Origin of the sequence: Sphingobium quisquiliarum P25, from assembly GCF_000445065.1 — a bacterium.
In the GTDB taxonomy this organism is placed as follows: domain Bacteria; phylum Pseudomonadota; class Alphaproteobacteria; order Sphingomonadales; family Sphingomonadaceae; genus Sphingobium; species Sphingobium quisquiliarum.
Genome location: NZ_ATHO01000070.1, coordinates 1 through 111,741 on the forward strand (window position 1 = coordinate 1; position 111,741 = coordinate 111,741).

At 64.6% G+C, this 111,741-nt stretch carries 109 protein-coding genes, 3 tRNA genes and 1 pseudogene (1 of these 113 only partly in view); 56 read left to right on the forward strand and 57 right to left on the reverse strand.

Annotated elements, in window-relative coordinates; all coding sequences use genetic code 11:
• Window positions 1–663: tetratricopeptide repeat protein (locus L288_RS29855; protein ID WP_021237854.1), on the forward strand; the 663-nt coding region annotated here is incomplete at its 5' end.
• Between the two features lie 31 nt (window positions 664–694).
• Here L288_RS29855 and L288_RS29860 read toward each other — a convergent pair.
• Both L288_RS29860 and L288_RS29865 read right to left on the reverse strand, forming a co-directional pair.
• On the reverse strand, window positions 695–1,039 hold the full coding sequence (locus L288_RS29860; RefSeq protein WP_021237855.1) for a GntR family transcriptional regulator: 345 nt from the start codon (window positions 1,037–1,039) through the stop codon (window positions 695–697).
• Between the two features lie 72 nt (window positions 1,040–1,111).
• Window positions 1,112–1,690, reverse strand: a complete 579-nt coding sequence (locus L288_RS29865) for a nitroreductase family protein (protein WP_021237856.1) — start codon at window positions 1,688–1,690, stop codon at window positions 1,112–1,114.
• A 119-nt stretch (window positions 1,691–1,809) separates the two neighbouring features.
• On the opposite strand from L288_RS29865, the gene L288_RS29870 reads away from it, so the two are divergent.
• A complete protein-coding gene (locus L288_RS29870; protein WP_021237857.1) occupies window positions 1,810–3,396 on the forward strand; it encodes a peptide MFS transporter in 1,587 nt (528 codons plus the stop codon).
• Window positions 3,397–3,533: 137 nt separating this feature from the next.
• Here L288_RS29870 and L288_RS0121455 read toward each other — a convergent pair whose 3' ends face one another.
• Entirely contained in the window at window positions 3,534–4,001 is a 468-nt protein-coding gene (locus tag L288_RS0121455; RefSeq protein ID WP_031304228.1) for an SH3 domain-containing protein, read from the reverse strand.
• 127 nt (window positions 4,002–4,128) lie between these two features.
• On the opposite strand from L288_RS0121455, the gene L288_RS29875 reads away from it, so the two are divergent.
• From L288_RS29875 to L288_RS29895, 5 genes are all read left to right on the forward strand, one after another.
• Complete coding sequence (locus L288_RS29875) at window positions 4,129–5,127, forward strand: 2-hydroxyacid dehydrogenase (protein WP_021237859.1); 999 nt, start codon at window positions 4,129–4,131, stop codon at window positions 5,125–5,127.
• Window positions 5,128–5,139: 12 nt separating this feature from the next.
• A complete protein-coding gene (locus tag L288_RS29880) occupies window positions 5,140–6,858 on the forward strand; it encodes a copper resistance system multicopper oxidase (RefSeq protein WP_021237860.1) in 1,719 nt (572 codons plus the stop codon).
• Window positions 6,855–7,817 carry a copper resistance protein B gene (locus tag L288_RS29885; protein WP_021237861.1) on the forward strand — a complete coding sequence of 321 codons (963 nt, stop codon included), beginning with the start codon at window positions 6,855–6,857 and terminating at the stop codon, window positions 7,815–7,817. The genes L288_RS29880 and L288_RS29885 overlap by 4 nt, the downstream gene beginning before the upstream one ends.
• Before the next feature lie 96 nt (window positions 7,818–7,913).
• Entirely contained in the window at window positions 7,914–8,099 is a 186-nt protein-coding gene (locus L288_RS29890; protein WP_021237862.1) for a DUF1328 domain-containing protein, read from the forward strand.
• A gap of 5 nt (window positions 8,100–8,104) precedes the next feature.
• The gene (locus tag L288_RS29895) at window positions 8,105–8,308 is read left to right on the forward strand and encodes a DUF5818 domain-containing protein (protein ID WP_021237863.1); all 204 of its coding nucleotides are present in this window, start codon (window positions 8,105–8,107) and stop codon (window positions 8,306–8,308) included.
• Window positions 8,309–8,333: 25 nt separating this feature from the next.
• On the opposite strand, the gene L288_RS43840 is transcribed toward L288_RS29895, so the two are convergent.
• On the reverse strand, window positions 8,334–8,480 hold the full coding sequence (locus L288_RS43840; RefSeq protein ID WP_021237864.1) for a hypothetical protein: 147 nt from the start codon (window positions 8,478–8,480) through the stop codon (window positions 8,334–8,336).
• A 519-nt stretch (window positions 8,481–8,999) separates the two neighbouring features.
• Here L288_RS43840 and acnA point away from each other — a divergent pair.
• The 3 genes from acnA to L288_RS29910 all read left to right on the forward strand — a co-directional run bounded on the left by acnA (window position 9,000) and on the right by L288_RS29910 (window position 12,890).
• Complete coding sequence (gene acnA, locus L288_RS29900) at window positions 9,000–11,672, forward strand: aconitate hydratase AcnA (RefSeq protein WP_021237865.1); 2,673 nt, start codon at window positions 9,000–9,002, stop codon at window positions 11,670–11,672.
• A 187-nt stretch (window positions 11,673–11,859) separates the two neighbouring features.
• Window positions 11,860–12,117 carry a CBU_0592 family membrane protein gene (locus tag L288_RS29905; RefSeq protein WP_021237867.1) on the forward strand — a complete coding sequence of 86 codons (258 nt, stop codon included), beginning with the start codon at window positions 11,860–11,862 and terminating at the stop codon, window positions 12,115–12,117.
• A 71-nt stretch (window positions 12,118–12,188) separates the two neighbouring features.
• Window positions 12,189–12,890 (forward strand): glutamine amidotransferase, encoded by a 702-nt coding sequence (locus tag L288_RS29910; protein ID WP_021237868.1) that lies wholly within the window; start codon window positions 12,189–12,191, stop codon window positions 12,888–12,890.
• 9 nt (window positions 12,891–12,899) lie between these two features.
• Here the strand turns inward: L288_RS29910 and L288_RS29915 are convergent, their stop codons facing one another.
• Window positions 12,900–13,556 (reverse strand): glutathione S-transferase, encoded by a 657-nt coding sequence (locus L288_RS29915; protein WP_021237869.1) that lies wholly within the window; start codon window positions 13,554–13,556, stop codon window positions 12,900–12,902.
• 118 nt (window positions 13,557–13,674) lie between these two features.
• On the opposite strand from L288_RS29915, the gene L288_RS29920 reads away from it, so the two are divergent.
• A complete protein-coding gene (locus L288_RS29920; RefSeq protein WP_041208067.1) occupies window positions 13,675–14,898 on the forward strand; it encodes a polyhydroxyalkanoate depolymerase in 1,224 nt (407 codons plus the stop codon).
• A 46-nt stretch (window positions 14,899–14,944) separates the two neighbouring features.
• Here L288_RS29920 and L288_RS29925 read toward each other — a convergent pair whose 3' ends face one another.
• The 5 genes from L288_RS29925 to L288_RS29945 all read right to left on the reverse strand — a co-directional run bounded on the left by L288_RS29925 (window position 14,945) and on the right by L288_RS29945 (window position 18,622).
• Window positions 14,945–15,313, reverse strand: coding sequence for a YbaN family protein (locus tag L288_RS29925; RefSeq protein WP_021237871.1), 369 nt, complete (start codon window positions 15,311–15,313; stop codon window positions 14,945–14,947).
• On the reverse strand, window positions 15,313–16,617 hold the full coding sequence (locus L288_RS29930) for a sensor histidine kinase (protein ID WP_021237872.1): 1,305 nt from the start codon (window positions 16,615–16,617) through the stop codon (window positions 15,313–15,315). The genes L288_RS29925 and L288_RS29930 overlap by 1 nt, the downstream gene beginning before the upstream one ends.
• Before the next feature lie 189 nt (window positions 16,618–16,806).
• On the reverse strand, window positions 16,807–17,472 hold the full coding sequence (locus tag L288_RS29935) for a response regulator transcription factor (RefSeq protein WP_021237873.1): 666 nt from the start codon (window positions 17,470–17,472) through the stop codon (window positions 16,807–16,809).
• Window positions 17,473–17,508: 36 nt separating this feature from the next.
• Window positions 17,509–17,814 (reverse strand): hypothetical protein, encoded by a 306-nt coding sequence (locus L288_RS29940; RefSeq protein ID WP_030538697.1) that lies wholly within the window; start codon window positions 17,812–17,814, stop codon window positions 17,509–17,511.
• Between the two features lie 76 nt (window positions 17,815–17,890).
• Entirely contained in the window at window positions 17,891–18,622 is a 732-nt protein-coding gene (locus L288_RS29945; RefSeq protein WP_031304233.1) for an SIMPL domain-containing protein, read from the reverse strand.
• 144 nt (window positions 18,623–18,766) lie between these two features.
• On the opposite strand from L288_RS29945, the gene L288_RS29950 reads away from it, so the two are divergent.
• From L288_RS29950 to L288_RS29965, 4 genes are read left to right on the forward strand one after another with little or no spacing between them, the layout of a single operon-like run.
• On the forward strand, window positions 18,767–20,644 hold the full coding sequence (locus L288_RS29950) for an ABC-F family ATP-binding cassette domain-containing protein (protein ID WP_021237876.1): 1,878 nt from the start codon (window positions 18,767–18,769) through the stop codon (window positions 20,642–20,644).
• Between the two features lie 15 nt (window positions 20,645–20,659).
• Window positions 20,660–21,412 carry a VIT1/CCC1 transporter family protein gene (locus L288_RS29955; protein ID WP_021237877.1) on the forward strand — a complete coding sequence of 251 codons (753 nt, stop codon included), beginning with the start codon at window positions 20,660–20,662 and terminating at the stop codon, window positions 21,410–21,412.
• Window positions 21,413–21,458: 46 nt separating this feature from the next.
• Entirely contained in the window at window positions 21,459–22,004 is a 546-nt protein-coding gene (locus L288_RS29960) for a glutathione peroxidase (protein WP_021237878.1), read from the forward strand.
• A gap of 32 nt (window positions 22,005–22,036) precedes the next feature.
• Window positions 22,037–22,654, forward strand: coding sequence for a trimeric intracellular cation channel family protein (locus L288_RS29965; protein ID WP_021237879.1), 618 nt, complete (start codon window positions 22,037–22,039; stop codon window positions 22,652–22,654).
• 457 nt (window positions 22,655–23,111) lie between these two features.
• On the opposite strand, the gene sppA is transcribed toward L288_RS29965, so the two are convergent.
• Window positions 23,112–24,989: a signal peptide peptidase SppA gene (sppA, locus tag L288_RS29970; RefSeq protein ID WP_021237880.1), complete on the reverse strand. Its 1,878-nt coding sequence runs from the start codon at window positions 24,987–24,989 to the stop codon at window positions 23,112–23,114.
• Between the two features lie 153 nt (window positions 24,990–25,142).
• On the opposite strand from sppA, the gene gpmA reads away from it, so the two are divergent.
• The 8 genes from gpmA (at window position 25,143) to L288_RS30010 (ending at window position 33,220) form a co-directional block, all read left to right on the forward strand.
• Complete coding sequence (gene gpmA, locus L288_RS29975) at window positions 25,143–25,829, forward strand: 2,3-diphosphoglycerate-dependent phosphoglycerate mutase (RefSeq protein ID WP_021237881.1); 687 nt, start codon at window positions 25,143–25,145, stop codon at window positions 25,827–25,829.
• Between the two features lie 179 nt (window positions 25,830–26,008).
• Complete coding sequence (gene purE / locus L288_RS29980) at window positions 26,009–26,500, forward strand: 5-(carboxyamino)imidazole ribonucleotide mutase (RefSeq protein WP_021237882.1); 492 nt, start codon at window positions 26,009–26,011, stop codon at window positions 26,498–26,500.
• Between the two features lies 1 nt (window position 26,501).
• Complete coding sequence (locus L288_RS29985; protein WP_021237883.1) at window positions 26,502–27,572, forward strand: 5-(carboxyamino)imidazole ribonucleotide synthase; 1,071 nt, start codon at window positions 26,502–26,504, stop codon at window positions 27,570–27,572.
• Window positions 27,569–28,069 carry a dihydrofolate reductase gene (locus L288_RS29990; protein ID WP_021237884.1) on the forward strand — a complete coding sequence of 167 codons (501 nt, stop codon included), beginning with the start codon at window positions 27,569–27,571 and terminating at the stop codon, window positions 28,067–28,069. Before L288_RS29985 ends, L288_RS29990 begins: the two co-directional genes overlap by 4 nt.
• A 44-nt stretch (window positions 28,070–28,113) precedes the next feature.
• Complete coding sequence (locus L288_RS29995; RefSeq protein ID WP_021237885.1) at window positions 28,114–29,055, forward strand: bifunctional riboflavin kinase/FAD synthetase; 942 nt, start codon at window positions 28,114–28,116, stop codon at window positions 29,053–29,055.
• Between the two features lie 160 nt (window positions 29,056–29,215).
• Window positions 29,216–32,086, forward strand: a complete 2,871-nt coding sequence (ileS, locus tag L288_RS30000; protein WP_021237886.1) for an isoleucine--tRNA ligase — start codon at window positions 29,216–29,218, stop codon at window positions 32,084–32,086.
• 214 nt (window positions 32,087–32,300) lie between these two features.
• Window positions 32,301–32,813, forward strand: coding sequence for a signal peptidase II (gene lspA / locus L288_RS30005; protein ID WP_021237887.1), 513 nt, complete (start codon window positions 32,301–32,303; stop codon window positions 32,811–32,813).
• Entirely contained in the window at window positions 32,813–33,220 is a 408-nt protein-coding gene (locus tag L288_RS30010) for a DUF3035 domain-containing protein (protein WP_021237888.1), read from the forward strand. The genes lspA and L288_RS30010 overlap by 1 nt, the downstream gene beginning before the upstream one ends.
• 35 nt (window positions 33,221–33,255) lie before the next feature.
• Here the strand turns inward: L288_RS30010 and L288_RS30015 are convergent, their stop codons facing one another.
• Complete coding sequence (locus tag L288_RS30015; RefSeq protein WP_021237889.1) at window positions 33,256–33,582, reverse strand: ArsR/SmtB family transcription factor; 327 nt, start codon at window positions 33,580–33,582, stop codon at window positions 33,256–33,258.
• A complete protein-coding gene (locus L288_RS30020; protein ID WP_021237890.1) occupies window positions 33,569–34,024 on the reverse strand; it encodes an SRPBCC family protein in 456 nt (151 codons plus the stop codon). Before L288_RS30020 ends, L288_RS30015 begins: the two co-directional genes overlap by 14 nt.
• 66 nt (window positions 34,025–34,090) lie before the next feature.
• On the opposite strand from L288_RS30020, the gene L288_RS30025 reads away from it, so the two are divergent.
• On the forward strand, window positions 34,091–34,639 hold the full coding sequence (locus tag L288_RS30025) for an AAA family ATPase (protein ID WP_021237891.1): 549 nt from the start codon (window positions 34,091–34,093) through the stop codon (window positions 34,637–34,639).
• Between the two features lie 9 nt (window positions 34,640–34,648).
• Here the strand turns inward: L288_RS30025 and dxs are convergent, their stop codons facing one another.
• The 6 genes from dxs to L288_RS30055 form a co-directional block, all read right to left on the reverse strand.
• Window positions 34,649–36,583, reverse strand: coding sequence for a 1-deoxy-D-xylulose-5-phosphate synthase (dxs, locus tag L288_RS30030; RefSeq protein WP_201766636.1), 1,935 nt, complete (start codon window positions 36,581–36,583; stop codon window positions 34,649–34,651).
• A gap of 48 nt (window positions 36,584–36,631) precedes the next feature.
• Window positions 36,632–37,099 (reverse strand): Fur family transcriptional regulator, encoded by a 468-nt coding sequence (locus tag L288_RS30035; RefSeq protein WP_021237893.1) that lies wholly within the window; start codon window positions 37,097–37,099, stop codon window positions 36,632–36,634.
• Between the two features lie 45 nt (window positions 37,100–37,144).
• The gene (locus tag L288_RS30040; protein ID WP_021237894.1) at window positions 37,145–37,471 is read right to left on the reverse strand and encodes a DUF423 domain-containing protein; all 327 of its coding nucleotides are present in this window, start codon (window positions 37,469–37,471) and stop codon (window positions 37,145–37,147) included.
• A complete protein-coding gene (locus L288_RS30045) occupies window positions 37,468–39,288 on the reverse strand; it encodes a monovalent cation:proton antiporter-2 (CPA2) family protein (protein ID WP_021237895.1) in 1,821 nt (606 codons plus the stop codon). The genes L288_RS30040 and L288_RS30045 overlap by 4 nt, the downstream gene beginning before the upstream one ends.
• The gene (locus L288_RS30050) at window positions 39,288–39,710 is read right to left on the reverse strand and encodes an iron-sulfur cluster assembly scaffold protein (protein WP_021237896.1); all 423 of its coding nucleotides are present in this window, start codon (window positions 39,708–39,710) and stop codon (window positions 39,288–39,290) included. Before L288_RS30050 ends, L288_RS30045 begins: the two co-directional genes overlap by 1 nt.
• 65 nt (window positions 39,711–39,775) lie before the next feature.
• Entirely contained in the window at window positions 39,776–41,854 is a 2,079-nt protein-coding gene (locus L288_RS30055) for a transglycosylase domain-containing protein (protein ID WP_031304240.1), read from the reverse strand.
• A 107-nt stretch (window positions 41,855–41,961) separates the two neighbouring features.
• On the opposite strand from L288_RS30055, the gene L288_RS30060 reads away from it, so the two are divergent.
• Window positions 41,962–42,156, forward strand: coding sequence for a hypothetical protein (locus L288_RS30060; RefSeq protein WP_021237898.1), 195 nt, complete (start codon window positions 41,962–41,964; stop codon window positions 42,154–42,156).
• A gap of 13 nt (window positions 42,157–42,169) precedes the next feature.
• Here the strand turns inward: L288_RS30060 and L288_RS30065 are convergent, their stop codons facing one another.
• A complete protein-coding gene (locus tag L288_RS30065) occupies window positions 42,170–43,465 on the reverse strand; it encodes an MFS transporter (RefSeq protein ID WP_021237899.1) in 1,296 nt (431 codons plus the stop codon).
• A gap of 145 nt (window positions 43,466–43,610) precedes the next feature.
• Between L288_RS30065 and pgsA the strand changes: the two genes are divergently transcribed.
• From pgsA to L288_RS30080, 3 genes are read left to right on the forward strand one after another with little or no spacing between them, the layout of a single operon-like run.
• The gene (pgsA, locus tag L288_RS30070) at window positions 43,611–44,174 is read left to right on the forward strand and encodes a CDP-diacylglycerol--glycerol-3-phosphate 3-phosphatidyltransferase (RefSeq protein WP_021237900.1); all 564 of its coding nucleotides are present in this window, start codon (window positions 43,611–43,613) and stop codon (window positions 44,172–44,174) included.
• Between the two features lie 3 nt (window positions 44,175–44,177).
• A complete protein-coding gene (gene moaD / locus L288_RS30075; RefSeq protein ID WP_021237901.1) occupies window positions 44,178–44,438 on the forward strand; it encodes a molybdopterin converting factor subunit 1 in 261 nt (86 codons plus the stop codon).
• Window positions 44,435–44,878: a molybdenum cofactor biosynthesis protein MoaE gene (locus L288_RS30080; protein WP_021237902.1), complete on the forward strand. Its 444-nt coding sequence runs from the start codon at window positions 44,435–44,437 to the stop codon at window positions 44,876–44,878. The genes moaD and L288_RS30080 overlap by 4 nt, the downstream gene beginning before the upstream one ends.
• 3 nt (window positions 44,879–44,881) lie before the next feature.
• On the opposite strand, the gene L288_RS30085 is transcribed toward L288_RS30080, so the two are convergent.
• Together L288_RS30085 and L288_RS30090 are read right to left on the reverse strand one after the other, a co-directional pair.
• A complete protein-coding gene (locus tag L288_RS30085; RefSeq protein ID WP_021237903.1) occupies window positions 44,882–45,811 on the reverse strand; it encodes a hydrogen peroxide-inducible genes activator in 930 nt (309 codons plus the stop codon).
• A 39-nt stretch (window positions 45,812–45,850) separates the two neighbouring features.
• Entirely contained in the window at window positions 45,851–46,624 is a 774-nt protein-coding gene (locus L288_RS30090; protein ID WP_021237904.1) for a sulfite exporter TauE/SafE family protein, read from the reverse strand.
• 157 nt (window positions 46,625–46,781) lie between these two features.
• Here L288_RS30090 and epsC point away from each other — a divergent pair, with 157 nt between their 5' ends.
• A complete protein-coding gene (gene epsC / locus L288_RS30095) occupies window positions 46,782–47,501 on the forward strand; it encodes a serine O-acetyltransferase EpsC (protein ID WP_021237905.1) in 720 nt (239 codons plus the stop codon).
• Entirely contained in the window at window positions 47,501–47,845 is a 345-nt protein-coding gene (locus L288_RS30100) for a DUF2794 domain-containing protein (RefSeq protein WP_021237906.1), read from the forward strand. Before epsC ends, L288_RS30100 begins: the two co-directional genes overlap by 1 nt.
• 8 nt (window positions 47,846–47,853) lie before the next feature.
• On the opposite strand, the gene L288_RS30105 is transcribed toward L288_RS30100, so the two are convergent.
• Window positions 47,854–48,783, reverse strand: coding sequence for an alpha/beta fold hydrolase (locus tag L288_RS30105; protein ID WP_051209632.1), 930 nt, complete (start codon window positions 48,781–48,783; stop codon window positions 47,854–47,856).
• 186 nt (window positions 48,784–48,969) lie between these two features.
• The gene (locus L288_RS30110; protein ID WP_021237908.1) at window positions 48,970–50,940 is read right to left on the reverse strand and encodes a hybrid sensor histidine kinase/response regulator; all 1,971 of its coding nucleotides are present in this window, start codon (window positions 50,938–50,940) and stop codon (window positions 48,970–48,972) included.
• Between the two features lie 206 nt (window positions 50,941–51,146).
• Here L288_RS30110 and L288_RS30115 point away from each other — a divergent pair.
• Window positions 51,147–51,220: transfer RNA gene (locus tag L288_RS30115), tRNA-Gly, on the forward strand.
• A 10-nt stretch (window positions 51,221–51,230) separates the two neighbouring features.
• Here L288_RS30115 and L288_RS30120 read toward each other — a convergent pair.
• The 7 genes from L288_RS30120 to cyoA form a co-directional block, all read right to left on the reverse strand.
• On the reverse strand, window positions 51,231–51,782 hold the full coding sequence (locus tag L288_RS30120) for a response regulator transcription factor (protein ID WP_021237909.1): 552 nt from the start codon (window positions 51,780–51,782) through the stop codon (window positions 51,231–51,233).
• Window positions 51,775–53,115 (reverse strand): ATP-binding protein, encoded by a 1,341-nt coding sequence (locus tag L288_RS30125; protein WP_021237910.1) that lies wholly within the window; start codon window positions 53,113–53,115, stop codon window positions 51,775–51,777. Before L288_RS30125 ends, L288_RS30120 begins: the two co-directional genes overlap by 8 nt.
• Window positions 53,094–53,801 carry an SURF1 family protein gene (locus tag L288_RS30130; protein WP_021237911.1) on the reverse strand — a complete coding sequence of 236 codons (708 nt, stop codon included), beginning with the start codon at window positions 53,799–53,801 and terminating at the stop codon, window positions 53,094–53,096. The genes L288_RS30125 and L288_RS30130 overlap by 22 nt, the downstream gene beginning before the upstream one ends.
• Window positions 53,798–54,190 carry a cytochrome o ubiquinol oxidase subunit IV gene (cyoD, locus tag L288_RS30135; protein WP_021237912.1) on the reverse strand — a complete coding sequence of 131 codons (393 nt, stop codon included), beginning with the start codon at window positions 54,188–54,190 and terminating at the stop codon, window positions 53,798–53,800. Before cyoD ends, L288_RS30130 begins: the two co-directional genes overlap by 4 nt.
• The gene (cyoC, locus tag L288_RS30140; protein ID WP_021237913.1) at window positions 54,187–54,831 is read right to left on the reverse strand and encodes a cytochrome o ubiquinol oxidase subunit III; all 645 of its coding nucleotides are present in this window, start codon (window positions 54,829–54,831) and stop codon (window positions 54,187–54,189) included. Before cyoC ends, cyoD begins: the two co-directional genes overlap by 4 nt.
• A 6-nt stretch (window positions 54,832–54,837) precedes the next feature.
• A complete protein-coding gene (gene cyoB, locus L288_RS30145) occupies window positions 54,838–56,856 on the reverse strand; it encodes a cytochrome o ubiquinol oxidase subunit I (RefSeq protein WP_021237914.1) in 2,019 nt (672 codons plus the stop codon).
• 165 nt (window positions 56,857–57,021) lie between these two features.
• Window positions 57,022–58,161 (reverse strand): ubiquinol oxidase subunit II, encoded by a 1,140-nt coding sequence (gene cyoA / locus L288_RS30150; protein ID WP_031304244.1) that lies wholly within the window; start codon window positions 58,159–58,161, stop codon window positions 57,022–57,024.
• A gap of 163 nt (window positions 58,162–58,324) precedes the next feature.
• On the opposite strand from cyoA, the gene L288_RS30155 reads away from it, so the two are divergent.
• Window positions 58,325–59,656 carry an MFS transporter gene (locus L288_RS30155; protein WP_031304245.1) on the forward strand — a complete coding sequence of 444 codons (1,332 nt, stop codon included), beginning with the start codon at window positions 58,325–58,327 and terminating at the stop codon, window positions 59,654–59,656.
• 13 nt (window positions 59,657–59,669) lie between these two features.
• Here the strand turns inward: L288_RS30155 and L288_RS30160 are convergent, their stop codons facing one another.
• The 3 genes from L288_RS30160 to L288_RS30170 form a co-directional block, all read right to left on the reverse strand.
• On the reverse strand, window positions 59,670–60,509 hold the full coding sequence (locus L288_RS30160; RefSeq protein ID WP_031304247.1) for a glycosyltransferase: 840 nt from the start codon (window positions 60,507–60,509) through the stop codon (window positions 59,670–59,672).
• A gap of 4 nt (window positions 60,510–60,513) precedes the next feature.
• Window positions 60,514–61,788: an ammonium transporter gene (locus tag L288_RS30165; protein ID WP_031304249.1), complete on the reverse strand. Its 1,275-nt coding sequence runs from the start codon at window positions 61,786–61,788 to the stop codon at window positions 60,514–60,516.
• 84 nt (window positions 61,789–61,872) lie between these two features.
• A complete protein-coding gene (locus L288_RS30170) occupies window positions 61,873–62,577 on the reverse strand; it encodes a head GIN domain-containing protein (protein WP_408020530.1) in 705 nt (234 codons plus the stop codon).
• Window positions 62,578–62,734: 157 nt separating this feature from the next.
• Between L288_RS30170 and L288_RS30175 the strand changes: the two genes are divergently transcribed.
• The 3 genes from L288_RS30175 (at window position 62,735) to L288_RS30185 (ending at window position 65,982) form a co-directional block, all read left to right on the forward strand.
• Entirely contained in the window at window positions 62,735–64,315 is a 1,581-nt protein-coding gene (locus L288_RS30175; RefSeq protein WP_021237921.1) for a M28 family metallopeptidase, read from the forward strand.
• 86 nt (window positions 64,316–64,401) lie between these two features.
• On the forward strand, window positions 64,402–65,397 hold the full coding sequence (hemB, locus tag L288_RS30180) for a porphobilinogen synthase (RefSeq protein WP_030541666.1): 996 nt from the start codon (window positions 64,402–64,404) through the stop codon (window positions 65,395–65,397).
• 3 nt (window positions 65,398–65,400) lie between these two features.
• Window positions 65,401–65,982, forward strand: coding sequence for a gamma carbonic anhydrase family protein (locus L288_RS30185; RefSeq protein WP_021237923.1), 582 nt, complete (start codon window positions 65,401–65,403; stop codon window positions 65,980–65,982).
• 65 nt (window positions 65,983–66,047) lie between these two features.
• On the opposite strand, the gene L288_RS30190 is transcribed toward L288_RS30185, so the two are convergent.
• From L288_RS30190 to zwf, 5 genes are all read right to left on the reverse strand, one after another.
• A complete protein-coding gene (locus L288_RS30190) occupies window positions 66,048–66,563 on the reverse strand; it encodes a hypothetical protein (RefSeq protein ID WP_021237924.1) in 516 nt (171 codons plus the stop codon).
• Window positions 66,564–66,605: 42 nt separating this feature from the next.
• Entirely contained in the window at window positions 66,606–67,223 is a 618-nt protein-coding gene (gene eda / locus L288_RS30195) for a bifunctional 4-hydroxy-2-oxoglutarate aldolase/2-dehydro-3-deoxy-phosphogluconate aldolase (protein WP_021237925.1), read from the reverse strand.
• Entirely contained in the window at window positions 67,223–68,203 is a 981-nt protein-coding gene (gene glk, locus L288_RS30200; protein ID WP_084465694.1) for a glucokinase, read from the reverse strand. The genes eda and glk overlap by 1 nt, the downstream gene beginning before the upstream one ends.
• Window positions 68,204–68,273: 70 nt before the next feature.
• A complete protein-coding gene (gene edd, locus L288_RS30205; protein ID WP_021237928.1) occupies window positions 68,274–70,100 on the reverse strand; it encodes a phosphogluconate dehydratase in 1,827 nt (608 codons plus the stop codon).
• Window positions 70,093–71,556 (reverse strand): glucose-6-phosphate dehydrogenase, encoded by a 1,464-nt coding sequence (gene zwf, locus L288_RS30210; RefSeq protein ID WP_021237929.1) that lies wholly within the window; start codon window positions 71,554–71,556, stop codon window positions 70,093–70,095. Before zwf ends, edd begins: the two co-directional genes overlap by 8 nt.
• Before the next feature lie 195 nt (window positions 71,557–71,751).
• Between zwf and L288_RS30215 the strand changes: the two genes are divergently transcribed.
• Window positions 71,752–71,836: transfer RNA gene (locus tag L288_RS30215), tRNA-Leu, on the forward strand.
• A gap of 254 nt (window positions 71,837–72,090) precedes the next feature.
• Here the strand turns inward: L288_RS30215 and L288_RS30220 are convergent.
• The 6 genes from L288_RS30220 to L288_RS30245 all read right to left on the reverse strand — a co-directional run bounded on the left by L288_RS30220 (window position 72,091) and on the right by L288_RS30245 (window position 79,098).
• Window positions 72,091–73,236 carry an aminotransferase class I/II-fold pyridoxal phosphate-dependent enzyme gene (locus tag L288_RS30220; protein ID WP_021237930.1) on the reverse strand — a complete coding sequence of 382 codons (1,146 nt, stop codon included), beginning with the start codon at window positions 73,234–73,236 and terminating at the stop codon, window positions 72,091–72,093.
• 47 nt (window positions 73,237–73,283) lie between these two features.
• Window positions 73,284–73,973 (reverse strand): 6-phosphogluconolactonase, encoded by a 690-nt coding sequence (pgl, locus tag L288_RS30225; protein WP_021237931.1) that lies wholly within the window; start codon window positions 73,971–73,973, stop codon window positions 73,284–73,286.
• Window positions 73,974–73,976: 3 nt separating this feature from the next.
• Window positions 73,977–74,450: a YbaK/EbsC family protein gene (locus L288_RS30230; protein ID WP_021237932.1), complete on the reverse strand. Its 474-nt coding sequence runs from the start codon at window positions 74,448–74,450 to the stop codon at window positions 73,977–73,979.
• On the reverse strand, window positions 74,447–75,451 hold the full coding sequence (gene galE / locus L288_RS30235; protein WP_021237933.1) for a UDP-glucose 4-epimerase GalE: 1,005 nt from the start codon (window positions 75,449–75,451) through the stop codon (window positions 74,447–74,449). Before galE ends, L288_RS30230 begins: the two co-directional genes overlap by 4 nt.
• A 156-nt stretch (window positions 75,452–75,607) precedes the next feature.
• Window positions 75,608–77,785, reverse strand: coding sequence for a 3-hydroxyacyl-CoA dehydrogenase NAD-binding domain-containing protein (locus L288_RS30240; protein WP_031304250.1), 2,178 nt, complete (start codon window positions 77,783–77,785; stop codon window positions 75,608–75,610).
• A gap of 104 nt (window positions 77,786–77,889) precedes the next feature.
• On the reverse strand, window positions 77,890–79,098 hold the full coding sequence (locus tag L288_RS30245) for an acetyl-CoA C-acetyltransferase (protein WP_021237935.1): 1,209 nt from the start codon (window positions 79,096–79,098) through the stop codon (window positions 77,890–77,892).
• A gap of 136 nt (window positions 79,099–79,234) precedes the next feature.
• Between L288_RS30245 and L288_RS30250 the strand changes: the two genes are divergently transcribed.
• On the forward strand, window positions 79,235–80,896 hold the full coding sequence (locus L288_RS30250) for an MFS transporter (protein WP_031304251.1): 1,662 nt from the start codon (window positions 79,235–79,237) through the stop codon (window positions 80,894–80,896).
• Between the two features lie 11 nt (window positions 80,897–80,907).
• Here L288_RS30250 and L288_RS30255 read toward each other — a convergent pair whose 3' ends face one another.
• On the reverse strand, window positions 80,908–81,489 hold the full coding sequence (locus L288_RS30255) for a nucleotidyltransferase family protein (protein ID WP_021237937.1): 582 nt from the start codon (window positions 81,487–81,489) through the stop codon (window positions 80,908–80,910).
• A gap of 180 nt (window positions 81,490–81,669) precedes the next feature.
• On the opposite strand from L288_RS30255, the gene folE reads away from it, so the two are divergent.
• Window positions 81,670–82,278 carry a GTP cyclohydrolase I FolE gene (folE, locus tag L288_RS30260; RefSeq protein WP_021237938.1) on the forward strand — a complete coding sequence of 203 codons (609 nt, stop codon included), beginning with the start codon at window positions 81,670–81,672 and terminating at the stop codon, window positions 82,276–82,278.
• Entirely contained in the window at window positions 82,275–83,117 is an 843-nt protein-coding gene (locus tag L288_RS30265) for an SDR family oxidoreductase (RefSeq protein ID WP_031304252.1), read from the forward strand. Before folE ends, L288_RS30265 begins: the two co-directional genes overlap by 4 nt.
• A gap of 490 nt (window positions 83,118–83,607) precedes the next feature.
• Here L288_RS30265 and L288_RS30270 read toward each other — a convergent pair whose 3' ends face one another.
• The 4 genes from L288_RS30270 to L288_RS30285 form a co-directional block, all read right to left on the reverse strand.
• Entirely contained in the window at window positions 83,608–85,272 is a 1,665-nt protein-coding gene (locus L288_RS30270) for a hypothetical protein (protein WP_021237940.1), read from the reverse strand.
• Window positions 85,273–85,465: 193 nt separating this feature from the next.
• Window positions 85,466–85,540: transfer RNA gene (locus L288_RS30275), tRNA-Thr, on the reverse strand.
• A gap of 32 nt (window positions 85,541–85,572) precedes the next feature.
• A complete protein-coding gene (locus tag L288_RS30280; protein WP_021237941.1) occupies window positions 85,573–86,433 on the reverse strand; it encodes a hypothetical protein in 861 nt (286 codons plus the stop codon).
• The gene (locus L288_RS30285) at window positions 86,430–87,302 is read right to left on the reverse strand and encodes a LysR family transcriptional regulator (RefSeq protein WP_021237942.1); all 873 of its coding nucleotides are present in this window, start codon (window positions 87,300–87,302) and stop codon (window positions 86,430–86,432) included. Before L288_RS30285 ends, L288_RS30280 begins: the two co-directional genes overlap by 4 nt.
• Before the next feature lie 320 nt (window positions 87,303–87,622).
• On the opposite strand from L288_RS30285, the gene L288_RS30290 reads away from it, so the two are divergent.
• From L288_RS30290 to L288_RS30310, 5 genes are read left to right on the forward strand one after another with little or no spacing between them, the layout of a single operon-like run.
• A complete protein-coding gene (locus L288_RS30290; RefSeq protein ID WP_021237943.1) occupies window positions 87,623–88,774 on the forward strand; it encodes an acyl-CoA dehydrogenase family protein in 1,152 nt (383 codons plus the stop codon).
• Complete coding sequence (locus L288_RS30295) at window positions 88,771–90,372, forward strand: carboxyl transferase domain-containing protein (RefSeq protein WP_021237944.1); 1,602 nt, start codon at window positions 88,771–88,773, stop codon at window positions 90,370–90,372. The genes L288_RS30290 and L288_RS30295 overlap by 4 nt, the downstream gene beginning before the upstream one ends.
• A gap of 5 nt (window positions 90,373–90,377) precedes the next feature.
• Window positions 90,378–92,219 (forward strand): acetyl/propionyl/methylcrotonyl-CoA carboxylase subunit alpha, encoded by a 1,842-nt coding sequence (locus tag L288_RS30300; protein WP_021237945.1) that lies wholly within the window; start codon window positions 90,378–90,380, stop codon window positions 92,217–92,219.
• Window positions 92,219–92,671: a MaoC family dehydratase gene (locus L288_RS30305; RefSeq protein ID WP_021237946.1), complete on the forward strand. Its 453-nt coding sequence runs from the start codon at window positions 92,219–92,221 to the stop codon at window positions 92,669–92,671. Before L288_RS30300 ends, L288_RS30305 begins: the two co-directional genes overlap by 1 nt.
• Window positions 92,668–93,498, forward strand: a complete 831-nt coding sequence (locus L288_RS30310; protein ID WP_031304256.1) for an HpcH/HpaI aldolase/citrate lyase family protein — start codon at window positions 92,668–92,670, stop codon at window positions 93,496–93,498. Before L288_RS30305 ends, L288_RS30310 begins: the two co-directional genes overlap by 4 nt.
• On the opposite strand, the gene L288_RS30315 is transcribed toward L288_RS30310, so the two are convergent.
• Window positions 93,495–94,796 (reverse strand): replication-associated recombination protein A, encoded by a 1,302-nt coding sequence (locus L288_RS30315; RefSeq protein WP_021237948.1) that lies wholly within the window; start codon window positions 94,794–94,796, stop codon window positions 93,495–93,497. The two genes, L288_RS30310 and L288_RS30315, sit on opposite strands and share 4 nt — an antisense overlap.
• A 77-nt stretch (window positions 94,797–94,873) precedes the next feature.
• Window positions 94,874–96,052 carry a glycosyltransferase family 4 protein gene (locus L288_RS30320; protein ID WP_021237949.1) on the reverse strand — a complete coding sequence of 393 codons (1,179 nt, stop codon included), beginning with the start codon at window positions 96,050–96,052 and terminating at the stop codon, window positions 94,874–94,876.
• 123 nt (window positions 96,053–96,175) lie between these two features.
• On the opposite strand from L288_RS30320, the gene L288_RS30325 reads away from it, so the two are divergent.
• The 3 genes from L288_RS30325 to rnr are packed head-to-tail and all read left to right on the forward strand — an operon-like array spanning window position 96,176 to window position 99,461.
• Window positions 96,176–96,394 carry a hypervirulence associated TUDOR domain-containing protein gene (locus tag L288_RS30325; protein WP_021237950.1) on the forward strand — a complete coding sequence of 73 codons (219 nt, stop codon included), beginning with the start codon at window positions 96,176–96,178 and terminating at the stop codon, window positions 96,392–96,394.
• A 42-nt stretch (window positions 96,395–96,436) separates the two neighbouring features.
• On the forward strand, window positions 96,437–97,159 hold the full coding sequence (locus L288_RS30330; RefSeq protein WP_021237951.1) for an MOSC domain-containing protein: 723 nt from the start codon (window positions 96,437–96,439) through the stop codon (window positions 97,157–97,159).
• Between the two features lie 7 nt (window positions 97,160–97,166).
• Window positions 97,167–99,461 (forward strand): ribonuclease R, encoded by a 2,295-nt coding sequence (gene rnr, locus L288_RS30335; RefSeq protein ID WP_031304258.1) that lies wholly within the window; start codon window positions 97,167–97,169, stop codon window positions 99,459–99,461.
• 7 nt (window positions 99,462–99,468) lie between these two features.
• Here the strand turns inward: rnr and L288_RS30340 are convergent, their stop codons facing one another.
• Window positions 99,469–99,924 (reverse strand): universal stress protein, encoded by a 456-nt coding sequence (locus tag L288_RS30340; protein WP_030541692.1) that lies wholly within the window; start codon window positions 99,922–99,924, stop codon window positions 99,469–99,471.
• Window positions 99,925–100,128: 204 nt separating this feature from the next.
• Between L288_RS30340 and L288_RS30345 the strand changes: the two genes are divergently transcribed.
• The 4 genes and pseudogenes from L288_RS30345 to L288_RS44180 form a co-directional block, all read left to right on the forward strand.
• Window positions 100,129–101,421 (forward strand): pyruvate dehydrogenase complex dihydrolipoamide acetyltransferase, encoded by a 1,293-nt coding sequence (locus L288_RS30345; protein WP_021237954.1) that lies wholly within the window; start codon window positions 100,129–100,131, stop codon window positions 101,419–101,421.
• Window positions 101,421–101,831 (forward strand): acyl-CoA thioesterase, encoded by a 411-nt coding sequence (locus L288_RS30350; RefSeq protein ID WP_021237955.1) that lies wholly within the window; start codon window positions 101,421–101,423, stop codon window positions 101,829–101,831. Before L288_RS30345 ends, L288_RS30350 begins: the two co-directional genes overlap by 1 nt.
• Window positions 101,832–101,858: 27 nt before the next feature.
• Window positions 101,859–103,256 (forward strand): dihydrolipoyl dehydrogenase, encoded by a 1,398-nt coding sequence (gene lpdA / locus L288_RS30355; protein ID WP_021237956.1) that lies wholly within the window; start codon window positions 101,859–101,861, stop codon window positions 103,254–103,256.
• A 286-nt stretch (window positions 103,257–103,542) separates the two neighbouring features.
• Window positions 103,543–103,791 (forward strand): annotated as a pseudogene (locus L288_RS44180) (phosphatase PAP2 family protein); the annotation flags it as partial.
• Window positions 103,792–103,845: 54 nt separating this feature from the next.
• On the opposite strand, the gene L288_RS30360 reads toward L288_RS44180, so the two are convergent.
• Both L288_RS30360 and ygfZ read right to left on the reverse strand, forming a co-directional pair.
• Entirely contained in the window at window positions 103,846–105,333 is a 1,488-nt protein-coding gene (locus L288_RS30360; RefSeq protein ID WP_031304261.1) for a DUF2142 domain-containing protein, read from the reverse strand.
• An 87-nt stretch (window positions 105,334–105,420) separates the two neighbouring features.
• Window positions 105,421–106,152: a CAF17-like 4Fe-4S cluster assembly/insertion protein YgfZ gene (ygfZ, locus tag L288_RS30365; RefSeq protein WP_031304263.1), complete on the reverse strand. Its 732-nt coding sequence runs from the start codon at window positions 106,150–106,152 to the stop codon at window positions 105,421–105,423.
• A 49-nt stretch (window positions 106,153–106,201) separates the two neighbouring features.
• On the opposite strand from ygfZ, the gene L288_RS30370 reads away from it, so the two are divergent.
• Window positions 106,202–107,533 carry a dihydroorotase gene (locus L288_RS30370; protein WP_021237959.1) on the forward strand — a complete coding sequence of 444 codons (1,332 nt, stop codon included), beginning with the start codon at window positions 106,202–106,204 and terminating at the stop codon, window positions 107,531–107,533.
• 3 nt (window positions 107,534–107,536) lie between these two features.
• Here the strand turns inward: L288_RS30370 and rarD are convergent, their stop codons facing one another.
• Together rarD and L288_RS0121475 are read right to left on the reverse strand one after the other, a co-directional pair.
• Window positions 107,537–108,406, reverse strand: coding sequence for an EamA family transporter RarD (rarD, locus tag L288_RS30375; protein ID WP_021237960.1), 870 nt, complete (start codon window positions 108,404–108,406; stop codon window positions 107,537–107,539).
• 29 nt (window positions 108,407–108,435) lie between these two features.
• Window positions 108,436–108,657, reverse strand: a complete 222-nt coding sequence (locus L288_RS0121475; protein WP_030541699.1) for a hypothetical protein — start codon at window positions 108,655–108,657, stop codon at window positions 108,436–108,438.
• 155 nt (window positions 108,658–108,812) lie between these two features.
• On the opposite strand from L288_RS0121475, the gene L288_RS30380 reads away from it, so the two are divergent.
• From L288_RS30380 to L288_RS30395, 4 genes are all read left to right on the forward strand, one after another.
• A complete protein-coding gene (locus tag L288_RS30380) occupies window positions 108,813–109,559 on the forward strand; it encodes a hypothetical protein (RefSeq protein ID WP_021237962.1) in 747 nt (248 codons plus the stop codon).
• A 67-nt stretch (window positions 109,560–109,626) separates the two neighbouring features.
• Window positions 109,627–110,010: a fluoride efflux transporter CrcB gene (gene crcB, locus L288_RS30385; RefSeq protein ID WP_021237963.1), complete on the forward strand. Its 384-nt coding sequence runs from the start codon at window positions 109,627–109,629 to the stop codon at window positions 110,008–110,010.
• Complete coding sequence (locus tag L288_RS30390) at window positions 110,007–111,317, forward strand: RluA family pseudouridine synthase (RefSeq protein WP_021237964.1); 1,311 nt, start codon at window positions 110,007–110,009, stop codon at window positions 111,315–111,317. The genes crcB and L288_RS30390 overlap by 4 nt, the downstream gene beginning before the upstream one ends.
• Window positions 111,314–111,741, forward strand: partial view of an HAD-IA family hydrolase gene (locus L288_RS30395; protein WP_021237965.1) — the 5' portion only. It continues 232 nt past the right edge of the window; the window shows 428 of its 660 coding nt (coding positions 1–428); it begins with the start codon at window positions 111,314–111,316; its stop codon lies beyond the right edge, outside the window. The genes L288_RS30390 and L288_RS30395 overlap by 4 nt, the downstream gene beginning before the upstream one ends.

Below are 111,741 nucleotides of genomic sequence, written 5' to 3' on the forward strand. Positions count from 1 at the left end.
CCCTATATCCGCGCCCTGCTGAACAGCGGCAAGGCTGGTCTGGCGGTGGAGCGCGCCCGATTGCTGAGCCGCGCCAATCCCGGCGCTCCGGCGGCGTGGCTGGTGCTGGGGGACGCGCTGGATGCCGCAGGGCGGACGCGGGAGGCGGTGCGCGCCTATGAAGCGGGCGCGAAGATCGGCAATTCGCGCGAAGCCGCGCTGCGGCTGGCGGCGGCGTGGCGCAAGCTCGGTGATCCCGGCCAGTCCGCCCGGATCGTCAGTGCCTTCCTGGCGCAGAACCCCAATGATGTGGAGGCCATGCGGCTGTCGGCGGCGCAGGCGATGCAGCGCAGCGACTGGCGCGGGGCGCTCCGCCTGCTGCGCGGGGTGCAGGCGCGCATCGGCAGCAATGACGCGCTGCTGATGACCGATCTCGCCCGCGCGGCGCTGGAGACCGGCGACTTGCCCGCCGCCCGCAGCTATGCCGCCCATGCCTATCGCCTGCTACCCGGCAGCCCGGTGACGGCGGACGCCTATGGCTGGGTCCTGCTGGCGAACGGAGAGCGCCAGCCCGCGATCGACCTGCTGGAAAAGGCCGTGGCGCTCGCCCCCGCGCACCCCGTCCTGCGCGCTCATCTGGCGCAGGCCTATGCCGCGAAAGGCGCGAAACTGGCGGCGCGCTAGAGCCTGCGTTCAGGCTCCATCATGTTCAGGATCAGACGCGCTGCAAATCCAGATCTTCGGCCGATATGCCCAGCCGCCTGATCTGATCGGCGACCGGGGGCCAGACGGTGTCCAGAAACCGCCGCCGTTCCGCTTCGCGCAGGCGGCGGCTCGCGCCTTCCGCCACGAACATGCCTACGCCGCGCTTCACCACGACCAGCCCGTCATCCTGAAAACATTGATAGGCCTTCGCCACGGTCAGCGGGTTCGCCCCCTGCTGCGCGGCCAGCGCCCGGACCGAAGGCAGCATGTCGCCATCGCCATAAGTGCCGTCCAGGATGGAGGCTGCGATGATGTCCCTCAGGCGCAGATAGACGGGCTTGGAATCTTCGACCATCACTGCATCAGTGCCATAATACAGCCATTCAGGTCAAGGAAAGGCCGGCCACTGCCTGCCGTTGGTACGCAACTATCTGTCCCAGAAAGACACTTTTTCGTCATATAGTGGCCGGGGCCGTTCTTCCTGCGGACGGCTGGGCGTGCCGATGAAGACGAACCCGGCGATGCGCTCCCCATCTCCCGCGAAGGCGGCGCGCACATCCTCATTATAGGCGGGCCAGCCGGTCAGCCATCCTGCCGCGAACCCCAGCGCATGGGCGGCGTGAAGCAGGTTCATGATCGCTGCGCCGGACGACAATTCCTGTTCCCACAAAGGTATCTTGCTGCCCGCCACAGGCGCGGACAGCGCCACGACAAGCGCAGGCGCCTGATGCGCGAACTGGTGCATCGCCTCCAGTTCCAGCCGCCCGGCATCCGGCTTTTCCGCCCGGTAAGCCTGTTCCAGCAGCGCCGCGAGCGCATCGCGCCTGTCCTGCGGCACGATGACGAAACGCCATGGGGCCAGCTTGCCATGATCGGGCGTGCGCAGCGCGATTTCCAGCATCTGGCGCAACTGGCCGTCATCAGGTCCGGGCGCGGCCAGATCGCGCGGCTTGCCCGACCGGCGCGTGCGAAGGAGCGAGAGGGGCGTGCTGAGATCGTTGAACATGCGGTCCCAAATGGCGCGGCATCACAGTCAGCGCAAGTGCGCCCCGCTCTTTGACACTTGTATGATTTCCGCTCTACGCTTCTGCATCGCCCCATCGGGGACAATATGCAGGGAAGTGGATGGCGACCTCAACATCGATCGCGGCCGGAACGGGAAAGACCTGGCTCGGCCATCCGCGCGGGCTGTTCCTCCTGTTCTTCGTGGAAATGTGGGAACGCTTTTCCTTCTACGGCATGCGCGCCCTGCTGATCTTCTACCTGACGCAGCATTTCCTCTTTTCCGATCGCGACGCCGCCTATGCCTATGGCGCCTATATGTCGCTGATCTACATTTCCCCGCTGATGGGCGGCTACCTCGCCGACCGCTATCTGGGCCAGCGCAAGGCCGTGCTGTTCGGCGGCGTCGTCATTGCCATCGGGCACATCATCCTTGGACTGGAAGGCGGCGTGGCGTCCAGCGGCATGGGCCTGGGGCTGTTCTGGCTGGGCCTTGCCACCGTCATCACCGGAACCGGCTTCCTCAAATCCAGCGCGTCGGCGCTGGTGGGGCAGCTTTACCCGCGCGCCGACATGCGCAGGGACCCGGCCTATACGATCTTCTACATGGGCATCAATGTCGGCGCGACCATCGGGCCGCTGATCTGCGGCTATCTGGGGCAGCGCTGGGGCTGGCACTGGGGCTTTGGCGCGGCGTCGGTGGGGATGATCGCGGGCGTGATCGGCTTCGTCTGGTGCAAGCCGCTGTTGCAGGGCGGGGGAGAGCCGCCCGATCCGGCGCGCCTTGCGCAGCGGGTGGGCGGGCTGATCAGCCGGGAATGGCTTGTCTATCTGTCCAGCCTGCTTTCGATCCTGCTCTGCTGGTTCCTGATCCAGCAGCATGCGATCGTCGGATGGATGCTGGCGGTGTCGAGCGCGCTGGTCGTGCTCTATATCCTCTGGGAAGCGTTCGGCCGGATGGAGCGGGTGGGGCGCGACCGGATGCTGGCGGCCCTGTTCCTGCTGGTCGTCAATCCGATTTTCTGGGGCCTGTACGAACAGACCGGCTCCTCGCTCGCTTTGTTCACTGATCGCTATACCGACCGCACGATCCTGGGCTTCAACGTGCCCGCTTCCATGTTCCAGTCGGTCAACGCCGCCTATATCCTGCTGTTCGGACCGGTCATCGCCGGGCTGTGGATCTGGCTCGCCAAACGCGGGTGGGAACCGTCGACCCCGGCCAAGTTCGGGCTGGCGCTGGCGCTCGTCGGCGCGGGCTTCCTCGTCCTCGTCGCGGGCAGCGGCGCGCCGGGCACGCTGACGCCGCTGCTGTTCATCTTCCTCCTCTATCTCTGCCACACGCTGGGCGAGCTGTGCCTGTCGCCGGTCGGCCTTTCCGCCATGTCGAAGCTCGCGCCCTCGCGCGTGATCGGGCTGATGATGGGCATATGGTTCCTCGCCATGGCGCTGGGCGAATATGCGGCGGGCATGATCGCGGCGGCGACCGGCGGGGAAGAAGGCGCGGCGTCGCGCGAAGGGGTGCTGGCGGTCTATGGCCGGATCGGCTGGTGGTCGATCGGCATCGGCGTGGCGGTGATGGCCATCGCGCCATGGGTGAAGCGGCTGATGCACCTAGACCGGCTGGACGATGTTGATGTGTTCGGGAATGCTCCCGCTGACGGCTATGCTGTGCGGGACGACATGGCCGGTAAACCAGACCGGCTTGGATGATCCTAAGGGTTGGGACGGGCATGGACTGGCATGCCGCTGGCCCGGCTAACCGAAGGCTCTTGCTCTTGCCCTTTCCACGCAGGCCTGGACGGACCCAGCCTGGATCAGGGGGTCAGCCGCGATCGTGATCCGGCGCTCTATTGCGTCGCGCCCCAGACATCCGTGGCCCGCACAAAGCCCTTTTGACCTTTTACGTCGAATTGGCACCATCCGTTGCTGCACGAAGCCAGCCGGCCCACCACGCCTTTTTCGGCGCGATAGACGGTCTTCGCGCCCTCGTCGGCGGACGCGCGCATTGGCGCCGTGGGGGCAGTGACGATCGCCGTCGCGGTATCGCTCAACAGCCGCACATGCATCCACCCCTGCGTGCCGTCCGGGTCCTCGACCTTGCGCCACAGGCCCAGCACCTGCACGACCTTCACCGGCAAGTCGCGGCGGCGGTAGACCCAGTTGGACGGATAATCCAGGCTGGGCCCGACGCGCATCCGCGCCTCGTCCTGGCTGATGGAGGCCCAGTAAGGAACCGGCTTGGCCGGGGATGCCCCCGATGCTCCCGCAATGCACAGCGCCCCAATGGCTCCCGCGCCGAGCAGATACCCCTTCATGCCTGACCTGTTCCCTTCACCGTCCTGGGCATGACCATAGCCGCTGCCCGCCATCGCGGGCAACTGCGGACTTGCCGATGGGGCATAAGCGCTTGACCAGCGCCCGAACGGGGAATAGCGGCCTTGCATGGCCCATAAACCGCGCCCCGCCAAGCCGCGCGTCATCGTCACGCGCCGTTTGCCTCCCAATGTCGAGGCGCGCATGGCCGAATTGTTCGATGCGGTCTTCAACGTGGGCGACACGCCGATGGACCGCACCGCGCTGACCCGCGCCATGGCGCAATGCGACGTGCTGGTGCCCTCCGTCACGGACCAGATCGACGCCGCCCTGATCGAAGGCGCGCCGGACCGGCTGCAACTGATCGCCAGCTTCGGCAGCGGGGTCGACCATATCGATCTGGCAGCGGCGCGGCGCAGGGGCGTGATCGTCACCAACACGCCCGGCGTGCTGACCGAAGACACGGCGGACATGACCATGGCGCTCATCCTGTCCGTGCCCCGGCGTCTAGCGGAGGGGGAAAAGCTGGTGCGGTCGGGCCGCTGGACCGGATGGAGCCCGTCCGGCATGCTGGGGCATCGCATCGGCGGCAAGCGGCTGGGCATCATCGGCATGGGGCGCATCGGCCGCGCCGTCGCCCGCCGCGCTGCCGCTTTCGGCCTGACCATCGCCTATCACAACCGCCATCGCCTGCCTTTCGAGGTGGAACAGGAACTCGCCGCCACATGGCATGCCGATGCCGACTCCCTGCTGGCCGACAGCGACATCGTATCGATCAACTGCCCGCTCAACAGCGACAGCCGGGGCATGATCGACGCGCGGCGCATCGCGCTGATGCGGCCGGACGCCTATCTCATCAACACCTCCCGCGCGGAGATCACGGACGAACCGGCGCTGATCGCCGCGCTCGCCGAAGGGCGGATCGCTGGCGCGGGGCTGGACGTCTATGCCCATGAACCGGCCGTTGATGCCCGGCTGCTCGCCTTGTCCAACGTGGTGCTGCTGCCGCATATGGGCTCTGCGACCTTCGAAGGGCGCGACGCCACCGGCGCGCGGGTGATCGCCAATATCCGCAGCTGGGCCGATGGCCACCGTCCGCCCAACCAGGTTCTGGAAGGATGGGTGTAAGGCCCGTCCGCAATGACTGAGCCCCTCGATCACGACATTACCCGCCGCGGCCTTCTCATGGGCGCGGCCGGTCTGGCCGGTCTCGCCGGAGCGGGTGGCGCGTTCCCCGCCTGGGCGCGCAGCGGAACGCCCGGCCTCGCCCCCTCTGCCGGGGTGTTGAGCGGAGAAGCCATCGCGCTGACTGTTGGGGAAAGCCATTTCTCGACCGGCGGCCGCTCCGCGCATGCGGTGACGGTCAACGGCACGCTGCCAGCGCCGCTCATCCGCCTGAAGGAAGGGCAGAATGTCCGCATCGCCGTCACCAACCGGCTGAAGGAGGACACGTCGATCCACTGGCATGGCCTGATCGTGCCGTTCCAGATGGATGGCGTTCCGGGCGTCAGCTTCCCCGGCATCCGCCCCGGCGAAACCTTCACCTATGATTTCCCGGTCCGCCAGTCGGGCACCTATTGGTATCACAGCCATTCCGGCATGCAGGAAGCGATCGGCCATTATGGCCCGATCGTCATCGATCCCGCCGCGCCGGACCCGGTGCAGGCCACGCGCGAGCATGTGATCGTGCTGTCGGACTGGAGCCCCATTCATCCGCACATGCTGCTGCGGCGGCTCAAGCAGAATGGCGGCTATTTCAACATGCAGCGGCAGACTCTGGCCGGGCTGCTCGCGGGCAGGGACCAGGGCATCCGGGAACGCCTGCAATGGGGCGCGATGCGGATGGACCCCACCGACATTTCGGACGTCACCGGATCGACCTACAGCTTCCTCGTCAACGGCCATGGCACGGCGGAGAACTGGACCGGCCTCTTCACGCCGGGCGAACGGGTGCGGCTGCGCATCATCAACGCGTCGGCGATGACGAACTTCAACGTCCGCTTGCCCGGCCTGCCCATGACGGTCGTGCAGTGCGACGGGCAGGATGTGCAGCCGGTCGAAACCGACGAATTCCAGATCGGCATCGCGGAAACCTATGACGTCGTGGTGCAGCCTCCCGAAGCACAGGCCTATGCCCTGATCGCCGAAGCGATCGATCGTTCCGGTCAGGTCCGCGCCACGCTGGCGCCGCGCATCGGCATGGCCGCGCAAGAGCCGCCCCTTCGCGCCCGTCCGCTGCTGGGCATGAAGGACATGGGCATGGACATGACCGGCATGGACCATGGGGATATGGCAGGCCACGCCATGAAGATGCGCGATCCCTCCGTCGCGCCGCAGGTCGCCATGGGGCCGGGCGTCGCCACCCTGTCGCCGATGCCCGCCGATCGCACCGCCGCCCGCCCCACCGGCCTTGAGCATGAAAGCCATCGGGTGCTGACCTATGCGGACCTCAAGGCGCTCACGCCTAACAAGGACCAGCGCCAGCCCAGCCGGACGCTGGACATCCACCTCACCGCCAATATGGAACGCTATATGTGGTCCTTCGACGGGGTGAAGCTGTCGGATGGAACAGCGCCGATCGCCTTCCGCCATATGGAGCGGGTGCGCGTGAACCTCATCAACGACACGATGATGCCGCACCCGATCCATCTGCACGGCCATTTCTTCGAACTGGTGACCGGGGCAGGGGCGCATAATCCGCGCAAGCATACGGTGAACGTGCTGCCCGGCGGCAAGGTCAGCTTCGACCTTACCGCCGATGCGCTGGGCGACTGGGCCTTCCACTGCCACATGCTGCTGCACATGCATTCGGGCATGATGCGCGTCGTCACCGTGCGGCATGAAGGGGAGGGCGCATGAAGACGCTCGCCGCCGCCGCGATGCTGGCGCTCGCGCCGCTGCCCGCCATGGCGCAGGACCATCAGCATATGGATCATGGCGCAATGCCGCCAGCCGATCCCCATGCAGGCCATGAAGCGGCGGGCGAGGATCACTCCACCCACCAGCAGCATGACGCGGCAGCCACGCCCGCCCCCGATCCGCACGCCGCTCACGCCCGGCCCATGCCTGGCGCCGCCATTCCACAGGGTACGGCGCCGCCCCCTCCCGCGGATCACGCCGCTGACGCCTTCTACGATCCCGCCGCGATGGCCCGCGCACGCGATCTTATGCGGCGCGAAAATGGCGGCATGACCTTCTCGCGCTGGATGCTCGACCGCCTCGAATATCGCACGGTGCGCGGCGCTGACGGCTATCATTGGGAAGGCGAAGGCTGGATCGGCGGCGACATCAACCGCCTCGCGGTCAAGACGGAAGGGGAGGGCGATCTGGGCGGCCCGCTGGAAAGCGCGGAAATCCAGGCGCTGTTCAGCCGCGCGATCGGTCCCTGGTTCAACCTGGAGGCAGGCGTCCGCCACGACATCCGCCCGCGCCCGCAGCGCAGCTACGCCGTGATCGGCATCGATGGCCTCGCGCCTTATTTCTTCGAAGTCAGCGCCCAGGCGTTCCTGTCGGACATGGGCGACGCGCATCTGCGGCTGGAGGGCAGCTATGACCAGCGCATCACCCAGCGCCTGATCCTGCAACCCGCCGCAGAGGCGAACATCGCCGCGCAGGACGTGCCGGAACTCGGCATCGGTTCCGGCCTGTCGGATATCGAACTCGGCCTCAGGCTGCGCTATGAACTGGCGCGCGAATTCGCGCCCTATGTGGGCGTCAATTGGGAACGCAAGCTTGGCGGCACGGCCCGGCTGGCGCGCGCGGCGGGGGAAGACGCGTCGGTGACAAGCTTCGTCGCGGGCCTGCGCTTCTGGTTCTGACGCGCACCGCCGGATGGCCAGGCCGGTAGGGGGCAAACGGAACTGCCGTGCCCATCGCTCGTTCCATCCTTGTATCTTGCAACAAAGGATGGTCCGATGATCCGCCTGGCTATTATCTCGCTCGTGATCGCGGCCGTGCTCGCCATATTGGGTTTTGGCGGCGCGGCTGGCACGTTCGTTGGCATCGCGAAGATTCTCTTCTTCATCGCGATCGCGCTGTTCGTTCTGTTCCTCGTGCTCGGCCTGCTGGCTGGCAAGGGTATCAAGAACGCTATAGACTAGGACTTATGACAGATATCGGCGCTGGAGTAGATGAGACGGGCAGGCTCGTCAGGGACGGGGCCGGTTTCCTGCTCCAGCGTGATCTGGGCGGCACGTTCCGCCTGGTGCTGTTGCGCGTGCCTGTCGACCATGTCGAAAAGCGGGTGCGCGTGCAGGGCTATTATGCCGGCAACGGCATTGTCGAGGTGGAAGGCGTCGCCGCCGCCTGAACTTCCGGGCGGCAGCTACGGCTTTTCAGGCAGTGATCGGCCCTGCCTGATCGAAAGGCGAAACGCTGCTGTGCGTCTGGACGAAGCGGGCGCAGGCGCCGACTCCGCGATTATTTTCCAGCGGCAACGCCGTCTCGCAATAGGCGCATTCCGCCATCAAGCGGCCGACCATCCATTGGCTACGGCCGCAACTGGGGCAATGATTTGCTTCCCCTGGATGGTAATGGATAATGTAACCCCTTGTTGACGGGTCGAAAGACTTGCCGGCGGCGAAGTCGGAAACAGGGCGCATCGTCTCTTCCTCCTCAGACATTTATCTTCGGGCATCGATGACGGTGTTTTCTTCATGCCGCCGTGATGCAACGACTAAAAGCCAGAGCGCGCGACCATGCTTTGCCTTTATGAAGCCGCTCCATGAATCAGAACGCGGCTGATCATCAATGTATCCCCTGCGCGAATGGTGCGTCGATAAGAAAGATTCTCCGGCTGTCCCATTTCGCGCCTCCATTGACTTGGCGGGTGCAGGCGCTATGGCGGCGCCCATCAAGGGACATTACCCGCTTCGGCCATCGGTTGGGGCGCATCCCGCCACCTTGCCGGCCTGTATCTCGATGCTCGCCAGCGGGTTACTGGTGGAATGTCGTTATCCTCCTAGCCCCTTGGCCGGGCACTGCGAGGAGACGCACGACTCATGACCGCCATTGGACAGGACACTCTCGGCACGCGCGACACGATGAAGGTCGGCGGCAAGGACATTGCCTATTACTCCCTGAAGAAGGCGGCGGCGAAGCTGGGCGACGTTTCGCGCCTGCCCTTCTCCATGAAGGTGCTGCTGGAAAACCTGCTCCGTTTCGAAGATGGCGTGACCGTCACCACCACTGACATCCAGGCGATCGTCGATTGGCAGAAGGACAAGGGCAAGTCGGAACGGGAAATCCAGTATCGCCCCGCGCGCGTGCTGATGCAGGATTTCACCGGCGTTCCCTGCGTCGTCGACCTTGCCGCCATGCGCGACGCGATGAACGCGCTGGGCGCTGACGCTGCCAAGATCAATCCGCAGGTGCCGGTCCACCTCGTCATCGACCACTCGGTCATGGTTGACGAATTCGGCACCCCGACCGCGTTCGAGGACAATGTCGAGCTGGAATATCAGCGGAACATGGAACGCTACGACTTCCTGAAATGGGGCTCCAAGTCGCTCAACAATTTCAAGGTCGTGCCCCCCGGCACCGGCATCTGCCATCAGGTGAACCTTGAAAATATCGCACAGGCCGTCTGGTCGTCTCAGGATGACAGCGGCGCGACCGTCGCCTATCCCGACACCTGCGTCGGCACCGACAGCCACACCACCATGATCAACGGCCTGGGCGTGCTTGGCTGGGGCGTCGGCGGTATCGAGGCCGAGGCCGCGATGCTGGGCCAGCCCGTCTCCATGCTCATCCCCGAAGTCGTCGGCTTCAAGCTGACCGGCGCGCTCAAGGAAGGCATCACCGCCACCGACCTGGTGCTCACCTGCACCCAGATGCTGCGCGCCAAGGGCGTGGTCGGCCGCTTCGTTGAATATTTCGGCCCCGGCCTTGCCTCGCTGTCGCTGGCCGACCGCGCGACGCTCGCCAACATGGCGCCGGAATATGGCGCGACCTGCGGCTTCTTCGGCATCGATGACAAGACGCTGGACTATATGCGCCTCACCGGCCGCAGCGAAGAGAATATCGCGCTGGTCGAAGCCTATGCGAAGGAGCAGGGCTTCTGGCTCGATCCGTCGGCCGAGCCGGTCTTCACCGATGTGCTTGAACTCGACATGGGCACTGTCGAACCCTCGCTCGCCGGTCCCAAGCGCCCGCAGGACAAGGTCGTCCTCAGCGAAGTCGATGACGTGTTCAACGCCGATCTGGAAAAGGTCTACAAGAAGGGTGCGCCCGCCCGCTGCGCCGTCGAGGGCAAGGATCATGACATTGGCGACGGCGACGTTGTCATCGCCGCGATCACGAGCTGCACCAACACGTCGAACCCCGGCGTTCTGGTCGCCGCTGGCCTCGTCGCCAAGAAGGCGGTCGAAAAGGGACTGAAGCCCAAGCCGTGGGTCAAGACCTCGCTTGCTCCGGGGTCGCAGGTCGTCACCGACTATCTGAACAAGGCGGGCCTCCAGTCCTATCTCGATCAGGTCGGCTTCAACCTCGTCGGCTATGGCTGCACCACCTGCATCGGCAACTCCGGTCCGCTGGCGGAGCCGATTTCGAAGGCGATCAACAGCAACGACATCGTCGCTGCCTCAGTCCTGTCGGGTAACCGCAACTTTGAAGGCCGTGTGTCGCCTGACGTGCGCGCCAACTTCCTCGCCTCGCCGCCGCTGGTCGTCGCCTATGCGTTGAAGGGCACCGTGACGGAAGATTTCGTCACCACCCCGATCGGGCAGGGCAGCGACGGGCAGGACGTGTACCTCAAGGATATCTGGCCTTCCAACGACGAAGTCCGTTCCGTCATGGACGGCGCGCTGACCCGCGATATGTTCGAAAGCCGCTACGCCACCGTCTTCACCGGCGATGCGCGCTGGCAGGCGATCGATGTCGCCGGTTCGGACACCTATAGCTGGCGCGCCGGTTCCACCTATGTCGCCAACCCGCCTTATTTCGAGGGTCTGACCATGACCCCGAAGCCGGTCACCGACATCATTGAGGCCAAGCCGCTGGCGATCTTCGGCGACTCGATCACCACCGACCACATTTCGCCCGCCGGTTCGATCAAGGCGACCTCGCCCGCGGGCAAGTGGCTGTCCGAACATCAGGTCGCGCAGGCCGATTACAACAGCTACGGCGCGCGCCGCGGCCATCATGAAGTGATGATGCGCGGCACCTTCGCCAACATCCGCATCAAGAATCTGATGCTGGACGGCGTCGAAGGCGGCATGACCCGTTATGAAGGCGAAGTGATGCCGATCTACGACGCGGCGATGAAACACAAGGCGGACGGCACGCCGCTGGTCGTCATCGGCGGCAAGGAATATGGCACCGGCTCCTCGCGCGACTGGGCGGCGAAGGGCACGAGCCTGCTCGGCGTCCGCGCGGTGATCGTCGAAAGCTTCGAGCGTATCCACCGTTCGAACCTGGTCGGCATGGGCGTGCTTCCGCTCCAGTTCAAGAATGGCGAAAACAAGGATACGCTCGGCCTCACTGGCGATGAAAGCTTCACCATCCAGAATGTCGCCGGGTTGAAGCCGCGCCAGGACGTGGACGTGATCGTGAAGCGCGCCGATGGCTCGACCTTCACCTTCACCGCGCTATGCCGCATCGATACCGTCAATGAACTGGACTATTTCATGAACGGCGGCATCCTCCAGTACGTGCTGCGCAAGCTCGCCGCCTGACCGGCCGGGTTGTCGCTGAAAGAAAGGGCTTCCTCCGCAAGGGGGGAGCCCTTTCGCGTAACGTTCCCGCCCCCTTCGTCATGCTGAACTTGTTTCAGCATCCATTGTGCCTCAGACTTCGCCGATCCGGTTAAACGCCTCCTGCAACAGGTTCAGGATGACGGATCGGAAGGGAGCGGGCGCCGGCATGACGATCTTCATCGAAGTCCTTGGCTGGCTGGGCGCGCTTCTCGTCCTTGGCGCTTATGTCCTCGTCTCGACTGGCCGGTTGCTGGGTGATTCCGCTGCCTTCCAGTGGATGAACGCGCTTGGCGCCGCTCTCTTCGTGCTCAACACCTGGTGGCATGGGGCCATCCCGTCGATGGTGCTCAACATCATCTGGAGCTGCATCGGCTTCGCGGCCCTCTGGCGCATCCGGCGAGGCAAGGCCGCCCAGGGCCGATAGGAGGAGTATCGCCTTCGCAAGAAAGGCTGGCTGGCGGGCGCGGCGCGGATGGATTATCCGTCCGCTCAGCAATGAAGAAAGCACTGATCGTCCGTCATGTGCCGCGCGAGGGAGCGGCGGGGTTTCTCCAGCCGATCGAAGCCGCAGGCTACGAGATCGAGCGGATCGATGTGGCGAGTCCCGATTTCGATGACATCGATCTCTGCACGCCAGACCTGCTGATAATGATGGGCGGGCCGATGGGCGTCTATGAACATGATGCCCATCCCTGGATTCCCTTGCAGATCAGCAAGCTCGCCGCCCGGCTGGAGCAGGACCTGCCGACGCTGGGCGTGTGCCTGGGCAGTCAGATGATCGCCGCGGCGCTGGGCGCGCGCGTTTTTCCCGGCGGCCGGATGGAGCTGGGCTTCGCGCCCGTGACGTTGAACCCGGCGGGCGCCGATTCGCCGCTGCGCCATCTGGAGGGCGTTCCGGTGCTTCACTGGCACAGCGACACGTTCGACCTGCCGCGCGGCGTCGATCTGCTGGCGTCGACCGACTCCTATGATCATCAGGCCTTCCGGCGCGGGCGCAATCTGCTGGCGCTGCAATTTCACGCCGAAATGGGCGAGGACCCGCGATTCGAGGACTGGCTCACCCACTTCTGGTCTGACCTGGACGTGGCGAAGCAATGCCGCATCTCCCTGCGCCGCGATCATGACGAACATGGGCCGGGCGCGGTGTCGGCAGGCCGGACGATGATCGCCGAATGGCTGGATCAGCTGCGCGCCTGATCCGGCACGTCAGAATTCGACGTCCAGTTCCGCCACCTCGTCCGCTTCCCTGCGCGCATCGTCGATCCATTCGCGCATCAGGCCCCAGCTGTTGATCGTCTCGCTATAGGCCGCCGAATTGGCCGAAAGCGGCACGGCATAGGTCAGGAAACGCTGCGCCACCGGCGCGAACATGGCGTCGGCGACGGTCGGCTTTTCCCCGAACAGCCACGGCCCGCCATAGGTTTCCAGGCATTCGGTCCAGATCGCCTCGACTCGCTCTATATCAGGCTTCGCGCCGGAAAAGATCGGGAATCGCTCATGCCGCACTTTAAGGTTCATCGGCAGCGCGGACCGCAGATTCGCGAAGCCCGAATGAATCTCCCCCGACACCGAACGGCAATGCGCCCGCGCGATCCGGTCCTTCGGGTACATGCCCGCCTCGGGATAAAGCTCATGCAGATATTCCGCGATCGCCAGCGTGTCCCACACGCTCGCGCGTTCATGGGTCAGGCGCGGCACCAGCACGGATGGCGTCAGCAGCAGCAATTCCGCGCGATTTTCGGGATTTTCCTGCTCCACCATCTTTTCCCGCACCTCCAATCCGGCAAGACGGCACAAAAGCCACCCGCGCAGCGACCAGGATGAGTAGGTCTTGCTGGAAATCGTCAGTTCAGCGACCGGCATGGCAATCCTCCCACATGCGATTTTCCGTGAAGATGATGCACTGCAATATAGAAAAATAACATAAGCATTGTACAACGGTTCAATGATGGGGAACATTGCGGGGGGTCGCAATCGTTATATGATGATGTTGTACACTGGCTATCAGGCATTGGAAGATATGCTCGCACCCGCGCGTTTCGGCGCGCGACTCGCCTTGACCATGCGCGATGGCATGGGTGCGGTGGGGGACTGGCCGATGCCGCGCCGCATGTTCGCGCTGATGGATATATTTCAGGGCGCGCGGCTCACGCACAAACGTCCCGCCTATGGCATAGATCAGGTGCGCAGCGGCAATGCGGTTGTTGCGGTGCGGGAAGAGGTGCTGCTGGACCTGCCCTTCGGCAACCTGCTGCACTTCGCCAAGGATGATGTGGATACGGAGCAGCCCCGCGTCCTGCTGGTCGCGCCCATGTCCGGCCATTTCGCGACGCTGCTGCGCGCGACGGTCAGGACCATGCTGCCCGACCATGATGTCTATATCACCGACTGGAAGAATGCGCGCGACGTGCCGCTGTCGGCCGGACCCTTCGGCTTTGACGACTATATCGACTATGTGATCACCTTCTTGCAGGAAATGGGGCCGGGCGCGCATCTTTTCTCGGTGTGCCAGCCCTGCGTTCCGGCCTTCGCCGCCGTCGCGCTGATGGCGGAAGATGGCGACGCGGCCACTCCGCGATCGATGACGCTGATGGGCGGCCCCATCGATCCGCGTGCCGCGCCGACGGTGGTCAATGAGCTTTCCAATGAAAAGCCGATCGAATGGTTCGACCGGCACCTGATCACCACCGTGCCGATGCGCTATGCCGGGGCGGGGCGGCGGGTCTATCCCGGCTTCCTGCAACTGTCCGCCTTCATGTCGATGAACCTGGAACGGCACGGCGCGCAGCATCGGGAGCTTTATCAACTCCTGGCCGATGGCAAGGAGGCGGAGGCCGAGAAGATCAAGACCTTCTACCAGGAATATTTCGCCGTGCTGGACATGACGGCCGAATTCTACCTGGAAACCGTCGATCGCGTGTTCCAGCGCGCCTTGTTGGCGAAGGGAGAACTCAAACACCGGGACCGTCCGGTCAACCCCGGCGCGATTCGCACCACGGCGCTGCTGACGGTGGAAGGCGAAAAGGACGATGTCTGCGCCGTGGGCCAGACCGCCGCCGCCCATGCGCTGTGCACCGGCCTGCGGCCCCATCTGAAACGCCATCATCTTCAGATCGGCGCTGGCCATTATGGCGTCTTTTCAGGCCGCAAGTGGGAAAAGGAAGTCTTCCCGCAGGTGCGCAACATGATCCTGGCGATGAACTGAGCCGTACGCCATTGGGGGAGCGCGATCCGGCTTGGGGGAGGAACGCCTAACGCTCCTCCCCATCCGCCTCCGGCCGCGTCCATATCCAGCTTCCGCCGATCAGCGCCGCCGCCAGCGGGATCAGCGACCATGGGAAGGGCGAGAAGATCAGGCCGATCGCCGCACTGATGGCAAAGGCCGTAAGCGCCGCATGCTTGCCCCGCCTGCTGATCGCGCCACGTTCGCGCCAGCGCCGGATATGGACGCCGAAATGCCGGTGGTTGAGCAGCCGCGCCTCCAGCGCAGGGCTTGACCGTGCGAAGCAGAAGGCGGCCAATATCATGAACGGCACGGTGGGAAGCAGCGGCAGCACCACGCCCACCGCGCCCAGCCCCAGCGCCGCAAATCCTGCGGCAAGGTAGAGCGTCCGGCGCATCAGCCCGCTGGCAGCCGCAGCCGCACCAGCAGCCCGCCCAGATCCTCGCTTTCCTCCATCGCCACCGATCCGCCATAGATTTCGGCGACGTCGCGGACGATGGCGAGGCCGAGGCCAGTTCCCGGCTTGCCCGAATCGAGCCGCACGCCCCGGTCGAAGATGCGCGTCCGGTCCGCCTCTGGGATCCCCGCGCCGTCATCCTCGACCAGAATCTCTATCATCGGCCCGTTGCGCAACACGGTGGCGAACACGCTGCCGCCCCCATATTTGGCGGCATTTTCCAGCAGATTGCCCAGCATTTCGTCCAGATCCTGCCGCTCGACCCGCACCTCTGCGGCCTTGTCCCCATCCATGTCGATGCGCACGTCAGGATAAAGCCGCTGCACCGCGCGCTCCACGGCTTGCAGGCTCGGCCACACCTCCGCCCGGCTTTGCGCCGCGCCGCGCCTGCCCACGGCGCGCGCACGGGCTAGGTGGTGGTCCACCTGACGGCGCATCGTCGTCGCTTCCCGGATCACGGTTTCGCCAAGGTCGGGCGCCTGCGCCGTCGCCGCGTTCATGATCACGGTCAGCGGCGTCTTCAATGCGTGGGCCAGGTTGCCCGCATGGGTGCGCGCCTCTTCCGCCTGCGTTTCGTTATGGGCGAGCAGGGCGTTGAGTTCCTCCACCATGGGCAGGACCTCGCTGGGCATGGGTTCGGTGACGCGGTTCTTCTCCCCCGCGCGCATTCGAACGATCTCGTGCCGCACCCGGCGCAGCGGGCGCAGGCCGTAGAGCGTCTGGAGCGTGGTGAGGACGATCAGGCCCAGCGCCAGCAGGGCGAAGCTTTCGAACAGGGTGGACCGCAATGTCCTGATCTGGTCGTCCAGCCCCGCGCGCGCGGCCGCGACCATGAACATCCAGCGCGTGTCCGATCCCGGCAGGATGATCGTCCGCTCCATGATGCGCAGGTCCTCGCCCGGAAACTGCTTGCTGTCATAGACGTGGAAATTGCGGTCATGATGCTCCACCGGGGCCTTCAACGCCCGGTCCCACAGCGATCGGGACCGCCAATCCTCATGTCCCTTCGCGCTGATCTGGTAGTAAAGGCCGCTATTGGGCTCCAGGAACCGCTGGTCCGCCAGCGGGCGGTTGAACAGCACTTCGCCGTCCGGCCCGATTTCCGCCGAAGCGATCATCGCCGTCAGCACATAGTTCAGGCCATCGTCGAAATTGCGGGTGACGGCGTCCGACAGCACCCGGTCCAGCGCCAGCCCGCCGCCCAGCAGCAGCAGGCTGATCCACAGCGCCGCTATGCCGATCATGCGGCGGCTCAGCGATCCGGTCGAACGGACGGGGGGCTGATCTGCTATGCTAGAATTGACCAACGGCCGTTCGCCCTGAGTAGCCACTGAGCGAAGCCGAAGTGGCGTATCGAAGGGTTCGTGCGGAATGCTTCGATACGGGTCTTCGGCTTCGCTCAGCCCCTACTCAGCACGAACGGAGAAAGCAACTTACCGCCCCGGCTCGTCCAGGCTGTAGCCAAGGCCCCGGATCGTGGTGATGACATCCGCGCCCAGCTTCTTGCGGATGCGCGTCACGAACACTTCGATCGTGTTGGAATCACGGTCGAAATCCTGATCGTAGATATGCTCGATCAATTCGGTGCGGCTCACCACCTTGCCCTTGTGGTGCAGCAGGTAGGACAGCAGCTTATATTCCTGCGCGGTCAGCTTCACCGGCTCGCCTTTCAGCGTCACCTTGCCGCTGCGCGTGTCCAGCCGCACGTCACCGGCGGTCAGCTCGCTCGACGCATTGCCCGACGCACGGCGGATCAGCGCGCGCAGCCGGGCGATCAGTTCCTCGCTCTGGAACGGCTTGGCCAGATAGTCGTCCGCGCCCGCATCCAGCCCTGCCACCTTATCCGACCAGCTATCGCGCGCCGTCAGCACCAGCACCGGAAAGCCGCGGCCATCCTTGCGCCATCGGTCCAGCACCGTCAGGCCATCCATCGTCGGCAGGCCCAGGTCCAGCACCACGGCGTCATAATTTTCGGTGGAACCCAGAAAATGCCCGTCCTCGCCATCGTTCGCCAGGTCGACCGCATAACCGGCCCCTTCAAGGGTATTGCGAAGCTGTTGCCCCAGATTGGGTTCATCTTCGACGATCAGCAGACGCATATGGCCCCGTTTCTTCCTGTTCTTGGCTGCGGCGCGTTATCGCGCCCAGCCGGTTATATCGCCTGTGCGCCCGTCCGCATCAACCCAAACCACCTTGCCGTCCTTCACATATTTCAGGCGGTAGCGGTTCGACGAAGGATTGAATTCCGCGCCCAGATAGGTCGCGCCGCCCATCGCGGCGTCGACGCGGCGCTTGATGAGGGAAAAGGGCATGGTCTGCCCGTCCAGCATCGCGCGCCGCGCGGCGTCCTGCTCCTCGCGCTGACCGGCCTGTACGGCCGGGTTCAGCGCCAGCATCGCTGCAATGGCCCCAAGGCCCGCAATCAGCCTGTGTCGCGTCATCTTCATGAGGCATGCCATAGCGGGGAGCCATTGAACAGGTGGTGAATATGCCGCTCAACACCGCTGCGACGCTGGCTTAGCGCTCCAGCGCATATTGCACGGTCAGCGTCACCGACGATCCGACCTGGCCCGGTTCGGCCTGCGTCGCCACGGCGGCGGCGTCTTCCTTGAAGCTCCGCGCCATCATCGGCATGGGCGGGCGGCCGCCGCTGTTGCTCTCGCTGATCGACACCAGCCGGGCGGAGCGATAGCCCGCTGCCTGCGCATAATAGTCCGCCTGCGCCTTCGCCGACTGGAGCGCCGCGCCGCGCGCCTGCGTCAGCATGGGCGTAGGGTCGCTGATGGAGAAAGAAGGGCCGCTCACATTGGTCGCCCCGGCCGCCACCATGGCGTCCAGCAGGCTGCCCACCTTCTTCACATCGTGCAGCTTGACGCTCAACTGGTTGGACGCCTCATAGCCGATGAAGCGCGGGGTCGTCGGCTGCCCGGCCCGGTTGCTGTAATCATATTGCGGGTTGAGGTTGATGCCGCTGGTCTGGATGTCCTTCTTGGCGATGCCCGCCTTGGCGAGCGTCGCGATCAGCTTGTCCATCTGCGCCGCATTGTCGCGCATCGCCTGCACGGCTGTCGGCGCGCGGGTCTGGACGCCGGTGCCTACCACCGCCTCATCAGGCACCGCCTCCACCGTCTCGGTGACGTTCAGCGTTACGATCGGCGCCTTTTCCGCGACCGTGACGCTCGTCTGCGCCAGCGCGGCCGGGGCCAGCGACGATGCGGCAAGGGTCATCAGGGCAAGGGCGGACTTCATGAGCATATCTCCTTGAAAGGATGGTGCGACCCTATTGTAACGGGTGCGATGAATGGACGCTGACATGCGCTGAAAGCCGCCAGACAGCTTATGGTTCCTTGGCGGCCCTTGCCCCGGCGCGCGCAAGCGCCTAGCTGCACGGCCATGGCGGCTCCCATTCTCTCCTTCGAAAATCTTGGCGTCAGCCAGGGCACGCACTGGCTTTTCCGGCATCTCGACATCTTCGTGGGCGACCGCGACCGGCTGGCGCTGATCGGCCGGAACGGCGCTGGCAAGACGACGCTGCTAAAGCTGATCGCCGGCCAGATCGAAGCGGATGAGGGCACGCGCTCCGTCCGCCCCGGCGCGCGCGTCATCATGCTGGAGCAGGACCCGGACGTCAGCGGCTTTGCGACCCTGCGCGACTTCGCGCTGGCGGGCGACTATGCGCCCCCCGCGCATGAGGTGGAGGCGATCGCCAGCCAGCTTGGCACCGACCTCAACCGCGAAGCCGCTACGGCCTCGGGCGGCGAGCGCCGCCGCGCCGCCATCGCCCGCGCGCTCGCCAGCGAGCCTGATCTGCTGTTGCTGGACGAGCCGACCAACCATCTCGACATCGACGCGATCGACTGGCTGGAAGGCTGGCTCGCCCGCTATTCCGGCGCGTTCATCGTCATCAGCCACGACCGCGCCTTCCTGACCCGCCTGACGCGGCAGACGCTGTGGCTGGACCGCGGATCGATCCGCCGCAATGAAATCGGCTTCGGCGGTTTCGAGGAATGGATGGAAGCCGTCTATGCGGAGGAGGCGCGCGCCGCCGAAAAGCTGGACGCCAAGCTCAAGATCGAGGCGCACTGGCTGCAACGCGGCGTCACCGCCCGGCGCAAGCGCAACCAGGGCCGCCTCGCCAAGCTGCACGAGATGCGCGCCCAGCGCGCCGCGATGGTGGGGCCGCAGGGCGTCGCCAAGATCGCCGTCGCCGCCGACGACAGCAAGACGAAAAGCGTCATCACCGCCGAGCATGTCACCAAATCCTTTCCGCCGCCGCCAAAAACCCCGCTCGCGTCGAGCGAAGTCGAGACACGGGATGCGCAAGGCTTCCCGGCTTCGCTCCAAGCGGACGGAGGGCAGGGGCCGGGCCGCACGGTCATCAAGGACTTTTCCCTCCGCATCCAGCGCGGCGACCGCATCGGCATCGTCGGCGGCAATGGCGCTGGCAAGACCACGCTGCTCAAGCTCCTCACCGGCCAGATGGAGCCCGACAGCGGCGCCGTCCGCCAGGCCAAATCGCTCGACATGATCTTCATCGACCAGCAGCGCAGCCTGATGCAGCCCGGCAAGCGCGTCCGCGACGTGCTGGCGGAGGGCGGCGACTGGATCGACGTGCGGGGATCGCGCAAGCATGTCCACGGCTATCTGAAGGAATTCCTGTTCGACCCCTCGCTTGCCGAGGCGCGGGTCGGCACCCTGTCGGGCGGCGAACGCTCGCGCCTGCTCTTTGCCCGCGAATTCGCGCGCGAATCCAACCTGCTGGTGCTGGACGAGCCGACCAACGACCTCGACCTCGAAACGCTCGACCTGCTCCAGGAAGTCATTGCCGACTATGACGGCACCGTGCTGATCGTCAGCCACGACCGCGACTTTCTGGACCGCACCGTCACCGTCACCCTGGGGCTGGACGGGTCGGGCCATGTCGACGTGATCGTCGGCGGCTATGCCGACTGGGCCGCCAAGCGCCAGCCGCGCAACGCCCCCAGGGTGGAAAAGAAAGCCGCCGCCGCGTCCCCGCCGCCCAGGCCCGCTTCCGCCAAGCTCAGCTACAAGGACCAGCGCGATCTGGACCTGCTGCCCGCCCGGATCGAGGAGCTGGAGGCCGCGATCGCCCGTGACGAGCAGGCTCTGGCCGACCCCAATCTCTACGCCCGCGACCCCAAGCGCTTCGCCAGCCTGACCCAGGCGATCGAGCAGGCGCGCGGCGAGAAGGACAAGGCGGAGGAACGCTGGCTCGAACTCGCCGAAAAGGCCGAGGGGATGAGCGGCTGAAAAAGGGGAACGTCCATGGTCGAAAGCCACGCAGCAACAGCCATTCTGCCGCAGCCGCAGGCGGAAGCAGAGGCCGGACAGCCGCATCATGCGGTCCATTATGTCAACCGCGTCGGCTGGCTGCGCGCCGCGATCCTGGGCGCGAATGACGGCATCGTCTCGACCGCCAGCCTGCTGACCGGCGTTGCCGCATCAGGGGCAAGCCGGGAAACCATATTGCTCACCGGCATCGCCGCCCTGCTCGCGGGGGCGATGTCCATGGCGGCGGGCGAATATGTGTCCGTCAGCGCGCAGGCGGACACGGAACGCGCCGACCTTGCCAAGGAAAAGAAGGCGCTGCTTCATCAACCCGATGAGGAATGGCGCGAACTGCGCGACATCTATGTCGAACGCGGCCTGACCCCCGATCTGGCGGGGCAGGTCGCGCGCCAGTTGATGGAAACCGATGCGCTCGGCGCGCATGCACGGGACGAGCTTGGCATTTCGGAGGTCAGCACCGCCCGCCCGGTGCAGGCCGCGCTCACCTCCGCCGCCACCTTTGCCGCAGGCGCGATCGCGCCCGTCATCGCGTCCGCCGTCAGCCCGCAGGGGCTTGCCGTGGGGGCCGTCATCGCGACCTCGCTCCTCTGCCTTGCCGTGCTCGGTTATGCCGGGGCGCGGCTGGGGGGAGGGCGGCGGCTGCGCTCCGTCGCCCGCGTCCTGTTCTGGGGCGCGCTCGCCATGGGCGTGACTGCGGCGGCGGGCAGGCTTTTCGGCGCGGCGATATGATGGCACTCTCCGCCGCCATTCAAGAGAATCCCTCAAGGAGACGATCATGACCGAGATTCAGCAAATTCCCCTGAAAACGATCAAGGGCGCCGACGCCAGCCTCAACGACTATGCGGGCAAGGTCGTGCTGGCGGTGAACGTCGCCTCCAAATGCGGCCTGACCCCGCAATATGAAGGGCTGGAAAAGCTCTACAGCAACTACAAGGACAAGGGGCTGGTCGTCGCCGGTTTCCCCGCCAATGATTTTGCGGGGCAGGAGCCGGGCAGCAATGAGGAAATCGAATCCTTCTGCACCACCAATTTCGGCGTCGATTTCCCGATGTTCGAAAAGATCACGGTGACCGGCCCGGAAAAGCACCCGCTCTATGCCGCCCTCACCAGCCAGCAGCCCAAGGCGCAGGGGGAAAGCGACGCCTTCCGCGAAAAGCTGAAAGGCTATGGCATGACCCCGACGGAAGAACCGGAAGTTCTGTGGAATTTCGAAAAATTCCTGATCGCGAAGGATGGCACCGTCGCGGCCCGCTTCGCGCCCGGCACCACCCCGGACGATCCGGCGCTGGTTTCGGCGATCGAGGCTGAACTGGCCAAGTAACCGATCGCCGCACGCCGTCCGCGCCGCCGCCCATGATGCCGCCCCAGATCGGACCGGTGCTCGAAGCGCTGGGCATCGTCGGCATCTTCGTGTTCGCGGCGTCGGGCGCGCTGGCGGCGGCGCGCCTGCGGCTGACGTTGGTGACCTTCGCCTTCTTCGCGCTGATCACCGGGGTAGGCGGCGGGACCGTGCGCGACCTGCTGATCGGAGCGCCCGTCTTCTGGGTGCATGATGCGATACCCGCCGTCACCTGCATGGCCGCTGCGCTGCTGGTCTGGTTCACGCCCCGCCGCTTGTGGAGCGACCATGCGCTGGACTGGCTCGATGCCGTCGGCCTCGCCGCCTTCGCCGTGTTCGGCGCGGCCAAGGCGCTGAACTACGGCATCCCGCCCCTCGTCGCCGCGATGATGGGCGTCGTGACCGGCTGCGTCGGCGGCATCATCCGCGACCTTCTGGCGCATGAGCCGTCCATCCTGCTGCGGCCCGAACTTTATGTGACGGCGGCGGCGGTTGCGTCCGGCCTGTTCGTGCTGCTGCGCTGGGGCGGGCTGGATGTGCCGGTGGCGGGGCTGATCGCCGCCTTCACCGGCTTCCTGCTGCGAGCGATCGCGATCCGGCGGGGCCTGGGATTGCCGGGGTACAAGGGGTAGGGCTCGCCCCAAAGCGCGTCACAGATCACCAGCATCCGTTCATCCTGAGTAGCCATTGAGCTTGCCGAAATGGCGTATCGAAGGATCAGCAGTTGGTAGCCGCTTCGACACGGCGCTTCGCAGTTCAGCACCTACTCGGCGCCAACGGTCCAAACCTACCCCGTTCGCCCTGAGCCTGTCGAAGGGCCCGCCGAACGCAGTGAGGCGTCTTCGTCTCCGCTCAGACAAGGGCTTCGACAGGCTCAGCCCGAACGGCTGGGAGGTTTCGAGCCCCAGTGGTCAGGGTTTAAAGCCGTTCGAGTGCCTACGCAGGAACAAGGGCTGGGCTAACTCAAAAAAGCTCAACCCTAACAGGAACCGTCCGGGCTGAGCGTGGCGAAGCCCACCCCTTCTCTCCAAGATGGCCGGACCCACAGACAAACGCGAACGGACACGCCGGAAAGCGTCTCCCCAACCCTCATCCCCGCCACAAGGCCGTCAGCAGCCCCATCAATCCCCGCTCATCCGCCATGCCACGCGGCGCGCCAAAGCTCCGGCATTCCAGACAGTCGGCCCGCACGCCAGCCCCGCTGACCAGCGCGCGCACATCGGCGATCGCCTGCATCGCCCAGCGGCGCTGGATCATCGCCTGACGGCTCAGCATGTCGCGCGGCGCGTCGGCATCCTCGTCCCGCTCGGTCATGGATTGCAGGAACTCGACGAACCTGTCCGGCTCCTTTTCGATGCGGTAGGTGCGCGCCGCCTTGGGATCGATTTTCGCCAGCCTCGCCGCCTCGGCAATCGCCTCGTCCAGCCCGCCGAAGCGGTCGACCAGCCCAATCTGGCGCGCCGTGCCGCCATCCCATACCCGGCCTTGCGCGATCGCGTCGATCTGCTGCGGCGACTTGTTCCGCGCCTCGGCCACCAGCCCGACGAAGCGGCGGTAGATATCCTCGACCCCCATCTGCATGATGCGGTCGAATTCCGGCGTCGTTCCGCCCGCCAGATCGGGTTGCCCCGACAGCGGCGTCGTGCGCACGCCGTCCGTGGTGATGCCCATCTTCGCCAGCGTGCCTTCAAAGCTGGGCAGGATGCCGAACACGCCGATCGATCCGGTGATCGTGTCCGGCTCGGCAAAGATCATGTTGGCGGGCGTCGATATCCAATAGCCGCCGCTCGCCGCCACATTGCCCATGGAAACGACGACGGGCAGGCCCTGCTGCCTGGCTTCCATGATGGCGCTGCGGATTTTTTCGGATGCCATCACCGATCCGCCCGGCGAATCGACGCGCACAACCAGGGCCTTCAGATCCTTTTCGGCCAGCGCCTTGTAGAGCAGGGCCGAAATCGTATCGCCCGCCGCGCTTCCCGGACCGCCTTCGCCGTCCACAATGTCCCCGGCGACGGTCAACAGGCCGATCTGGCCATTATTGGCGGGCTGATGCGCCTTCGCATAGCTTCTGAGGTCAATGGCCGCGAAGTCGCCCGCGCGTTCGTCGGACGGTTCGCCCGCCACTTGCGCGACCCGCTTGCCGAAGGCCGCTTCATCGCCCAGCCGGTCGATCAGGCCTGCCGCCAGCGCTGCCTTGGCAAGGTTCCCGCCCGCCGCCGTCGCCGCGTCCACCGGGTTGCTGGCGTAGGTGGCCAGCCTGGCACGGGGCCGGGCCTTCGTTACATCCTCCTGCCATTGCTGCCACAGCGCATCGGCCAGCGCCTGGTTCGCCTGCCGCGCTTCGGGCGACTGGCCGGAGCGGATGAACGGCTCGACAAAGCTCTTGTAGGTGCCGACGCGATAGACATGCGTGTTGACGCCCAGCTTGTCGATCAGCCCCTTGTAATAGAGGCCCGATCCGCCCCGGCCCATGATTGCGACGCCGCCCAGCGGATCGACCCAGCTTTCGCTGGCATGGGCCGCCAGTTGGTAGCTGTCGTCGCTATAGATGGTGGCATAGGCGAACACCGGCTTCTTCGCCGCCCGGACCGCGTCCAGCGCCTTGCCCACCCGCGCCAGCGCCACCTGGCCGCCGCCCATGAAGCCGTTCAGGTTCAGCACCACGGCCTTCACCTTGGCATCGTCCTTCGCCGCATCGAGCGCCGCCACGATGTCGGACAGGCGATATTCGCGCATCTGCGATCCTGATCCCGACAGCAGGGAAAACGGATCGGCCTCAGCGGGCTGCTCCACGATCGTGCCGTCCAGCTTCAACAGCAACGCGCCGCTGCTGACCGCGCGCGCGGGCTTGGGCGACCAGGACAGGGCGGCATAGAGCAGGCCGAAGAACATGAGCAGGAACAGGAGGACCAGCCCGTCCTTGATCGCGACCAATATGCGCCACGCCGCTTTCACGAATGCCAACTCGCCGTCTCCCTGTCTCTCGGCCATCTGCGCTATCGTATCGGCGGGCCGACTGCAATGTGGGGGCAGGGGTGGCCTTCGCAAGCTTGCGCCCATGATTTCACCCGCTATGGGAGGGCGCAAATTGTCGCTCTAGTGCAGGAGACGCGCCCCATGCCCACTCTCGTCCTCATCCGTCATGGCCAGTCGGCCTGGAACCTGGAAAACCGCTTCACCGGCTGGTGGGACGTGGACGTGACGGAAAAGGGGGCGGAGGAAGCGCGCGCCGCCGGGCGGTTGATGGCGGAAAAGGGTCTGGACTTCGACCAGTGCTTCACCTCGCTCCAGACCCGCGCGATCAAGACGCTGAACCTGGCGCTGGAGGAAATGGGCCGTCTGTGGCTGCCCGTTGAAAAGGACTGGCGGCTCAACGAACGTCATTATGGCGGGCTGACCGGCCTCAACAAGGCGGAAACGGCGGCCAGGCACGGCGACGCGCAGGTAAAGATCTGGCGCCGCAGCTTCGACGTGCCGCCCCCGCCGCTGGAGGCTGGCAGCGAGTTCGACCTGTCGAAGGACCGCCGCTATGCGGGCATCGCCATCCCCGCGACCGAATCCCTCAAGGACACGATCGCGCGCGTGCTGCCCTATTGGGAAAGCCGCATCGCGCCGGAGTTGAAGGCGGGCAAGCGCGTGCTCATCTCCGCCCACGGCAATTCGCTGCGCGCGCTGGTCAAGCATCTGTCGAACATTCCCGATGACGAGATCACCGAACTGGAAATCCCGACCGGCCAGCCGATCGTCTACGACCTGGCCGACGACCTGACGGCAAAGGACCGCTATTACTTGTCGGAACGCTAATCGCGCCTGCAACCTCCGTTCGTTTCGGGCGTGGCGGGGAAACAAAGAGCCTCACATCCCGTTTTCCGGCAGGCTCGAAACGAACGCAGGGCATGATTTAACCACATCCCGCATTGCCCCCCGGCACCCGCGCCGCTAAGGGGCTTTGCTTTCCGCGCCATCAGGGGAAACAAGCGCGCATGACCGGAGAAAGCGCCGCCGCCGTCGGCATCATCATGGGTTCGCGGTCCGATTGGGACACGATGCGCCACGCGTCCGAAACCCTGGAAGCGCTCGGCGTCGCCCATGAATGCAAGGTCGTGTCCGCGCACCGCACGCCCCAGCGCCTCTACGATTACGCGACCGGCGCGGCGGGGCGGGGGCTCAAGGTGATCATCGCCGGGGCGGGGGGCGCTGCCCATCTGCCCGGCATGGCCGCGTCCATGACCCGCCTGCCGGTGCTGGGGGTGCCGGTCGAATCCAAGGCGCTCAAGGGCATGGATTCGCTCCTCTCCATCGTCCAGATGCCCGGCGGCATTCCCGTAGGCACGCTGGCGATCGGCAAGCCCGGCGCGATCAACGCCGCGCTGCTCGCCGCCGCCATCCTCGCCACCACCGACGAAGCTCTCGCCCAGCGCCTCGACGCCTGGCGCGAAAAGCAGACGAGCGATGTCGCGGAGACTCCCGAATAAGATGACGACCGTCCCGCCCGGCTCCACCATCGGCATCCTCGGCGGCGGCCAGCTTGGCCGGATGATCGCCATCGCCGCCGCGCAGCTTGGCTATCGCACCCACATCTACGCGCCGGAGGAAAGCGGCCCCGCCGCCGACGTGTCGCCCCGCTGGACCCGCGGCGCCTATGAGGACGCCGCCGCGCTCGCCGCCTTCGCCGACAGCGTGGATGTCGTCACCTACGAGTTCGAGAATATCGATCCCGCCGCCGTCGACGTCCTTTCCAGCCATGGCCTCGTCCGCCCCGGCGCGCACGCCCTGCGCATCGCGCAGGACCGCCTCGCCGAAAAGCGCTTCGTCCAGGATCTGGGCGGCCTTACCGCGCCTTTCGCCCCGGTAGAGAGCCTCGACGACCTGGAGCAGGCCATCGCCCTGATCGGCAGCCGCGCCATCCTCAAGACCAACCGCATGGGCTATGACGGCAAGGGCCAGGCCCGCCTCAACGATCCCGGCGATGCGGTGGGCGCATGGAACGCGATCGGCCGCCAGAGCGCCATCCTCGAAGGCTTCGTGACCTTTGACGAGGAATTTTCCGTCATCCTCGCGCGCGGAGCGAATGGCGAAATACGCTTCTGGGACTCCGCCGCCAACGTCCATGTCGACGGCATCCTCGCCACCTCCACCGTGCCCGCCGGTCCCCGGATCGAAGCGCAGGTGGCGGCCGCCCGCGCGCTCGCTGCCCAGGTCGCCGACGCGCTCGACTATATCGGCGTCCTCACCCTGGAATTCTTCGCCAGCGCCGACGGCCCCGTCTTCAACGAAATGGCCCCGCGCGTCCACAATAGCGGCCACTGGACCATCGAGGGCGCGGTCACCAGCCAGTTCGAAAATCACGTCCGCGCAATCTGCGGCCTGCCCCTGGGCGAAACCGGCCTTGCCGCCCGGCGCGTCGAAATGCGCAACCTCATCGGCGCGCAGGCGAATGAGTGGCAGGCGATCCTGTCCGATCCCGCCAGCCACCTGCACCTCTATGGCAAGCATGAAGCCCGCGCGGGCCGCAAGATGGGCCATGTGACCCGCCTGACGCTGTGAGCGCCGGGCCGGACATCGTCCTCGTCCTCGCCCGCGCCGACAATGGCGTGATCGGCAAGGATGGCGGCCTGCCCTGGCGCCTGCCCGCAGACCTCAGGCATTTCAAGGCGCTGACGCTCGGCCACCCCATGGTCATGGGGCGCAAGACGTTCGACAGCCTGCCCGGCCTGCTGCCCGGCCGCCGCCATATCGTGCTGACCCGCGATGCGCAGTGGAGGGGGGAGGGCGCTGAAATCGCCCATGACGCCGCCAGCGCCATCCGCATCGCCGCCGCATCGCCGGTAATGGTCATCGGCGGCGCTGAAATCTACCGGCTGTTCCTGCCGCTCGCGACCCGGATCGAACTGACCGAAGTGCATATCGATGCGCAGGGCGACGCCGCGATCGCCTATCCCGATCCCACGGCATGGCAGGAAACCGCCCGCGCCGATCACCCGGCGCAGGGCGATGCGCCCGCCCACAGCTTCGTCACCTTCCACCGCCGGACCGCCCCGTGATGCCGCATTGCCAGCGGCTGGGCTGCTGCCTATAGGCTGGCACGATGGAGCGGCTGGAGAGCGGCGCCCCGATCCCCGCCCATCTGCGCGGGAGCATCATGGCGCTGGGCAATTTTGATGGGTTTCACCTCGGCCATCAGGCGGTCGTGGGCCGCGCGGCCGCTCGTGCGCGGGCGGAGGGGCGGCCGGTCATCGTCGCCACCTTCGACCCGCATCCCATGCGCCTGTTCCATCCCGACGCGCCCTTTTTCCGCCTCACCAGCCTTGATCAGCGGGCGGCGCTGTTCGCCCGCGCCGGGGCGGACGCCATGCTGGTGTTCGGCTTCACCCATCAATTGGCCTCGCTCGAACCGGCCGAATTCATTCGCCTGCTGGCAGAGGATATGGGCGTGGCGGGCGTCGTTACCGGAGAGGACTTCACCTTCGGCAGGGGGCGCAGCGGCACCGTGGACCTTCTGGCGCGATCCGGCGCGGCCATCGGCATCAGCGCCGAAGCCGTCCCCGCCGTCACCAACGAAGCGGGCGAGGTGGTGTCGTCCAGCCGCATCCGCGCGGCGCTGCGCTCGGGCGATTGCGTCACCGCGACGCGCCTCCTCACGCGCCCCTTCGCCATTCAGGGCACGGTTCAGCATGGCGACAAGCTGGGCCGCACCATCGGCTTTCCCACCGCCAATATCGACCTTGGCCATTATCTGCGCCCCGCCTACGGCATCTATGCGGTGCGCGGGCTGCTGCCGGACGGCCGCGTGCTGGACGGCGCCGCCAATCTCGGCATCCGCCCCAGCTTCGATCCGCCCAAGGAATTGCTGGAGCCGCATTTCTTCGATTTCAGCGAAAGCCTCTACGATCAGTGCATAGAGGTGCAGCTGATCCACTTCCTCCGCCCCGAAGCGAAATATGACGGGCTTGACGCGCTCACCGCCCAGATCGCGAAGGACTGCGACGCCGCACGGCAAATCCTTGCGGGAACGCCGCACGTCGCGTAGGGCGCACACTCCATATATCACTCCGTTCGTCCTGAGTTGCCATTGAGCTTGCCGAAATGGCGTATCGAAGGATCAGGCGTGGCGCGGATGCTTCGATACGGGTCTTCGCCAAGCTCAGTCCCTACTCAGCACGAACGGTCCTTTCAGCGCCGGACCGAAGATGACCGACCAGCCAGACTATAAAAGCACCGTATTCCTCCCCGTCACCGGCTTTCCGATGAAGGCCGGTCTGGCGCAGAAGGAACCGGCCATTCTGGCGCGCTGGGAGGAAATGGACCTGTACGGCAAGCTGCGCCAGCGGCGGAAGGGCCGCGAACGCTTCATCCTCCACGACGGCCCGCCCTACGCCAATGGCGACATCCATATGGGCCACGCGATGAACAAGGTCTTGAAGGACATCATCGTCCGCAGCCAGTCGCTGCTGGGCAAGGATGCGCCCTATGTCCCCGGCTGGGACTGCCACGGCCTTCCGATCGAATGGAAGATCGAGGAGGAATATCGCAAGAAGAAGCAGAATAAGGACGAGGTTCCCGCGCAGGAATTCCGTGCCCAATGCCGCGCCTATGCGGACAAATGGGTGGGCGTGCAGAAGGAGCAGTTCAAGCGCCTTGGCGTCATGGGCGACTGGGACGATCCCTATCTCACCATGAAGTTCGACGCCGAAGCTACCATCGTGTCCGAACTGCTGAAATTCGCGGAAAGCGGCCAGCTCTATCGCGGCGCCAAGCCCGTCATGTGGTCCCCGGTCGAAAAGACCGCGCTGGCCGAGGCGGAAGTCGAATATGAGGATATCGTCTCGACCCAGATCGACGTGGCGTTCGAGATTGTCGAAGCCCCGAACGCGCCCGAACTGGTAGGCGCTTATGCGGTGATCTGGACGACGACGCCCTGGACGATCCCGGTCAATCAGGCTTTGGCTTATGGGCCGGAAGTTCGTTACGGGGTTGTAAAAGTTGATAATATCCCAGAACTTCAAGGAAGAAGGTTTCTGATCGCTCGTGAGTTAATCACGGCCTTTAATGAACGGCTAGACTCCTCCTATAAAACCACCGTTTTGCTCAGCGGTGAAGATGGAGTCTATTATGGCTCTCAACTCGCCGGAGCCATCGCCCGACATCCGATGCACCATCTTGGTGCCTTCTTCGCCAAGCCCCGCCCGTTCCTCCCCGGCGATTTCGTCACCACCGACGCAGGCACCGGCCTCGTCCACATGGCCCCCGACCATGGCGAGGATGATTTCGCCCTCTGCAAAGCTTATGGCATAAACCCTGTCTTCGCCGTTGAAAATGACGGAAAATATCGCGAGGATTGGCTCTGGCTCGGCGGTCAGGGCAGCGTCATCAACCCCAAGTTCGTCAGCAAGGACGGCCCGATCTGCACTGACCTGCGTGAAGCAGGCGGCCTGCTCGCCGCATCCGACGACTTCAGGCACAGCTATCCCCATAGCTGGCGCTCAAAGGCGAAGATCATCTTCCGCTGCACGCCCCAATGGTTCATCCCGATGGATCGCCCCATCAGCGATGGCGTGATCCCGCGCTGCGCCGAGGAAGAAGCCATCCTTGCGCGTCAGGGCAATGGCGCGACCCTGCGCGGCACCGCCCTCGATGCGATCGAGAATACCCGCTGGGTGCCCGAACGCTCGATCAACCGCATCCGCTCGATGGTGGAAGGCCGCCCCGATTGGGTGATCTCCCGCCAGCGCGCCTGGGGCGTCCCGATCGCTCTCTATGTCCATCGCAAGAGCGGCGAATATCTCGTTGATAAGGCAGTAAATCGGCGCATCATCGAAGCCTTCCAGCAGGGCGGCGCTGACGCATGGTTCGGCGCTGACCATCAGGCGCTGCTCGGCCCCGATTACGACCTCGCCAACTATGAAGTCGTGAACGACATTCTGGACGTCTGGTTCGACAGCGGCTCCACCCACAGTTTCGTGGTCGAAGGCCGCTATGGTGAGGGCGTGCGCGCCGACCTCTATCTCGAAGGGTCCGACCAGCATCGCGGCTGGTTCCAGTCCTCTCTGCTCGAATCCAGCGGCACGCGCGGCCGCGCGCCTTATGACGCGGTGCTCACCCACGGTTTCGCGCTGGACGGGCAGGGCCGGAAAATGTCGAAAAGCCTCGGCAATGTGGTCGATCCGCTCAAGGTGATCGCTGAAAGCGGGTCCGACATCCTGCGCGTCTGGGTCGCCAGCACAGACTATTTCGATGACGTCCGCATCGGCAAGGAAGTGCTTGCCGGTTCCTCCGACGCTTATCGCAAGCTTCGCAACACTTTCCGTTACTTGCTTGGCGCTCTTTCCGACTTTTCTGATGAAGAGAAGCTGCCGGTTGAGGAGATGCCGGAACTGGAGCGCTACATGCTCCACCGGCTCGCCAGGCTGGATGCGGACCTCAAGGCCGTGGTCGATAAAAGGGCGGGCAGCGAAAATTGGCTTGAGTTCAGCCGCTATACCCGCGCGCTGTTCGATTTCGCCAATAGCGACCTGTCGGCCTTCTTCTTCGACATCCGCAAGGATTGCCTCTATTGTGATGCGAAGTCTGATCCCAAGCGCCGCGCCTATCGCACCGTGCTGGACAGGCTGTTCCACGCGCTCGTCCGCTACGCCGCGCCGATCATCCCCTTCACTGCTGAGGAAGTATGGCAAAGCCGCTATCCAGACCCTCAGGAAAGCGTGCATTTTCTGGAATGGCCGGAAATCGATGCCGCCTGGCTGGATGATGGGCTGGACGACAAATGGACCGAAATCCGCAACCAGCGCGATCAGGTCAATGAAGCGATCGAACCCCTCCGCCGTGAAAAGATCGTCCGCTCCAGCCTGGAAGCGGACGTGACCATGGGCCAGCTCGTCCCGGTCGGCGACGTCGATTTCGCCGAGATCGCGATCGTCGCCCGCGTCGAAATGGGGCAGGGGGACGGCATCATCGTCAAGCCCAGCGACTGGCACAAATGCGGCCGCTGCTGGCGCTTGCTGCCTGAAGTCGAGGAAGACGGCACCCTCTGCAACCGCTGCGACGAGGTGCTGAGCAGCTAGATCGGATACTGTGCTCCTGCGAAGGCAGGAGCACAGTCCAAAGGCTCAGGCTGGCGAACGCCGCAGACGAAAAACTTTCCTGTCCTACAGGCGCCTGCATCGGCTATAGGCTGCGCCCTGTTGCCTGTAGGAAGTGAAATAGGAAAAAAATGGCGCTTTTTTGGGGTTCTCTCGTGTCACCTATGTCACCCAACTCCTGGCGGGTGGACCGCTGATGGCGGCCGTCAATCACCGTCCGCTGGGGCTGACCGTCGCGATCGTCACGCTCGCGCTCGACCAACTGATCAAATACACCGTCACCTATCCGCTCGCGCTCAAGAGCCGGATGGACGAAGGAATTGAGATCCTGCCGATATTCCGCCTGCGCTGGCTGGAAAATCGCGGCGTGTCGATGGGCTTCTTCCACGCCGACACGGACATGATGCGCTGGATTCTGGTGGGCATGACCATGCTCATCGCCACCTTCGTCGGCGTGTGGATGTGGCGGGAAAAGGCGCGGCAGGATGTCGCGGCGCTGGGGCTGGTGCTGGGCGGCGCGATCGGCAACATCGTCGACCGCGTGCGGCTGGGCTATGTGGTCGATTATGCCGATCTGCATTTCGGCGAATGGCGGCCGTTCCTCATCTTCAACCTGGCGGATGCCGCCATCACCATCGGCGTGCTGATCCTGCTTGCGCGGGCGCTGCTGCTGCGCGAGAAGGGCGCAAAGACGGAGTCACTGAACTGATGCGTAAACTGATCCTTGCTGCCGGCCTGGTTTCCACCTTGTCCGCCTGCGGCTCTTCCGGTCTCTTCAACCGCGATCGCCCGGATGAATTCGCGGTTTCGCGTCAGGCTCCGCTGGTGATCCCCCCCGATTACGCACTCGTCCCGCCCGCGCCCGGCACGCCGTCGGCTGCGGCCGTGGATTCCAGCCGCGCCGCTATGGAGGCCATGTTCGGCGGCCCCGCGCCGCGCAGCGCGACCGAAGCCGCCGCTCTTAATGAGGCGGGACGGGCCAATGCCGCCGCTGGCATCCGCTCCTCGGTGGGCGATCCGGCCACCGAAGTCGTGGACAAGGGCGCAACCACCCGCGACATCATCGCCGCGCCCGAAGGCGACGGCCAGGATGCGCGCGCAACGACCCAACCTTGATTTAGCAGCGGTCCCTGGCGCCCTGCGTCAGGGACTTAGCCGCCTTCTTCCACAAAGGCCTTGAGGCGGCCCAGCGTACCATCCCATTGCGCGCTGACGGCATCCAGCCAGTCGCGCGCCGCGTGGATCGCCTCAGGCTCCATGACAAATCGCGCCTCCCGCCCAACCCGCGTCCGGCGAACCAGCCCCACACCCAGCAGAACGTCCAGATGCTTGGCAAGCGCCTGACGGCTGATCGGCAAGGGCTCGCCCATCTGCGCAATGGACCGCGCCTTTCCATCCGCCAGCCGCGCGATCAACCCCAGCCGCGTCGGATCACCCAGGGCAGCAAACAGACGGGCAGGCGAATCACTGCTCTGCATAGTCACGAATATTGCGCACCTGCTCGGTCCACCCGCCCTCATTATCGCGCATGACATTACCCCGCCGCGCCTCCGGCACCTTGTCGAAACCGCTTTCCGTTACCGTCAGCCGCGTTCCATTCCCGGAGGGCTCCAGCAGAAATTCAACCAGCGTCCATTCGGCAATGGCGGCGCCGCTATCCATCAACGCCTTGTCGCCACCCGTCGCAGGCCATTCAAAGGCAAAGCGCCGCATAGGTTCGATCGCCACAATCCGCGCTTCCCAGCGATAGTCCTCATAACCGGGATAGGTCATGTGCCCGGTAGAGGCTTCGCCCACCTTGAAGGGCTGGTCGAGTGCGACCTGGAACCAGCTACCGAATTTTCGATGGTCGATCAGCGCGTCCCATATCTTTTCGACCGGGGCAGCGATCTCGATTGTCTTGATGATTGAGTCAGGCATATATGCAATCTCCAGGTTGCATATTGTCCCTTCAACAGTTGAAATGCAATAAGGAGCAGGAAAGCCATGTCCGGCAAATTCCATGTGATCACGGGGGGACCCGGTTCAGGCAAAAGCAGTTTGATCCGGGCCCTTGCCGGTCAGGGCATCGGCCATATGCCGGAGGCTGGACGCGCTATCATTCAGGACCAAATTGCGATCGATGGTCCCGCTCTGCCCTGGCGCAATCAGAAGGCGTTCGCCGAAATGATGCTGGCATGGGACCTGCGTTCGTACAGGGAAGCACAGGATCGACAGGGCCCCATCATGTTCGATCGCGGCATTCCAGACGTGATCGGCTATCTCACGCTCTGCGGCATATCGGTCCCTGATCATCTGCGCCGCGCTGCCAATCTATGCCGCTATGACCGGCTGGTCTTCCTCGCGCCTCATTGGCCCGCTATTTACCGGCAGGATCAGGAACGCCATCAATCACCCGGCGAAGCTGCCGCGACCTGCGCTGTCATGCGTGAGGTCTATCGCTCCCTCGGCTATGATCTCCTGCCGCTTCCCCTGGGATCGGTCGAAGAGAGGGTCGCTTTCGTGAAGTCGCGCCTCGGCGATGACAGCCACTGAGACAGCAAATCAGGCGCGCGCTTCGCCTCCGATTGCAGCGCTGTTGTGGCGAAGGGCCGTCAGAACCGTTTCGACGATCGCGGCTGAATCCAGGCGTGCATCCGCATATTGCTTTTCCGGCTTGTCCTGATCCTGGAAGATATCGGGCAGGCGCATGGTGCGCAGCTTCAGCCCATTGTCAATGAGGCCAAGGTCGCTTGCCAGGGTAAGGACATGCGCGCCCAAACCGCCGATCGCGCCTTCCTCGATCGTGACGGCAACCTCATGGGTGGTCAGAAGGCGGCGGATGAGCGCTTCATCCAGCGGCTTGGCGAAGCGAAGATCCGCGACCGTCGTGGAAAGCCCTTTTGCCTCCAGCGCTTCGGCGGCCTTCATGGCTTCCTCCAGACGCGTGCCGAGCGACAGGATCGCGACCTGACGCCCTTCGCGCACGATCCGGCCCTTGCCGATCTCCAGCCGCTGGGGTGTTTCCGGCAGGGGCAGGCCGACGCCATTTCCGCGCGGGTAGCGCAGCGCGATCGGACCGCTGTCGTGCAACGCGCATGTGTGGACCATGTGGATCAGTTCCGCCTCGTCCGCTGCCGCCATCACGACCATGTTGGGCAGGGTGGCAAGATAGGTGATGTCGAAACTGCCCGCATGAGTCGAGCCGTCCGCACCGACCAGCCCGGCCCGATCAATCGCAAAGCGCACCGGCAGGTTCTGGATGGCGACGTCATGCACGACCTGATCATAGGCGCGTTGCAGGAAAGTCGAATAAATCGCGCAGAAGGGGCGCATGCCCTGGGCCGACAGTCCAGCGGCGAAGGTCACCGCATGCTGTTCCGCAATGCCGACATCGAAAAAGCGTTCGGGGAAGGCTTGCTCGAACTTGTCCAGGCCAGTGCCTGACGGCATGGCGGCGGTGATGGCGCAAATGGTTGGATCGCGCTCCGCCTCGGCGACCAGCGCCTTGGCGAATACGCTGGTATAGCTGGGCGGGCCAGGGGGCGCCTTGGCCTGTGTTCCGGTGATCACATCGAATTTTTGGACGCCGTGATATTTGTCCGCTGCCGCTTCCGCCGGGGCATAGCCCTTGCCCTTCTGGGTCACGACATGCACGAGGCAAGGACCCTCGGCAGCGTCGCGGACATTTTCCAGAACGGGGATCAACTGGTCGAGATTATGGCCGTCGATCGGGCCCACATAGTAGAAGCCCAGTTCCTCGAACAGCGTGCCGCCCATCGCCATGCCGCGCGCATATTCATCCGTCTTGCGCGCCGCATTGTGAAGCGGACGGGGCAAGTGCCGGGCCAACCGCTTGGCAAGACCGCGGAGCCCCAGAAACTCCCGGCTGGAAACAAGCCGCGCAAGATAGGCGGAGAGGCCGCCGACCGGCGGGGCAATCGACATATCATTGTCGTTCAGGATCACGACCAGGCGATTACCGGCGTCGCGCGCATTGTTCATCGCCTCATAGGCCATGCCCGCCGACATGGCGCCGTCGCCGATCACCGCTATGCCTTTGCCCGGCTTCCCTGCGAGCTTGCTGGCGATCGCAAAGCCCAGCGCCGCGCTGATGGAGGTGGAACTGTGCGCCGCGCCGAACGGATCATATTCGCTTTCCGCGCGCTTCGTGAAGCCTGAAAGGCCGCCTCCCTGCCGCAGTGTGCGGATGCGGTCGCGGCGGCCGGTCAGCACTTTGTGGGGATAGCATTGATGGCCCACGTCCCAGACCAGCTTGTCATTGGGGGTGTCGAACACGTAATGAATGGCCGTCGTCAGCTCCACGACGCCCAGGCCCGATCCCAGATGGCCGCCAGTCACCCCAACGGCGGAGATTACTTCCTGCCGCAATTCATCCGCCAGCTGATGCAACTGCTCTGGTTTCAACTCGCGCAGTTCAGCGGGCCAGTTCACCTGGTCCAGAAGCGGCGTGGCGGGGCGATCATTCATGAAAGACATATACTCCAAGCGCGCTAGGCTCTTAACGGTGCCGGCGCAACGGTCCGTTCAGGCAGCGCATTTGGCGCAGGTGCCCAGTATCTCGATCACGGGGCGTTCCGGGAGGAAGCCTTCATGTTCCGCCACCAGCCGCACGTCCCTTGTCACCTTGTCGTCGTCGACATGGGTGGCTTCCTTGCAGCTGCGGCAAACGAGGAAGATGCAGTCATGATGGCAGCCGGGGTGGGCGTTGGCGATATAGGCATTGGCGCTTTCGACGCGCATGGCGATATTGTTCGCCACGAACAGGTCCAGGATGCGGTACACGCTGTTGGGCGCGACGCGCTTGCCCCGCGCCTTGGAAACATTGTCGGCGATATCATAGGCGGAGGCCGGCTTTTCTTCCGCCGCCAGCGCATCGAATATGGCGGCGCGCATCGGCGTCCACTGTTCGTTGCGCGCTTCCAGCGTCACGCGGGCCGCATCGGCCAGGCTTGCTCCGGTCGGCTCATGATGGTGGTGGTGATGCTCGGCCATGGTCCTAATCTAGGCGTGGGGGCGTCCGGGGGCAAGCATGGCCTGTCAGGCTCGCCAATAGATCCATGCCGTCCAGATCCAGCCTGCTATCATCAGCGTTCCGCCAATCGGCGTGACCGCGCCAAGCCAGCGCGGCCCGCCTATCGCCATGATATAAAGCGTCAGAGCGAAGATGGCCGCGCCGGTCAGCAGCATGATGGCGGGTCCCCGCGCCATGTTCATGATGCTGATCGCAGCGACGGCGTGGATCAATTGATACAGCCCGCCCGTGCGCAGCCATTCCGTCGCTTGCTGGCTGGAAGCGCCATGCGCGCCGAATGCGCCCGCGCCGATCGCGAGCGCCGCCGACAAGGCCGCCAATATACCGATCATGCCCTTTCCTCTCCTTCCCCACGCGTCAGCAGCCGCATCCGCCGTCCAGGCCGGAACATCAGCTCCTTGGCCGCGAGCAGACTGCCCTGTTCGGTCTGCACCGCCAGCCTTTGCTCATCATTCTGGCGATATTGGCGCTCGACCTCCTCGATCTCGCCCTGCGGGACACCCAGCGCCTCCATCGCCTGCACACCCATGCAGATGGCCGATTCGAACACCTCTCGCACGACGCCCGCCAGGTCCATCTTGCGCAATTCGAGCAACTGCCGCCGGTCGAAGGCGCGCACCAGCAGCGCGGCTTGCGGAAAAGCCTCGGCAATGGGTTCGAGCGTCCGCTTGTCGAGTGACGGATCGTCGATGCAGAAGGCAATCAACCGCGCATCTTCCGCGCCAGCCCTGCGCAACAGGTCCATGCGCGTGCCGTCTCCATAATAGACCTTCATGTCGAAGCGGCTGGAAACCTCGATCTGCGAAGGCTTCTTGTCGATCAGAACCACGCTGAAGCCATGGCCCATCAGCATCTGCGCAACGGTCTGCCCAAAGCGGCCGAAGCCAACGATGATCGCGGTCCCGCGCTTTGCTTCCTCCGGTCCCGCCAGGCCTGAAACATCCTTGGGCCGGGAAAATTCCAACCTGCGGGCGAACAGCATGAGAAAGGGCGTGGTCGCCATGGAAACTGTCACGATCGCGCTGAACAGGCTCGCTCCCTGCGGCGCGATCAACAATGCATTCTGGGCCTGCGCGAACAGGACGAAGCCGAACTCGCCGCCCTGGGAAAGCAGCAGGCCAGCGCCGATGGCGGGGCTCCATTCCATGCCGAACAGGCGGGCAAGGCCAGTGATCAGTAGCGTCTTGGTGATAACCAGCGCCATCGCCATGCCGATGACGAAGAAGGGATTGGCGGCGACGGCCTGAAGATCGAGCACCATTCCGACAGCCAGGAAGAAGAGGCCCAGCAGGATGGAGCGGAAAGGTTCGACGTCCGCTTCAATTTCATGCCTGTAGGGCGAATCGGCCAGCATCACGCCTGCGACGAAAGCCCCCAACGCCGTCGACAGGTGCAGCGCGTGCATCAGCGCGGCGGCGGCAAGGACGGTGAACAGCCCCACCGCCACGAACAACTCGCGCTCGCCCAGCCTGCCCACCAGGCGCAGCAGGGGGCGCAGGATGAACCGCCCCGCCAGCACCAGTCCGGCGATGGCCGCAACGGTGGATGCGGCCAAAACCCACCCCGGCGGCCCGGAGGCATCGGCCGGATTGCGCGACAGCGCGGCGACGATGGTGATCAGCGGGACGATCGACAGGTCCTGAAACAGGAGGATCGAAAACACCTTCTCCCCAAAGGGTGAATTGATGCGGCCGCTGCTCTTGAGGCTGGGTAATACCTGCGCGGTGGAGGATAGCGCCAACGGCAGGCCCAGCGCGATCGCCGCGCCCCAAGTGAAGCCGGTCGTGTAGAATATGATCGCCGTTAGGGCGAGGCCGCACAGGACGACCTGCGCGAGACCAAGGGCGAAGATATCGCGCTTGAGCCGCCACAGCCGTGCCGGATGAAGTTCAAGCCCGACCAGAAACAGCAGCAGCACGATGCCGATCTCGGCGATGGCGAGCTTCGATTCCGCGCCGCCGACGAGGCCAAGGCCATGCGGCCCGACCAGCGCGCCCGCCACGAGATAGCCCAGCACCGCGCCCAGGCCAAAGCGCCGGAACAGCATGACGAACAGCACCGCCGCGCCCAGCAGGATCACACCTTCGGACAACAGCATGTCGGTTGCCGAAACCGGAGGATGGGCAGCGGCCATGTTCGTGCCGGGCATCAGGCGTCCGCCATGCGCGCTGCTTCTGCAATCGCCTCAAACCCCAGGCGAATCGACGCATGCCGTGCCGGATAGCCGCGCGCAGGCGCCAGGACGGCAAGGCCGGGCCAAAAGTCCAGATCCTCGCTGCGGCCAGCCAGATAATCGGTCAGCTTATCGCGCGCCTCCGCCAGTTCATCGGCAGACAGGCCGATCGCCTGCGCAGCCATCAACGCGGCGGACGCCTGCCCCAATGCGCAGGCCTTCACGTCCAGCCCCATTTCCGCGAGCCTGCCATTTTCCATTCGCACATCGGCCGTCACTCGCGACCCGCAGGTCGGCGACCGCTTCTCCACGCTCGCCTGCGGGCCGGCGAGGCGCTGATGGTGCGGGATGCTGGCCGCCAGCCGTAAGATATCCTTGTTATAAAGGGGGGCGTTCATGCCGATCCATGTAAGGCAGCTTGGATGCTTGAGGAAGGCTGCTTCTGACCGCTACCATAGATAATCTACGGCGCGGCATTCTCTTCCACGGGCGGAGGAGGCGCGATACGCGGCGGCGGCGTGCCCTGCGCCGGAACAGGCACGGGAGCGGCGGGCTCACCAGGGGGCGGCTGGCCGATCGGCAGGCGAAGCTGGTTGGGCCCGATATTCACCGAAACGCCATCCTGATCGATGCCAAGGCTCATATTGCCCAAGCCCGCTTCGGCCGTGACATTGGCGATGGCGTTGACCAGATCGCTATCCTGCTCCTCCTCCGGGACCTCTGCCGGTTCGTTGATCGCGCGGCCCATGAAGTCGCGCCAGATGCGCGCCGGGATGCCGCCGCCCGCAGCGCCGCCGGGCAAGGGGCTATTGTTGTCATTGCCGATCCAGACAGCGGTGACGAGGCCGCCTGCATAGCCCACGAAAATGGCGTCGCGGCTGTCCTGCGTCGTGCCTGTCTTGCCGAAGGTGCGGGTGCGGAGCGCCGCTGCGCTGCCCGTGCCGCGATTGGCGGCGGAAGACAGGAGGTCGCGGATCATTTCGAGCTGATCGTCGCTAAACCGGCGCTGGCGGCCCATCAGCCGGTCGAACCAGCCCTGTTCCTCAGGCGGCAGGCCGTGGGCCAGCACGGGATAGGCCCCGGCCGCGACCGCCGCATAGGCTTCCGCCAGTTCCACCAGCGGGATTTCCGATGTGCCGAGCGCAAGGCTGAGATCCTCGGTCAGCGGAGCGGTAATGCCCAGATCGCGCGCGACCTTGATGACATTGTCCACGCCGACCTTCTGGGTCAGGCGCACTGCCGCGACATTGCTCGATGCCGCGAAGGCCTGGCGCAAGGTGATCTTGCCGCGATATTTGCCGCCATGATTGGCCGGGCGGTAGCTGCCGGTGGTAATCGGCGTATCATCGATCATGTCCTCCGGCGTCATGCCCGCGCGGAAGGCGGCAAGATAGACGAACAGCTTGAAGGTCGATCCGGGCTGGCGCTTCGCCTGCACGGCGCGGTTGAAGCTGCTTTTCCGGTAATTCTTGCCGCCGACCATCGCGACCACGCTGCCGTCGGGCTTCATCGCGACCAGCGCCCCTTCCGCGCCGCCCAGCGGGGCGCGCCGGATTGCCGCTTCGGCCAGCCGCTGTACCCGCCAGTCGAGCGTTGTCGCGATCGTCTGCTCGCCATAAACGGCACCCGCCCGGTCCCTCGCTTCAGGAAGCACCCAATCAGCGAAATAGGTGCCGCTGGTGGGCTCGGCCGTTTCCCGCACATCCAGCCGGGCCGGGCGCAAGGCATTGCGTTCCGCCTTGGTGATATAGCCCGCTTCCACCATCGCCTGGGTCACCAGCGCGGCGCGGGCCCGCGCGCCCGGCAGATTGCTGGTCGGCGCAAGCCGGGAAGGCGCTTTCAACAGTCCCGCCAGCATCGCCGCCTGAGAAATCGTGAGTCGTTCGGGCTGGCGGTTGAAATAATGCAGCGATGCGGCCCTTAGGCCGTAGACATTATCGCCGAAATAGACGTTGGACAGATAGCGTTCGAATATCTGGTCCTTCGTCAGCCATGCCTCCAGCCAGAAGGCGATCAGCGCCTCCCGCGCCTTGCGGCCGAAGGTGCGGTCGCTCGAAAGGAACACGCCTTTCGCCAATTGCTGGGTAATGGTGCTGCCCCCCTGGGAGGCTCCATCCGACCAGAGATTATGCCAGGCGGCCCGCGCGATGCCGCGCGGATCGATGCCCCAATGGCTATAGAAGCGGCGGTCCTCGATGGCCATGAAGGCTTGGGGCACATGCTTGGGCAGGCCGGTCATGGTCACCGGGCGGTCGATGATCGCGCCACGGCGCGCGATCAGATGCCCGTCCGAGGACATCAGGCTTATGCTCGGCGGCGCAATGGGCTTGAGCGAACGGGACAGGGGAGCGGTGACCGCCAGCCATGCGATCATCACCATGAGCAGCGCCAGCAGCGCCGCGGCGATCCATCCCGCTATGTGCAGCCGCCTGCGCCAGGGCGTGGGCGGGGCGAAGGCGCTGGGCGGCCCCGCCCCGAATTCGCGCGCAGCATCGGAGTCGGATTGGGGAGCGGGCAGGGGGTCTCTCATCGGTCCGGCCATGCTGTATTGTTAGGATGATACAGTCAAGAGTGTGCTGATGCGGCACAATATTTCGTTAACCACGATTGTGCATGGCCGAAAAGGTAAAGAAAGCGTTAATTCGGCCTATGCGAAAGCGCGCCCTCATTTTGACAACAGAGTCCGCCCGGCATCCCTTCCGCGCCCAACTGCCGCGCCATGTGCTGGAGCCTGCCGACATGAAGCGCAAGGATGCCGTTGCCACGTCCGATGATGGGGACTGGAAGCTGTTCCTGCTGAGTTTCTGCGCCTTTTTCACGGCTTTCTACAGTTTCATTTTCTGAGGCTGGCTCGCCATCAGTCGCAGGCTTTGTGAAGCCGCCAGGCGAGCCAGGCGCAGGGCAGGCAGAGCGCCGCCACCAGCAGCAGCTGATTCACAACGGAGATACCGGCGAGGCTGAGGCCGATGGCGATCAGCGATCCGGTCACCATCGCACCTGAATTCACGATATTATTAGCGGCGACGGTGCGCGCCGCCTCGCACTTTTCCACGGTCGTGGTCAGGAAGGCATAGAGCGGCACGACGAACATGCCGCCAAAGGTCGCCACGCCCAGCAGGCAAGCCGAAAGGGCGATCGCCAGTGGATGCGCCAGGAAGCCGCCCAGCGAAAGCATCTCTCCATCCGGTGCGGGCGTCCACAGATCGCAAACGAAGTGGAAAGCGACGATGCACAGGCTCATGCCGATGACCGACGCGGGCGCATAGCGCGCGGACACATGCCCCTTGAGCAGCCGGTTGATGGCGACCGATCCGATCGCAATGCCGATGGAGAATATCGCCAGGAACAGGCTGGCCACCGGTTTGTCGGCGGACAGGACATTTTTGACCAGCGGCGGGAACTGAATGAACAGCACCGATCCGACGGCCCAGAAGAAGCTGATCGCCATGATCGCCAGGAACAGGCGGCGGATATGCATGGTGCCGCGCACCAGCGCCACCGATGAGCGGATGATATGGAAATCGATCGGCTGCCGCTCCAGCAGCGAAGGCGCGGCGGGGACTTCGCGGCCAGCCAAATAACCGACCGCCGCAGTGATCACGATTCCCGCCGCCGCTGCCTCCACGGGGATGATGCCCGCGATGATGGTGCCGGCCAGAATGGCGATATAGGTGCCTGCTTCCACCAGCCCCGTGCCGCCCAGAACCTCTTCGTCCCGCAGATGCTGGGGAAGGATGGCGTATTTGATCGGGCCGAAGAAGGTCGAATGGACGCCCATGGCGAACAGGGCCGCCAGCAGCAGCGGTATCGCGACGACATGGACGGCAATCCCGCTCCAGATCAGGGCAAGGCCCGTCGCGCCTACCAGCATGATCGCGATTTCCGCAGCCTTCACGTATCGGATGATGGTCGCCTTGTCGCGCTGGTCGGCCAATTGGCCCGACAGCGCCGACAGAAGGAAGAAGGGCAGGATGAACACGCCCGTCGCCAGCGCGCTGAACCAGGTTTCCGACCGTTCGTCATTGTAGACGCTGTAGACGACGAACAGCACCATCGCGTTCTTGAACAGATTGTCGTTGAATGCGCCGAGGAGCTGGGTGACGAAAAGCGGCAGAAAACGTCGCTTCTTGAGGAGCCTGAGCGAGGCTTGCATATGCGAGGGGGTCTTCTTCGCTGTGGACGAGCGAGGCGCGGTCTAGCCGTTGCCGCCGGGTCTGTCCAACCCCTGATACGCGTTTGCAGGCAGCCTATGTCAGGTCTGCTTGTGCGCGGGCGCGGACTGTGGCAGTTCGCCGGGCATGCTGACGCTGCCCAATCTGCTGACGCTTTCGCGCATCCTGACGGTTCCCCTGCTGGTGGCGCTGCTATGGCCCGCCGAGCTGGGCGCGCGCTGGACCACCGGCTATGCGTTCGCCTTCGCGCTCTACTGCCTGATGGGCATCACCGATTATTTCGACGGCTATCTGGCCCGCGCGCAGGGGACCGTGTCCAAGCTGGGCGTCTTCCTTGATCCCATTGCCGACAAGATCATGGTCGGCGCGGTCATTCTGATGCTGTCGGCGACGCGGGACATTGAGGGCATCCACATCGCCGCCGCGATGATCATCCTGTTGCGCGAGATCGCGGTGTCGGGCCTGCGCGAATTCCTGGCGGGCTTGCAGGTATCGGTTCCCGTGTCCCGCCTCGCCAAATGGAAGACGGCGTTCCAGCTTATCGCGCTAGGCGCCCTGATCCTGGCGGGGGCGCTGCCGCAATTCCCCATCGTCCAGATCATCGGCATCGCCACCCTTTGGGCGGCGGCCATACTGACGCTGGTGACCGGCTGGGATTATCTGCGCGTCGGCATCAAGCATATGGATTGATCGATGGCCGCGCTCACCATTCTCTACTTCGCATGGGTGCGTGAAGCCATCGGCCGGGATGAGGAAAAGGTCGAGCGGCCGGAAACCGGCACCTCCATAGCAGAACTGATCGCCAAGCTGGCGACGCGTGGGGACGGCTATGCGCAGGCGCTTGGCGATCCCGAAAAGCTGCGCGCCGCGCTCGACCAGAAGTTTGTGCCGCTCGACACCATAATCGGTGAGGCGAAGGAGCTGGCGATCTTCCCGCCGGTAACGGGGGGATGAGCCGGGTCTCCATCCAGGCGGAGGATTTCGATATCGCGGCTGAATTGGCCGCGCTGGAAGCCTGCGGGGGTGGCGGAGTCGCCAGCTTCACCGGGATCGTGCGGGGCGGGGAGGGGCTTACCGCCCTGGAGCTTCACCACTATCCCGCCATGACAATGGCGCAAGTCGGCAGGATCGTGGAGGACGCCATGGCGCGTTGGCCGCTGCTCGGCGTGCGGGTGATCCATCGCTATGGACGGCTGGCGCCGGGGGAGCGCATCGTTTTCGTCGGCACAGCGTCCCGGCACCGGACAGCGGCGCTGGAAAGCTGCGCCTTCCTGATCGACTGGCTGAAATCCCACGCGCCCTTCTGGAAGAAGGAGCATTTCAGCGACGGCAGCGCGCGCTGGGTTGAGGCGCGTGTGGAAGATGACGCCAAGGCGCGCGGCTGGTTGGAGTGATGCTTACGCCGCCTGCGCATTGAGCGGCGGCAGTTCGGCTGCTTCCCGCAGCAGTTCCGCCAGCAACCGGAATTCCTTTTCCCGCGGGCTGTTCTTGCGCCAGACCAGCGCGATGTCGCGATGGGAGCGATCGGACCGGAGCGGCCGGGCAGTAATCTGCGTATGCTCCAATATGCCGCCGTTGATGGCCATTTCCGGCATGATCGTCATCCCCAGGCCATTGTCCACCATTTGCACCAGCGTGTGCAGCGACGTGCCCATCATCGTGGCGCTCGCCCGGATCTCAGGCCGGTTGCATGCCGCTAGCGCGTGATCCTTCAGGCAATGCCCGTCTTCCAGCAGCAGCAGCTTGGTCTCGTCGATCATCTCCGGCGCGATCCATTCGGGCGGATCGCGCGGATCGTCATGCGGGAAGGCGACATAGAGCCTGTCCTGGAACAGCAACTCGCTGTCCAGCTCTCCGGTGGGGAAGGGAAGGGCGAGCAGCACGCAGTCGACATTGCCGTGGCGCAGCGATTCGATCGCCGCCTGCGATGTCTCCTCCCGCAAATAGAGCTTCAATTCAGGCCGCTCCGCCCGCAGCCGGGGCAGCAGGCGGGGTAGCAGGAAAGGCGCGATCGTCGGGATCACGCTCATGCGCAGTTCGCCGGTCAGGGGCTTTCCCGATGCCTCCGCGATGGCGGCCAGTTCCTCCGCCTCCCGCAGGACCCGGTGCGCCTTTTCAACGATGCGGTCACCCAGAGCGGTGAAGCGGACGACCCGCCGGGTGCGCTCCACCAGGGTCACGCCGATCAGCGACTCCAGTTCGCGAATGCCCGCCGACAGCGTTGATTGCGTGACGTAGCAGCTTTCCGCAGCCTTGCCGAAATGCCCATGCTCTTTCAGCGCAACGAGATATTGCAACTGCTTGAGCGTGGGCATGTAGCTTGACATTGATCGCCTTCCTCAATGAGAAAGCGGAATATAATAGGCTCAGCCGATATATCCAAGCCATTTGGCCACGCCAAACAATGATGTCAGCATCAGGATGGTGCCAACGCCAACGAACAGCACGCGCGGTGCGACATGGCGGGCGAGCATCGCGCCGAACGGCGCGGCGATGACGCCGCCGATCAGCAGGCCCGTGGTATAAGTGGTGAACGCCTGCCAGCCCAGATGCAGCAGGAAGGTAATGCTGATCGACAGGGTCAGCACGAATTCGACCGTGTTCACGGTGCCGATCGTGTGGCGGGGGCTGGTGCCCTGAATCAGCAGATTGGATGTGACGATCGGTCCCCAGCCGCCACCGCCGCTTGCATCCATGAAGCCCCCCACCAACCCAAGCGGCGCGACCCATTTGGGATCGCGCGCATGCGGCGGGAAATGAAAGCCCCTCCAGACAAGATAGATGCCGATGGCGGCCAGATAGATCTGGACGAACGGCTTGATCACCGAACCGTCAATGTTGGACAGCACATAAGCGCCCGCGACGCCGCCGATCACGCCGGGTATGATCAGCCGCGCGAACAGCCGCCAGTCCACATTGCGATGCGCTATATGGCTGATTGCCGACACGCCGGTAGTAAAGGTTTCCGCCGCATGCACGCTGGCCGAAGCGCGGCTGGGCGGGACCCCCAGGGCGAGGAGCAGCGTACTGGAAATAACGCCATAGGCCATGCCTAAAGCCCCGTCGATCATCTGCGCACCAAAGCCGATGAGGATGAAGGGCAATATCTCCCCAAAATGGGCAATCAAGGTATCTGTCATCCACGAGCCTTTGGCATGTTTGTCTACCGCAATGATAGGTAAATCATCGAGGTCCAAGACACATTCTGTTTTGTTGATGCAAGTCTAAATAGCGGCCATCTGGAAAAATTGTCCCTTTGGGCCTATGTACGGCGTGTCAGCTTTTCAGGGGCGCTTCATGCTGCGCAATCTTATCGCTTATCTCGACTCGGTCAAATCTCGTGACCCGGCGCCGCGCTCCCGTGCAGAAATCCTGCTCTATCCAGGCGTGTGGTCGCTCGCCTTTCATCGGGTGGCGCACCGCCTTTACAATGCCCGGGTGTATTTCCTTGCGCGGGCGATCAACCATCTGTCGCGCTTTTTGACGGGCAATGACATTCACCCTGGTGCGAAGATCGGCAAGCGGTTCTTCATCGACCACGGCTTTACGGTGATTGGCGAGACTGCCGAGATCGGCGATGACGTCACGCTTTACCAGAATGTGACGCTGGGCGGGACCGACCCGGCCAATGGCATCGCGGGCAAGCGCCACCCGACCCTGAGCGACGGAGTCATCGTCGGGTCGGGCGCGCAGGTGCTCGGCCCCATCCATGTCGGACCCCGCGCGCGTATCGGAGCGAACGCCGTCGTCACTCGCGAAGTGCCGGAAGGCGCGACGATGGTAGGCATCCCGGCGCGGCAGATGCTGGTCGATGTCACGGCCTATCAGCGGGAATTCCTGCCCTATGGCACGCCCTGTTCGGATTGCTACGATCCTGAAAAGCAGAAGCTTGAACTATTGCAATGCGAAGTACAGCAGTTGCAGAAGCGCCTCGCTGAATTGATGCAGGAGCGGGACGCCCGTTCTGTCGCGCCCGGCGAAGACGTCCCGCTGTTTCAGGAGCGTGGCCGCGCCTGATGAGTAATGTGACGCCGTTTCCCGTTCACGGCGCACCGTCTGGGCAGATCGGTTTCGACCGGCTGGAATTGATGCGGATCATGGACCTTTATGGCCGCATGGTGTCCGCCGGACATTGGCGGGATTATGCCATCGACCTTGGCCGAGACGCCGCCATCTTCTCTGCTTTTCGCCGGTCAGCCGAACGTCCTGAATACCGGATCGAAAAACGTCCGGCGCTCCGCAATCGTCAGGGAATGTGGGCCTTGATCGGGGAGGCCGGGAATATATTGAAGCGCGGCGCGGAACTTCAAGGCGTGCTCGCGCCCGTCGAACGCCGCCTGCTCAAGATCGTGGGCGACTGACGGCCTGTTTAGGCGCTGTTCGATGGCCCCGACAGCGCTGCGGGAGGCGCTTCCTCTCCATCAAGGAAACCGCGCAGTTCGGACATGAACCGGTCGAACTGGTCATGGTGCAGCCAGTGACCGGCATCGGCGAACTCAACCAGCCTTGCATCCTTGAAGTGACTGAACCGGCCGTCCTTCACCGGGTTCGATGCCCAGCTATCCAGACCCAGGCAGAGGAGGACGGGGCAGGCGATGCGCGCCCAGAATTGCGGCAGGTCTGCCTCCGCGGCCGTTTCCGGCGGCAGAGTGCGCAGATAAGGGTCGAACTTCCAGCCATAGCTGCCGTCTTCGTTCCGGTTCACCCCATGCGCCGTTAGATGCAGCGCCTGTTCGGCCGACAGATGATCGTTGCGCTCCCGCATGCGGCCGACGGCAGCTTCGATCGTGGGATAATGGCGGGCGGCGCGGCGGGCGCTCGCGCGCCGGTCCTTGATCCATTCCTTCCATCGGTCAGGCATGGAAAGTGCGTTCTTTTCCTCCAGCCGGGCTGGTGACAGACCTAATCCCTCGATCGCGACAAGCCGCTCCACCCGATCCGGGAACAGCCCCGCATAGCGCAGGACCAGCGATCCCCCTAGGGAATGGCCGACAAGGATCACCTTGTCCCGGCCCAACTGATCAATCAGTTGCGCGAGGTCATAGACGAAGTCCGCCATCGCATAGGAGCCCTGTGCCGACCATGCGCTGTCGCCATGGCCACGCAGGTCGGGGGCGATGACATGATAATCCTGTGCCAGCGCACGCGCCGTCCAATCCCAACTGCGTGCATGGTCCAGCGCCCCATGCACCAGGATCAGCGCTGGTGCGGAACGGTTTCCCCAATCCACATAATGCAGCCGCGTCCGCAGGGAGGTATAGAAATGAGAGCTTGGGCAAATCGTGGCCGAAGGAGTCATGCGGTCCCATATGCTGGAGGCGAAGGCAGGTTTGATGTTCATCTTCCTTCGGCGAACTCCGCTAAGCTGGCAAGCGCCTTGGCCGGTGCACCACTGAATATTAGCAGTTTTCGCACAAGGCGGAGAGGCGATAACGGCGCTTCCCCGGGTCAATCGTGCCAAAACGGGAGAAAATGGCCCGCCTGATCACAATCCGGTGGGCAAACCCGACACCCCGGAAGAACGATCGGCGGTGACGCCTTGCCGCGCGATCGACACGATCCGCGCCAGGTCGGCCTGCTTGAACGGCTTGTCCAGCCTCAGCCGCTTCGTCGCGTGCTGCGGCAATTCTGCAAAGCCGGTGATGATGACGACCGGCAGCTCCGGGAGTGTTTCGCTCAAGGCATCGGCAAGTTGCGCGCCCGTCATATGCGGCATCGCATGATCGGTGATGACCAGATCGATATGCCCCTGTTCCAGCATGCGCAGGGCGTCGGCCGCCGATCCCGCCTGGAAGACGGTATGGCCCAGTTCCTCCAACATGCCAGCCGTATTGGTAAGGACCAGATCATCATCATCGACCGCCAATATGACGAGCGGCTGATCGTCGGACGGATAAAGATATTCGACGGGAGCAGGGGTATCCTCCGCCAGATCGCTTTCCGCAGGCGCGACAGGCAGCCACATGGACACGGTGGTGCCCTGGCCCGGCTCGCTCGATATGATCAGCGACCCGCCACACTGCTCGGCAAAGCCATGCACCATGGACAGGCCAAGGCCGGTGCCCTTGCCCACGCCCTTGGTGGTGAAAAAGGGTTCGCGGGCGCGGCTGAGCGTCGCTTCGTCCATGCCGTCCCCTTCGTCGATGACGGACAACCGCACATAGCGGCCGGACGCCAGGTCGGGCCGCTGTTGAGCAAGCACGTCCAACTCGACCCCTTCGATGATCAGCCGTCCGCCATCCGGCATGGCGTCCCGCGCATTGACCGCCAGATTGACCAGCGCCAGTTCCAGTTGCGCCGGGTCCGCATGGGCGCAACTCAGCGAAAGAGGGAAGCGCGTCTCTATCGTTACCGTGCTGCCCAGCGTCGTTTCCAGAAGGGCGGCCATGTTCCGCACCAGCGCGACGCAATCCACCCTTCCCAGCCGCAATTCTTGCTTGCGGGCGAAGGCCAGCATCCGCTGCGTCAGCGTCGCACCCCGTTCAGCCGCCGTCATCGCATTCTGGATGTAGCGCGACACGTCGCCGCCGGTTTCCAGCCGCTGTTTCGCAAGGTCCAGGCTGCCGACGATGACCGCCAACAGGTTGTTGAAATCATGGGCGACGCCGCCTGTCAGCTTGCCGATGGCGTCCATCTTCTGCGATTGGAATATGGCTTCGCGCGCCTCTTCTAGCGCCAGTTGCGCCTCCCGGCGTTCGGTGAGGTCGCGGGTCACTTTCGCGAAGCCGACCAGGTCGCCCATCATGTTGCGGATGGGGTCGATGACGACGCTGGCCCAGAAACGCGAGCCATCCTTGCGGATGCGCCATCCTTCCGCTTCGAACCGGCCCTCGCGCGCGGCGGTCTCCAGCGCACGCACCGGCACGCCCGCCAACCGGTCCTCGTCCGAATAGAAGCGGGAGAAATTCTCGCCCATTATCTCGTCGGCGGTATAGCCCTTGAACCGCTGTGCGCCCGCATTCCAGCTGGTGACCGTGCCGACCGGGTCGAGCATGTAGATCGCATAATCCGTCACGCTCTGTACCAGCAGCCGGAAACGTTCCTCGCTCACCCGCAGCGCTTCCTCGGCCATGCGGCGTTCTGTCAGGTCGCGGGTAACCTTTGCGAAACCGATCAGCACGCCACTGGCATTGCGGATGGGGTCGATGACGACACTGGCCCAGAAACGAGTGCCGTCCTTGCGGACGCGCCAGCCCTCGGCTTCGAAACGGCCTTCATGCTCGGCAGTTTCCAGCGCACGGGCGGGGATGCCCGCCGCCTGATCCTCAGGCGTGTAGAAACGGGAAAAATGCTGGCCGATGATCTCATCGGGATCATAGCCCTTGAACCTGCGCGCGCCCGCATTCCAACTGACGATGATGCCATTTGGCGACAGCATGTAGATCGCATAGTCGGTAACGCTTTGCACGAGCAGTTCAAAGCGGTTTCCAGACTCCTCCGGCGCCGCCGTGATCATGATAGCCCCCGGTAAAAACTTATATCTTCTTGAAAAGACAAACACCCCGCATGCGGGTTCGTTCCGTTTAACAAGCCTATCACAATTGCTTCCCACTTAGCCTATTGCAAAGAGGATGTTATTTTTTAAGCTCATTTTCGTCCCGGATATGAACTGCGGTCCGGCCGTTGACGCGGGCCGACGCAGCCGTTAATCGGGTGCCGCGCGCGGGTGTAGCTCAATGGTAGAGCAGAAGCTTCCCAAGCTTACGACGAGGGTTCGATTCCCTTCACCCGCTCCAGCGCTCTCCTTCATCCGATCTGCCGCTTGGCGAGCTTTCGGGCGAGCGTGCGGCGGTGCATGCCCAGACGCCGCGCGGCTTCGGAGATGTTGAAGTCGCTGTCTTTGAGCACTTCATGAATATGCTCCCACTCCAGGGTCTTGATTGAGGTTGGCCGGGGCGCCAGCGGGGTGGACGCGTCACCCGCCGACCGGGCGAAAGCGGCCTCGATATCATCGGTGTTGGATGGCTTGGCGAGATAGTGGGACGCGCCGAGCTTGATCGCCTCGACCGCCGTGGCGATGCTGGCAAAACCAGTCAGAACGACGATCAACATTGCCGGATCATGAGCGTGCAAGGCCTGAACGCATACAAGGCCGGATTCCGCGGCGAGTTTCAGATCGACCACGGCATATTGCGGGTTATGGCTTTCCAGAAGCGCGTTCAGCGCAGCCTGATTGTCAGCGGTGAGCACGCGGTATCCGCGCCGCTCGAACGATCGTTTCAGGGTCCGGGCAAAGGCTTCGTCATCCTCCACCAGGACGAGCAGCCTGTCTTCGCTCCAGGGCTTTTCCTCACTCATCCGCCTGCTCCTCCAGCGCCACGGTGCCCAGCGGCAACCGCATCAGAATGAGCGCGCCGCCGTCCGCGCCATTGCTGGCGCTGACGCTGCCGCCCAGCTTGCGCACCACGTTCACGACCAGAAACAGGCCCATGCCCCGGCCATCGCTGCCCTTGCTGGAGCGGTAGGGCTTGCCGAAGTCAGCCAGCATCGCCTCGCTGAACCCGCTGCCATTATCCCGCACGGCGATGTTCAGCGAATGGCTGTCCCGGCCGACGAGCAGGTCGATATAGCTCGCGCCAGCCTCCCGCGCATTGTCCAGCAAGTTGCCGATCGCTTGCCGGATCACCGGATCGGCGACGATGCGTGGATAATCATGCGGGCCAAAGTCGCAATGCAGCGGCATGCCGGGGTTGGCAGTCCGCCAGTCCCTTGCAATGCCTTCCATGAAATCGCGCACATTGGTGACTTCGGGCGCTTCGCCGCGCGCTTCGCCAGCGGACAGCAGGATGCCGGTCACGATCGCCTTGCAGCGTTGGACCGCCGCCTGCATCTCCTCCACCTCTTCCTTCAGCGCCGGGTGGCCGCTGATCTCCGGCATGTGACGCCAGTCGCCCAGCACCACGGCGAGCTGGGACAGCGGCGTTCCAAGCTCATGCGCCGCACCCGAAGCGAGCAGGCCCATGCGGACGATATGTTCCTCCTCCGCCGCCTGTTGCCGCAACCGCGCCAGATAGGCTTCGCGCGCTTGGAGGTTGCGGGCCACCGGGGTCATGAACAGCACCAGCAGAACCGCGATCATCGTCAGGCAGATCCATGTGCCTACGATGTGCAGGTCGAACAGATGTCCCTCCAGCGCGTCGGTCAGGTGCAGCGGCCGATAGACGAAGGACAGCATCGCAATACAGAGCGCCGACATGATCACGATGCCCCAGATGCTCCAGCGATCAAGCAGCACCGCGCCGAGAGCGACCTGTAGAAGATAAAGCGAGATGAACGGGTTGGTCGCGCCGCCGCTCAGGTAAAGCTGCACCGTCAGCAGCAGGACGTCGAACAGCAGCGCCACGAACAGTTCCGCATGGGCAACGTCGGTGCGGCGGCGCAGCGCGGCGAAGGTGACGATGTTCACCGCGGCGGCGATGCTGGCGACCAGCAGCATCGCCAGGATGGGCAGGCTGATGCCCATGCCCCAATGCACGAACAATATGGTCACGATCTGCCCGGCGATGGCGACCCATCGCAGTTGCACCAGCAGCGCCATATTCTTGCGCCCAGCGGCATCCGCGGGCCACTGGCCCGGCAGCCAGCGGCCGCTTATAGATGGGCGCAGCTTCACGCGTGGCGCGCTTTCCATTCATGACGCATCACGACTATGTAGGCGCCCGCCACCATCGCCGCCAGCGCGAACCATGTGATCGCATAGGGCAGGTGGTTGTTGGGAAAGCGGACCACTGTCAGCCCTCCTACCGGAAAGCCGTTGGGGGGAACCGCCTGGTCCTGATCGACGAAATAATTGGCCACCGGCGCAGGGAGGCTCTTGGCGCGCGCGATTGCTTCCACATCACGCGAATACCAGCGGCCGCCGCCGGGATCGTTGGCGCGCAGGAAGCCGCCGCCCGGCTCCGTCAGGCGCAACAGGCCGGTCACGCGCACAACGCCGCCGGGCCGCGCATAGCTGGAGCGTTCCTCGGATGGCACGAAGCCGCGATTGACGATCAGGGTGAAGCCGCCATCCGTGCGCAACGGCGTCATCACCCAATATCCCAAGCCGCGCACCGTCGATGCCTGCACCAGTGCCGCACGGTCATGCAGGAATGTGCCGCGCGCCGTGACTCGCAGATAGGCATCGTCGCTACCGGCGGATGAAGGGGCAGGGCGTGCCGGCGCATGGATGCGCGTTTCGACCTGATGGATCAGCGCCCGCTTCCAGTGGAGGCGCTGGATCTGCCATACGCCCAGGCTGACGAGCCCCGCGAACAGAAGGGCGGCGGCGATCGAAAAACCAATCAGGAAACCCGTCGCCCGCCGCCTTGCCGTCACGGCATCTGGCTCATGTCATGCGGGGACATGGCCTGCATCTGGGGCATCATGTTGGTGTTGAGGTGGTACATGACCCACATCGATCCCGCCAAGGTGATGACGACCAGGACGATGGTAAAGATCAGCGCCATCATCGTCCACCCGCTTTCAGACCGCGTATTCATGTGCAGGAAGTAGATCATGTGGACGATGATCTGCACCACGGCGAAGGCCATGATGACGATCGCGGTGGTCCGCGGATTGGCGAAGGCGCCGGTCATCACCAGCCAGAAGGGGATGGCGGTCAGGATGACGGACAGGCCAAAGCCGATCATGTAGCTGCCGAAGCTGCCATGGCTGTGCCCGGCGTCATGATGGCCGTGGGCGTCGTGCTGGTCGTGCGCGCTCATCGCAGCATCCCCATGAGATAGACGAAGGTGAAGACGCCGATCCACACGACGTCAAGGAAGTGCCAGAACATGCTGAGGCACATGAGGCGGCGCTGGTTCGCGGGGATCAGCCCTTTCTTGGCGACCTGCGCCATCAGCGTCACCAGCCAGATGATGCCGAAGGTGACGTGCAGGCCATGCGTGCCGACCAGCGCGAAGAAGGCGGACAGAAAGCCCGATCGCATCGGGGTCGCGCCTTCATGGATGAGATGCGCGAACTCGTACATCTCGATGCCCAGGAAGGCGAGGCCGAACAGGCCGGTGATGGCCAGCCAACCCTGCGTGGCGGCGACCCGGTTCTTTTCCATCGACAGCATGGCAAAGCCGTAGGTGATGGAGGAAAAGAGCAGCATCGCGGTGTTCAGCGCGACCAGCTCCAGGTCGAACAGGTCCTTGGGGCCGGGCCCCGCCGCATAGCTGCCGCCCAGCACCGCATAGGTGGCGAACAGGCAGGCGAAGATGAGGCAATCGCTCATCAGGTACATCCAGAAGCCCAGCATGGTGCTGGACCCTTCGGGATGATGCGGTTCTTCCGCCAGGTGGAAGAGGGGATTGCCGTCCTTGTCCAGGAAGGCGGGGTCTATGGTGGATACACTAGCCATGATGGTTCAGCCCTGCATCGCGAGCTGACGCATGTGCTCGCCTTCGGTGCGTTCCACCACATCCTGGGGGATGTAATAGTCGCGCTTGTAGTTGAAGGTGTGGCCGATCGCGACGGCCAGGATGCCGATGAAGCTCAGCCCCGCGAGCCACCACATATACCAGATCATGCCGACCGCGAAGGCCACGGACAGGCCGCCCAGGATGATGCCCGTCCCGGTGTTGCTGGGCATGTGGATCGGCCGGTAGCCGCCCGTGGGCCGCTGATAGCCGCGCTTCTTCATGTCGGCCCATGCGTCGGTGTCGTGAATGACCGGCGTGAAGGCGAAGTTATAGTCGGGCGGCGGCGAGCTGGTCGCCCACTCCAGCGTGCGGCCATCCCACGGGTCGCCGGTCGTGTCGCGCAGCTTATCGCGGTTGATGATGCTGACCGCGAACTGGATGAACATGCAGGCGATGCCGCCAGCGATCATGAACGCGCCCAGCGCAGCGATCTGGAACCAGATCTGCAAGCTTGGATCATCGAACACGCGCATGCGCCGGGTAACGCCCATCAGGCCCAAAATGTAGAGCGGCATGAACGCGACCCAGAAGCCGACGACCCACAGCCAGAAGCTGCGCACGCCCCACTTCTTGTCCAGCTTGAACCCGAACGCCTTGGGCCACCAATAGTTGATCGCCGCGAACAGGCCGAACAGCACGCCGCCGATGATCACGTTATGGAAATGCGCGATCAGGAACAATGAATTGTGCAGCACGAAGTCGGCGGGCGGCACCGCCAGCAGCACGCCGGTCATGCCGCCGACCACGAAGGTCAGCATGAAGGCGACTGTCCACATCATCGGCAGTTCGAACCGGATGCGGCCGCGATACATGGTGAACAGCCAGTTGAACAGCTTCGCCCCGGTCGGGATGGAGATGACCATCGTCGTGATGCCAAAGAAGCTGTTGACGCTGGCGCCCGATCCCATGGTGAAGAAGTGGTGCAGCCAGACGAGATAGCTCAGGATCGCAATGACGACCGTCGCATAGACCATAGACGAATAGCCGAAGAGGCGCTTGGACGAGAAGGTCGAGGTCACTTCGCTGAACACGCCGAACAGCGGCAGGATGAGGATGTAGACCTCGGGGTGGCCCCAGATCCAGATGAGGTTCACATACATCATCGGATTGCCGCCCATGTCGTTCGTGAAGAACGCGGTGCCGACATAGCGGTCCAGGCTCAGCAGCGCGAGAACGGCGGTCAGCACCGGGAAGGCGGCGACGATCAGCACGTTGGACAGCAGGGACGTCCACACGAAGATCGGCAGCTTCATCATCGTCATGCCGGGGGCGCGCATCTTGACGATGGTCGCGATCAGGTTGACGCCCGACAATAATGTCCCGACGCCTGCCACCTGCAAGCCCCAGATATAATAGTCCACCCCCACGCCCGGCGAGTAGGCGATGCCCGACAGCGGCGGATAGGCCAGCCAGCCGGTCCGCGCGAATTCGCCCACGAACAGCGACATCATGGTGATGACGGCACCGGCCGTCGTCATCCAGAAGCTGAAATTGTTGAGGAAGGGAAAGCTCACGTCCCGCGCGCCGATTTGCAGCGGAACCATATAGTTCATGATCCCGGTGATCATCGGCATCGCCACGAAGAAGATCATGATGACGCCGTGCGCCGTGAAGATCTGATCATAGTGATGGGCGTTCAGATAGCCTTCCGAGCCATTGAAGGCCCAGGCCTGCTGGATGCGCATCATGATCGCGTCGGCGAAACCGCGCACGAACATGATGAGGCCCAGGATCATGTACATGATGCCGATGCGCTTATGGTCGACGGTCGTGAACCAGTCGCGCCACAGCATGCCCCATAGCCGGTATTTGGTGACCAGCCCCAATATGGCGGCGCCCCCCACGGCGACCGCGAGGAAGGTGGCGATCAGGATCGGCTCGTGGATCGGAATGGCGCTCCAGTCGAGACGGCCGAAGATTAGCTTCCAGATGCCGCTATTTTCGGAGGCGGGATGGGGAGACATAAGGTTCAGGGCCTCTGGAGGAAGGTGTGGGGGAGTGCTTGGTTCAGCGGCACATCGGGCGCAAAGGCCCGTTCGTTTCGAGCGCAGTCGAGGAACATTGGCATCGCGCTTCCCGTGTCTTGGCTACGCGTGACACGAATGGAGGCAGGCGGGGCTGCCGGCATCTTACTCGCCATGATGCCCCATATGCCCATCGGCATCCTTCTGCCCCGGCGCTTCATTGCCCTGTGCTGCGGGCGTGCGCCCGGCGGCAGGGGTCATCCCTGCGGGCTGGGCGATTTCGCCGCGCTTTCCGGGCGGAAGGGGATGGAAGCCGCCGACATCGATCGTGCCGTCATGGCGCAGCCCCTGCGTGTCATGCGCCGACTCCTTGCCCGCGCCGCCATGCATGTCGGTCATCATGACCTCGTCCATGCAGCGCTTGCCCGGCTGGGCGCACATGTTGAGCGCGGCATGGAACAGCTTTGGCTCGACACTGCTGAAATAGAGCGGCGGCACTTTCTCGCTCGGCTGCTCCAGCTTCACATAGGCGGCCCGGTCCAGATTCACGCCGCTTGCCTTCACCTTGGCCACCCACTGGTCGAACCCGGCCTGATCCATTGCATGGAAGCGGAAGCGCATGTTGGAAAAGCCCGCGCCGGAATAATTGGCCGAAAAGCCTTCGAAATTGCCCGGCTTGTTCGCTACGGCGTGCAGGACGGTTTGCATGCCGGGCATGGCGTAGATTTGCCCGGCGAGCGCGGGCACGAAGAAGCTGTTCATCAACGTCGATGACGTGATCTTGAACTCGATCGGCTGATCGACCGGCGCGGCCAGTTCGTTGACGGTGGCGATTCCCAGTTCGGGATAGATGAACAGCCATTTCCAATCGAGCGCGACCACTTCGACTTGGAGCCGCTTCGCCGCCGGTTCGACCTTCCGCTCGGCATCGATGCGCTCGATCGGGCGATAGGGGTCGAGCAGATGCGTGCTGGTCCAGGTGATCGCGCCAAGCGCGATGATGATCAGCAGCGGCGCCGACCAGATCAGCAGTTCAAGGCTGGTCGAATGGTCCCAGTCAGGATCATAATCCTTCGCCTTCGCCCTTTCCCGGTAGCGCCACGCGAACCAGACCGTCATCGCCATCACCGGCAGGATGATCAGCAGCATCAGCAGCGTCGACACCAGAATGAGGTCACGTTGCTGCACAGCGACATCGCCCGCTGGTGACATGACGACCCAGTCGCACGCGCCCAAGGGCAGCAGCAACACAGGCGCAAATCGGCGGAAAACAGCGGTTGACGGGATGAGTCGGCGAACGGTCATGCTGGCCGAATAGGGGGGAGGGGAGGGGTTCGACATTGGACCTTTTGTCCTATCCCCTCGCGGGTGCGAAATCATGCATGGCCCCTTTCGACCACCGGGATGATTCGCCGTGCCGCAGCGATGCTGCATGGATTTCCCGCAGCATGAAGGCCAGCGACACCCCATGACTTCCGCGACGACCACGCCGTCTTCCACGTCGATGGAGCGCGATGCCCGCAACGTCACCGCGCGTGACAAGCGGGTTGCGCCTGGCGAGATCGCCATTGGCGTGATCATCGGCCGGACTTCGGAATTTTTCGATTTCTTCGTCTATGCCATCGCGTCCTGCATCGTCTTTCCCGCGCATGTCTTCCCTTATCTGAGCCCGCTGTCGGGCACGATCTGGTCCTTCGCCATCTTCGCGCTCGCCTTCGTCACGCGGCCGATCGGCTCCTTCCTCTTCATGGCCATCGACCGGGCCTATGGGCGCGGCGTGAAGCTGACCATCGCGTTGTTCCTCCTTGGCGGATCGACGGCCTTCATCGCCTTTCTTCCGGGATATGAGACGATCGGCGTCTGGTCGGCGGTGCTGCTCGCCGCGTTCCGCGCGGGGCAGGGCATCGCGCTGGGGGGAACCTGGGACGGGCTGGCGTCGCTGCTGTCGCTGAACGCGCCATCGAACAAGCGCGGCTGGTATGCGATGATGCCGCAGCTTGGCGCGCCCATTGCCCTTCTGGTGGCCAGCGGCCTCTTCGCCTTCTTCCTGTCCACCCTGTCGCGCGCTGACTTTATCGAGTGGGGCTGGCGCTATCCCTTCTTCGTGGCGTTCGCGATCAATGTCGTCGCGCTGTTCGCCCGGTTGCGCATCGTCGTCACCCATGAATTTGAACGGCTGTTCGAAGCGCGCGAATTGCAGCCGTCGCCGGTCGTCGAAACGGTGCGCAACGAAGGCCGCAACATCGTGATCGGCGCCTTCGCCCCGCTGGCGAGCTTTGCCCTGTTCCACATGGTCACCGTCTTCCCGCTCAGTTGGATCGCGCTCTACACGTATCAGCCGCTGGAGCGCTTCCTCGTGATCGAGGCGATCGGCGCGTGCGTCGGCATCCTGGCCATCATCGTGTCGGGTTTCGTCGCTGACATGGTGGGCCGCAGGTCTCTGCTCGGCTGGTCGGCGCTCGGCATCGGCATTTTCAGCATTCTCGCCCCGCTGCTGCTGAACGGAGGGGAACTGGCGGAGATCGCCTTCATGATCCTGGGCTTCATTCTGCTGGGGCTGAGCTTTGGCCAATCGTCGGGCGTGGTCGCCTCCAACTTCGCCAGCGCGACGCGTTACACGGGGTCCGCGCTGACGTCCGACCTTGCCTGGCTGGTGGGCGCGGGCTTCGCTCCGCTCGTCGCGCTGCTGCTGTCGAGCAATTTCGGGCTTGCGGCGTCCGGCGCCTATCTGCTGTCGGGCGCAATCGTCACGGGCCTTGCCCTGTTCATCAACAAGGAACTGGCTGGCAAGGATCGCTGAGGGTCGAGGGGCTCTATGCCCTCATCCGTTTCAGGGCTTGCCGGTCGAACCACCATGCCCTGCCGGGACGGGGTCTGAACTGCTCAAGCCAGAGCGGATAGAGGTCGGCGAGGCGCGGGGGCAGCCCGTCCGGGCCGATGCGGCTCATAATGTCGGACACGATCCGGTTCTGGTAGAAGCGCACGGAATAGTTGATCAGGCGCCGATACTGCATCCGCCAGCTTGCCGGACTGGTCAGCCGCACCGGATCGCAGAAGAAACCGGCATCTTCACAAGCAACTACCCGGTCAAGGCTCCAGGCCGCATCCGATTGCAGGTCCGTATAGGCCCAGGCCGCGACCAGACCATCATCGCCGATCAGATCCTGCGGCAGATGAAGCCCGCGATCGCGGATGCGCTGGACGAAGCTGCCCGACAGAGCATAAAGGTCCCCGAACAACCCGCCTTCCTCGCGCAGCATGCGGCGATAGTGGCTGGCGAGCCTTCCGTTCATCGGCATTCCGGCGGCTGCATTGACCTGAGGATGCCTGGCCAGAGCCGACAGCAGCGCATCGATGGAGCCTTCTGCGATCCGAGCGTCGCCGTCCATGCAGATGACCGCATCCTCATGTCCCGCGAGCAGATCATGCACGAAATGATTCCACGTCCGCGACTTTCCGCCGAAAGCGAGGTCATGCACGATGACGTTGGCCCGTCCCGCCGCTGCCTCCCGCGCGCGTGAGGCGGTCGCGTCAGTCGATCCGTTCACCAGCACATGAAAGACGATATCGGCGCGGTCGAGCGGCAGCGAACGCAGGCAAGCGGCGATCCTCTGTTCCTCCTGATGCGCGAAGATGCCGGCGGCGAGGCGCATGGTGTCAGCGGAAATCCCAGGCTTGCTGGCCATGCTGCACGCTGTCCAGCCCGTCCGCTTCCTCCTGGGCCGTACCACGCATGGGCAGCAGCACGGACAGGATCAGCGCGGCGATGGCGGAACCAGCCATAGACCATAGCGCCACCACCCCAACGCCAGCCGCCTGCGACGCCAGCGCGCCGGTCAGGCTGATGCCCGGCTCAAACCCGGCCCCGCCCATCACCGGCAGCACCATCACAGGCATCAGCATCACGCCGGTCAGCCCGCCCAGTCCATGGATCACGAAGACATCGCCGCCATCGTCGATCCGTTTGGCGAACGCAGCCTTGCCAGCCCGGCAGACGAGCACCGCCACGATGCCGGTCAGGATCGCGCCGCCCGTACCGGCAAGAGCGCCCGAAGCGGATATGGCGGCAAGCCCCGTCAGCGCTCCCGACAACGGCCCCGTGGCGGACGGTTTCCCTCCCGCGAGGCGGTCTATGAGCATCCAGCAAAGCGCGCCGGAGCAGGCCGCGAAATGAGCGTTCAATATGGCGGCGGCCGCGTCGCCGGTAGCGCCCAATGCCCAGCCGCCGAGTGCTCCCGTCCATCCCATCCATATGAGCGCGCCGCCCGCGATGCTGAGCAAGGGCGCATGGCCAGCGTCCGGCGATGAGCGCCGCCGCCCGATCATCAGCATGAGCGCCAGGCCGGAAAAGCCCGCGCTGACATGGACCACCAGAGCGCCCGCGAAGTCCATGACGCCAAGCCCTGCGAGCCAGCCGCCGCCCCAGATCCAGTGGGCCACCGGAGCATAGACGATGAGCAGCCAGAGCGGCGCGAGCGCAGCCATCCAGCCCAGACGCGCCCGCCCTGCCACCGCGCCCGGCAGCAGGCAGGCGGCGAAGACCGCCAGGCTCATCTGGAAAAGGACGAAAGCGGATTCGGGGACCGTCATCCCCTCTTGCAAGGGGTTGAGGTTCGCCAGCAGCATATTGGCTCCTCCGCCAAGCCAGCTGCTTCCCGGCGCATAGGCTAGGCTGTAGCCCGCAATCCCCCAGACCAGCGACGCACCAGCAGCCACGGCGGCGGTTTGCGCTGCGATGGCAAGGCCGTTGCGTACATTGACGAGCCCCATGTGCCGCAGCGCCAGTCCCGGCAGGGCGGCAAGCAGCACCAGAAGGCCGCACAGCATCATCCAGCCCGTATCGCCGCTATCGGCAACCGCCACCTGCGCACCGGCGGGCTGCGGGGCTGCGACGAAGAGGAAGAGGAGCAACAGGCGAGCGAACATCGGCATATCCGGCGGTCTATATTCCCGCCGTCCTACCCGCCGCCGGGTAAACAAGTTGATAAGCAAAGCGCCATGCGAGGGCGCAAGGCGCTAATAGGCCTTGCCGCCGCAGGAAATGCGTCCCGTGCCGCGATTTTCGACTTGGCAGGCGGCCTTGCCCAGGACAGTGACATCGCCCGATCCCGATGCGGTCACCTTTGCCGTGACATCGGCGGTCAGCGCGATGTTGCCCGGCCCGTCATTGCCGACCGTCGCTTGCCTGACATGCAGTTCTTCCGCCGCCACCGCGCCGGGGCCGTTCACCCGCACCGTCGCCATGCCAGCCCGCCCGGCGAGCGTGACCCGGCCAGCGCCAGCAAGGCCCAGGTTCAACTGGTCGACATCGATGGCGGCAACGCTGATGTCGCCATTGCCGCCCAGGATGATGTCGCCGCGCCCGCCCCTGATCCGGCTGACCGACACGGACCCGCCGCCTGTCAGGACGATTCGCGACAGGTCCCCGGTGGAAAGGCGCAAGGTAGCGCGCCCGCCGCCCTTGTCGCCAGATGGGCTGCGGTCCAGCGACACCGTCAGCAAGCGCCCCGACACGTCGATGCGCAGCCGGTCGATCAGGCTCTGGTCGCCTTCGATCCGTGCCGAAGCGCCCGCTCCGGTGGTGACGATGACCTCCACGGGCGCATCGACCCGGATCGCGCTGAAACTGGTTATGGTGTAGCCGCGCGTCGCCGCCGCGGCAGGATGGCTGAGCAGAAGGATCGCACAGAAAGCGAACCAGTTCCTCGATAGCCTTGCGATGCGCACCAGCCCGTTGCTCCTGCCCGATAAGCCTTTAAGCTCCGACTGATAGCTTCCTCTGCTGGCGCTGCAAGGGCAGGTGGCGGCTTCAAGCCCCTTCGTTCGTCGGAGGCGTTGGGGCAAGATCATGTCCGGCGCGATGGGAGGCTGATCAATCATGCGCATATTGTTCCTGGCATTGGGCCTGCTGGCGATCGCCGATGCTCCTGCCATCGCGCAGGACAGGGCGGCGCGATGGTGGTCCCATGTCGAAGCGCTGGCGAGCGATGCGAATGAAGGCCGGGCGACGGGCTCCCCCGGCTATGATCGCGCCGCAGACTATGTGATCGGCCAGTTCCGCGCGCTTGGGTTGAAACCTGCCGGGACGGAAGGCTACCGCCAGCCGATTTCCTTCGTCGAACAGAGAATATCGGCGGAAGAGAGCAGGGCGGTCCTGATCGGGCCAACAGGGGAAAGGCCGCTTTCCACGCCGGGCGACATCATCTTTTCGGCCGCCGGTGGCCCCCTGCCGCAGTCGCTGGACGCGCCGTTGCTGTTCGCAAGTTATGGGCTGCATTTGCCGGAGGCCGGGCATGACGATTTCGCCGGGCTGGACGTCAAGGGCAAGATCATCGTCGTGATTTCGGGTGGTCCCAGGACGATTTCGGGCGCGCTCAAATCCCATGCCCGGTCCGATCGGGCGGCATGGCTTGCCCGCAGGGGCGCGGCCGGCCTCATTATGCTGGTCACGCCCAAGCAGGTGGAGATTCCATGGGAAAGGCGAATGGCGCTTTCCACTCAGCCAGCCCTGTTCTTCAAGGACGCATCGCTGCGCGACAGCGCCACGCCCTTCGTCACGGCGCAGTGGGACCCGGCCAGGTCGGCCCTCCTGTTCGAAGGCAGCGGCAAGGACTTTTCCGCCATCGCGGCGGCTGCCGATGCGTCCGCACCGGTGCCGTCCTTTCCACTTGCCCAGCGTCTGAAAGCCGACATCGCCAGCCGCCGCGCCGATCTGTCATCCTCCAATATCATCGCGGTCATGCCCGGCGCCGATCCGCAATTGAGGAACGAATATGTTATCCTGTCCGCGCATCTGGACGGCTATGGCGTGGGCACCCCGATCAGGGGAGACGCGATCTACAATGGCGCCCTGGACAATGCATCAGGGGTGGCGAGCCTGATCGAGATCGCGCGCGCCCTGCGGGAGGGGAAGGAAAAGCCTCGCCGCTCCATCCTCTTCGCGATCGTGACGGGGGAAGAGAAGGGGCTGCTTGGCTCGCGCTATTTCGCGCGGCGGCCGACGGTTTCGCGCAAGGCGATTACCGCCAACCTCAATTTCGACATGGCTCTGCCCATCTTTCCGCTCACCAGCGTCACGCCCATCGGCTATGACCAGAGCAGCTTGGGCGATGCGGCCGCCGCCGTCAGCACAGAGATGAAGCTGCCGATCACACCCGATCCCTTTCCCGATCGCAACGTGTTCATCCGTTCGGACCAGTATAGTTTCATCCGCGAAGGCATCCCCGCGCTGTTCTTCAAATATGGTTTCAAGGCGGACAGCCCGGAAGCCACGGTGGAAAAGGCGTGGCGCGCCAATATCTACCATTCGCCCTTCGATGACGCGCGGCAACCCGTCCTCCCCGCCGAGTCGGTCAAGCTCAACGACTATGTCACCGCTGTCACGCTGCGCGTCGCCAATGCGGATGAGCGTCCTCAATGGAACAAGGACAGCTTCTTTCGCCGCTTTGCCGGGGAATGAAAAAAATGCGCGTGTGCGGCATCGCTGCGGCGGGAAGGCTTCACCGGAACCTTGATCGGCCTCCCATGGCGGCCTAGACCGCGCGGATGAGCTATGCCCCTTATCCGGCGCTTCGCCTGCGCCGTACTCGCGCCGCGACATGGAGTCGCGCCATGCACGCGGAAAATCGCCTTCATCCCAGCGACCTCCTCTGGCCGTTGTTCGTGACTGATGGAGAAGGTGTGGAAGAACCCATCGCATCGCTTCCCGGCGTGTCGCGCTGGTCCGTCGACGGCATCGTCGCCCGCGCCAGGGAAGCACGGGACGCGGGTATCCCCTGCCTCGCCCTCTTTCCCAATACGCAGCCGGACCGGCGCAGTGACGATGGCGCGGAGGCGCTCAATCCCGACAATCTCATGTGCCGCGCGATCCGTGCGATCAAGGATGCGGTGCCCGGCATCGGCATCCTGACCGATGTGGCGCTTGACCCCTATACTGTCCATGGGCAGGACGGGCTGCTGGACGAGGCGGGCTATGTCGTCAATGACGCGACGATCGACGTTCTGATCGGCCAGTCGCTCAATCAGGCCGCCGCCGGTGCCGACATCATCGCGCCCAGCGACATGATGGACGGCCGCGTCGGCGCGATCCGCGAGGCGCTGGAGGAGGAGGGGCACGCCAATGTCCAGATAATGGCCTATGCCGCCAAATATGCGAGCGCCTTTTACGGTCCATTCCGCGATGCGGTGGGCTCGCGCGGGTTGCTGAAAGGCGACAAGAAAAGCTATCAGATGGACCCCGCCAACAGCGAGGAAGCGCTGCGCGAAGTGGCGCTGGACCTGGCCGAAGGCGCGGACAGCGTCATGGTGAAGCCGGGGCTACCCTATCTGGACATCATCGCGCGGGTGAAGGACGCCTTTTCCGTGCCGGTCTTCGCCTATCAGGTGTCGGGCGAATATGCGATGATCGAGGCGGCCGCCGCTGCGGGCGCGGGCGACCGCGACGCGCTGGTGCTTGAAACGCTGCTGGCCTTCAAGCGCGCGGGTTGCTCGGGCGTTCTTACCTATCACGCGCTCCACGCCGCGCGCCTGCTGGGAGCCTGAGGCATGGCCGGTCATCTGTCCGCCGATCATCCCGGCGTCACCATCCTGCCCTTCAACGGCAAGACGCCGGTCATCGATCCCAGCGCCTTCATCGCGCCTGGATGCCACATCATCGGCGATGTAGAGATCGGGGCCGACGTCAGCATCTGGTATAACTGCGTGATCCGGGCCGATGTGAACATCATCCGCATCGGCGCGCGCACCAATATCCAGGACGGCACCGTCCTCCATTGCGACAGCGGAAGTCCGGGTAATCCGCCCGATGGATGGCCCACCATCATCGGGGAGGAAGTGCTGATCGGGCATATGGCCATGGTTCATGGCTGCGTGCTTAAGGATCGCGCCTTTGTGGGCCTCGGCAGCATCGTCATGAGCGGGTGCACGGTCGAAAGCGATGCCATGCTTGCCGCGGGCGCGCTGCTCGCGCCGGGCAAGACCGTGCCCCATCGCCAGCTATGGACCGGCCGCCCCGCCAGATATGCGAGAGACCTGACTGACGAGGCGCTGATCACCATGCGCGAGAGCGTCGACCATTATGTCCATAATGGGAAAGCGCATAAAGGCGCGCTCAAAGCGGACGGTTGACAGGAGGCGGCGGAGGCCGGTGGCCGGTCCGCGCTTCCTATCCAGGTAAGCTGACGGACAGGTGCTCAGGGCTGCGCGAGTCTGCTCTTGAGCGCATCGACACGGTCATTCTGCGAATCCACGATCGCCAGCGCCGATGCGCGGGCGGCGTCGATCTGCTCCACGCCGCCGCTGGCCTTCCCATCGGCGATGGCATTGCTTCGCTCGACATAGAGAACATCCAGGCTGGCGAGCGCCGATACGCTGTCGTTGCGCGCCGCTTCCAGCGCGCTGAGCGAAGTTTGCGCCGTCACCCATGCTTCGCTGGCGGCCGCTGATCCCGATGCCGCGCGGACGGCGCGTTCGGCAGCCGGATAGGCCTTGTCGAAGGCGGCGGCTCCGGCTTGCGCCTGAGCGGTCAGCTTGCCGACCTGCGCCTGCACGGCGGGGTCCGTCTGCGCCACGGCAGGCGCGGCGGCGGCCGGTTCGCCCATCGGCGCATTCTCGATCGAACGCTTGGCGAGCGAGGGGTAGCCGGTCAGCGTCCCCGCGCAGCCGGACAGGAAAAGGGCGAGGGAGGGCAGCAACCGGCGCAGCATCATGGGGCACTCATCTAGGCAAGCTGCGGGCGGTGCGCAATGGCGTCAGCGCGCCAATGCAGCGGCTGTCCGCGCCAGCGCCTCGATCTTGTCCGCATCGACCGGACCCTTGGGCACGACCCAACTGCCGCCGACGCATTTGACGAAGGGTTCCGCCAGCCATTTGGGTGCGCTCTCCGCGGTGATCCCGCCGGTGGGGCAGAAGCGCGCTTCGTGAAGAGGCGCGGCCAGCGCCTTGAGCGCGGGCAGTCCGCCAGAGGTTTCGGCGGGGAAGAATTTGAAATGGGAAAGGCCCATGTCCATGCCGCGCATGATGTCCCCGGCCGTGGCCGTGCCGGGCAGGAATGGCACGCCCGCAGCGACGGCGGCCTTACCCAGCGGCTCCGTAAGGCCGGGGCTGACGATGAAGCGCGCGCCCGCGTTTATCGCCGCGTCCAGTTGCGCGGGATTGAGCACGGTGCCCGCGCCCACGACCGCGCCGTCCACTTGCGCCATTTCGCGGATCACGTCGAGCGCGGCGGGCGTGCGCAACGTCACTTCCAGCGCCGGAAGACCGCCTTTCACCAGAGCGCGGGCGATCGGCAGGGCGTCCTCGACACGCTCCACCACCAGCACGGGGATGACGGGCGCCAGTTCCATCACTTGCGCAACGTTCAAATGCATCACTTCGTCTCCCGGAAGGCGGCGGCCGCGCCATACAATCCAATTTCCTCATGCAGCGCGAGGCGGATCGGCACCGTCGCCATCAGGCTTTCGAACCGGCCCTTGGCGATGAAGCGCCGGTGAAATCCGGTCTGCGGCAAAAGGTGGCGCATGCGCTGGGTAAGCCCCCCGGCAAGCACGACCGCGTGCGGGCCGTGCGCCAGGGCCAGATCGCCCGCCACCGACCCGTAGCACAGGCAGAAGCGTTCGAACGCCGCCCGTGCGAACTCATCCGTGCCATCGACTGCCGCCTGCCACAGTTCGGCATCGTCCATCAGCATGACGCGCTCATGGCCGATCGTGGCCATCGCCTTGTAGATATTGTTGAGGCCGGGGCCCGAAACCATCCGCTCCGTCGACACGCGCAGGAACTTGTCGCGCAGATAGTCGAGGATCTTGTCCTCCAGCGGATCGACCGGCGCGAAGTCCTGATGCCCGCCTTCGGTCGCGACGATATGCGGTTCGCCATCGTCAAAGGCGATCATCGCCACGCCCAGGCCTGTGCCGGGGCCAAGGACGGTCACGCCGCCATCGCGCGGAAAGGGGCGGTCGTCGCCGAACAACAAAGGCAGATTTTCCTGCGGCAGCCGCGCGACGGCATGTGCCACTGCCTCGAAATCATTGACCAGCCGCATCTGCTTGAGGCCCAGTTCCTCGTCCAGCGTTTCGGGCCGGATCATCCAGCTGCTGTTGGTCAGCTTGATCACGTCGCGCCCGATCGCCGTTGCAAAGGCGATGGAGGCGGCCTGCGGCAGATCGCCGCCCTCATCCTTGACGAAGGCCGCCCAGCAAGCCTGCAAGCTGGGGAAGTCCGCGACCTTATATTTGCGCACCTTGCCCAATGAAGGGACATTGCGCTCGTCCAGCCGCGCACGGGCGAAGCGGGCGTTGGTCCCGCCAATGTCTGCGGCGATGATATCGGTCATTGCAGGCACTTCCATCTCTTTTGCGTCGCATCGTCATGAGCGGACATCCGCGCGAGCGCCGCCGCCAGCATTGTGGCGGCGCCGATCACATTTCCGTTTCCATCGCCGCCAGGATCGGTGACGCGCCCTGTTCGGCAAGGTCGCTGTGATGGCGGAAGAGGGCGAACAGCTCGCGCCCCGTGTCGTAGGGCGGCGGCGGGGGCGCAGGTAGGTCCCGCGCATTCCATTCGGCGGCATCGACCAGCGCCTCGATCACGCCGGTTTCGGCGCAGACGCGGACCATGTCGCCATCCTTCAGCCTGGCGATCGGCCCGCCGCCCAGAGCTTCGGGCGACAGATGGATGGCGGCAGGCACCTTGCCCGAAGCGCCGGACATGCGGCCGTCCGTCACCAGAGCGACGCGGAAACCCCGGTCCTGCAACACGCCCAGCGCGGGGGTCAGCTTGTGCAGTTCCGGCATGCCGTTGGCGCGCGGTCCCTGGAAACGCATGACGACCACCACGTCCCGCTCCAGCTCTCCCGCCTTGAACGCCCGCAGCACATCGTCCTGATCGTGGAAGATCGCGGCGGGGGCTTCGATCGTCCAGCGTTCGCGATCGACCGCGCTCACCTTCATGACGCAGCGGCCCAGATTGCCCGCAAGCAGGCGCATGCCGCCATCCGGGCTGAACGGATCGGAAACAGGACGCAGGATCGAAAGATCGCGGGAAGCGGGAACGTCGCGCCATTGCAGCGCCTCATCCTCGATCACCGGCTCCTTGCCATAATCGGTCAACCCGTCCCGCGCGACGGTCAATATGTCCCGGTGCAACAGGCCATTGTCCAGCAACTCGCGGATCACCACGGACATGCCGCCCGCCGCATGGAAATTGTTCACGTCACCCGCGCCGTTGGGATAGACCCGCGCCAGCAGCGGCACGACATCGGAAATCTCCGCGAAATCGGTCCAGTCGATGGTGATGCCCGCTGCACGGGCGATGGCGGGCAGATGGATGGCGTGATTGGTCGATCCGCCCGTCGCCATCAGGCCGATGATCGCGTTGACGATCGCCTTTTCATCGATGCAATGGCCCAGCGGCCGGTAATCGTCGCCGTCCCAGCCGATCGCCGTCACGCGATGGACCGCCGCGCGGGTCAATTCGCTGCGCAGCTTCGTGCCCGGATTGACGAAGGATGCGCAGGGCATGTGCAGGCCCATCACCTCCATCATCATCTGGTTGCTGTTGGCGGTGCCGTAGAAGGTGCAGGTGCCAGCGCCATGATAGCTCGCGCTTTCCGACTCAAGCAGTTCCTCCCTGCCGACCTTGCCCTCCGCATAAAGCTGCCGGATGCGCACCTTTTCCTTGTTGGCGAGGCCCGATGGCATCGGCCCGCCGGGCACCAATATGGTAGGCAGGTGGCCAAAGCGCAGCGCGCCGATCAGCAGCCCCGGCACGATCTTGTCGCAAATGCCCAGCAGCAGCGCGCCTTCGAACATGGCATGTGACAGCGCCACCGCCGTCGCCAGCGCGATCGTGTCGCGGGAAAAGAGCGACAGGTCCATGCCTGCCTGCCCCTGGGTCACGCCGTCGCACATGGCGGGAACGCCGCCCGCCACCTGCGCCGTCGCGCCGGCTTCGCGCGCGGCGATCTTGATGGCTTCGGGATAGCGGCCATAGGGCTGATGCGCCGACAGCATGTCGTTATAGGCGGTGACGATGCCGATATTCATCGCCTGACCGGACCGGATCACCGGCTTGTCCTCGCCACTGGCGGCGAAACCGTGCGCCAGATTGCCGCAGGACAACTGCGTCCGGTTGGTGCCCGCGTCGCGCCCGCGCTCGATCAGGTCCAGATATTTGCGCCGCTGCGGCGCGCTGCGTTTGATAATGCGATCGGTGACCTTGGCGATCACCGGATGAAGGTCAGTCATGCCAGCTGGCTCCGTCTCGTTCGATAAGGGCAATGGCCGAGGACGGTCCCCAGTTCCCCGCTGCGTAGGGAGCGGGCTTCATCCCCGCTGCCTTCCAGCCGTCGATGATCGAATCGATCCAGGCCCACTGCGCTTCCACCTCGTCGCGGCGCACGAACAGCGTCTGGTCGCCCGCGAGCAGGTCCAGGATCAGCCGTTCATAGGCGATCCGGCGGCGCTGGCCCGCAAAGGCGGCGGTCAGCGACACGTCCAGCGTCACTTCCTCCAGATGAACGTCCCGCTCCAGCCCCGGCCTTTTGCTCATGATCAGCAGGCGGATATATTCCTCCGGCTGAAGGCGGATGATGAGCCTGTTGGGTTCCAGGCCGGACCCGCGCCCGTCGCGGCCGAAGATGGAATGACGAACGGGCTTGAACTGGATCTGGATTTCCGACTGACGCGTCGGCATCCGCTTGCCCGTGCGCAGGTAGAAGGGGACGCCCTGCCAGCGCCAATTGTCGATGAAGGCCTTGAGCGCGACGAATGTTTCCGTGTCCGATGGCCGTCCCAGCTCATCGGCATAGCCCGCGACGATCTCTCCGCCCACGGCCCCGGACGTATATTGACCGCGCACGCTCAGGGTCTTGACCGTTTCGGCCGTCATGGGCCGCAATGAACGCAGCACTTTCACCTTTTCGTCGCGCACGGCGGTCGAATCCATGCGGGCAGGGGGCTCCATGGCGATGATCGACAGGATTTGCAGCACGTGATTCTGCACCATGTCACGCAGCGCGCCGACGCCGTCATAATAGGAAACGCGGCCTTCCAGGCCCACCGTTTCCCCGACGGTGATCTGCACATGATCGATCGCCGTGGCGTTCCACAACGGTTCGAACATCACATTGCCAAAGCGCAGCGCCAGCAGGTTCTGCACCGTTTCCTTGCCCAGATAATGGTCGACGCGGAAAATCTGGCTTTCATCGACCAGCGCGCCGATGCCGTCATTCACTTGCTTGGATGAAGCGAGGTCCTTGCCGATCGGCTTTTCCATGGCGATGCGCGACGTGGGCGTCAGCAGCCCCGCATCGGCCAGCCCTTGCGCAGTGGGCGCGAACAGCGACGGCGGGGTGGAAAGATAGACGGTCAGGCCCCGTTCGGCGCGTCCGTCCAGCCGTTCCGCCAGCTTCCTGAACTGCCCGGCATTGCCTGCTTCCACCGGCTGATAGACGATCATGCCGCACAGCTTGCCCGCGACCTCGGCATCATAGCGATCGGCGCCGACGAATTTCCGCAGGGCCTGATCGATGTCCTTGCGAAAAGCGGCATCGTCCATCTCTGTCCGCCCCGACGCCACGATCAGGAAGTCGTCCGGCAACAGCCCGTCCGCCAGAAGATTGTAGAGCGAGGGAAAGATCATGCGGTGCGCCAGGTCGCCCGTGGCGCCGAACAGCAGGAACGTGGCAGACGGATCGGTCAAAGGATGCCCTTTTCCGTTGGAGTTGGTCATGTCTGCACGAAACCGCCCATATACCGGCGAAGTTTCGTTACGCAAGGAGGCTATAAGCCGTAGGGCGGGGACGCAACGGCAGATGGCGGAGCGATCGCATCCCGGCCTGATTTTTGTCTGGACGATGCGGCTCTATTTTGCCATTTGGCGCGAACATCCATGCATGCGGGCGTGGTGAAACTGGTAGACGCGCCGGACTCAAAATCCGGTTCCGAAAGGAGTGTCGGTTCGATTCCGACCGCCCGCACCAAAGCGCAATCTGCTCCTGCGAAGGCAGGAGTCCAGATCGAACCTTGAAACTGGCTTCTGTCGTTGCCTGAAATAATTGATGGCGGCATGGACCTTGGCGTCAATAAAAACCCGATGGCCGAAGCCATCGGGTCAGGTGAGCTTTTACCAGGTAAAAGCCTCGGGTCGCTCGCCGGACCTACAGAAAAAATGTGACCGATCCACGAAAATCGGCCGGTCCATCCATATCGGACCAATTCATCCATTATTGAGAGATCAGGCGGTGACGTGCGCCGCCTGCGCCTTGAACCAGGGAATCATCCGGCTGATCGCATCTTGCACCTGGGCCGTGGATACGGCGAAGCTGAACCTTATATGCCGCCGCCCCTCATCCGGGTCGAAGTCGACCCCCGGCGCAGTCGCCACGCCGGTGTCATGAAGCAGCTTCCGGCAGAAAGCCAGGCTGTCGCCGGTCAGGTGGCCGACATCGGCATAAATGTAGAAGGCGCCGTCAGGCGGCGCGATTTCCCGCAGGCCCAATGCTGGCAAGGCCGCCAGCAGCAGTTCGCGGTTGCGCCCGTAGGTGGCGACATGGCCATCAAGTTCGTCGTGGGCGTCGAACGCCTTCAAGCCCGCATGCTGCGCGAGGGAAGGGGGCATCAGGAAAAGGTTCCCCATCCGCGCCCGCGCTGTTTCCACCAGGTCATGCGGCACCACGACCCAGCCCAGCCGCCACCCCGCCATGGAAAAATATTTGGAAAAGCTGTTCACCACCACCGCGCCGGGCGCATATTCCAACATGCTGCGGGCAGGCGCGCCATAGGACAGGCCGTGATAGATTTCGTCCGATACGATCCTGATCCCGCGCTGCGCGCACAGGCCGGCGATGCGCGCCATCTCTTCGGGCGGAATGATAGTGCCGGTCGGGTTCGCCGGACTGGCGACGATCAGCCCTTGCGGCGCGGGATTGATCGCGGCCAGCGCATCGGCGCTGATCTGGTAGCGTTCCGCCGGGCCGCAGGCGACTTCCTCCGGCTCCAGGTACAGGGCTTTGATCGTGTTGCGATAGGCGACATAGCCGGGCCGGGCGATGACCACCCGGTCGCCGGGCATGAAAAGGCTGTTGAGCGCCAGGACCAGCCCCGGCGATGCCCCGCAGGTGAGCAGGATCTGCTCGGCCTCGACCGTCGCGCCATGCCGTTCGCGATAATGGCGCGCGATCCGTTCCTTGAGCGCGGGACTTTCCCAATAGCCCATGGGGTCGCTGTCCAGCACGCGATGCGCTTCGGCAATGGCGGTGGCGGGCGCGCCTGTCGACGGCTGGCCGAACTCCATGTGCAGGATCGATCGGCCTTCCGCCTCCAACCGATGGGCTTCGCGGCTGATGGCAATGGCGTGAAAGGGATCGATCTGCGCAACCATGCAGCGTGCCTAGGCGCGGAGGTGCCGGCCCGCAACCATCTTGACCGCTACTCGCTGATCCAGACCTCGACCGATACGCTCTGCTGGTTCAGCGCAAGGCGGATCGGCAGTTCCTCGACGGGTCCGCCAGCCAATGCGCGATCGTAAATGGCGATCTTCGCCGCTCCGCTGATTTGCAGGAAGATGTGGCGGCTGGACAATATCGCCCGTGCGCTCATCGACATGCGCTGGTGCGGCGCGGCGGGAGGCGTGACCGCGAGCGTCAGCGCCTTCGTCGAAAGCCCTTCGGCCAATTCCTTCGCCTCCGGGAACAGAGAGGCGGTATGCCCGTCTTCGCCCATGCCCAGCGCTATGATGTCGATCGGCCATGGCAATTGCGCGAAGGCGGCTTCGCAGGCGGGCTGCCCGGCATAGGCGTCAGCGGCGTCATTCTTCATGCCCACGAACCGCGCCTTGGCCGCTTCTCCCTGAAGCAGCGTTTCGCGAATCAGCCGTTCGTTGCTGTCCGCATGATCCGGCTCCACCCAGCGTTCATCGACCAGGGTGACGATGACCTTGGCCCACTCCAGCCTGGCCTGCGACAAAGCCTCCAGCACCGGCCGGGGCGACCGGCCGCCCGACAGGGCGATCGTGGCGACGCCGCGCGCCGCTATGGCGTCTTCCAGCAAGACGGCGATCCGCCGCGCCATGTCCCCTGCCGCCAGCGCGCTGTCGACGAAGCGATGTTCGGTAGGCATGGTTCAACTCTCTTCGGGAAGGGTGCAGATGTCGATCCATTTCGCACCGGTCAGTTCGGCAAGCCTTTCCGGCCTCAACTCGACGGAGGTGGTGCGCGATCCGGCAGCGGGAAACACCGTCTCGAAATCGCGCAAGGATATGTCGCAATAGACGGGCAGGGGCGTGGCGAGGCCGAAGGGGCAGACACCCCCGACCGGGTGGCCGGTCAGTTCCTCCACCTCCTCGCGGTCCAGCATGCGCGGCTTCGCGCCCAGCGCCGCTTTCGCCTTGCCATTGTTCAGCCGGGCGTCTCCCCGCGCCACGACCAGCGCGACCTCGTCGCCGATCCGCAGGGACAATGTCTTGGCGATACGGGCGGGGATGACGCCCAGCGCTTCGGCCGCTTCCGCGACCGTGGCCGTGCTGACGCCCTGATCGATGACCGGCACGTCAGGCGCATGAGTGGAAAAGAAGGCGCGAACCGTCTCTTCGCTCATTCGCCGCGAATCTCGCTCAGCTTACGTTCCCAGGCGAGCGCGTGCGTCACGATCTGGTCCAGATCGGCATAGCGCGGCTGCCAGGGAAATTCCGCCATGATCGCGCGATTGTCGGAAATGAGCGAATCAGGGTCGCCCGCGCGCCGCCCTTCCATGCGGCGTTCGATCTTGAGGTTGGTCACCCGGTCGACGGCATCCAGCACCTCAAGCACGGAAAAGCCGCGCCCATATCCGCAGTTGAGCAGATAATTCTTGTCCGGCGCCGCCATCAGGGCGTCGAGCGCCAGGACATGCGCCGCCGCCAGGTCCGTGACGTGAATATAATCGCGCACGCCGGTGCCATCGGGCGTGTCGAAATCCGTGCCAAACACCGAAACGCCCTCGCGCTTCCCAAGCGCCGCCTCGACCGCCACCTTGATGAGGTGCGTGGCACCCGCCGTCGACTGGCCCGACCGGCCGTCCGGGTCGGCACCGGCGACGTTGAAATAACGCAGCGCGCAGAAATTCATCGGATGCGCCGCCGCCACGTCGCGCAGCATATATTCGGTCATCAGCTTCGACATGCCATAGGGGTTGATCGGCCGCTGCGGCGTGCTTTCCCTGACCGGGCTTTCCTCCGGGATGCCATAGGTCGCGGCGGTCGAGGAGAAGATGAAGTGCGGCACCCCTGTGGCGACGACGCTTTCGATCAGGTCGCGAGTCTTGGCGCTGTTGTTGTGATAATATTTGAGCGGGTTTTCGACCGACTCCGGCACCACGACCGATCCGGCAAAGTGCATCACCGCCTTCACGCCATGGTCGCGCAGCGTCTGCTGCACCAGCGGCTGGTCGGCAATGTCGCCCTCGACGAAAGCCACGTCCTCCGGCACCGCCCAGCGGAATCCCGTCACCAGATTGTCGATCACCACCACGCCATAGCCCGCATCGCGCAGCGCCAGAACCGCATGGCTGCCGATGTAACCGGCGCCCCCCGTGACCAGAACCGTCGGCTTGTCGCTCATAAAGGGAATATCTCCAGCTAAGTCGGCGGCGGATACCATGGCGGCAGCCGCTGCCCGACGACTAGCCCAGCGGCGCCGGAAATCCCACCCCGTTCATGCTGCACCGCGAGATGAAAGGAGTTGGGCGAGAGACGCGCCGCTGTCCGATGACATGCCTCAAGCCGCCGCCCGCACACGCTCGGCGTCATAGAAGGTCGCCCCGCTCGCCGCCATGTCCTGCAACTGCACCGTCGGCGCGAAACGCTCCCCATGCCGCGCCGCCAGCCGCTCCAGCACGGCGACGACAGGGCCGATGCCCAGCGTGTCCATGTGGCTGAACGGCCCGCCGGTCCAGGCTGCGAAGCCCCAGCCGAAGATCGCGCCGATATCGCCGTCTTCCGGCGTTTCCAGCACGCCTTCCTCATAGCAGCGCGCGCATTCCACCAGTTGGCGGTAGAGCAGCCGCTCCTTCACCTCCTCGACATCGGGCTGGACGGGCGCGCGGGGGAACATCTCCTCCAGCCCGGTCCACAGATGCTTCTTGCCGCCTTCGGGATAGTCATACCATCCCTTGCCGCTTTTCCGCCCCAGCCTGCCCAGTTCCACCATGCGCGCTGTAACCGCATCGGACGGCTGGGCGACATAGGCGTCGCCCAGATCCTTCTGCGCCGCCAGCACGACCTTGTGGCCAAGCTCGATCGACACTTCGTCGCCCACCGCCAGCGGGCCCACGGGCATCCCAAGCTGCCGCCCGGCATTTTCGATCAGAGCGGGGTTGATCCCCTCCGCGACCATCTCCACCCCTTCTTGCACATAGGTGCCGAAACAGCGTGAGGTGTAGAAACCGCGCGAATCATTGACGACGATGGGCGTCTTCTTGATCTGCGCCACGAAATCCATCGCCTTGGCGATCGCCGCCGGGCCCGTTTCCTTGCCCAATATGATTTCGACCAGCGGCATTTTCTCCACGGGCGAGAAGAAGTGGATGCCGATGAAATTGGCTGGCTTGCTCCATGCCCCGGCCAGCTTGGTGATGGGCAAGGTGGAGGTGTTCGACCCGAAAATGACGTCCGGCCCCAGAACCGCCTCCACCTTCTTCGTGACCTCGGCCTTGATGGCGGCATCCTCGAACACGGCCTCGATCACGAAGTCCGCTCCCGCGAGCGCGGCATAGTCAGTGGCCGGGGTCACGCGGGCGAGCGTTTCCGCCATTTTTTCAGGCGTCATCCCCTTGCCCAGCCTCTTTTTGAGCTGCTCCTCGACATGCGCCTTGCCCTTTTCGGCAAAGCTCAGGTCGCGGTCGAACAGGATGACCTCCATCCCCGCCTGCGCCGCAACGGTGGCAATGCCCGCACCCATCATGCCCGCGCCCAGCATGGCCAGCTTCCTCGTCGGCGCCTTGGGCTGATCGGCAGGCCGCCTCGCGCCGCGTTCGGCCGCCTGCTTGTTGACGAACAGGCTGCGGATCATGTTGGCGGCTTGAGGATCGGCAGCGACCTTGGCGAAATATTTGCTCTCTATGCGGATCGCGCGGTCGAACGGCAGGATCGCGCCCTCGTAAACGGCCGACAGCAGCGCGATGGGCGCATTCATGTTCCGCTGCGTCTGTTTGAGGGTCATGGGCAGCGCCCCCGCCATCGTCTGCACGAAAGCCGGATTGAATCCGCCCGCGCCGCCGGGGAATTTGAAACCTTTCTGATCCCATGGCTGAACGCTGGCGGACGGGTTGGCCTTTACCCACTGGATCGCCGCCGCGACCGCCGTTCCCTGCGGCACGACTTCGTCCACCACCTTCATCATCGCCGCTTCGGCCGGCCGGAACAGCTTGCCCTGCAACATATAGAGCAGCGCCGCCTGAACCCCGATGATCCGGGGCAGCCGCTGCGACCCGCCGCCGCCCGGAAACAGGCCGATCAGGATTTCGGGCAGGCCCATCTGCGTCCTGGAACTGTCGCCCGCGACGCGGTGATGACAGGCAAGCGCCAGTTCGAATCCGCCGCCGACACAGGTGCCCTCGATCGCGCAGGCCACTGGCTTGCCGCAGGTTTCAAGGCGGCGGAGCAACCGGTTGAGGATGAAGACCTTGTCGAAAATCTCGGCTGGGGCAGGGCGCTTGCCGCTCTCGCTCGCCAGCATCGACCCGAAATATTTAAGGTCCAGGCCCGCCATGAATCCGGCTTCCTTGCCCGATGCTATGACCGCGCCCTTGACCGCCTCGTCCGAAGCGATCCGCGTGACCGCCTCGTCCAGGTCGGCCAGAAACTCCGGTCCGATGACGTTCATCGACTGTCCCGGCACATCGATGGTCAGGGTGGCGATGCCGTCCGCGTCTACGTCGAAAGCGATGGTCTGCATGATGATGCTGCCTCTCAACTCGGTTCGCCCTGACATTGTCGAAGGGCGGTTCTTGTTCTCAGAATGGTGAAGCGTCTCGACGGGCCGGGCCCGGACGGAGCGCGTCAGATCCTCTCGATGATGATCCCGGTGCCCATGCCCGCGCCGACGCACAGGTTGACCAGCGCCGTGCCCTTGCCGGTCCGCTCCAGTTCGTCCAGCGCCGTGCCCAGCACCATCGCGCCGGTCGCGCCCAGCGGGTGACCCATGGCGATCGCACCGCCATTCACGTTGATCTGGCCATGATCCAGGTCCATCGCCTGCATGTAGCGCAGCACCACGCTGGCGAAGGCTTCGTTGAGTTCCCAAAGGTCGATGTCGCCCTTGCTCATCCCCGCGCGGTCCAGCAGCTTGCCCGCGACATATTCCGGGCCGGTCAGCATGATCAGCGGTTCGGAACCGATGGAGGCCATGGCCCTGATGCGCGCGCGCGGCTTCAACCCATATTTCTCGCCCATATCCTTGTTGCCGACCAGCACCGCGGCCGCGCCGTCCACAATCCCCGAACTGTTGCCCGCATGGTGGATATGGTTGACCCGCTCCAGTTCGGGGTAGCGGAGCAGCGCCACCGTATCAAAGCCCGGCATGTCTTCGCCCAGCGCGGCGAAGCTGGGTTTCAGCGCGCCCAGCGACTGCATTGTGGCGTCGGGACGCATATGTTCGTCATGGCCCAGAACCACCTGGCCGATGACGTCCTTCACCGGCACGATCGACCTTGCAAACCGTCCCTCGTCCCATGCGATCTTGGCGCGGCGCTGGCTTTCCACCGCATAGGCGTCCGCATCGTCGCGGCTGATGCCGAACTTGGTCGCAATCACGTCCGCGCCGATGCCCTGCGGCGCGAAATAGCTTTTATAGGCGACCGCCGGGTCCATCGCCCATGCACCGCCGTCCGACGCCATGGGAACCCGGCTCATCGATTCGACCCCGCCGCCTATGGCAAGGCCCGCTTCGCCCGAATAGACCTTCGCGGCGGCCATGTTCACCGCCTCCAGCCCCGATGCGCAAAAGCGATTGATCTGCACGCCGGGGACCGTCTGGGCGTAGTCCGCGTTCAACGCCGCCAGCCGCGCGATGTCCGCGCCTTGCTCCCCGACCGGGCTGACGCAGCCCAGGATCACGTCATCGACATCGCCGGTGTCGATGCCGGTCCTGTCGCGCACGGCTTGCAGGACCTGGGTCGCCAGTTGGATCGGCGTGATTTCGTGCAGCGATCCATCGGGCTTGCCGCGTCCGCGAGGCGTCCTGACGGCATCGTAGATAAAGGCTTCCATCGCTATCATTTCCTCTCCGCCGGTAAACGCCAAGGCTGCCGGCCAAGGCCACAGATGTATTTACGTTTACGTAAAGCGCAAGCGTCTATTCCGCTGATTTGACGGCTGACGCCAAATCCGCTTGATCATTCACCGCGTGTCAGAGGCCGATTCCCTTAAGGCGCCTTCGCCTTTTTCCATCCCGGTTTTCCGCGCGGTCTGGTTCGCCAGCCTTGCGTCCAACTTCGGCGGGCTGATCCAGTCGGTGGGCGCGGCATGGATGATGACCTCGCTCTCCGCTTCTCCGCAACTGATCGCGCTGGTGCCCGCGTCGACCACCTTGCCGATCATGCTGCTGTCCCTGTGGGCGGGGGCCGTGGCCGACAATCTCGACCGGCGGCTGGTGATGCTCTGCTGCCAGATCTTCATGCTGCTCGTGTCGGCCTTGCTGGCCCTGTCCGCCTGGGCGGGCATCCTGACGCCGTGGAGCCTGCTGGCCTTCACCTTCGCGGTCGGTTGCGCGACGGCCATCAACGGCCCGGCTTGGCAGGCTTCGGTCGGCGACATGGTGCCAAGGGCCGCCTTGCCCAGCGCCGTGTCCCTGAACAGCATGGGTTTCAATCTGGCTCGCAGCGTGGGGCCGGGGCTTGGCGGCGTCATCGTGGCTGCGGCAGGCGCGGCGGCGGCGTTTCTGACCAATGCGCTCAGCTACATCGCGCTTGTCATTGTCCTGTTGCGCTGGCGGCCCGATCGCCCGCCGCACCCCTTGCCGCGCGAGCGGCTGGGCGACGCCATGCGGGCTGGCGTGCGCTATGTTTCCATGTCGCCGAAAATCCAGACCGTCCTGTTGCGGAGCGGCGCTTTCGGGGTGGGCGCCAGCGCCATATCCGCGTTGATGCCGCTGATCGCGCGCGATCTTCTGCATGGCGGCGCGATGACCTTTGGCACTTTGAGCGGCGGCTTCGGCATGGGCGCGGTACTGGGGGCGCTTTCCACCAGCCGTCTCAGAAGTCGTTTCCGCATCGAAACCATTGTTCGGGCGGCGTCGGTGCTGCTGGGCCTGGGGATGGCGATCGCCGCTTCATCCAGCCTTCTCGTGTTCGCCTTTGCGGGTCTGCTGCTGGGTGGAGCGGGGTGGGTCGCTGCGCTCGCCACCTTCAACATCTCCGTCCAGATGTCGGCTCCCCGCTGGGTGCTGGCGCGCGCGGTCGCGCTTTATCAGATGTCGGCGTTCGGCGGCATGGCCATGGGTGCATGGCTGTTTGGCTGGCTGGCGGAACATCATGGCGTCGCCACCTCGCTCTACACCGCCGCCGCCTCGCAGATCGCCGTCGCCCTGATCGGCTTTTTCCGCCCCTTGCCGCAGACGGGCGAAGACAATCTGGACCTGCAAAATCACTGGCGGGAACCGCAGACCGCCGTGCCGGTCGAAGGGCGGAGCGGGCCGGTGGTCGTGACCATAGAATATCGCATTCCCGCAGGGTCGGTCGTGCCGTTCCTTGCGGCGATGAACGAGCGCAGGAGGATTCGCCGCCGCGACGGCGCGCATGGCTGGTCCTTGCTGAGGGACCTTGGCGACCCGGAACTGTGGCTCGAACGCTATCATGTCTCCACCTGGCTGGACTATGTCCGCCACAACAGCCGCCGGACCATGGCCGACCTCGCCAATTCAGAAGAAATACGGCGATTGCACATCGGCCCTAATCCGCCGGTCGTTCACCGCATGATCGAACGGCAGACCGGCTCCCTGCCCTTGGGCCGGACGCCTGATCCCCGCGAACTGGCCGACCCCATGACCGATCCGACCCGGTCTAGCTGACGCGCTTTTCTCTATATTTCGCTCATGTCTTCGGGCGTATCGATGTCGCGCAGATAGCTCCCATGCGTCTCCACCTGCACGCCATGGCTCAGCAATGCGCGAGCGCCCTGGTCCCCCCGCAGGCTGAGCAGTTCGGGAAAGTGGCTGCGGCCGATGAAGGCGGGCGGAGAGGACGAAAAACCATCGCTGCTGGCAACAACGGACCTCACATCCCGCGCGGCCATGCAGATGCGGTTGTAATGGGATTGCGGCACGCGCGGCATGTCGGCAAGGCAGATCAGGATGCCGCGATATTTCCGCAGCGGCATCACATGCTCCACTGCCTTGACGATGCTCGCCGACAGGCCGTCTTCCGGCCGCTCATTCACCAGAATCGTATAGCCGCGCCTTTCCAGCTTGCGATGAATGACCGGCGCCTGCCCGGCCGGGCGGACGACGGCGATCAACTCGCCAAAAGCCAGCGACGCCACCGTTTCCAGCGTATGCGCAATCACCGGCTTGCCGTATAGATCAGCCATTAGTTTGTCGCCCTCGCCGAACCGGGAAGAAGCGCCCGCTGCCAGCAGCACGGCGGCGATCTGATCCGTCCGCATCTAGCGGAATAGACTACGCGGGAAGGCGGAAGAGGACGTTGCGGGCTCGTTCAATGGACGGTCTTCCTTGGTCGGTGCCGATGTGCCACCCGGCCGATAATGTGTCCAGAGCGGGAAAGGGGTGGCCATCGCAGGGTAGAGCCGCCATATGCGTGGGCGAAGAACAGGAGTGGCAGCTTGATGGATTATGATCCCGACGCAGAGGCTGTAGGCGAAGCGATCAAGGAACCCGTGCCCGCCGATGTGGCGGAGGCAATCCGCACGTTGATCCGCTGGTCGGGCGATCAGCCTGATCGTGAAGGCCTGCTGGAAACGCCGGAGCGCGTCGCGCGGGCGTGGCGCGAATATTGCCGCGGCTATAATGACGATCCGGCTTATCATCTGTCGCGCATATTCCACGAAGTCGGCGGCTACGACGATGTCGTCCTGTTGAAGGACATTCCGTTCCAGTCGCACTGCGAACATCATATGGCCCCGATCATCGGCCGCGCGCACATCGCTTATCTGCCTGGCAAATATGTGGTCGGCATCTCCAAGCTCGCCCGCGTGCTGCACGCCTTTGCCAACAGGCTGCAAGTGCAGGAGCGGCTGACGTCGGAGGTCGCTAACTGCATCTGGGAGCATTTGAAACCACAGGGCGTAGCCGTGGTCATCGAAGCGACCCATGGCTGCATGACCGGTCGCGGCGTGCGCACCCCCAATGTGCTGATGAAGACCAGCCGCATGCTGGGCGTGTTCCGCGACGATGAAAAAAGCCGTGAAGAAGTGTTGAAGCTTATCAGCGCGTGAGCAGTGAAGAAGCGCCTTCCTACCGGCCGTTGAGCGGCGGCCGCGAACGATCTGCCGAGGCGGGATCATTGCCCTTGGCGAACAAGCGCCTTGCGCTGGTCACGGGTGGTCATCGCAGGCTGGGCGGCGTCATAGCGGCGGGCTTTGCGCGGGCGGGCTATTCCCTTGCCATACACGGGAGCCACGATACGCGGCTCGACTCGCCTCTCGCGCTGGCGCTGGAGGAGAACGGCACGGAATGGGAAGGGTTCACGGCCGATTTCGCTGATCTGGAAAATGCCGAAGAACTGGTGGCCAATGTGGCCGAGCGGTTCGGGCGGCCACCGGACATATTGGTGAACAGCGCGGCGCTGTTCGGGCAGGACAGGCTGGATAGCGTCACCGCGGACGATCTGACGCGTCATTATGCCATCAACTGCGCTGCGCCCGCCCTGCTGACGAAAGCCTTCGCGACGATACCGGCGGGTGTGGGGGATCGCTGCATCATTAACATACTCGATCAGCGCATTGACCATCCGCACGGTGATCAACTGGCCTATACGCTTTCGAAAATGGCCTTGTCGGGACTGACGCGGCTTTCCGCTTCAACTCTGGCTCCGCACATCCGGGTGAACGCCGTCGCGCCGGGGCTTACCATCGCCACGCCCGATTATGACGAAGTGCAGATGGAACGGCTTCAATCGATGATGCCCCTCCACAGCCTGCCGTCGGCCGAGCAAATCGCGGATGCTGTCCTCTATTTGGCCCAAGCGCGCGCGGTGACAGGGCAGACCCTCTATATAGACGGGGGCGCGCACCTGCGCAGCTATGATCGCGACTTCATGCATATGGGCCGGTGAACGAGGCTGGCGGCCGCGGCAAAATTTATCCACATCTATCCACAAATTTAGCCCTGCGTTGCCTTTGAAAAGTCAGATTCCGCTTTGAGCGACTCGCCTTTGGTGAGACCATCTTCTTATCGGAACGAACGCCGAGACGGAGAAATCCGCATCTGCAAATCGGTGAGAAATCAGCGGTTGAAGGGCGTCCCGAACATCTGGAAAATGTTGGATCGTCACGGTCGAACATGAACTGGATGGTCCTAGATCAAACGATGCCGGGTACGCGCGAAAGTGAACGTCGGGCTTCGAATGAAAAGGACAGGCTGAGGCAATATGATCCAAGGATCAGACGTGTCAGGCCACAAGCATGCGGACGCCTTCAAGGCAGAAGCATCGCACGCCGCGTCAGATGATCGCATCCTGCAAGGGAAGCGGATCGAGAGACACGACGGAAGTGGGGACCGGCAGAGATGCCGGCCCCCATTTTGCATTCTGGGGCTTGCCGATGTCAGGCAAGGAAGCGCGGGAACTTGGCCGATCGGCTGCCGTGCCGGAAGCAGCCAGTGAAGATCGCGATCCATCGGCGCGTCTCCACGACCCGGCAACCGAATGCGCGGATGGCCTGGAGCTTTCCGATGGAAGGCTTGATTCTGTGCGGAGGAGGCATGGTGTGCCGGTATTTTTGCGGCAGAATACCCGTGCTGAGAAAAGCGCGGTCGAAGATCAGGAGGTCCGTGTCGTGACGCTTGAGCAGGCGCCGAAAAGCGGGGCTGCCATCAAGCGTCGCCATCCGCATCGACGCGCGCAGCCCGGCCTGGTTCAACTGATGATATCGCCGGTGATAGGGGATGTCATGCTCTGTGCTTGCCAACAGCGCGCGTGACGTGAGTAGGGGCACGAAATCGAGATCCTGTTCGATGCCTGCAACATGAGTGGTGCGAGGAGTTGCCGATATCAAGGCAATCAGGTCACCGTTGCGAGGGGAAACGATCGTTGTCTGCGGCGTTGCAAAGGTGGCGATGAGCCCCAATGCCAGAACCATGGCAAGGATGATGCCGGGCACGCGAAAAGATCCTGCCAGCGCCCGCTTCAACAGCCCTGCCATGCATAGCCCCAAGGCCAGCATTCCCATGATCGCAAGCACCGGCTGGCTATAGCGTGAGGGAAGATGTACCGAAAAGGCGATCGACGCCGCGAAAATGTAGCATAGCAGCGCTGCAACCAAGGTATAGAGAAAGAAGCGCCAGGCCTTCGCGCCAGAAGCTAACCTGCCTTGTTTTGCGCGTTTCTGGTAGGCGATGGCGAGTGCGATCATCGGCGCGATCGTCACCGCAAAGTTCAGCAGCAGCCGGGGATCGTCATTCCCCCTGCAATTCACGATGGCGGGCAGGAAGCCGATCCGGCGCGAACATAGCCACGCAACGCTGCCGTCCGCTCCGACGATCGTGCTGCGCCCGTCAAAATTCGTCATGCTGTATATATGCAGGGCTTCGTCGAGCCGCAGTGCAGGGCCCCATCCGGCCAACCCTTCCTTGAAGATCAGCCCGGCTGTGACGACTGCAAGTGTCGTCAGCACCAGCACTGTGACACGCCGCGCGTCCCATGCCAGAGTGAAGGGTGGATTCCACCTCAGCATGTCGAGTGCATAGATTGCGAGGCACGTTATCGCCGGGGCAGGATAGACTACGGCTTGCAGCAACAGGCCGGTCACGGCCAGAATGCGGCGTTCGGACGCGATGGCGTAGAGGGTCATCAGTATCAGCGGCACCGCGATCGCGCGCGGCGTTCCAGAAAACACCGCATCGATATGCAATATAGCCCCAATGACGCAGGAAGAGGCCAGGTAGCGGGCAAAGGGGTCCGCCGTAAAGGCGCTCGCCAGCCGCCAGGCGAAATAGGCGCTGGCTGGCAGGACGATGAGGCCGAGCGACTTCATCATCACGAGCGGTTCGATGCCGACTGCATATGAAGCATAGAGCAAGGCGCGATAGAATAGGGGTGCCGTCTGTTGCCAGTAATCCGCGAGGACGTTGCCTTGCATCGCGCCTGGGTCAGAGATGCGCGCGGTCCAACTCAAAAACTGGCGGGCGTCATTGGGGACCGCCCATTTCTCCCCCGCAAAAGCCGCACGCCAGTAAAGAAACAGCGCAAGAGCGTTGAGGGCAGCGAACATTAGCGCAAGAGGGGCGAGGCGTTGCAGATCCGCCGGGCGCGGAGTTGCGCGGGGAGCCGCCATCTGCTCATGGAAACCGTCGGTCAAATGAAGATTGTCCCAAGGCTGCGGGGCAAGGCCCGCGTCAGCGCAGGTTGATACGCCCTTGCTGCCGAGGGATGACACGGCAATTCGGAGGGTTCTTGTCGGGATATGGTGCCGGCTGAGGGATTCGAACCCCCGGCCTTCGGTTTACAAAACCGCTGCACTACCACTGTGCTAAGCCGGCATGTCCATTCCGGACGGGGAAGCGCCTTACTATCAGATGACGCCGAACGTCCAGCCCTCCGTTCGGGCAATTTGCGGCGTAAGGGGCGCGGGGCTCCACAGGGCGGGATGGCGAGCGGCATTGCGCAACCATGCGGCTGTGACCAAAGCGTCCGCGCCATGATCGTCCGGCGGCAAGCCTGTATGGGATGCGGAGCCGAGCGTGGTCAGGGCGTCATTCAAAGCGGTGAGGTCACGCATCTTCGTGCGGCCCTTTGGACGGCCTGCCGCTTTTGCCGCGATGCTGGTGTAGATTTCCACGATCAGCGACCCTGATAACGGTGCGGGGTCGAACGGCCAGACGGGAATGTGGGGGCGCACATGATGCAGCATCCGCATGCCTGCAAAGCTTGCCTTCGCGACCTGAGCCGCTCCGATGGCGTCGTAAACGGTGGAAGGCTTGCCTCCGCCGCCTGCATTGTAATGGGCTTCGCATGCGCGATTGTGCATGAAGTTGGCCTTCGGTCCATCGGCCCTGCCGAAGTAAAAATGCCGCCTGTGAGTCTGTTCCAGCAGGCTTGCCGCGCCAAGATCGGCATCCTCGCAGATCGCATCGACATAGGCCCAGAAATCAGGCGCATTGGCGGGAACCGGATCGCCGGGCAGGTAGGAAGCGCGAGTGACGAAGGGCGGGGCGAAGCTGAAATCGAAGCCAAAGAGCGTCGGCGCCTCCGCAGCGGACGCAACGAGCCATTCCGCTACAGCCCTGCGCGACCATAGGCTTCCGTCCGGGGGATGCACGAGCATGGGCACGGCCGTTCCCGTTTCGCAGAGGGCGACGGCGATGCCCTTGTGCCGGACGCCTTTAGCCCCGGACCAGTCGATCGCGGCATAGCGGGCGAAGCGAGGGGTCATGATCCGGTGGCCTTTTCACGCAGAACCTTGCAGAATTGGGACAGCGATATGCTATCCTCGACCCGCGCGGCGGCGGCCGGATCGATCAAGGTTCCGATCTTTCGCTGTTGGTCGAACCCTGCAAGGGCGGGCATGGCGACGCCGGGCTGCGCGAAGCAGCGCGGCATGACGGTGATGCCCAACCCCGCGCGGAGAAAGGCGATCGTGCGGTCGTCATTGACTGTCCGCGCGGCGAAGAAAGGGCGCACGCCGCGTTGGGTGAAGAAGCGGCTGACCATGGGAAGCGCCTCGCAATTGCGGCGGACGATCATGTCCATGGCCGCGACATCCTCCGCTTCCAGCATGCCGCGGCTGGCGAGCGGATGACTGTCTGACATGGCGAGGGCATAGCCTTCCTCGAACAGGACGTCCCGCCCGCGCGGGTCATTGCCCAGAACGCCGATCACGGCGTCGATCCGGCCGCGTTCCAGGCGGGGCAGCAGTTCGCGCATGCCGCCCTCGACGATTTCCAGCTTCTCGCCTTCCACCCGGCAGGCCTGGCGTGCGGCGTCCTCGATCCAGGCGGAGGGCAATGTCGATATGATGCCCAGGCGAATGAGCTTGCTGCTGTCGCTTTCCGCCATGGCGTTTTGGGCGCGGGCGAACTCCGCTTCTATGCGGCGGGCGTGGATTGCGAAACGGACGCCTGCTGGCGTGAGTTCGACGCGGCGGTTGGTGCGGTGGAACATCAGATGGCCGATTTGCGCTTCCAGCTTGGCGATTCCGGCGGACAAAGTAGGTTGTGAAATATCACATTGCAGCGCTGCGCGAGAGAAGTTGCCATGATCGACCACGGCCAGGAAATAGCGGATCAGATAGCGTTCAATCATAGATGGCGTCTATGATATGATGGGCGTCCGGTCAATTTTCCGGCGGCTGCTTCCGGTGGTAGAAGGGCCAAAGGCTGAGATCGGCATGCAAGGTGAGGATTGGCATGCCAAAGGCGGGATCTGCATGCTAGGCCAGGGATCAGCCTGCCAAAGCCAGGCATGCCAGGATCAGGGATAGGCATGCCGGGATCGGGGATAGGCATGCTGGGGCCGTGGCTGGGCATGCGGAAGCCGGGGATCGTTGTGCCAGGGCCAGGGATTGGTGTGCCAAGCCGAGGATCGGCATAAAGCTGAGGACCAGAACAGGATCAGGAGAGGCCATGACGCCGGATTTCGATTTCGCGCTGGGTGAGGACGCCCGGATGATTCAGGACGCGGCGCGGCGTTTTGCGGCGGAGCGGATCGCGCCGATCGCCGCCCGGATCGATGCGGAGGATTGGTTCCCGCGCGAGGAACTATGGCCCGCCATGGGCGAGCTGGGGCTGCACGGCATCACCGTATCGCAGGAGGATGGCGGGCTGGGGCTGGGCTATCTGCAGCATGTGGTGGCGCAGGAGGAGGTGGCTCGCGCATCCGCTTCGATCGGCCTTAGCTATGGCGCGCATTCGAACCTGTGCGTCAACCAGATCCGCCGCTGGGCCAATGATGAGCAGAAGGCGCGCTACCTGCCCAAGCTGATTTCAGGCGAGCATGTCGGCAGTCTTGCCATGTCCGAAGCAGGCGCCGGGTCGGACGTCATGTCGATGAAGCTGAAAGCGGAGAAGAAGGGCGACCGCTATATCCTGAACGGCACAAAATTCTGGATCACCAATGCGCCCTATGCGGACACGCTGGTCGTCTATGCCAGGACCGGCGAGGGATCGAAGGGGATCACCGCCTTCCTGATCGAAAAGCAGTATAAGGGTTTTTCCATCGGGCAGAAGATCGACAAGGTGGGGATGCGGGGATCGCCCACTGCCGAACTGGTGTTCGATGATTGCGAGGTGCCGGAGGACAATGTGATGGGGCCGCTGAACGGCGGGGCGGCCGTGCTGATGTCCGGCCTTGATTATGAGCGCACCGTGCTGGCGGGCATTCAGCTTGGCATTATGCAGGCCTGCCTCGACACGGTGCTGCCCTATGTACGGGAGCGCCGCCAGTTCGGAAAGCCGGTCGGGGCGTTCCAGCTGATGCAGGCGAAGGTTGCGGATATGTATGTCGCGCTCAATTCAGCGCGCGCCTATGTCTATGCGGTGGCGCGGGCATGCGACGCGGGCAGGACGACGCGTTTCGACGCGGCGGGGGCGATATTGCTGGCGAGCGAGAATGCGGTGCGCGTATCGCTGGAGGCCGTGCAGGCGCTGGGCGGCGCTGGCTATACCAGGGACTGGCCCGTGGAGCGCTATATGCGCGACGCCAAGCTGCTGGACATCGGCGCTGGCACCAATGAGATACGCCGCATGCTGATCGGCCGGGAACTGGTCGGCGCATGAGCGGGCCTGTTCTCGACACGAAGCTGTCGCCACAGGCGGAGGCGTTCCGCGCCAATGCAGCGCATAACCGCGCGCTGGCCGGGGAATTGCGGGCGAAGGTGGCCGCCGCGGCGATGGGCGGTCCGGCGAGGGCGCGCGAGAAGCATGTGGGGCGCGGCAAGCTGCTGCCGCGCGAGCGGGTGGAGCGGCTGCTGGACCCCGGCAGCCCCTTGCTGGAGATCGGCCAGCTTGCCGCGAACGGCATGTATGATGACGATGTGCCGGGCGCGGGGCTGATAACGGGTGTCGGCCGGGTTGAGGGGCGGCAGGTCATGATCGTCTGCAACGACGCGACGGTGAAGGGCGGCACCTATTATCCGATGACGGTCAAGAAGCATCTGCGGGCGCAGGAGATCGCGATCGAAAACCGCCTGTCCTGCGTCTATCTGGTCGATAGCGGCGGCGCGAACCTGCCCAATCAGGCCGATGTGTTTCCCGACCGCGATCATTTCGGCCGCATATTCTACAATCAGGCGCAGATGTCGGCGAGCGGCATAGCGCAGATCGCCTGCGTCATGGGGAGTTGCACGGCGGGCGGCGCCTATATGCCTGCCATGTCGGACGAAACGGTGATCGTGCGCAATCAGGGCACGATCTTCCTGGCCGGGCCGCCACTGGTTCAGGCCGCGACGGGCGAGGTCATCAGCGCCGAGGATCTGGGGGGTGGCGACCTGCACGGGCGCAAGTCCGGCGTGGTGGATCATGTCGCGGAGAATGACGAACATGCGATCAGCATCGTGCGGGACATCATATCGACGCTGCAACCCGCGCTGGCGATCGACCTGAACCTGCGCGAAGCCGCCCCGCCGAAATATGATCCGCAGCAACTGTACGGCATCGTGCCGCAGGATGTGCGCGCGCCCTATGACGTGCGGGAGGTAATCGCCCGGATCGTCGATGACAGCGCCCTTCACGAGTTCAAGGCGCTTTATGGAACCACGCTGGTCTGCGGTTTCGCGCATATCTGGGGCATGCCGGTCGCGATCCTGGCGAATAATGGGGTGCTGTTCAGCGAGAGCGCGGTCAAAGGCGCGCATTTCATCGAACTGGCCTGCCAGCGGCGCATACCGTTGCTGTTCCTCCAGAACATCTCCGGCTTCATGGTGGGCGGCAAATATGAGGCGGAGGGCATCGCCAAGCATGGCGCGAAGCTGGTGACGGCCGTCGCCACCGCCAGCGTGCCCAAGATCACGCTGCTGATCGGCGGCAGCTTTGGCGCGGGCAATTACGGCATGTGCGGCCGGGCCTATGGACCGCGTTTCCTGTTCACCTGGCCCAACAGCCGCATATCGGTGATGGGCGGCGAGCAGGCGGCGAGCGTGCTGGCGACGGTGCATCGCGATGCGGCGGCATGGACGGCGGAGGAGGCGGAGGCGTTCAAGGAGCCGATCCGCCGGAAATATGAGGAAGAGGGCAATCCCTATCATGCGACCGCACGCCTGTGGGACGATGGTGTGATCGATCCGGTGCAGACCCGCGACGTGCTGGGCCTGGCCTTCGCTGCCGCGCTGAACGCGCCTGTCGCCGATCGCCCGTCCTTCGGCCTGTTTCGGATGTGATGCCGATGATCCAGTCCCTGCTCATCGCCAATCGGGGCGAGATTGCCTGCCGCATCATCCGCACTGCGCGGCGGATGGGCATTCGCACGATCGCGGTCTATTCGGACGCCGACGCCAAGGCTCTGCATGTCCGGTCGGCCGACGAAGCGGTGCATATCGGGCCGTCGCCGGTGCACGAAAGCTATCTGCTGGGCGATCGCATCATCGCGGCGGCGAGGGAGACGGGGGCGCAGGCCGTTCATCCGGGCTATGGGTTCCTGTCGGAGAATGCGGAGTTCGCGCAGGCGGTGATCGATGCGGGGTTGCTCTGGGTCGGGCCCAGTCCGGCGAGCATCACCGCGATGGGGCTGAAGGACGCGGCCAAGACGCTGATGCAGCAGGCCGGGGTGCCGGTGACGCCCGGCTATCTGGGCGAGGATCAAAGCCCCGAACAATTGAAGGCGGAAGCGGATGCGATCGGCTATCCCGTGCTGATCAAGGCGGTCGCGGGCGGCGGCGGCAAGGGGATGCGCAAGGTTGAGAGCGCCGCCGGTTTCGCCGACGCGCTGCTGTCCTGCCAGCGCGAGGCGGCTTCGTCCTTCGGCAATGATCAGGTGCTGCTGGAAAAATGGGTGACGAACCCGCGCCATATCGAGGTGCAGGTCTTCGGCGACAGCCATGGCAATGTCGTTCACCTGTTCGAGCGCGACTGCTCGCTCCAGCGGCGGCACCAGAAGGTCATGGAGGAAGCGCCCGCGCCGGGCATGGACGAAGCGACGCGCGAGGCGATCTGCCAGGCAGCGGTGCGGGCGGCGCAGGCGGTCGATTATGTGGGCGCGGGGACGATCGAGTTCATCGCGGATGGATCGGAAGGGCTGCGGGCGGATCGCATCTGGTTCATGGAGATGAACACGCGCTTGCAGGTCGAGCATCCGGTGACGGAGGAGATTACCGGGCAGGATCTGGTCGAATGGCAATTGCGCGTGGCGGCGGGCGAGCCGCTGCCCAAGGCGCAGCATGAACTGTCGATCAACGGCTGGGCCATGGAGGCGCGGTTGTATGCGGAGGACCCGGGCAGGGGCTTCCTGCCTTCGACCGGAAGGCTGGAGCGGTTCGACATCGGCCCTTCCTGCCGCACCGATACGGGGGTGGAGCAGGGGGCGGAGATTTCCCCCTTCTATGATCCGATGATCGCCAAGCTGGTCGCCTGGGGGGCGGATCGGGACTCCGCGCGGGAGAGGCTGGCGGAGACGCTGGAGCAGACGGTGATATGGCCGCTCAAGACCAATGCCGCTTTTCTGGTGAAGGCGTTGCGGTACCCGGATTTCGCCCAAGGGCGGATCCATACGGGGCTGATCGGGCGTGAGGGCGAGGCGTTGCTGCCCGTGGCGATGCCGTCGCGCGCCGTGCTGGAAACGGCGGCGGCAAGGCTGGCGGCACCGGGCCCGCTGGCTGGGTTCCGGCTGAATGCGGAGCCGCGGCGGGATGGCTGGTTCCTGCTGGACGGATCGCCCGTGAGGGTCGCGGTGGGGGCGTCGGCCGATCGCGAGATGCTCCGCAGCACGATCGTTGCCGAGGCGGGGCAAAGCTGGCTGCTCACCCCGTGGCGTGCTGGCGGCGCTGGGAGTGGCGAAGCGTCGGACGGCGCGATCCTTTCGCCCATGCCGGGCCGCATCATCGCCCTGTCCGTTGCCGCCGGGGACAAGGTGGCGAAGGGGCAGAAGCTGCTGACGCTGGAAGCCATGAAGATGGAGCATAGCCTCGTCGCGCCCTTTGATGGCACGGTTGCCGAACTGGACGCTAAGGAGGGAGGACAGGTCAGCGAAGGCACGCTGCTGGCGAGGATCATGAAGGTGCAGGAGGATTGATGGCGGGCAGATATTTCGGCCAATGGGCGGTCGGTCAGACCATCGTCCACGACATACGGCGCACGGTGACGGAGACCGACAATCTGCTTTTTTCCACCATGACGCATAATCCGCAGCCGCTGCACATTGATGCAGAGGCGGCGAGGGCGAGCGAGTTCGGCCAGATACTGGTCAACGGCACCTTCACCTTCGCGCTGATGATCGGCCTGTCGGTGGGCGACACGACGCTGGGGACGCTGATCGCCAATCTGGGCTATGACCGGCTGGTGATGCCGAGGCCGGTATTTCTGGGCGATACCTTGCGTGCCGAAACGGAGGTGGCAGACATGCGGGCGAGCAAGTCCCGTCCGGGCGCGGGCATCGTCACCTTTTCCCATCGCATGCTGAACCAGCGGGACGAGATCGTGTGTCAGTGCCTGCGCATGGCGCTGATCAAGGGAGGCGAGGCGTGAGGTTGCGGTCGCTGCTGTTCGTGCCCGGCGACCGGCCCGAGCGTTTCGCCAAGGCGGAGGCGAGCGGGGCGGACGCCATCATCCTCGACCTGGAGGATTCGGTTGCGGTTTCCGCCAAGGATCGGGCGCGGGATGCGGTCGCGGCCTATTTGACGGGCTCCGCCGCCGTGCACAGGTTCGTGCGGATCAATCCGATGGACGGGGCGCACTGGCAGGCCGATCTTGGCTGCATCGCCGGGGCGGACGGCATCGTGCTGCCCAAGGCGCAGGGCGCCGCGACGGTGGAGGCATTGGCGGGGCATATCGATGCTGATCTGCCCATCCTGCCGATTGCGACGGAAACGCCGCAGGCGCTGTTCGCGCTGGGCAGCTTCGGCAGTGTTGCGGACCGGCTGTGCGGATTGAGCTGGGGCGCGGAAGACCTGTCCGCCGCGATCGGCGCGGTGTCGAGCCGGAGGGAAGACGGGGCCTTCACCGCGCCCTTCGAGATGGTGCGCGGGCTTGCCCTGTTCGGGGCGCATGCGGCGGGTGTCGCCGCGATCGAGACGGTCTATCCGGCGATCGGGGATCTGGCGGGGCTCAAGGACTATGCCGCGCGGGGGAGCTATGACGGCTTTACCGGCATGCTGGCTTTGCACCCGGCACAGGTACCGGTCATCAACGCCGCCTTTACCCCCAGCGAGGCGGAGGTCGCCTTCGCGCGCCGGGTCGTGGAGGCGTTCGCGGCTGCTCCCGATGCGGGCGTGCTGAAGATAGACGGCAGGATGATCGATGCGCCGCACCTCGCCCAGGCGCGCAAGATATTGGCGCGTGCGGCAGTGCCCTAGCGGCCTGATTTGCGCTTGGCGGACCAGTAGGCGAGGCGTTTCCTGATGTCCCGCTCAAAGCCGCGCTCATTGGGAGCGTAGAGCGGTTCGGGGTGAGCGGCGGCTATCTGTTCGGGATAGAATTCCTGGCCGGAAAAGGCGTCCGGCTGATCATGGTCATATTGATAACCGGCATGGTAGCCCAGGTCCTTCATCAGGGCCGTCGGGGCGTTCAATATATGCTTGGGTGGCGGCAGGGAGCCGGTGCGGCGGGCAAGGTCCATCGCGCGGTCGAGCGCCAGATAGGAGGCGTTGGACTTGGGCGCGGTCGCGACATAGTTGATGGCCTGTGCCAGGAACAGCCGTCCTTCGGGCAGGCCCACCCGCTCGAACGCCTGCCAGGCGGTGATCACCTGCACCATGGCTTGCGGATCGGCCATGCCGACATCCTCCGACGCGGCGCAGGCGAGCCTGCGGAAGATGACCGCCGGGTCCTCGCCGCCCGTCAGCATCCGCGCCGCCCAATAAAGCGCCGCGTCCACGTCGCTGCCGCGCAGGCTCTTGTGGAAGCAGCTGAGCAGGTTGAAATGTTCTTCCTTGCCCTTGTCGTAGAGCGGCGCGCGGGACTGGATCACGGATGCGAGCTGATCGGTGCCGAGGGGGGCGTCCGGTGGAAGGCTCATCAATTCTTCGCACAGGCCCAGAAGATAGCGGGCGTCGCCATCGGCCATGGCGATCAGCGCATTCCGCGCGCCAGGCGTGAGCGGCAGGGGCTTGCCGAAATGACGCTCCGCCCGTTCGATCACCTTGGCAAGGTCGCCGGTGCCCAGCCGGTCGAGGGTGAGGACCTTCGCGCGCGACAGGAGGGCGGACACGAGGCTGAAACTGGGATTTTCCGTGGTCGCGCCGATCAGGACGAAGGTGCCGTCCTCGATAGCGGGGAGCATCGCGTCCTGCACCGGGCGGGAAAAGCGATGAAGCTCGTCGATGAAGACGGCGGTGGGGCGTCCGCTGCTGTCGCGCAGCGCCGACGCGGTGGCGATCGCCTTGCGCAGGTCGGCGATGCCGGTGGATACGGCGGATAGCTGAATGAACTCATATCCCGCCTCCGCCGCGATCAGGCGGGCGATCGTCGTCTTGCCCACGCCCGGAGGACCCCAGAGGATGAAGGAGGACAGCCGCCTGTTTTGAAGCATCCGGCCGAGCGGTCCTTCGGGCGACAGGAGATGTTCCTGGCCGATGACGTTAGCGATGGCGGCAGGGCGCAGGGTTTCCGCAAGCGGCCGGGGGGCGTCGCGGCTGAAAAGCGAAGCGGTCATCGAAGCACCATGCGGGGCCGGGGCGCGGGCGGGATGAAAAGGTCAGCCATCACCCTGATATAGGCAGAGGCGCCGGATCATGGAACCGGGCTGGATCGCGGCGTCGCGCCCTGGCTGCGTTGACGGATCACGCGCAGATAAGTGTCGACCAGCGCCTGATTGACCTGATCCCAGCCATAGCGTTCGGCCTCCGCCACGGCGGCTGCGCCTGCTGCCCTGCGGCGGTCCGCGTCGTTGCAATAGGTGGTGAGCGCATCGGCGAAAGCGCCGATCGCGCCGGGACGGATCAGCCGCCCTGTCACGCCTTCGCTGACAAGGCTTTCGCTGCCGGTCGCGCGGGCCGCGACGGTAGGAAGGCCGCAAGCCATCGCCTCCAGCGTCACATTGCCGAAGGTTTCAGTGATGGAGGGATTGAACAGCATGTCCATGCTGGCCACCGCCCGGCCAAGGTCGGCACCCTGCTGAAACCCGGTGAAGATCGCCTTGGGCAGGCGGTTCTGGAACCATTCGCGCGCGGGGCCTTCGCCGACGACCAGCACCTTGTGCCGCACCTGCCGCAGCGCAAGCTGGTCGATCGTGTCGGAAAAGACGTCCAGCCCCTTTTCCATTACCAGCCGTCCGATGAAGCCGATCACCGGGTCTTCATCAGCAATGCCGAGCGACCGCCGCCAGCCAAGGTCGCGCCGGTCCGGGTGGAATATCTCGCGGTCGATGCCACGGGTCCAGATGCCGACATCATAGCTCATCCGCTGTTCCCGCAGCAACTGGGCCATGGATTCGGACGGCGCGACGATGGCGTCGCAGCGCCTGTAGAAGCGGCGCAACAGGGATTCGATCGTCGATTCCAGAAAGGCGAGGCCGTAATAGCGCGGATAGGTTTCAAAGCGGGTGTGCACGGATGCCACCGCAGGCAGGCCGTGCCGCCGCGCCCAACTGACTGCGCGATGCCCCAGCGGGTCCGGGCTGGACACATGGACGAGGTTGGGGCGGAAGGATTTGAGGTCGCGCCGGACATGCCCCGACATGCAATAGGATACGCGATATTCCTTGCGGCCCGGAACGGGAAAGGATGGCGCGCTGACCAGATCGCCCGCCGGTTCGAAAGCGGGCGTATCGGTGGTCGGCGAATAGACGCGCACCGCCGCGCCCTGACGAAGCAGATAGCCCACGAAACGGTTCAGCGCCTGGTTAGCGCCGTCCCGCACATAATTATAATTGCCGCTGAACAGGGCGACGCGAAGGCCGGTGACATTCATCACTGGCCCCTTAACGCAGGCAAACGCAAAACCCAAGGGAACCCGGCCAGCCGCCGGGATTTTTGCCTTGCGTCAGTAACAGGAAACGGCCGGCGCGGTTGCGCCCCGCAGGAGAGGATGCGGATGACCGAAAGCTTTCGCAAAGGAGCACGGGTCAAATGGAATTGGGGTCAGGGCGTCGGCCGAGGGCATGTTGCTGAACGGTTCGACCAGCAGGTCGAACGCAGGATTGAAGGCGCGCTGGTCCGGCGCAACGGATCGCGCCGGGACCCCGCGTATCTGGTCCGTGCGGACAATGGCGGCGAGGTGCTGAAACTGGGATCGGAATTGAGTCGGGCCTGATCGGCCATCGCCAAGCGCCTGCGCCCATGTCATAGGAGCGCGATGGCGACCGATCTGATCATCGATGCCTTGCTGACCGGCAAGCCCGCCCCGTTCCGCGACGGCGATTACAGCGCCATCGCGAAACGGCCGGTGACCGGCCCGGTGCGCATCGGATGGCTGGGGCTGGAAGGCGATACGGTTGCCGATCCGGTTCATCATGGCGGCTGGGACAAGGCCATTCATCTTTATCCACAGGAACATTATGACTGGTGGCGCGAGCGGAAGCCGGGCCATCCGCTGCTCGACCGGCCGGGCGCGTTCGGCGAGAATGTCGCGTCGCGAGGCATGACCGAGGAGGATATCTGCCTTGGCGACCGCTTTTCGCTGGGCACCGCGATCGTCGAGGCGAGCCATGGACGGCAGCCCTGCTGGAAGCTGGACCATCGTTTCGGCCAGCGCGACGTCATGGCGGCGATGGTGAAGACGGGGCGCAGCGGCCTCTATTTCCGGGTGCTGCGTGAAGGCGAGGCGGAGGCGGGGATGCGGATGCAACTGATCGAGCGCGTTCTGCCCGAATGGCCCATCGCGCGCGTTTTCCGCCTGCTGATCGGCGGCGGGCACAAGGCGGAGCCTGAGGCTGTGCGCGCGCTGGCGGACATGGCTGTGCTGGCCGAAGCATGGCGGGATCGCGCCCGCAAGCTGTCGGGCCATGGGGCGGCCGGGAGCACAACACGGTCTGCGGCCTCCCTAGCATCTGGTAAGGGGCGAGGCGGCTCCCTATAGCTGCATGATGGCATCGACCGAAAAGAAGAAATCCCTGAAGGTACGGCGCGCGGGCCTGCCGACACGCGAACAGGTGATGGAGTTCATCACCTCATCCGGCCAGCCAGCGGGCAAGCGGGAAATCGCCAAGGCCTTCGGGCTGAACGGGCAGGAGAAGATCGCGCTCAAGGCGCTGCTCAAGGACATGGCGGACGAGGGGCTGATTGATATCGGCCCTGCTCGCGCTTTCCACAAGATGGGCGGCTTGCCCAAGGTGACCGTGCTGCGCATCGTCGATGTCGATGGATCGACGCTGATCGGAACGCCGGAGCGGTGGGAGGCCGAAGGACAGCCAGCGCCCCGATTGCGCGTCATGGAACGGGGGAAGCGCGGCGCGCTGACCATCGGCGATCGCATTCTGGCGCGGACCGAGGAAGCGGGGCGCGGCTTTGTGGCGCACCCGATGAAGAAGCTCGCCAAGGCGAGCGAGGAACTTCTGGGTGTGGTGGAGGAAGCGGACGGCGGCAAATTATGGTTGCGCCCGGTCGACAAGCGCATCCGAAAGGACACGCCCATCAGCGATGCCGGAAGCGCGAAGCCCGGCGATCTCGTGCTGGCTGAGCCGGTGGGCAGGCCGCCCCGGATCAGCGCGCGTATCACCGACATATTGGGCGATCCCTTCGCACCGCGCAGTTTCAGCCTGATCGCGATCCACAAGTATGGCATTCCGCATGTCTTCCCCGACCCGGCGGAGGATGAAGCCGTCACGGCGTCCGTCCTTCCGCTGCATGAGGACAAGCGGGAGGATTTGCGGCACCTGCCCATCGTGGCGATCGACCCGGCGGATGCGCGGGACCATGACGACGCCGTGTGGGCCGCGCCGGACGATGATCCGGCCAATGCAGGGGGCTATCGCGCGATCGTCGCCATCGCCGACGTTAGCTATTATGTTCGGCCCGGCAGCGCGCTGGACAAGGAAGCGCGCAAGCGGGGGAACAGCGTCTATTTCCCCGATCTGGTCGTGCCGATGCTGCCGCACCAGCTTTCCTCCGATATGTGCTCGTTGCGCGCGGGCGAGGACAGGGCGGCGATGGCCTGTCATCTGGTCGTTGACGCCAAGGGCAAGGTCACAAGCTGGCGCTTTTCGCGGGCGGTGATCCGCGTCGCCGCCGTGCTGGCTTATGAGGACGCGCAGGCCGCGATCGATGGCACGCAGGATAATGAACTGCTCGAACCGGCGCTGAAGCCCCTGTGGGAATGCTGGAAATTGCTTCGCAAGGCGCGGGAGAAGCGCGATCCTCTGGCGCTGGACCTGCCAGAGCGGCGGGTGGTGCTGGACGAGGATGGCAAGATCGTCAGCGTGGCGGTGCGGGAACGGCTCGACGCCCATATGCTGATCGAGGATTATATGATCGCCGCCAATGTCGCGGCCGCCAAGGCGCTGGAGGCGAAGAAAGCGCCGGTCATGTATCGCGTGCATGAGCCGCCAAGCCGGGACAAGCTGGTGGCGCTGAAGGACTATCTCGGCACGTTCGACATCGAATTCGCGCTGGGGCAGGTGATCAAGCCTTCCACCTTCAACCGCCTGATCGAGCGGGTGGGCGATCTGGAGGAACGGCCGCAGATCATGGAGCAGATATTGCGCAGCCAGACCCAGGCCTATTACAGCCCGGAGAATATGGGGCATTTCGGGCTGGCGCTGGGGTCCTATGCGCATTTCACGTCGCCGATCAGGCGCTATGCCGACCTGCTGGTCCACCGGGCTCTGGTAGGCGCCTATGACATGGAGCTGCCCGCGCCCAAGGGCGGCGTTATCCCGGACCGGACAGCGCTGAGCGGCGAGGATTTCGAGAATATGGGCCGCATCGGCGAGATGATCAGCCAATATGAGCGCCGGGCGATGGAAGCGGAGCGGGAGACGATCGACCGCTATGTCGCGGCCTTTCTGGCGGCGCATGTCGGCGATCTGGTGGAGGCGCGGATCACGGGCGTCCAGAGCTTCGGCTTCTTCGCCACGGTCGAGGGGCTGGGGGGCGACGGGCTGGTGCCGGTTTCCACGCTGGGCGACGAGCGTTTCTTCTATGACGAGGCGGGGCGCGCGCTGGAGGGCGTGGAAAGTGGGGATCGCTATACGGTGGGGCAGCGGTTGCAGCTCCGGCTGGCGGAGGCTGACCCGATCAACGGCGTCCTGCGCTTCGAACTGCCCGACGCCCTGCCGCAGCGGCCGGGCTTCAAGAAGGACCGGACGCGCCCCGGCGTGAGGCGCGGCCGTCCCGCCAACATCCGCCATATCGGATCGAAGCGGGGCAAGCACCGGCGCTGAGCGGCGCTTAGCTGAGGCGGTCGATCGCCTCCGCATCGAGGCCGCCGGGGATGATCATGATGGGGCAGGGAAGCTTGCCCGCATCCGCGCCCGCGAAGTGCGACACCAGCGCGCCGGGCGGGCCGCTGGCCGCGGCACCCAGCACTAGCGCGGCCACATCCGTGGTTTCCTCCAGCGTTTCGCGCACCACCGCCACGGGATCGCCCTGGCGGACGGTAATGCTGGGGCGGATGCCGGATTCCTCCGTCAGCGTGCCGGCCGCGCTGGTCACCAGCGCTTCGGCGCGTTGCACCGCTTCATCCTCCATCGTCGCCTGAACGCCGCCCCATTGGACGAATTCGGCGGGCGGGATCAGGGCGAGGATGCGGACAGCGCCCGCCGTCTTGGCGGCGCGGCGCGCGGCGAAGCGCAACGCGGTCTCCGCTTCGGGCGATTCGTCTACCACGACCAGATATGTGCGCATGAACTGAAAATCCCGCATCCTAAAGCTGGCAGGCCAGCGCCGTCATGGGTCTTTGAACCGATCTGGAAAATTTTGAACCGGTCTGGTGAGATGTGACTCATTCTGACCCTTGATGCAAGGCGCGGCCTTGACCGCCCCGGCCAAAGGGTGAAAACGGCTGACAACGCAGCCCAACGGCTCTGAAAGAAGAGAGGTTCATCGCCCATGAGCAAGAAAATCCAGATGCCCGCTTTGTCGCCCACGATGGAAGAGGGCACCTTGGCGAAATGGCTGGTGAAGGAGGGCGATACAGTATCGTCGGGCGATCTGCTGGCCGAGATCGAAACGGACAAGGCGACGATGGAATTCGAAGCCGTGGATGAAGGCAGGATCGCCAGGATACTGGTGGGCGAAGGGACCGAAGGCGTGAAGGTGGGAACCGTCATCGCCATCATCGCCGAAGAGGGCGAAGATGTTGCCGAAGCGGCGCAGGGCGACGGTGGCGCGGCCAAGGCGGAGGCTGCGCCTGCTCCCAAGGCCGAGGTTGCACCCGCTCCGCAGGCGGAGGCTGCCGCGCCCGCGCCCAAGGCGGACGCAGCGCCCGCAAGGGAGGAGGGCGATCGCGTCAAGGCGAGCCCGCTGGCGCGCCGTCTGGCCGAACAGACGGGCGTTGACCTAGCCAGCATAAAGGGGAGCGGGCCTAATGGGCGCGTGGTGAAGGCTGATCTGGAGGGCGCGGCGAAGGGCGCGCCTGCCGCTGTGCAGGATCAGGCGCCTGTTTCCGCAACTCCGGCACCCAGCGCGCCCGCTGCGGCTCAGGATTTCGGCATTCCGCATGAGGTGGTCAAGCTGAGCGGCATGCGCAAGACGATCGCGCGCCGCCTGACCGAATCCAAGCAGCAGGTGCCGCACATCTACCTGACCGTCGATATTCAGCTCGACAGACTGCTCAAGCTCCGCTCCGAACTCAATGCGGGGCTGGCCGGGCGGGGCGTCAAGCTTTCGGTCAACGATCTGCTCATCAAGGCGCTGGGCGCGGCGCTGGTGCAGGTGCCCGAATGCAATGTGCAGTTCGCCGGTGACCAAATGCTGCAATTCAAGCGCGCCGACATCTCTGTCGCCGTATCGATCCCCGGCGGCCTGATCACCCCGATCATCACGGAAGCGGACAGCAAGAGCGTTTCGGCGATCTCCACCGCGATGAAGGACCTGGCCGCCCGCGCGAAGGACGGCAAGCTGGCCCCGCAGGAATATCAGGGCGGCACGGCGTCGCTGTCCAACATGGGCATGTTCGGCATCAAGCAGTTCGAAGCCGTGATCAATCCGCCCCAGGGCATGATCATGGCCATTGGCGCGGGGGAGAAGCGGCCCTTCGTCATCGATGACGCGCTCCAGATCGCGACCGTCATGTCGGCGACCGGCAGCTTCGATCACCGCGCCATCGACGGCGCCGACGGCGCGCGGCTGATGCAGGCGTTCAAGGAACTGGTCGAAAACCCGCTTGGCATGCTGGCCTGATGGCGCGGCCCGACGAAATGCCGCCGGAAATGAGTCCGGCCGTGCGCGTCATCGCCATGCCTGCCGATACCAATCCCTATGGGGATATATTCGGCGGCTGGCTGATGAGCCTGATGGATTCGGCGGCGGGATCGGTGGCGGCGCGGCATAGTCATGGGCGCGCCGTGACGATCGCGGTGGAGGGCATGACCTTCCTGCGGCCGGTTGTCGTCGGCGACGAGGTTTCGGTGTTCGCGACGCTGAAATCCGTCGGGCGCACGTCGATGAAGATCGATGTCGAAGCCTGGCGGCGCACGCGGCACGACGACCGTTCCTATCGCGTGACCAAGGCGACGTTCACCTTCGTGGCGATCGGCGAGGATCGCCAGCCCCGCTCCGTGCCGCCCTTCACGCCCCCGGCGGCGGCTTGATATTCCTGCGTAAAAGGAAAGTTTACCATGGCTGACAATTACGACCTGATCGTTCTGGGTTCCGGCCCCGGCGGCTATGTCGCCGCGATCCGCGCGGCGCAGCTTGGCCTGAAAACCGCCATCGTGGAGCGCGAGAATCTGGGCGGCATCTGCCTGAACTGGGGCTGTATCCCGACCAAGGCGCTGCTCCGCTCGGCGGAAATCTACCATTATATGCAGCATGCTGGTGATTATGGCTTGGCCGCGGAAAAGATCAGCGCCGACATCGCGGCGGTGGTGAAGCGTTCGCGCGGGGTGGCCAAGCAGCTCAATCAGGGCGTCACCCATCTGATGAAGAAGAACAAGATCACCGTCCACATGGGTGAAGGCAAGCTGACGGGCAAAGGCAAGCTCAGCGTCACCAAGGACGGCAACACGCAGGAATTGACGGCGAAGAACATCATCGTCGCCACCGGCGCGCGGGCGAGGGACCTGCCGGGCACGCCAGCGGACGGAAAGCGCGTGTGGACCTACCGCCACGCCATGACTCCGCCGGAAATGCCCACGAAGCTGCTGGTCATCGGATCCGGCGCGATCGGCATCGAATTTGCGAGCTTCTACAATGACATGGGCGCAGAGGTCACTGTGGTCGAGATGATGGACCGCATCGTGCCGGTGGAGGATGCGGACGTGTCCGCCTTCCTGGAAAAGGCGCTCAAGAAGCAGGGCATGACCATCCTGACCGGCGCTGGCGTGAGCAACATCCAGGTGGGCGCCAATGGCGTGAAGGCGGTGATAAAGGACAAGGCGGGCAAGGAAAGCGCCGCCGAGTTCAGCCACATGATCGTCGCGATCGGCATCGTGCCCAATACGGAGAATGTGGGCCTCAAGGAACTGGGCGTCGCGATGGACGATCGCGGTTTCCTGAAAACCGACGAGATGTGCCGCACCAATGTGGAAGGCCTGTGGGCAATCGGCGACATCACCGCGCCGCCATGGCTGGCGCACAAGGCGAGCCATGAAGGGGTGATCGCGGCTGAGGCGATCGCGGGCCAGCATCCCCACGCGATGGACCCGCGCAACATTCCGGGCTGCACCTATTGCCACCCGCAGGTCGCCAGCGTCGGGTTGACCGAGGCCAAGGCGAAGGAAGCGGGCTATGAGGTGAAGGTCGGCATGTTCCCCTTCATCGGCAATGGCAAGGCGATCGCGCTGGGCGAGGCGGAAGGCTTCACCAAGACGGTGTTCGACGCCAAGACCGGCGAATTGCTGGGCGCGCACATGGTCGGCGCGGAAGTGACCGAGATGATACAGGGCTTCACGGTCGGCAAGACGCTGGAAACCACCGAGGCGGAGTTGATGCACACGGTCTTCCCGCATCCGACCATTTCGGAATCGATGCATGAAAGCGTGCTCGCCGCCTATGGCAGAGCGCTTCATATCTGATCGAGGCGCATGGCGAAGAGGCGGGGCGGCTTTGGCCGTGTCGCTTCTTTGCGTCCTGTTGATCGCACTGGTTCAGCGATCGGGCGCGGCGGACGCGCTCAACCTTAGCCTGATGGGCGCGGCTGGAACGGCGCGGGATACGCCCGCTGGCGCGGCCGTGACATGGATCATGCGGGCCGCGTCGCTTGCTGGTGGAAGCGAGGGCCGCTTTCTGCTGTTCAACGTTGCGCTCGCCATCCTGCTGTGGCGGGGAAGGAAGCTGTCCGCGCTGTGGCTGACCTTCACCATGGCGGGCGGCACCTTGCTGAACCTGGGCCTCAAGCAGGTTTTTGCCGCGCCCCGGCCTGATTTGTTGCCGCACCTCGACATCGTCAACAGCTACAGTTTTCCAAGCGGGCATGCCGCCGGAAACATGATGCTGTTCGGCGCGATCGCGCTGCTGATCGGCAGCCGGGCAGCCTATGTCATGGCAGGCGCGATCATCCTGCTGATCGGGGTCAGCCGGACATGGCTGGGCGTCCATTGGCCGACCGATGTGATGGCCGGATGGATCGAGGGGCTGGGCTGGCTCGCCTTTTGCCGCTGCTGGCTACCAGCGGGGGGAGGGGAGCAGCAAGGCGTCGCTCCAGCGGTCGAAGGGCGGCATGCCGTCAGAGGTGATGAAGCCATGCACCCAGAAGCTGTCGAAGACGGTTGCCATGGCGATGAGGAGAAGCAGTAGCGCTGCGCCAGCGAAGATCGCGTGAGAGCCGCGCAGGCCCCTTTCCGGCGTTAGCGCCAGCAGGACGAGCGGCAGGATCGGCAGGAAGTAGCGGCCCTGCGTCCCTTGGATATAGTCTGCGCCCAAGGGGGTGCCAGTCAGATACATGGCCGTTTCGATGAGCAGCGCGCTTCCCGCCGCCACGGTCAGCCACCAGAGACGCTGGCCGATGCCGATCCGCAATCCCGATCCGGTGAGGATGGCCGCACCGATCATCAGGGCGGCCAGCGCATAGGCGGCGAGCGGCAGCAATATGGCGTTCCAGCCGAACCGCCCGGCGATTTGCAGCGCGTAGACCGGCGCGCGCTCAACCACGCTGGAACAGAGAATGCGCACATAGGCCACTGGATCGGCCAGGATCACGCCCAATTGCGCGGCCAGAGGCGCGGTCATGACATTCTCGCCCGTCTTGCGGGAGGCAATGTGATAGAGCGCCTGGCTGCCTCCCGACATCTTCATCCACGCCACGAAAGCCGCCGCACCGGCGATCATTGCGCCCAGCAGCAGCCAGGGGCGCAGGTCCTTCCGCCCTTCCGGCCTGTCCAGTCCCGCGGCGATCAGGGGCAGATATACGCCCTTCGCCAGGGCAAGCAGCGGCGCCGTTACCAGCAGGGCGGCGGACCGCGCGGGCGTGGCTCCCATGAAGGCGATGCGCAGCGCGAGCGCGAAACCAAGGAAACCGAGGCCGTTGATAATCGCGTCGGGCGAGAGCGATCCTGTCTGATAGCAGAATGTCGGCAGCAGCGCGGCCGCCAGCATCGCATTCCGTCCGAAGGGCAGCAGCGCAAAGGCCGCGCCCAGCAGCATCAGGCCAGCGAGCGCGTTCACCATGCGCCCGGCGTAGAAGCTGCCGAGCCGGGGCAGCCCCGCCGCGTCGCCCAGCATCAGCCCAGCCGCGCCGGGCGCGTAAAGGGTGGGCGCATAGCTGGCGACGTTGGGAAAATCGGCGAAGGACTTGCCCGGACGCGCGGCGTCGGCGCTCCATGCCTTTTCCAGCATCGCGCGGTCGAACTGGCGGAGCTTCGGCGGCACATCGGTGGGGAAGTCGGCGGCATGCAGGTCAAGCGCCGAACGGGGCAGTTCAGCGCCGATCATCCCTGCCTGCGTCCGTGTGAACACGCGTCCGTCAGCGAGGAGCAGCGCCTTCATATAATGCTGATTCTCGTCGGGAGCCTGAAAGGGTGGAGTAACCAGCGCGAAGAACAGCGTCGCCAGGCAGATGGCGGCCAGCAGCCATTGCTGCATGGGCGACACCGGCGCTGAGACAGGCAGGCTGGCCCGCCTGCCTTCGGCAACTGTTATCCGTTCGTTTCTCAAAGGACCGCGCCCCCTCCTGATCACATGCAGGAGGGATGTTAATGGCGATGCCTTAATATTTCCCGTTCATTGCTTTGTTGCGGGTCGTTACAGAGGCGAAGGCATTGTTTGCGCGAGCCAGGGCGGCAGCGTCGCGGGATCGATATCCTCCACCCGGCGATGCTCGATCGACAGGCCAAGGTCGGGCAGCGCCGCGCGCTGGCGCTTTGCATCGGCGCTGGCGAGGGGAACCGCAACGAGCCGCCGGTTCACCTTGCTGCGATAATGCATGCGGGCGGTATTTTCCTGCCCCACATAGCAGCCCTTGTCATAATCGACGCCACCCAGTTCCTCTGCATTGGCTTCCAGCCAGAGGGTCTGGTCCTGACCAAGCTCCGCCACGCCTTCGAACACGCCGAGCGAGAGGCGGTGCGCGCGGAAGGCGGCGCTGGCGTCACCCGGTTCCGGCGGCGCGATCCAGCGGTGGCCAAGGGCAGGAAGGCGCGGGTCGAGCGGTTTGCCGCTCTCCTCCAGCGACCAGTGGACGGCAAGAGCATCCTCCCGCGCTATCGCGACCTTGCGGCGCAGGCGGTAGAGCGTCAGCCGTTTGGCAAGGGCGTCGGCCTGCGATGCCTCGCAATCGATCAGCACATCATCGCCATCGCTCCAAAGGATGAAATCATAGAGCGCCTTGCCCTGCGGTGTCAGCAGCCCGCCCCAGCGCGGCTCACCGTCTTTCAGCGTCAACACATCGCGCGTCAGCAGTCCCTGAAGGAGGGGCCTGGCCTCTTCGCCTGAAATTCTAAGGAGCGCGCGGTCGGTGAGGGTGGTGCCGGTCATCGGCTTTAGGTAGGACAGGCGGCGACCATATCCAAGCGGCGAGCATTTCATGTCCGAGACTTTTGACCTGATCCTGAAGAACGGCACCGTCCACACGCCCGGCGGGGCGGAGAGCGTGGATGTCGGCGTGCGCGGCGGCAAGATCGCGGCGATCGGCAGCGGATTGGGCGATGCGGGCGAGGTGATCGATTGTACCGGGCTGGACGTGCTGCCGGGCTGCATCGACAGCCAGGTCCATTTCCGCGAGCCGGGGCTGGAGTATAAGGAAGACCTCGAATCAGGCAGCCGCGCCGCGGTGCTGGGCGGGATCACCGCCGTGTTCGAAATGCCAAACACCAATCCGAATACTGACAGCGCGGAACGGGTACGGGAAAAGCTCGATCGCGCGCATCATCGCATGTGGTGCGACCATGCCTTCTATGTCGGCGCGACGGCGGACAATGCGGAGGCGCTGAAGGAACTGGAGCGGATTCCGGGGACGGCGGGGGTCAAGATCTTCATGGGCGCATCGACCGGCAGTCTGCTGGTGGATGATGACGCCGCCCTGTCGCGTGTGCTGGCGAGCGGAACACGCCGCGTCGCCATCCATGCCGAGGATGAGGCGCGGATGAACGCGCGCAAGGATTTGCGGGTGGAAGGCGATCCTTCCTCTCATCCGGTGTGGCGCGACGATGAAAGCGCGATGATCGCGACGCAGCGGATCATTGGGCTTGCCCGCAAGGCGCGACGGCGCATCCACATTCTGCATGTGACGACCCCGGCCGAACTGGAATATATCGCGCGGAACAAGGATATCGCCACTTGCGAGGTGACGCCGCAGCATCTGACGCTGGCGGCGGAGGACGCCTATCCGCGCCTTGGCAGCTATGCGCAGATGAACCCGCCGATCCGGTCGGCCGCGCATCGCGACGGGCTATGGCACTGGCTGGCGCAAGGCGTGCCCGATGTGCTGGGCAGCGACCATGCGCCGCATACGATCGAGGAAAAGGCCAAGCCCTATCCCAACAGCCCCAGCGGCATGCCGGGTGTGCAGACGCTGGTGCCGCTGCTGCTGAACCATGTGGCGGAGGGCAGGCTGTCGCTGCGCCGCTTCATCGAGCTGACCTCTTCGGGGCCGCAGCGCGTGTTCGGGCTGGTGGGCAAGGGACGGATCGCGCTGGGATATGATGCCGACTTTACCGTCGTCGATCTCAAGAAGCGGTGGACGGTGGGCAGCGACTGGCTGGCTTCGCGCTGCAACTGGTCGCCCTTCGAAGGGATGGAGCTGACGGGCAAGGCGGTGGGCACCATCATTCGCGGCCATCGCGTGATGTGGGAAGATGCGCTGGCCAACGAAGCGGTGGGCGAGCCCGTGCGGTTCGAAGCGACGGAGTTCGCCTAGCACCTAGGCCGCGGCAAGCTGGCTGCGGCGGGCGGCGGCCAGGCCGTCGCCCGCGAAGAGGATGAGGCCAAGCCAGATCAGGGCGAAGCTCGCCATCTGTCCGTGCGTCAGCTTCTCGCCATAGAGGAAGACGCCGCACAGGAATTGCAGCGTCGGCGCCAGATATTGCATCAGCCCCAGCGTCGACATGGGCAGGCGGATCGCCGCCATCGCGAAAAGGATGAGCGGCACGGTGGTCAATGCCCCGGACGCGACGAGCATGGCGGTGAGATAGGTGTTCGTGCCGAAGCTCATCCCGCCATGACTTGCCAGCCAGATCAGATAAGCGACGGCGAAGGGCGTCAGGATCAATGTCTCCGCGCCCAGCCCCGCCATGGGCGAGACGGGCGTCAGCTTGCGGATCAATCCATAGAAGGCGAAGCTCAGCGCCAGCACGACGCTGATCCACAATGTCGTAAGCGCAGCCGCCGCCATGATGGCGACGCCCAGGGCCGCCGCGCTTATGGCGAGCTTCTGCACGCGGCTGAGCCGTTCCTTGAGCACCAGCACGCCCAGCGCGACATTGACCAGCGGGTTGAGGAAATATCCAAGGCTTGCGGCTATGATGTGGTCGCCATTGACCGCCCAGACGTAGGTCAGCCAGTTGATGGCGATGAAGAAGGCCGATCCGGCGAGCGGCAACAGCAGCTTGCGGGTTCGGAGCGCCGTGGCGAGGGGTCCCAGACCCCGCCGCGCGGCGAGAAGCCCAAGGATCAGCAGCAGCGACCACAGAACGCGTTGGGAGACGACCTCGACCGGAGCGACTTCATGCAACAGCTTGAAGAAAATAGGCAGCAGGCCCCAGAGGCCATAGGCCGCAAGAGCCGCGAGCATGCCCGCCCGCAGTTCGGGATTATGCCCGGTCAGAGAAGGCCTCCGCCCACGAACAGGCGCAGCGCGCCGAATGCGGCGACGACCAGGCAGAAATTGCGGCCGCTCGTCCGGCTGGATGCCATGCCGATCAACGCGCCGAATAGCGCAAGCGGCACCAGCAGCCAGTTGAGGATCGCCACGAACGGCAGGATCGCGGGAATCATCAGGATGAGCGCGACGAGGCCGATCAGGATGGACAGTATGTTGAGCATCGCCGACACATGGCCATTCCGCAGCCCGTGAGCAAGCCGTCCGCGAAGGCCAATGCGCATCGACTGGCATCGCAGCTATTTTCCGCCGTTTACCAAAAAGCCTAACGGAAAATTAACTCGCGTTCTTCATGCCTTGTTTACGAAGGAGTGAGTCGATGGCGCGTTTCCAACTGGCCTGTGCGGCCGCGATGCTGCTGGTGCTGCCCCTGGGCGGATGCGGCAAGGGCGGCAAGGACGCCGATCTGAACGCGCTGGACGCGCAGCTTACGAACGATGCGGTTGACCCTGCGCTGAAAGGCGCGCTCGCCGGGCAGATCGTGGTCGATCCGAACCTGACGAAACAGTCGAACCGCAATGCCGTGCGCCCCGCCGACCGGCCAGCCAGCGCCACATTGCCGGTGTTGAAGGGCGACGCTGCCAAGGCGCTTGCCGAATCGGTGAAGCTGGCGGGCGGCAAGCTGCTGGCCGCGCCCGCTCCGTCGAAGGGCGAAGCGATGGAATCGACCACGACGCTGGCCGCGCTGGCGCGCGAACAGGCGCAGCCCGGCGGGAACGCCTATTGCCGCAAGAAACTGACCTACGGCATGCAATGGGCCAGCCGCTTGCCCGATCCCTTTACCGTCTATCCCGGCGCGCAGCTGATGGAAGCGGCGGGCGCGGACAAGGATGGATGCACGCTGCGCGCGGCGACCTTCGTAACGCCGGTGCCGCGCCAGAGCGTGATGGATTTCTACTATACCCAGGCGCGGCGATCGGGATTTGACGCCGAACATCAGATATTGGGCGGCAGCCATGTGCTGGGCGGCACCCGCAAGGATGATGGCAGCGCCTTCCTGCTGCTGTTCACCGACGCACCCGGCGGCAGGACCAGCGTAGACATCATTGCCGACCAGGGCCGCTGAGCCGCTGTCCGGCCTGCCGGAGATCGGCCCATTTCCTTTGCCGTGATTTCCCTCTAGGGCGGGCGGCATGAACAATATCCTTCTCGTCATGGGCGGCGGAGCCGTGGGCGCGCTCGGGCGGTATCAGCTTGGCCGCTGGTCGGGCCATCTGTTTCCTGGTGCTTCGTGGCCATGGGGAACCTTCGCCGCCAACCTGCTGGGCGGCTTTGCCATGGGACTGGTTGCTGGCTGGCTGGCGCGCTTTCATGGCGCGTCGGGCGAGTCCCTGCGCCTGTTGCTGGCGGTCGGGCTGCTCGGTGGCTTCACGACCTTCTCCTCTTTCAGCCTGGAAATCGTGCTGATGATCGAACGGGGGCAGTTCGTCACCGCGTTTGCCTATGCCCTGCTCTCGGTGATTGGTGCCGTCGCGGCGCTGATCGGCGGCCTTAGTCTTATGAGGGCCTTCGCATGAAGGGGCGTCCGCCGGGCAAGCCGCCTGCGCCGTCACGCGGTGGCCGCAAGCCAGGGAGCGGGAGCGGCGCTGCGCCGGGCCGGGCACGGGGTAAGGCACCGGCAGCGCGCGCACGCAATCCCGAAGCGCCCAAGGCTGCGCCCAAGCCAGCCGCGAAGGCTCCGGTTGCAAAAGCCTCTCCGGCGAAAGGCGTATCGCTCGATGTCCGCCAATTCCGCGTCGGAGCCGACGATGACGGCATTCGCCTCGATCGCTGGTTCCAGCGGCATTTGCCCGATGTGGGCTTCAACACCGTGTCCCGCTGGGCGCGCACGGGGCAGTTGCGCGTCGATGGCGCGCGCGCCGCTCCGGGCGACAGGATCAGCGAAGGGCAGAGCATTCGCGTTCCTCCCGCCGAACCCAAGGCAGCCGAAACGGCAAAGCCTCGCCGCGTGCGGCCGCAGCTCAGCGAGGATCAGGTGGCTTTCGCGCAAAGCCTGGTCATCCATCGCGACGCTCAGGCGATCGTCATCAACAAGCCTCCCGGCCTTGCGACCCAGGGCGGCACGAAGACCGAAGATCATGTCGACGGCCTGCTGGACGCGCTGGAGTTCGATCTCGATCAGCGGCCCAAACTTGTCCACCGGCTCGACAAGGATACGTCCGGCGCGCTTCTGGTCGCCCGGACGGCGCGATCGGCGGCGTTCTTCGCAAAGGCCTTTTCCAGCCGCACCGCGCGCAAGGTCTATTGGGCGATCGTCATCGGCGTGCCGTCCATCGACGATGGGATGATCGAACTGCCCATCGCCAAGCAGCCGGGCACGGGCGGCGAGAAAATGCATGTGGATGAGGAGGAGGGGCTTCCCTCCCGCTCGCGCTATCGCGTAATCGAACGCGCGGGAAATCGCGCCGCATGGGTCGAATTGCAGCCCTATACTGGCCGCACCCATCAGCTGCGCGTCCATATGGCGGCGATCGGCCATCCTATCGTGGGCGACGGCAAATATGGTGGAAAGGATGCGTTCCTGTCCGGCACCATCAGCCGCAAGATGCACCTTCATGCGCGGCGCATTCGGGTGGATCATCCCGATGGCGGGCGCGTGGACGTGCGTGCGGAATTGCCCGAACATTTCGCGGCCAGCCTTGCGTCGCTGGGCTTCGACCTGTCGGCTGGCGACCTTCCGCTGGACGAGGAAATCGAACGGAAGCCGACGCGCGAGGATGAGAAGAAGGCGGCGCGCGCTCATGCCAAGCAGGTCCGCAAAGGCCGCCGGGGCGAGCGCCGGTCGCGTGGCGCGGGCGAAAGCCGGAGCCCGCGAAAGAAATGAGCAATCGCCTTGCCGTCTTTGATTGCGACGGCACGCTTGTGGATAGCCAGCACAGCATTTGCACCGCCATGACGCGCGCGTTCGAAGGGGAGAAGCTGGCCGCGCCCGATCGCGCCGCCATCCTGTCGGTCGTGGGACTGTCATTGCCGCTCGCCATTGCGCGGCTGCTGCCGGATGCCGAGGAAGATTATCATCTGCATCTGTCGGAAGGTTACAAGCGGGCCTTTCAGCACCTGCGCCGCGAAAATATGGTTTCGGAGCCGCTTTACCCCGGCATGGCGGCACTGATCCGGGATCTGGACGCTGGCGGATGGCTGCTGGGCGTCGCAACCGGGAAATCCGATCGCGGACTGGCGCTGTGTTTGGAGCATCACGGCATCGCCGCGCATTTCGTCACGCTCCAGACCGCCGACCGGCATCCGTC

Coding starts and splice junctions, on each gene's coding strand:
- L288_RS29965 (WP_021237879.1), top strand. CDS start 22,037: ATGATGCCGCCCCAGATCGGACCGGTGCTCGAAGCGCTGGGCATCGTC.
- edd (WP_021237928.1), bottom strand. CDS start 70,100: ATGACTGACCTTCATCCGGTGATCGCCAAGGTCACCGATCGCATTATC.
- L288_RS30090 (WP_021237904.1), bottom strand. CDS start 46,624: ATGACAGATACCTTGATTGCCCATTTTGGGGAGATATTGCCCTTCATC.
- purE (WP_021237882.1), top strand. CDS start 26,009: ATGACCGGAGAAAGCGCCGCCGCCGTCGGCATCATCATGGGTTCGCGG.
- L288_RS30185 (WP_021237923.1), top strand. CDS start 65,401: ATGGCCGGTCATCTGTCCGCCGATCATCCCGGCGTCACCATCCTGCCC.
- L288_RS29875 (WP_021237859.1), top strand. CDS start 4,129: ATGGCCCATAAACCGCGCCCCGCCAAGCCGCGCGTCATCGTCACGCGC.
- L288_RS30300 (WP_021237945.1), top strand. CDS start 90,378: ATGATCCAGTCCCTGCTCATCGCCAATCGGGGCGAGATTGCCTGCCGC.
- L288_RS30380 (WP_021237962.1), top strand. CDS start 108,813: ATGGCGCGTTTCCAACTGGCCTGTGCGGCCGCGATGCTGCTGGTGCTG.
- L288_RS30160 (WP_031304247.1), bottom strand. CDS start 60,509: ATGCGCCTCGCCGCCGGCATCTTCGCGCATCAGGAGGAACAGAGGATC.
- L288_RS29940 (WP_030538697.1), bottom strand. CDS start 17,814: ATGACGCGACACAGGCTGATTGCGGGCCTTGGGGCCATTGCAGCGATG.
- L288_RS30190 (WP_021237924.1), bottom strand. CDS start 66,563: ATGATGCTGCGCCGGTTGCTGCCCTCCCTCGCCCTTTTCCTGTCCGGC.
- L288_RS30285 (WP_021237942.1), bottom strand. CDS start 87,302: ATGATTGAACGCTATCTGATCCGCTATTTCCTGGCCGTGGTCGATCAT.
- L288_RS0121475 (WP_030541699.1), bottom strand. CDS start 108,657: ATGCTCAACATACTGTCCATCCTGATCGGCCTCGTCGCGCTCATCCTG.
- epsC (WP_021237905.1), top strand. CDS start 46,782: ATGCTGCGCAATCTTATCGCTTATCTCGACTCGGTCAAATCTCGTGAC.
- gpmA (WP_021237881.1), top strand. CDS start 25,143: ATGCCCACTCTCGTCCTCATCCGTCATGGCCAGTCGGCCTGGAACCTG.
- L288_RS30370 (WP_021237959.1), top strand. CDS start 106,202: ATGTCCGAGACTTTTGACCTGATCCTGAAGAACGGCACCGTCCACACG.
- L288_RS29960 (WP_021237878.1), top strand. CDS start 21,459: ATGACCGAGATTCAGCAAATTCCCCTGAAAACGATCAAGGGCGCCGAC.
- L288_RS30155 (WP_031304245.1), top strand. CDS start 58,325: ATGACTTCCGCGACGACCACGCCGTCTTCCACGTCGATGGAGCGCGAT.
- L288_RS30020 (WP_021237890.1), bottom strand. CDS start 34,024: ATGCCTGACTCAATCATCAAGACAATCGAGATCGCTGCCCCGGTCGAA.
- ygfZ (WP_031304263.1), bottom strand. CDS start 106,152: ATGACCGGCACCACCCTCACCGACCGCGCGCTCCTTAGAATTTCAGGC.
- crcB (WP_021237963.1), top strand. CDS start 109,627: ATGAACAATATCCTTCTCGTCATGGGCGGCGGAGCCGTGGGCGCGCTC.
- cyoC (WP_021237913.1), bottom strand. CDS start 54,831: ATGGCTAGTGTATCCACCATAGACCCCGCCTTCCTGGACAAGGACGGC.
- eda (WP_021237925.1), bottom strand. CDS start 67,223: ATGCATTTGAACGTTGCGCAAGTGATGGAACTGGCGCCCGTCATCCCC.
- L288_RS29870 (WP_021237857.1), top strand. CDS start 1,810: ATGGCGACCTCAACATCGATCGCGGCCGGAACGGGAAAGACCTGGCTC.
- lspA (WP_021237887.1), top strand. CDS start 32,301: ATGGCGGCCGTCAATCACCGTCCGCTGGGGCTGACCGTCGCGATCGTC.
- hemB (WP_030541666.1), top strand. CDS start 64,402: ATGAGCTATGCCCCTTATCCGGCGCTTCGCCTGCGCCGTACTCGCGCC.
- L288_RS30350 (WP_021237955.1), top strand. CDS start 101,421: ATGGCGCGGCCCGACGAAATGCCGCCGGAAATGAGTCCGGCCGTGCGC.
- L288_RS30230 (WP_021237932.1), bottom strand. CDS start 74,450: ATGAGCGAAGAGACGGTTCGCGCCTTCTTTTCCACTCATGCGCCTGAC.
- L288_RS30220 (WP_021237930.1), bottom strand. CDS start 73,236: ATGGTTGCGCAGATCGATCCCTTTCACGCCATTGCCATCAGCCGCGAA.
- L288_RS30340 (WP_030541692.1), bottom strand. CDS start 99,924: ATGCGCACATATCTGGTCGTGGTAGACGAATCGCCCGAAGCGGAGACC.
- L288_RS29880 (WP_021237860.1), top strand. CDS start 5,140: ATGACTGAGCCCCTCGATCACGACATTACCCGCCGCGGCCTTCTCATG.
- L288_RS30085 (WP_021237903.1), bottom strand. CDS start 45,811: ATGTCAAGCTACATGCCCACGCTCAAGCAGTTGCAATATCTCGTTGCG.
- L288_RS30100 (WP_021237906.1), top strand. CDS start 47,501: ATGAGTAATGTGACGCCGTTTCCCGTTCACGGCGCACCGTCTGGGCAG.
- L288_RS30125 (WP_021237910.1), bottom strand. CDS start 53,115: ATGGAAAGCGCGCCACGCGTGAAGCTGCGCCCATCTATAAGCGGCCGC.
- L288_RS30255 (WP_021237937.1), bottom strand. CDS start 81,489: ATGCGGACGGATCAGATCGCCGCCGTGCTGCTGGCAGCGGGCGCTTCT.
- L288_RS29985 (WP_021237883.1), top strand. CDS start 26,502: ATGACGACCGTCCCGCCCGGCTCCACCATCGGCATCCTCGGCGGCGGC.
- L288_RS30320 (WP_021237949.1), bottom strand. CDS start 96,052: ATGAATGTCACCGGCCTTCGCGTCGCCCTGTTCAGCGGCAATTATAAT.
- cyoD (WP_021237912.1), bottom strand. CDS start 54,190: ATGAGCGCGCACGACCAGCACGACGCCCACGGCCATCATGACGCCGGG.
- L288_RS30325 (WP_021237950.1), top strand. CDS start 96,176: ATGACCGAAAGCTTTCGCAAAGGAGCACGGGTCAAATGGAATTGGGGT.
- L288_RS30050 (WP_021237896.1), bottom strand. CDS start 39,710: ATGAACGCCCCCCTTTATAACAAGGATATCTTACGGCTGGCGGCCAGC.
- pgsA (WP_021237900.1), top strand. CDS start 43,611: ATGCTGACGCTGCCCAATCTGCTGACGCTTTCGCGCATCCTGACGGTT.
- pgl (WP_021237931.1), bottom strand. CDS start 73,973: ATGCCTACCGAACATCGCTTCGTCGACAGCGCGCTGGCGGCAGGGGAC.
- galE (WP_021237933.1), bottom strand. CDS start 75,451: ATGAGCGACAAGCCGACGGTTCTGGTCACGGGGGGCGCCGGTTACATC.
- L288_RS29895 (WP_021237863.1), top strand. CDS start 8,105: ATGACAGATATCGGCGCTGGAGTAGATGAGACGGGCAGGCTCGTCAGG.
- acnA (WP_021237865.1), top strand. CDS start 9,000: ATGACCGCCATTGGACAGGACACTCTCGGCACGCGCGACACGATGAAG.
- L288_RS29925 (WP_021237871.1), bottom strand. CDS start 15,313: ATGCGCCGGACGCTCTACCTTGCCGCAGGATTTGCGGCGCTGGGGCTG.
- cyoA (WP_031304244.1), bottom strand. CDS start 58,161: ATGACCGTTCGCCGACTCATCCCGTCAACCGCTGTTTTCCGCCGATTT.
- L288_RS29915 (WP_021237869.1), bottom strand. CDS start 13,556: ATGCCGGTCGCTGAACTGACGATTTCCAGCAAGACCTACTCATCCTGG.
- L288_RS30120 (WP_021237909.1), bottom strand. CDS start 51,782: ATGAGTGAGGAAAAGCCCTGGAGCGAAGACAGGCTGCTCGTCCTGGTG.
- L288_RS29865 (WP_021237856.1), bottom strand. CDS start 1,690: ATGTTCAACGATCTCAGCACGCCCCTCTCGCTCCTTCGCACGCGCCGG.
- L288_RS30295 (WP_021237944.1), top strand. CDS start 88,771: ATGAGCGGGCCTGTTCTCGACACGAAGCTGTCGCCACAGGCGGAGGCG.
- L288_RS30105 (WP_051209632.1), bottom strand. CDS start 48,783: ATGACTCCTTCGGCCACGATTTGCCCAAGCTCTCATTTCTATACCTCC.
- L288_RS30065 (WP_021237899.1), bottom strand. CDS start 43,465: ATGCAAGCCTCGCTCAGGCTCCTCAAGAAGCGACGTTTTCTGCCGCTT.
- glk (WP_084465694.1), bottom strand. CDS start 68,203: ATGGAAGTGCCTGCAATGACCGATATCATCGCCGCAGACATTGGCGGG.
- L288_RS30330 (WP_021237951.1), top strand. CDS start 96,437: ATGGCGACCGATCTGATCATCGATGCCTTGCTGACCGGCAAGCCCGCC.
- L288_RS30055 (WP_031304240.1), bottom strand. CDS start 41,854: ATGGCCGGACCGATGAGAGACCCCCTGCCCGCTCCCCAATCCGACTCC.
- L288_RS30045 (WP_021237895.1), bottom strand. CDS start 39,288: ATGCCCGGCACGAACATGGCCGCTGCCCATCCTCCGGTTTCGGCAACC.
- L288_RS30035 (WP_021237893.1), bottom strand. CDS start 37,099: ATGGCCGAGCATCACCACCACCATCATGAGCCGACCGGAGCAAGCCTG.
- L288_RS30010 (WP_021237888.1), top strand. CDS start 32,813: ATGCGTAAACTGATCCTTGCTGCCGGCCTGGTTTCCACCTTGTCCGCC.
- ileS (WP_021237886.1), top strand. CDS start 29,216: ATGACCGACCAGCCAGACTATAAAAGCACCGTATTCCTCCCCGTCACC.
- L288_RS0121455 (WP_031304228.1), bottom strand. CDS start 4,001: ATGAAGGGGTATCTGCTCGGCGCGGGAGCCATTGGGGCGCTGTGCATT.
- L288_RS30015 (WP_021237889.1), bottom strand. CDS start 33,582: ATGCAGAGCAGTGATTCGCCTGCCCGTCTGTTTGCTGCCCTGGGTGAT.
- L288_RS29885 (WP_021237861.1), top strand. CDS start 6,855: ATGAAGACGCTCGCCGCCGCCGCGATGCTGGCGCTCGCGCCGCTGCCC.
- L288_RS30165 (WP_031304249.1), bottom strand. CDS start 61,788: ATGCCGATGTTCGCTCGCCTGTTGCTCCTCTTCCTCTTCGTCGCAGCC.
- rarD (WP_021237960.1), bottom strand. CDS start 108,406: ATGCTCGCGGCTCTTGCGGCCTATGGCCTCTGGGGCCTGCTGCCTATT.
- L288_RS30080 (WP_021237902.1), top strand. CDS start 44,435: ATGAGCCGGGTCTCCATCCAGGCGGAGGATTTCGATATCGCGGCTGAA.
- L288_RS29945 (WP_031304233.1), bottom strand. CDS start 18,622: ATGAAGTCCGCCCTTGCCCTGATGACCCTTGCCGCATCGTCGCTGGCC.
- dxs (WP_201766636.1), bottom strand. CDS start 36,583: ATGTCTTTCATGAATGATCGCCCCGCCACGCCGCTTCTGGACCAGGTG.
- L288_RS29905 (WP_021237867.1), top strand. CDS start 11,860: ATGACGATCTTCATCGAAGTCCTTGGCTGGCTGGGCGCGCTTCTCGTC.
- L288_RS29920 (WP_041208067.1), top strand. CDS start 13,675: ATGATGATGTTGTACACTGGCTATCAGGCATTGGAAGATATGCTCGCA.
- L288_RS29935 (WP_021237873.1), bottom strand. CDS start 17,472: ATGCGTCTGCTGATCGTCGAAGATGAACCCAATCTGGGGCAACAGCTT.
- L288_RS29890 (WP_021237862.1), top strand. CDS start 7,914: ATGATCCGCCTGGCTATTATCTCGCTCGTGATCGCGGCCGTGCTCGCC.
- rnr (WP_031304258.1), top strand. CDS start 97,167: ATGGCATCGACCGAAAAGAAGAAATCCCTGAAGGTACGGCGCGCGGGC.
- L288_RS30305 (WP_021237946.1), top strand. CDS start 92,219: ATGGCGGGCAGATATTTCGGCCAATGGGCGGTCGGTCAGACCATCGTC.
- L288_RS30175 (WP_021237921.1), top strand. CDS start 62,735: ATGCGCATATTGTTCCTGGCATTGGGCCTGCTGGCGATCGCCGATGCT.
- L288_RS29995 (WP_021237885.1), top strand. CDS start 28,114: ATGGAGCGGCTGGAGAGCGGCGCCCCGATCCCCGCCCATCTGCGCGGG.
- L288_RS30345 (WP_021237954.1), top strand. CDS start 100,129: ATGAGCAAGAAAATCCAGATGCCCGCTTTGTCGCCCACGATGGAAGAG.
- L288_RS29955 (WP_021237877.1), top strand. CDS start 20,660: ATGGTCGAAAGCCACGCAGCAACAGCCATTCTGCCGCAGCCGCAGGCG.
- L288_RS30060 (WP_021237898.1), top strand. CDS start 41,962: ATGCGAAAGCGCGCCCTCATTTTGACAACAGAGTCCGCCCGGCATCCC.
- L288_RS30110 (WP_021237908.1), bottom strand. CDS start 50,940: ATGATCACGGCGGCGCCGGAGGAGTCTGGAAACCGCTTTGAACTGCTC.
- L288_RS30315 (WP_021237948.1), bottom strand. CDS start 94,796: ATGACCGCTTCGCTTTTCAGCCGCGACGCCCCCCGGCCGCTTGCGGAA.
- L288_RS29930 (WP_021237872.1), bottom strand. CDS start 16,617: ATGATCGGCATAGCGGCGCTGTGGATCAGCCTGCTGCTGCTGGGCGGC.
- L288_RS29860 (WP_021237855.1), bottom strand. CDS start 1,039: ATGGTCGAAGATTCCAAGCCCGTCTATCTGCGCCTGAGGGACATCATC.
- L288_RS43840 (WP_021237864.1), bottom strand. CDS start 8,480: ATGGTCGGCCGCTTGATGGCGGAATGCGCCTATTGCGAGACGGCGTTG.
- folE (WP_021237938.1), top strand. CDS start 81,670: ATGGATTATGATCCCGACGCAGAGGCTGTAGGCGAAGCGATCAAGGAA.
- L288_RS29950 (WP_021237876.1), top strand. CDS start 18,767: ATGGCGGCTCCCATTCTCTCCTTCGAAAATCTTGGCGTCAGCCAGGGC.
- L288_RS29910 (WP_021237868.1), top strand. CDS start 12,189: ATGAAGAAAGCACTGATCGTCCGTCATGTGCCGCGCGAGGGAGCGGCG.
- cyoB (WP_021237914.1), bottom strand. CDS start 56,856: ATGTCTCCCCATCCCGCCTCCGAAAATAGCGGCATCTGGAAGCTAATC.
- moaD (WP_021237901.1), top strand. CDS start 44,178: ATGGCCGCGCTCACCATTCTCTACTTCGCATGGGTGCGTGAAGCCATC.
- lpdA (WP_021237956.1), top strand. CDS start 101,859: ATGGCTGACAATTACGACCTGATCGTTCTGGGTTCCGGCCCCGGCGGC.
- L288_RS30245 (WP_021237935.1), bottom strand. CDS start 79,098: ATGGAAGCCTTTATCTACGATGCCGTCAGGACGCCTCGCGGACGCGGC.
- L288_RS30390 (WP_021237964.1), top strand. CDS start 110,007: ATGAAGGGGCGTCCGCCGGGCAAGCCGCCTGCGCCGTCACGCGGTGGC.
- L288_RS30240 (WP_031304250.1), bottom strand. CDS start 77,785: ATGCAGACCATCGCTTTCGACGTAGACGCGGACGGCATCGCCACCCTG.
- L288_RS30280 (WP_021237941.1), bottom strand. CDS start 86,433: ATGACCCCTCGCTTCGCCCGCTATGCCGCGATCGACTGGTCCGGGGCT.
- L288_RS30290 (WP_021237943.1), top strand. CDS start 87,623: ATGACGCCGGATTTCGATTTCGCGCTGGGTGAGGACGCCCGGATGATT.
- L288_RS30270 (WP_021237940.1), bottom strand. CDS start 85,272: ATGTTCGCTGCCCTCAACGCTCTTGCGCTGTTTCTTTACTGGCGTGCG.
- L288_RS30040 (WP_021237894.1), bottom strand. CDS start 37,471: ATGATCGGTATATTGGCGGCCTTGTCGGCGGCGCTCGCGATCGGCGCG.
- L288_RS30025 (WP_021237891.1), top strand. CDS start 34,091: ATGTCCGGCAAATTCCATGTGATCACGGGGGGACCCGGTTCAGGCAAA.